The organism is Streptomyces sp. NPDC059499, assembly GCF_042749285.1.
Lineage (GTDB): Bacteria > Actinomycetota > Actinomycetes > Streptomycetales > Streptomycetaceae > Streptomyces.
In genome coordinates this window covers 1-111,618 of record NZ_JBHYTT010000017.1, presented here as the reverse complement: position 1 = coordinate 111,618, position 111,618 = coordinate 1, and the positions used below count along the sequence as shown (strand labels likewise).

Here is a 111,618-nt window from a genome sequence, read left to right as displayed (position 1 = left end):
TGCTTGTGGAACACCGACCGTGCGATGGAGTCGCCGAGGACGAACTGCACCGGGGTCGCCACCGCGGCGATGGTGAACGGAACGGTGAAGCCGAGCCGGTGGTAGCGGTCACGACGTCCCCGCAGCCAGCCGACCGCGTAGACGCCGGCCACCATGTAGCCGGCGGTCAGCAGCATGGCCACGACGAAGTGCCAGTACTGCGGCCCGAACATCGGCGTGAAGATCGCCTTCCAGATGTTCACGTCCGTCGGCTTGCCTGCGGAGTCGAGGGAGAAGCCCTGCGGCGTGTTCATCCAGGAGTTGGCCGCCAGGATGCCGAATGCCCCGAGCAGCGCGGCGGCCGGAAGCGGCAGCCCGAGCAGGAAGTGTGTCCGAGGCTTCAGCCTCCGCCATCCGTAGAGATAGATGGCGATGAGAACCGCTTCGAGGAAGAACGCCCAGGCCTCGACCCCGAAGCCGATACCGAAGACATCACCCCACCTGCCCATCAACCCGGGCCAGAGCAGACCGAATTCGAAGGAGAGCACGGTGCCGGTGACGACGCCGACGGCGAACTGCACCGCCATGACCGCCGACCAGCGCCGCGCGAGCAGGAGGGCTGTGGCGTCTTTGCGACGCAGCCCGCGGTAGTGCATGACCAGGGTGATCAGCGGCAGGGCCACGCCCAACGGGACCAGGATGATGTGGGAGGCCAGGGTGAAGGCCATGAGTTCTCTGGCCGGAAGGAGTTGGTCCGGTGTACCGGCCAGCAGGTGGACCGAGGTGTGCATAACCGCCTTCGCTGTTCAGGACCTGCGAAAGAGGTCAGCCGCCGGTCGCGAACCCCGGGAAGAGCGTCATCCCGCCGTCGACGTAGAGGGTCGTCCCCACGACGTAGTCCATGAGGTCCGATGCGAGGAGGACGGCGGCGTGGGCGATGTCCTCGGGGTCGCCGATGCGGTCGTAGGGGATCAGACGCAGGAGGTCCTCCTGGGCCGCCGGTGTCTCCCAGGCACTGCGGTTGATCGGGGTCTTGATCGCTCCGGGGGCGACTGCGTTCACCCGGATCTTCTCCGGTGCGAGTTCCTGGGCCAGGGTCTGCATCATCATCTGCACGCCGCCCTTGGAGGAGGCGTAGTTCACGTGCCCTGCCCAGGGGATGACCTGGTGGACCGAACTCATACAGATGATCTTCCCGGCCGCCCGGGAGACCTCCGGGACCACTCCGCGCCGGCGGAACTCCTTGGTCGCCTCCCGTGCGCACAGGAACTGGCCCGTGAGGTTGACGTCGAGGACCTTCTGCCACTGGGCGAGCGTCATATCGGTGAACTTCGCGTCACGCTGCAAGCCGGCATTGGCGACCAGGATGTCCAGTGTCCCGAAATCCTGGACCGTTCGGTCCAGCATCGCGGTCACCTGGTTCTCCTGCGACACATCGGCCTCGACGGCCACCGCGCGGACCCCGAACGAGGCGATCTCCTCGACCACTTGCTCGGCGGCGTCGCGCCCGCTCACGTAGTTGACCACCACGTTGGCACCGGCCCGGCCGAGTCCGATGGCGGTGGCCTTGCCGATGCCCGAATTGGCGCCGGTCACCAGTGCTGTCTGGCCCTCCAGCAGGTTGGCCGGCAGAGCACCCCGCGATGCCTGGGCGTGGGAATCCATGATGCCCTGTCTCCTCGCTGCGCCGCTCCTGGTCCGCCCGGCCGCTGCCCGGCAGGCGGGGTTCAGGCAATCACCGGATGAGCGCGGGGGAAGCCCTGGCGTGCGGCTGTTGGGCCATCGGGCGGAGCGGCTTCCCCCGGTCGGCCCAGCCGCGGCGCCGGACCTGGGAACGCGCTGTCACCGACGCGCGAGCCGTGAAGCGGCGTAGCTCCTTCGGGGTGGGAGCAGCCGCCGCAGGCCTCACCAACTCACCTTCGGTGATGACCCGCGCTTTGATCGCCATGGACACCGCAACCTGCACGATGCTGCGGCTGGTCGAGGCGCTGCCCTGTACCGCTGTTGTCGTCGGACGACGGATTACGCGGTGAGGAACTCCTTCCAGTCGCGGCCGGCGATCAGGGCGTCGTCGCCGGTGAGGTTGGCGCCGGCCCGGTAGGCGCGGCCCACCTTGCCGGGGAGACGGACCGGCAGGGTGCGGCGCGGCTTGGCACCGGCGGCGACACGCTGCGCGGCGGCCAGTTGGGGCAGCGTGTACACGCCCGGCCCGGCCAGGTCGGGGACGCGTCCGGCCGGATCCCCGAGGGTCAACTCGACCAGCCGGGCGGCTACTTCGGCGGCGTCCACGGGCTGGAAGCGCAGACCGCCCGGCGCCGGCACCAGCGGCATCCGGCGTATCGCCCCGACCATCTTCAGCAGCAGCTCGTTGACCTGCGCGGCCCGCAGCACGGTCCAGCCGATCCCCGACTCCATGACGGCCCGCTCGGCGCCCGCCTTCGCCCGGAAGTACCCGATCGGCATCGCGTCCGCACCGACCACCGACACCAGGATCAGGTGCTTCACCGTCCCGGCGGCCCGTGCCGCCCGCACCAGCCGCGCAGTCGCCGCATCGTCGCCTTTCGGGCCACCCGCCAGGTGCAGTACGGTCTCGGCGCCGCCGATCAGCGCCGGGTCCAGTTCGCCGTCGGCCAGTAGATCGGCCTGTACGTACTCGACGCGCGGGTCCGGTGCGATGTTCTCGGGACGGCCGCCGCGGGACAGGATACGGACGGTGCGACCGGCCGCGACCAGGAGCGGGACGGTGAGGCGGCCGATGGTGCCGGTGCCACCGGTGACCAGGATGGAGGCGTTGATCTTGTGGGTCATGATGGTGTCTCCTCGGTACGGCACCGTGGGGAGCGGTGCGGGGTCTGCCGTGGTCGTTCTGCTTCACTGACACGGCTGCGCGAGGGGATGTGACAGATGGCGGAGAAATTTCTTCAGCCCGAGCGGTACGAGGCGGAACGCCCTCATTTGCGGGCGGTGGCCTACCGCATGCTGGGCTCGCTCACCGAGGTCGACGACGCACTCCAGGAAGCCTGGCTGCGGGCGAGCGCCACCGACATCGCCGATGTCCGCAACATCGGCGGCTGGCTGACCACGATCGTCTCCCGAGTCTGCCTGAACCTGCTCCGCGCCCGGCAGACTCGACGCGAGGAAGGCCTCGACGGGGCATCCGAGACGCAGGCCGGGCCGGGGGCGATCGATCCGGCGGCCGAGGCCGAGATGGCGGACGAGGTCGGTGTGGCACTGCTTGTGGTCATGGAGGCACTGGGACCGGCGGAGCGGCTCGCGTTCGTTCTGCACGATCTGTTCGCGGTGTCGTTCGACGACATCGCCGTAATGCTGGAAAAGACGCCTGCCGCCGCTCGTCAGCTGGCCAGCCGCGCCCGGCGGCGCGTCCGCGGCACCCAGCCCCCCACCGGGCCGGAACGCCAGGGCCGAAAGCGAGAAGTCGTCGACGCCTTCCTCGCCGCGACCAGAGCCGGGGACTTCGAGGCATTGGTGGGACTGCTGCACCCGGACGTGGTACTGACCGCGGACCCTGCCGTGATCCCGACACCTGAACCCGTCGTGGTGCTCGGTGCGCACACCGTCGCCAAGGGGGCAATGGGGGCGACCGGGCGGGCCGCGACGACCGGGGTGGCGCTTCTGGACGGCGAATTCGGGCTGGTCATGGCCGAGGGACGAGGGCTGCGCCTGGTGCTGCGCTTTACGGTGCAGGAGGAGAGCGGGCTGATCACCGAGGTGGAGGTGGTCGCCCAGCGAGAAGCGCTGGCGGGCATTGATGTGACCGCGCCCTGAGGCGGCCGCAGTGGCTCGATGCCGTCCGGCGAGACGACCTCCCCGGCCTCCTCGACAACAACACAGCCGCGGACTTCGCCAACGTCTCCTCCATCGGCTGGGCCGCCTGACAGACACACGCCACACCACGGGGCGGGCCCGGAGTCATCCGAGCTGACTCAACGCCCACAACTCATCGTCCACGATCCACGGTCGAGTACCACACACCCTCCCGAACGGCCGAATGGTCACACCGGGCACTCGGCTCATGGGCTCAGGAGGGTGGATGCCGCCATGCCTGGAGGCCCCATCGGAGCACATGGGTGTCGCCCCGCTGCAGTACGTCGAGGCCGAGGCCGCTCCGGAAGGCATCCGGCGGGCAGGACATGGGCTCCACCGCGACGCCTCGACGGCGTTCGGCCTCCGGCAGCGTGTCGCCCGTGTAGATCTGGACGTACCGAACGCCCTCGCCCAGCCTGACGTCCACTCCGTGATCACCGGAAGGGTGGGCCAGCCGTACGACGGCCACGTCGCCGTCGACGCGGTCGAGGCCGAAGGCGGTGTCCAGTTGCAGGGAGCCGATGGGGCGAGCCGTACGGAAGTCGAAGTCCGAGCCCGCCACAGTCTCCTGGCCCATGGGCAGTCCCCGGTCGTCGGTGAGGAAACGGTCCCGTGCTGGCACGGTCAGCACAACCGTGTCGACCGGGCTGGTACCGAGCGTCAGATACGGATGTTGCCCCACGCCGTAGGGAGCCGGCCTGCCCCCCACGTTGGCTGCGGAAACGGTGACATCGAGGCCTGCGGGCCCCAGTCGGTACTCGGCGGTCACGTCCAGCAGGAAGGGATAACCCGGCTGCGGACGGAGTACCGTACCCAGCCGCAGCGACTCCTCGCTCCGGGCCTGCAACTGCCACGGGACCCAGCGGAGAAGGCCATGGATCGCGTTGCCCTTCTCGGGCTCGGTGAGCGGCAGTTGGAGATCCGCGCCTTCGAAGTGGTAGCGGCCGTCGCCGATACGGTTGGGCCAGGGGACGAGTATCTGCCCCCTGCCACCGGTGATGGGGGCGTCCGGGGCGAAGCCGTCCAGCAGGGCACGGCCATCGACCTCGTAGTGGCGCAGGGCGGCGCCCAGTTGGACCACAACGGCTCTCTGGCCCTTCCACGACAGGGTCCACTGTTCACCTGTCGGGCTGACGGGAGTCCCTGCGGGCGGGGCAACGGGTTCCGCGGCGGGTGGTGGGGCGCGGTGCAGCAACGAGGCCAACGCGGCCACGATCGCCGCCGGCGGCTGATCGATCTCCACCACCAGGGGACGCTCGTCCGGTTCCGGTTCCTCGAAGTCGGCGATCTGGCTCTCCAGCAGGCTCGCCGGGAAGAAGTGGCCTCGCCTGCCGGACAGCCGGGAGCGGATCAGCTCCGGTGTGCCGTGCAGGTAGACCAGGCGCACTTCCGGTCTCCCGGACAGAAGGCGGTCGCGGTAGGCGCGCTTGAGCGCGGAGCAGGTGACGACCGCCGGCTGGTCCGCGGCGATCTCGTGGTCCAGCCAGGCGGAGATGGCATTCAGCCAGGGCTCGCGATCAGCGTCCGTGAGCGCCTGACCGGCTGCCATCCGGGCGCGGGCGGTCGTGGAGTGGAACTCGTCCGCGTCCCGGTAGGACCAGCCGAGCCGCTCGGCCAGCAGCCGGCCCACGGTGCTCTTGCCGGAACCGGACATGCCGACGACCAGGACCAGGGAGGACGACGGTCCACGGGACTCGTCGTGGGTGGCGGCCGTCGGTGTCCCGGACGTCAGATCCATGGGAGTTCCTCCGTGTCACGGACGTGCCCCCGAGGGAGACCGATGCCTCCAATCTCGGCCACCCGGCCAGGAGGCGCATCTCGGGTGGAAGGGCAGGATCCTTCGGGGAAGGCGTTCGGCTACACGTGGTCGGCAGGAGCGGACGGGGGTATCTCCTGCTCGGTCCAGATCGTCTTGCCCTGATTGGTGAAGCGGGCGCCCCACCGGTGTGCGATCTCGGCGCAGATGAACAGCCCGCGGCCGCCCTCGTCCATGGTCTGTGCGTGGCGCAGGTGCGGTGCGACGAGGCTCGCATCGCTGACTTCGCAGGTCAGGGTCGGGCCGTTGATGAGACGCAGCTCGAGTGGAGGCTTGCCGTAGCAGATGGCGTTGGTGGCGAGTTCACTCACGATGAGTTCCGTACCGAAGGTGAGTTCGTCGAGGCTCCAGCCGGCCAGCTGCCGACGGGCCCAGGCACGTGCGGTGGCCACGCCGGCGGGCTCCGGCGGCAGGTCCCACGTGGCCACCCGGCCGGCATCGAGCGCGCGGGCACGGATGAGGAGCAGGATGGCATCGGTGTCGTTCGCCTCGGGAGCGGCTATCCGGACTGCTTCCTCGCACAGCGCGTCCAGTGAGCGGCCGGTGTCCGCGAGGACCTCGCGGAGCTCCTCCCGCCGAGTACCGGCAGGGGGTCCCTCCGGAGGCAGGAACACGTCGGTATGGAGCCCGATGATGCTTCCCTCGCTCAGGTCGAAGGAGGTGGAGGCGAACACCGCGCCGTCCGTACCCGCGCCGAGAGGAGGAGCCTGGGGAGGGTCAGCAATGACCGTTTCCCCGATGGGGTGGGCGAGGAGCGGGGGCGGGTGGCCGGCGAGAGCGATCGTGCACCTGAGCGTCAGTGGGTCGTAGATGCCGTACAGACATCCCGCGGTCAGCTCCTCCTCGCGCGGGGTGCGTCCGAGGTCGAGGGCGGAACGTTCGGCGGCAAGGCGCGCGACCGTGTCGTTGAGCTGGGCCAGCAACTCGTCGCATTCGAGATCCAGCGAGGACAGGGTCTGGATGGCCGTCCGTATCTGCCCCATGGCCGTGGTCGCCCGTATCCCTTCCCCCGATACACGGCCGACCGTGAAAGCCACACGCGCACCGGAGAGCGGAATGACGTCGAACCAGCCGCCGCCTCCCGCTCCCGGCCGGTGGAAGTGGGCCGTTTCCAGAGCAACCCGGCCTGGAGGCGTCTGCGGGAGGAGATGGCGCTGCAGCGTAAGGGCGATGGTGTGTTCACGTGTGTAGCGCCGGGCGTTGTCGATGTGGAGTGCGATGCGTACGGCCAGGTCCAGAGCGAGGTCGAGGTCCTTCTGTTCGAAAACCGCACGCCCGCTGGACCGGTGGAGACTCAGTGTGCCGAGCACACCACCCCTCAGGGTCAGCGGAGTGATGATGGCGGAATGGACTTCGGACGGACGGGTGGCCGGGTCCGGGCGGTGGACGATGAGGTGGGGCTGCAGGTCGGTGAGCGACTGCGACCAGGCTGCTGGAAAGCGGAGCGGCCCCAGGTCCGGGTCCTCGGACGGAGGGAGGCGCTCGGCGGAGGCGAACGCCATGCGCCGTAGAGGCACGTCGGGCGCCACCGGCGCGGACGGTGGCTCGTCCCCGCGGATGACCGGGTCGAGAAGGTGCACCTCGGCGTCGTCCGCGAAGGCGGGTACCAGGACGTCGACCAGTTCCGTGCAGGTGGCGTCCATTTCCAGGGTGCGGCCCACGCCTTCCCGTACGGCGTTGAGGATATGGGTACGCGACAGGGCCTGCTCACGTTCGGTGACGTCGACCGTCGAACTCGCGACACCAAGTATCCGTCCGTCGTCGTCGTGGAGCGGCAACACCGAAACCTCGTACAGATGCTCCCGGTCCGGGTCGCTGGGCGGGTTCGCTCCCACGATCCTGTCGATCACGGGCTCACCGGTGGCAAGTGCGTCGCGCACCATGGCCAATGTCGCCTCGGGGCTCGTCAACCGGACCACCTCGTCCAGCCGACGTCCGATCAGACGGCTGGCGGGTATCCCGCTGACACCACCGCCTGCCGTGTTCACCCGGAGTATCCGCAAGTCGGGGTCCAGGACCTGCATCCCTATGGGGGACAGAGTGAACAGCGCCCTCAGCAGAGCTCTGCCGACCGGGTCGTCGCCCTCGCCGGACACTGCCCGGCACACACCCCAGGCCCTGGAGCCGTCCTGGCGGACCACCGGCCGCACCAGCAGCCCCTCCGTCCCCGGACCGCCGGTCCTCGACCACGGATTCTGGGCGGCCGGCCCCGCCGTGTCCGGGAACAGCTCCCGGACCGGTCGCCCCACCGCTTCCGACGTCGCACGACCGAATGCCGCTTCGGCCTCCTGGGTCCACTCGAGCACGGTTCCCGACACGTCCACGACCAGCAGCGCGTCGTCTGATGCCATAGACGGATCGCCTCCGGTCTCCCCCGCCGGTCCCACCTGGCCACATGACTGGGCCGGCGCGCTCGCTCATCTCCCAGGTTGCCGCCCTCGCCGAGGATCCGCATGTCGGAGCCGCACGGCCACCCGAGGCCGTGCCGGATGCCGCCGTCAGCCCAGCCGGGCGGCGATGTGGTCGCCGACCCGCAGAGCGTTGGCGATGGCGGTCAGCGACGGGTTCACCGCGCCGATGCTGGGGAAGAAGCTGGTGTCCACGACGTAGAGGTTGTCGAGGTCGTGCGCCTTGCAATGGACGTCGAGGGCGGAGCTCCGCGGGTCGTCGCCGAACCGCACGGTGCCGGCCTGGTGCGCGGTGGCGCCGATCGGCATGCCCTTGTGCAGGTAGATGCTGTGGTCCAGCAGATGGTGCTCATGCATGCCCAGGTGCCCGAGCATGCCCCGCAGCTTGTGCTGGAGGCGCTTCAGCCCGGCGATGTTGTTCTTCTCGTCGAGGGCCAGGTGAATCGCGTCGTCCTTGTCGAGGGTCACCCTGCTCTCGGGCAGGGGAAGGTCCTCCCCGCACAGCCAGAAGTCGACGGCGTGGTGCGCCAGGACCTCGAAGGGCATGTCGGGCAGGACGGCACCGGCCCAGCGCGGCGCCTCGCCGTGGATCTGGTCGGCGTCCGACTTGCCGAGCATCTGGATGCCGCCGAGCGGATAGTCCCAGTCGTCCGCGCCCAGGTACCAGTCGTTCAGCGCCAGTGTCTTCTGGAACCTGGTGGGGTTCGGTTCCTTCGACACCGCCATGAGCGCCAGGTTGTTGTGCCGCATGTAGTGGCGCCCGACCACGCCCGAGCTGTTGGCCAGGCCCGCAGGGTGCTTGTCGTTGGCCGAACGCAGCAGCAGGACCGCGGAGTTGACCGCGCCTGCGGCGACCACCACGATGTCGGCGCCGAATTCCTCGGTCGTACCGTCCTTGAGTTCGGCGACGACTCCGGTGACCGTGCGCCCGGTCGGGTCCGTCTCCAGGCGCCGGACATCGGCGTGGGTCACCATCGTCACGTTGTCGTACGTGAGCGCCGGGTCGACGCAGATCACCTGCGCGTCGGACTTCGCGCCCAGCGGGCAGGGGAAGCCGTCGACCCTGTCACAGCGGATGCAGACGCTGTCGTGGGTGGCCCGGCCGTTCTCGTCCTGGGTGAGGTTCACGCCGATGGGCAGGTGGAAGGGGTGCAGGCCGACCCTTTCCAGGTCGTCACTGAGCTGCTGGATGCGGGCCTCGTGCTCCACCGGCGGGTACGCGTACTGCGCGCCGGCCGGCCCTTCCGTGGGGTCCTCGCCGTGTCGGCCGTGCACGAGGTAGAGGTGCTCGGCCTGGGTGTAGTACGGCTCCATGTCCTCGTAACGGATCGGCCAGGCCGGAGAGATGCCGTCGTGGTGTCGCAGTTCTCCGAAGTCCTCGGGCCTGAGCCGGAAGAGTGCGGCGCCGTAGAACTTGGTGTTGCCCCCGACGTAGTAGTTGACCTCCGGCGGGAACTGCTTGCCGTGCTTGTCGTACCAGAACTCGGGGGCACGGTACTTGCCCTTGACGAAGACGGTGGTGGAGTCCCAGTTGTCGCGCTCCCGGGGCAGATAGCCGCCGCGCTCCAGGATCAGGACCCGTTTGCCGGTGGGCGCCAGCCGGTGCGCGAGCGTACCGCCACCCGCTCCCGTACCGATGATGATGACGTCGTAGTGCTGATCGTCCGCCATGAGAGGGTCCCGTTCTTGGAGTCATCGGCTGTCCCGGCCGTGGCGCCCTTCCCGGGGTCTCTGGACCATGTCGCACCGGACAGACAATCACATAGGGGATATTCGCCACCACCTCGCAAACTATCGGGTGGTCCAGGCGGCGGCGACCCGAGAAGTCTTCACAGGACGGCGATCGGGTTCACCGGTGAGCCGGTCGCGTGCGACAGCCTCAGCGGGGCGATTACGCAGAGGAACGACCAGCGGCCCTCCGCCTCGCAGACCGGTGCCAGGTCCTCGAACTGCAGGTAGTCCAGCAGGTGGAGGCCCATGGCGTGAATAGCCAGCACATGCACGGGGAAGTCGACGCCCTCGGTGGAACTCGGGGCGGTGTCGTTGTTCCCGTCGCCGCCGAGCACGGCCACCTTCCGGTCCGCAAGGAACTCCATCGCGGTCGGGTGGAGACCGGCGCGCTCCTGTGCCGCGTCCCACGGTCCGAGTGCGGCGCGGCGTCGGCGGTGCCCGACCCGGACGAACAGGAGGTCGCCCTCGCCCACGCGGACGTCCTGGGCGGTCTCGGCCGCGGTGAGGTCGTCGGCGGTGACGTGATCACCCGGTTCGAGCCACGGCACGCCGCGCAGCCGCGGGATGTCCAGCAGCACGCCGCGACCGACGATCCCGTCGCGGGCCGCCGCGATGGAGAGGACCGTCGCCCCGCTCGCCGTGACGCTGCTCGCGGCCACGCCGCCGTGCAGGGTGCCGTCGTAGATCACGTGGCAGAGGGCGTCGATGTGGCTGTCGGCGTCGCCGTGCACGTTCATCGCGAAGCTGTCCCTCGCGAAGTGGAGCCCGTGCGAGGTGTCCGCCTCCGGCTGCCCGATCATCCGGTGCCTCGCGGGCTCCGGATTGTCCGGGCCCGGCCGTGTGTCCACCGGCGCGGCGAGCGTGACCGTCCGGCCTGTCCGTACCTCCCCGGTGGCGGCCACCACCCGGGCAGGAGTCACGGCGTCCAGAGCACCTCTGTCCCCCGCGGCCCAGGAGGCGCGGGAGCGCAGGCGCCGGTACAACACGGTGAACTCGTCCTCGGTCAGCCGTGGCGGTCCGTCCGGGCGGGCATCGGCGGCCATGGGTCACCGCCCTCCGGTCGGGCATCAGCAAGCATCTTGTTCCCTTCGTCGAGCAGAATGAGATCGTCCGGCACCGTCGGGTCCCCGACGGTGCCCTCTCGGCACCCCTATCCGCCCGCTCCCAGGACCGGTACAGAAATGTCCCGCCGCGGCGGATCTCTCTTCCAGTCTCCGTCCGTGACTCTCCGTCCGCGACCCGCCTTCTCCGAGGGGCGGGAGGGGTAAGCAGCCGGGACGTTCGTCCCCTTGCTCGACGGGACGCCCTGGGGCCACGCGCCGACCACGCGGCAACCGGGGACCAGTCGGCCCCCGCCGATGCGTCGGACGGCCCTTCAACGTGTCCACCGGCATGCGGAGACTCGGTACCGAGGCGACCGTCGCCCGGATCCTGGACCGAGGTCGCTTCCCGTCCTCGTCGGCTCTTGGTGAAAGGCGGTGTGCCCGGTGCTCGGACACGTTCTGGTCACGCACCAGACGCGGCTCGGCTGGGCGGTCGAGACCGATCGCCTCATCGCCTTCGGCCTCGGTGCTGTCGACGACATCGCGCAGTGGGCCACAGGTGTGGCTGGCGGAGCCGGAGCACGGCCGGAAAGGCTGTGAGCCCATGTCCTCGGCATTCGGCAGCCGGCAGTGGCGCACGCACCCGCTACGTCGACGTATCGACGTTCTCGAGGCACGGCTGTTCCTCATGCTGTGCGCCATGGTTGTGGTCTGCGCCTCGACGATCGGCATGTCGCACGGTTGGGCGGCCTTTGATCACGAACAGTCGCTGGCCGCCGAGCAGCGGGCCGACCGGCATCTTGTGCGCGCCCTGGTCCTGCGCGACGCCGCGTCGTCGCCATGGGCGGACGAGTCTGGACGTACCGAACGCGTGCCGGTGCCCGTCCGCTGGACCTCTGCCAATGGGGCCGATGCCACAGGAAACGCACTCGTCGCCCCGGGGACCGAACGCGGCGAGTGGACCCGGCTCTGGCTGGACGGCCGAGGACGCGCCACCTCCGCCCCCCTCGGGGACCGCGACGTGTGGGCCCGGACCCTGATGGCGGGTGGGGGCGGTGCGGCGGTCACCGTAGGCGCCGGTGTACTGGCCGGACTCGGTATCCGGGTGGCGTGCAACCGCCGGCGCGCGACCAATTGGGAGACGGAGTGGCGCAGAGTGGAACCGGAGTGGAGTCGACGTGCCTGACCATCGACCGGACGACGTGGAGACCGTCCCGCCCGTCCTACCAGGGGAGCCCGTGATGACGACCTCGCCTCACACCGTGAGCGACCTGATGACCCGTACCGCGATCGCCGTGGGCAGCCGGGCCTCGTACAAGGACATCGTCAAGCTCATGAACCAGTGGAAGGTGAGTGCCCTGCCCGTACTCGCCGGCGAGGGGCGCGTCATCGGGGTGGTCTCGGAAGCGGACCTCTTGCCCAAGGAGGAGAACCGGCCCACGGAGACGTCCGTACCCGGTGACCGTCCGTTCGCCGACCCTGCCAAGGCCGACGCCGTATTCGCGGAACAGCTCATGTCGACCCCTGCCGTCACCGTGCACGCGGACGCGACCGTGGCGGAAGCAGCACGGATCATGGCGCGACGCCGTGTGAAGCGCCTGCCGGTGGTGGACAACGGCGGATTGCTTCAAGGGGTCATCAGCAGAGGTGATCTCCTCAAGGTCTTCCTGCGATCCGACGATGACATCGCCGCCGAGGCACGCACCGTGCTCTCCGAACTCCCGGCTGCCACCGACATCGACGTACGGGTCTCCGACGGGGTGGTCACCCTGGGCGGCGCGCTCTCCGACCGGGCACTGGTCCCACTCGTCGCGCGTGCCGTTCGCGCAGTGGAAGGCGTCGTCGACATCCGCCTCGACCTCACTCGGACCCCTCACCGGGAACAGTGATCACCGGACATTCGGCTCGGTGCAGAAGCCCGTGAACCACTGATCCGAGGCGCATGCCTGTGTAGCCACCACGGCCGCGCCTTCCGACAACGAGGGCAAGGGCGCACGAGAGCCGCATCTCCGTCTCCTCGAGCTGGGTTCGGCCGTGCGTGGGCAGAGCACCCTTGCGGGTTGGCCGTCGATGAGCTCGGTCAGCACATGCGCCTGGGGGAGACGGCTCGGACGGCAGGGCCACGGCGGCCCCTCCAAGGGCCGAACGTCCCTGATGACTCCTGGCACGGACTCCGAAGGTGCCCCACTCGGCCCTTCACACCGAGGGCCGCTCCGAGAAACGCTGTGCAGGTACGCGGGTGCCGCCCGGTCCGGGACGGCGTCCCGTTGCCAGGCAGGAAGCGCCGAGCGCCATGTCGCACGCCACGACCACAGATCTGTACGAAGCGTCGATGTCACTCTCCTACCTGCAGGAGGGTATGACGGACGACGTCACGTTCAGCCTCTTCGTGCGCGATCTGCCCCCCGGCCGTGGATTTCCGGTGAGTGCGGGGCTGGAGCCGGATCTTGATTTCCTTGCCGACTTCTGTGTCACCCCGGGGGACGCTCGGGACTTCACCGTAGCTCTCGGACGTCCGCCACACGAGGTCGAACCGCTCATGGGCCTCGGCTTCGAGGGTGAGGGCAGAGCCGTGCCGGAAGGACGAATCGATTTGCCCGGAGAGCCTCTGTTGGAAGTCACCGCCCCGCTGACGCACGCGCAACTCGTCGAGACCTGGCTGCTGAGTCGGATGAGCCACAGGACGACCGTGGCGGCGAAGTCGGCTCGATGTGTGCTTGCCGCGGTCGGCCACCCTGTCGTCGATTTCTCCCTGGGGCGCGGACATGGACCGGAGGCAGGGATGCAAACGGCCCGGGCCGGCGCGCTCGACGAGTACCCCATAGACCACCTGGTGCGCTCCGGCGCACCCATCGATGTGTACGCCATCGGGACCAAGGTGGGGACCTCGTCCGACGCACCGTATCTTGCCTCCGCCTACAAGTTGGCCGAGTACGACGGCCGGCCGGTGATGAACCCTGAACCACCGGTCCCCACAAGGTCCGCTCAGCCTTCGGCACTGACCTCCGAGGTCCGTAACCGCTTGGAGCAAGGTGTTGAGGAGCGGCAAGGAGGATTTGCCGGCTCCGTCGGCTCGGACCTCCCTCGCGAACCGCAGGATGCGGGGTGCCGGAAAGGGCCGGCCAAGTGGAAGGCGGCGCCCGCCAATGACCTCTGACGGCAGACGGACACCCCCGAGGACGTGGGAGATGTCGACATGCGCAATCACTTCCGGGAGGCCGACATGACGAGACATGTGACTGTAGGGCTGAATGGATCTCCGGAGAGTTTCGCAGCCGTCAGATGGGCCGCCAGGGAAGCGGTGCTGCGGGAAGTCGCTCTTCGCATCGTCCATGTTCAGGAATGGCCCGTTCCTCCCGACCGCACGGAACTTGAGGAGCCGTGGGGTTCCTCTCGTGAGGCACCGGTGGCTCCGGAGCACTCGCGAAAGTACGAGGAAATGCTTCGGCAAGCAGCCCGGATTGCCGAGCAGGCCCACCCCGGCCTGACCGTTACGGCAGAAGACCTGGCCGGAGAAGGTCTCGCGGTCCGGGCCCTCCTGGCCGACGCCGACGCATCAGGCAGTGCTGACCTGCTCGTTCTGGGATCGCAGGGGCTCGACAGCGTCACCGGTTTCCTCATCGGCACCACGTCGTTGCCTGTAGCCGCTGCTTCGGAACGTCCAGTCGTACTCGTCCGCGGCCAGGAGGCCGGCCGCAGCGAACAGGCCGGGCACCCCGCGCCGGAGACCGGGCGGCTGATCCTCGGTATCGACCTGAGAGGCAAGGACGACAACGAAGCCCTACTGGTCTTCGGCTTCGCCGAAGCGGCCAGGAGGAACAGTCGGCTCCAGATCCTGCACGCCTGGACTTTGCCACCCATGTACGCATACGCCGAAACCGCCGATCCCGGCACAGGGGACGAGCTGATCGGCAACATGTCGCAGGCTCTCAGCCGCGCCGTGGAGCCCTGGCGGGAGCGATTTCCCGATGTACCGGTAGAGGCCCGAGCAGTGGCGGGAGCGCCGGGTGCGGAGCTGGTGTACGCGTCGCCCGGTGCCGACCTGCTGATCGTCGGTCGCCGGAAGCGGCGACTTCCGGTAGGTCCCCGGCTCGGGCATGTCGCGCACGCGGTGATCCACCATGCCACCTGCCCCGTCGCCGTGGTCCCCCACGCGTGATGCCCGCCCGGTCGGGGGAAGGGAGTCCTGATGCCGACTCGACACGCTGACGTGACGTCAGTAACCGCGTGGGTCGATGACGCCGGCAAGGCGCCGTCGATGCACAACGCCCAACCCTGGAAGTTCCGTTATGCGCCGACGATGAACGTCCTCCAACTGCGTATGGACACGACGCGCTCCATGCCTCGTACGGATCCGTCCGACCGCGGCATGCACATCAGTTGTGGCGCCGCACTGTTCAACCTCCGCGTGGCGGTCGCGCAGGCCGGATGGTCCACGGGCATCCAATTGCTGCCCGACCCGGCCGACCCCACGCTGGTCGCCACTGCGGTGTTCACCGAGTACGAGGGCGGCGACACGGTCTCCAGCCTCTACCCGGCGATCGACCGTCGGCACAGCAGCCGCGAGCCCTTCACCGACGAGTCGGTCCCCGATGCTGTGCTCGACGGCCTCAAGGGCGCCGCGCGGTCCGAGGGCGCGAGCATGTCCGTTCTCGGTGACTGGCAGGTGGATGCGGTGATCGAGCTGATCAGGGAGGCCGAGCAGGACGAGACGCTCTCTCCTGAAGTCCGCGCAGAGATCGCTCGGTGGACGGGGTCCGGTGCCGGAACCTCCGCCGGGATCCCCGCCTACGCCTTCGGGCCACGGCATCACGGCGGCAGGGCGCCGGTACGGGATTTCGCCGTGGGCCGCCCGGTACCTGATCGCAGCAGCGCGGTGTTCGAGCAGTCCCCCTGTCTGGCGGTGCTCGGAACGTCCGAAGACCGTCCTCAGGACTGGCTGCTCGCCGGTCAGGCGCTTGAAAGAGTCCTCCTCCAGGCAACCCTGGACGGACTGTCCACGTCCCTCAACTCACAAGCCCTCGAACACGATGAACTGCGTTGGCTTCTGCGGGATCCTCACTCGGTGTCGGCGTCAGCCTTCCCTCAGATGCTGCTACGGCTGGGCTACGGGCCTGCCGTCCCTGCAACCCCTCGTCGCTCGGTGAGCGACGTACTCGAAATCGAACCGGGGGCGCCGCTCTGAGGAGCGCCCGGCATGGAGTCCGACGGCGTCACCGGTCGCGGACCACGATGCGACGCCCGGTTACCCTGCCTTGCCACCACGATCTGATCTCTCCAGCACCCCGGCAGCGTGAGCAGGCCGCGCAGGGCCCGGCTGGACGACACGCTCTCCGCTGGCGCGGCACCCGGGGGAAAGGCACTGTGGACGGGAAGGACTCGGACGAGCGATGAGGCGGTCATGGGCAGCGATACGGAAACCACCCCCCGCGTCGTAGTCGGTGTCGACGGCTCCAGCCCCTCCCAGGAGGCCCTTCGCTGGGCAGCGCACCATGCCCAGCTCACCGGTGCCGTCGTCGAAGCGGTGTGCGCCTGGGACACCCCCGCGGCGATCGGCTGGGCGGGGCCTGCCACGGAGGCCGGTTTCGATCTGGAGCGCGCCCGCCTTCGCTTCGCCGAAGGGATCCGTGGTGTGTTCGGCGACGTCAAGCCCGCCGAGGTGCGCGAAAGGCTGGTCCAGGGTGACCCCTCCGAGGTTCTGGTGAAAGCCTCTGAAGGAGCGGACCTCCTCGTGGTCGGCAACCGAGGGCGCGGCGGCTTCGCGCGAGCCATGTTGGGCTCGGTGAGCCAGCGGTGCGCACAGCACGCCAAGTGCCCGGTGGTCGTCGTACGGGACGCCGCTTCATGATCCCTCCGAGGCCGACCGCCTAGGCGATCGGCCTCACGGTCGAAGTGGTGCACCCAGGTCCCGGCTGCGTCATGGTGTCGTGGAGCCTTCCAGGTGGCACTGCACGTCCACCACCCCCTCCACCGCGCGGGCCAGCCGTTCGGCGACAGGAATCAGAGCAGCGTCGCGGACCGTTCCGGTGATTGCCACACGTCCTTCGTCCACATCCACGCGGATGTTCCGGTGCGAGACGGGAAAGACACGGGCGACCACTTCCTGCCGCACCTCATCGGCGAGCTCCTCGTCCGTACGCAGAAAAACCTTGAGCAGGTCGGCGCGGCTCACGATCCCTTTGAGGATCCCTTGCTCATCCACGACGGGCAGGCGCTTCACCCCGTGTCGTGCCAAGAGCCGGGCAGCCATGGGAAGAGTCGCGCCTGCCGGGACGGTGACTGCGGGAGACGACATGAGGTCGCGGGCGGTCACGGCCCCCGCCTTGGCATAGTCCCTCAGGCGATCTCGCTGGCCGATCATGGTCGCGTCCTCCTCACGCATCTCCTCCTTCGTGAGCAAGTCCGCTTCGGAGACGACCCCCACCACCCGCCCCTCCCCCTCAAGGACGGGCACAGCGGTCACCTGCCACTGATGGATGGCGGCCACTATCTCCTTGAACTGCGCGTCAAGACCCACCGCGACGACGGTCTGCGTCATCACGTCGCTCACATGGTGAGGTGATCCACGATTCATGGCGTTGCCTCCTCCGGAGCGCTCTCGGCTCCGCGAGGAACCACGCCCACGGGACAGGCCGCATGATGCAGGACCGTGTGCGCGACCCTACCCAGCTGCATACCGAACTGGTTCTGCCGTCTCCGTGCTCCCACGATCAACAGGTCGGCCACGGCAGAGTGTTTGAGGAGAACCTTCCGGGCCGGCCCCTCTGCGGTGACTCGCCGCACGGCGACGTCCGGGTAGTTGCGCACTGCGGTCGCCAAGGCCTCGTCGAGCAGGGATGACGCCTGCGCTTCGTAGTGATCAGCGGGTTCGATCGTCGTCTCGTGGGAGGGACAGCGCCAAGCACGCACCACGTCCAGCCCGCAGTCTCGCAACTGGGCCTCAGCGAAGGCGAACCGCACGGCCGCCGAGTCCACATCGGTGTCGCCGACGCCGAGCGCGATCCGCCCGTGCACTCCCTCCAGGCCCGCCTTGTCTCCTCGTACGACGACGACCGGGCAGTGAGCCCTGGCGGCAACTGCCAGGCTCACCGAGCCGAGAAGCGACTCGACGATCTCACCGCGCCCTCGGGATCCGGTGACCAGGGCGAAGGCATTCTGTCCTTCTCTCAGCAACGCGCCGACCGCTTCCTCGGGCAGTACCTCTGTGGTGACCCTCAGGCTCGGCGCACGACCTCGAACGCGTTCAGCGGTGGAGCCGACGACGTTCTCGGCCATCACCTGATCGTCAGACCGCGAGAGGCTGCTTGCGAGGGCGGCGCCCTCATATCGAAGCCACAAAGAGGCGTACACGAGTCGCAGGGGCACTCCGTGGCGGAGCGCTTCATCAGCTGCCCAGTCGGCCGCGAGGAGACTCGATTCGCTCCCGTCCACACCGACCACAACAGGACGAGACGCCATGGCACTCACCACCCTTGTACTGCCTACCTTCCGGTACTGCCACCGTCCCACCGGGCCGGCTCATGGCCCCAGGGCCGACCGGTCCCCACAGAAGCCCAGGCGGCCCTGGGATGCCCCCTCGGGCGACCCGGGGAAGCGAGCACGGGCAGGCCGAGTGCGAGATGCGCACCGGGCGCTTGCGCTTCCCGGCTACCGGACGCCGATCGGCCCCCCTGCGGTCCCCTCGTCCTGGGCCATGGGTGGACCAGGAGAGCGAGCCCGCGTGTTCATTGCCCGGACCGGTCGGCGCTGTCCTCCGGTGCCAGCGGAGCCGACCAGGTCACCCTGGTGCCACCGTTCTCCGGTGTGCTGATCTCCGAGCTGCCTCCGGCCGCCCGGGCACGTTCGTCCAGGTTTTCCAGCCCGCTGTATCTGGCGTCCCTGGGGATGCCGGCGCCGTCGTCGGTGACCGTCAGTGTGAGGCACTCGGACGTGACGCACAGGTGTACGTCGACCGACTGCGCTCGCGCGTACCGCGCGGCGTTGCTCAGCGTCTCGACGAGTACTGCCACCACGTGGTCTGCAAGGGTCGCCGGGACGTGGGTTTCCACGAGCCCCTCGACGCGCAGTGCGGGCGGGAAGCCGAGAAGCCTCGTGGACGCTTCGATCGACTGCGCGACTCGGCTCCGCAGACCCGGCGGCGTCGTGCCGGCCGCGTCGTGGGTACGGAGACCGAAGATGGTGGAACGGATGATCTTGATGGTCGTGTCCAGATCGTCGACCGCCCTGTGAAGCCGCTGCTCGGCCTGCGGATGGGTCACGAACCGCTGTGCGCCCTGCAATGACATTCCGGTGGCGAACAGCCGTTGTATGGCCAGGTCGTGCAGATCACGCGCTATGCGGTCCCGGTCCTCCAGCAGCGCTGTCCGTTCGGCGTCCTTGCGGCGTTCAGCCAGTTCCATGGCCAGCGAAGCCTGGTGGGCGAAGGCCGTCAAGGGCTCCGACTCCTCCCGGGAGAAGACGTTGCCGCCCTTCCTGCGGGTGAGCAGCAATACGCCGCGCACGACGGTTCCCGATCCGATGGGCACCGCGACGGCCGGCCCGAAGCCTGCCCATCGGGCCAGGTCCGCCGTACTGCGCGGATCGTTCTCGATGTCGGGGCTCTCCGACGCTTCCGCCTGGGTGAAGGCGGTGCCGAGGTAGCCGCCCCCCATGGGCACGAACGCCCCGTGAAGCCGCTCTCCTTCGGCACCGGTCGCCAGGGCGATACGCAGCTTGCCCGCCCCCTCCACCGGAACCGCGATCACCCCGAGGTCCGCGGAGACGTTCGCACGGGCGTAGTCGAGGATCAAGGCCAGCACCTGGGCCCGGGGGCATCCGGACAGCAGACTGTTCGTGACTTCGGATCCCGCCGCCAGCCAGCGTGCGCGGCGGCGCGACTCCTCGTAGAGCCGTGAGTTCTCGATGGCGATGCTCGCGGCGACGGCCAACGTCAGCAGGATCGACTCGTCCTCGGCGTCGAACTCGGCAGCGCCGCGCTTCTGGGTGAGATAGAGGTTGCCGAATACCTGCCCCCGCACCCGGATCGGGACCCCCAGGAAGGAGTGCATCTGCGGATGATGCGCGGGAAAGCCGTACGACGCCGGATGCTCGGACAGTTCCGCCAGTCGCAGAGGTTCCGGGTGGCGGATCAGTTCGCCCAGCAGGCCGTGACCGACGGGCAGCGAGCCGATCGCGGACCACTGCTCGTCGCTGACGCCGACAGGTATGAACTCCGAGAGCCTTTCGTCCTCACCGACCACGCCCAGAGCCCCGTACTCGGCATCCACCAGGACAGTGGCTTCCTGCACTATCCGTCGCAGCACCTGCGCGAGTTCGAGTTCGCGGCCGACCGAGAGCACCGCCTCCAGAAGGCTGTGGATACGATCCCGGGAGCCGCGGGCTGCATCGAGTCGGGCCTGGAGCCGCCTCGACGGCTCATCCGGCTCCAGCCCGGCATCCGGATCGCCTCCGCTCACTACTGGCAACCTCCTGTGACGGGACACGGAACTGTGTGGGCCCCGTACCACCGTATGACCGGCAGCGACAAGCCGCTCGCTCCCGCCCTTCCACGTGGCCATGACCTGCGGGATCCCCTTCCCGAGCCGAAGGAGCCTCGCCAGGGGATACTGGATCTGCGACCGGTCGCGCGCGGCGCGCCCGGGGTGTCGCGACGAGTACAGGGGCAACGATGGACGGCATACCGGCCAGTACTCCCGCAAAGGGGCCGACCCGAGTCTTCGTACTTGACGACCACGAAGTCGTACGTTGCGGGCTGCGCGACCTGTTGGGCTCCGAACCGGATCTCACAGTGGTCGGCGAGGCGGCGACCGCGCAGCAGGCCATCGCCCGCGGACCGGCGCTACGACCCGATGTCGCGGTACTCGACGTCCGGCTGCCGGACGGCGACGGCATCACCGTCTGCAGGGAACTGCGTTCCCGCCTGCCGGATCTCGCCTGCCTCATGCTGACCTCGTTCGACGAGGAGGAGGCATTGCTCGACTCCATCATGGCGGGCGCCGCGGGCTATGTGCTCAAGGAAATCAAGGGAGTCGACCTCATCGCAGCCGTGCGGACGGTCGCGAGCGGGCAGTCCATGCTGGACCCGGCAACCACGACGCAGCTCATGCGGTCGCTGCGTGCCCCCTCGCAGACCCATGAGGACGGGGACGAACGGCTGTCCGTACTCTCCGACCGCGAAATGGACGTCCTGGACCTCATCGGCGAGGGGCTGACCAACCGGCAGATCAGCAAGAAGCTTTACCTGTCCGAAAAGACGGTCAAGAACCACATTTCCCGCGTGCTGGCGAAACTGGGAGTGGAGCGCCGGGTGCAAGCTGCGGTCATCGCGACCCAGGCCCACGACCACGAGCAGACGGACCGCTGATCCGAAACCGCCGGCCGCGGCTCGCGCGCCCTCGAAAGCCCGGATCCTAGGAGGTCGGTGATACCGCGTCGTGCGTGGGCGCACCGATCACCACCTTCAGCGCACCGGTGTCGGTGGCCCGGGAAAAGACGTCGTACGCCTCCTCCATCTGCGGGAGCGTGAAACGGTGAGTGACCAGTGCGGGAGCCGCGGGGAGCCGCCCGGCCACCATCATCTCCAACAGCAGCGGGGTCGAGAAGGTGTCCACCAGCCCTGTCGTGATGGTCACGTCCTTGGACCAGAGACTCTCCAGGTGGAGCGTCGCCGGTTTCCCGTGGACCCCGACATTCGCGACCCGCCCGCCCGGCCGCACCATGCGCGCGCACTGCTCGAACGTCTCGGGGATTCCGACCGCTTCGACGACGACGTCCGCCCCCAGGCCGTCGGTGAGGTCATCGACCAGGGCCTCGGGGCCCTCGTCCGCACCGACGGTGACGTCCGCGCCCACGACGCGTGCGGATTCCAGCCGGGACGGAGCGATGTCGACGGCGATCACACGGCGCGGGGTGTACAGGCAGGCTGTCGCGACGGTGGCGAGCCCGATGGGCCCGGCTCCGACCACGACGATCGTGTCCCCCGGCCCCACATGCCCGCTCAGCACACCGACCTCGTACGCGGTCGGGAAGATGTCCGCCAGCAGGACGGCGTCCTCGCTGTTCACCGAATTGGGCAGGGGGTGGACGGACAGATCCGCGAAGGGGACGCGGACGTACTCCGCCTGCGTCCCGTCGATCATGTGCCCCAGGATCCAGCCGCCTCCTCCGCGGCACTGTCCGAAGCGGTTCTCACGACAGAAGCGACAGCGGCCGCAGGCGGTGATACAGGAGACCAGCACTCGGTCACCTGGTCGTACGCTCCGTACGTCGCCTCCCGTCTCCACCACCTCACCCACTGCCTCGTGCCCGAGGACGGTGCCCGGCGTCACTTCAGGAACGTCTCCCTTCAGGATGTGCAGATCCGTCCCGCAGATGGTGACTGCATCGACGCGGATCACCGCGTCTCCCGGGTCTTCGACGCCCGGGTCCGGAACGTCCTGCCATGCCTTCTTCCCCTCGCCATGGAAAACCAGTGCCTTCATGACGTCACCCCTCTCCGCTGTTCACAGCATCTGGGACCAGACTCGCAACCGTGAGCCGGCGGCGCTTGGGCCGGTCGGCACCTGACCGGGACCACCATGGCCCTCATGTGTCCCGCCCCCGCCGTCGTGGGGAGTCGGAGCGCAGGCTCCCCACGACGAACGATCCGACCAGGGAGCGGACCAGCCGGAAACGGGTCGTTGTCCGGAAAGTGGCCGGTCGGTCCTGGCGGCGGCCGCACGGCCCCTTCCTCGATCTCGTCGAGCCGTCCCAGGTGCACGCAGCCCGCAGGTAAACGGACAGCCTGCCCCGGCTCGTCACGCGGCGCGCCGCCCTGATCGATCGCGGCGTTCGACTCGTGCCTCTGTGACGTGATCACGGCCAGTACAGAGTGTGGCATTCACAAGTGCACCTGGTCACGCGCAGGCGGGGTGCCGGCCGCAGCCTCCTGGCAGCCGAGAATAGAGGTGTTCGGCCGACCGGGGAGCACGCAAGCCAGTAGCGTGATCGAGGGGAGTCCGTGAGACATGGGGGTGGTGAGGTGCAGGCGCCTGCGACCGTCTTGCAACTCGCTCTCCTCGTCCTTCTGGTGCTGCCCGGGGTCACCTACCAGTTCGTCCGGGAACGCCGCCGCGGGCCGGTGCCCGGTGAACGTGATCTGGGTGAGCGGGTGCTGCGGGCGATCGTCGCGTCGATCGCGCTGAACGCCCTGTACGCCGTGGTGGCGGGGCCGACGCTGGTTGGCCTGGCTCGGGGCACCGGCAGCGGCTGGGACGGCTTCATGGAGCGGCCGCGGGTAGTCGGTCTCGTCGCCGTGGTGCTCTTCCTCGTCGTGCCGGCCGTGGCAGCGGTCACCGTTTCCCTGGTGGATCGACAGCGGCGCAAGGCTCAGTTCATTCGCACACCCAGCGCCTGGGACCACGCGTTCCGCGACCGCGAACCGTGCTTCGTGCGCGTGCGGCTCAAGGACGGCAACTGGGCGGGCGGCTGGTACGGCGACCGGTCGTACGCCTCCTCGTACCCCCACCCGGCAGAGCTCTACCTCGAATCGGCGCGCGTGATGGGTGCCGACGGGTCGTTCGGCGCGCGCGTGCGCGGGACGGCGGGCCTGCGACTGCGGGCGGAAGACTTCGACGTGCTGGAGTTCGTCGAAACCGGAGAACCGGCGGCCGTGCCGGGTGAGGAGCCGTGATGGCGCACGAACCCGAACTCTCGCCCGAGGAGGCGGCGCTGCTGGAGGAGGCAGCGGAACGCGGCTACACCCCGAAACGCAAGATCGCCGAGCCGGACGACGCGCCCGGCGGACCGGCCGGCACCTCGAACGGCAACCAGGACTGATCCGTGGCCGGCGAAGCTGCGAACGACCACGCCGAGCGGTTCTGGGAAGCATTCCAGGTGGCCCGGCACAGCGCGGACCCCGCGTCGGTCGAGAAGGCGATCGACCTCGGCCGTGTCGTCCTGGCCGACGAGGACGTGGCCGGCCGCCGCTCGGTCCTGTCCGATCTCGGGGGCCTGCTGCAGACCCGCTACCACCAGACCGGCGACTTCGAGTTCCTGCAGGAAGCCGTCCGGAGAGTCACGGAGGCCTACCTCCTGGCGTACGAGAGCCCGGAGGATTCGGCAGGCTACGCCAACAACATCGGTATGTTGCTGCACACCGCGTTCCTGCGGAACCAGGACCGCGGAACCCTGGCCGAAGCGCTGGACTGGAGCCGGACGGCCGTCGACGAGGAACCGTCCACGAGCAAGGCGTTCTACCTGGGTAACCTCGTTGTCGCGCTCCGGACGGCGTTCACCGTGACGGAGGACCTCTCCCCCCTGGCGGAAGCCGTCGAGCACGCGCGGGCCGCCGTCGAATGCTCCCCCGATGACGTGCTCACCGCCGACAGCCTGCACATCCTCGCCGTCGTCCTGCGCGACTGGGCCCAGGAGACCGGGGAGACCGGTGTCCTGGAGGAAGCCGTCGACGCCGCGCGGCGAGCGGTGGAACTCACGCCGGCCGGGTCGTCCGACGTGCTCGACCGCTTGCAGAACCTCGCGTACCTTCTCGACGACCGGTACCGGGATCGCGGAGCGCGGGATGATCTGGCCGAACTGCTCCAGGTCCGGAAGACGTTGATCGCCCACACCCCGGTCACCCATCCGCGGCACTCGCAGAACCTCGTCGAGCTGACGACCACCGAACAGGACTGGGCCGCGCTCACCGGCGAGCGCCCGAAGTCGACCGACGGCTGGGAACGCGCCGACACCCAAGCCCAAATGTGCGGCCGGTACGCCGCCGAGTTCCAGCAGACCCGGGACCCGGCCCTCCTCGATCGCGCGATCGAACTCGGGCGCTCGGTGGTGGCGGTGACCCCCGCCGGGCACCCCCGCCAGGGCGTGCGGCTGGACCACTTCGCCTCGGCGCTGGCCACCCGCGGCGAAGAGTTCGGGGACCACGCCGCGCTCGCGGAGGCCGTCACCATCCAGCGGGAGGCGGTCGCATGCACGTCGGCGGGCCATCCGCTGCGGGTCCAGTTCATGGGCAACCTCGCCGTCAGCCTGAATGCGTTGTTCCACGCGACCGGAGACCTGGCCCACGTCATGGACGCGATCGACGTCGCTCGCCGTACCGCCGAGACCACGGCCGGGCAGGGTGACCACCCGCGTTCGCTCGGGATCCTCGCCGTCGTGCTGCACCACCGGTTCCGGGTGACCGGCGAGCTGCAGGTGTTGGCGGAGGCGGTCGACCGCGGGCGGGAGTCCGTCCGCCTCGGCGAGAGCCTGGTCGCGGGACAGGCCCAGCGGCTTTCCAACTTTGGCGGCATGCTGGCCGACTGGTTCACCAGGACGGGCGGGGCGAGCGTGCTCGACGAGGCGATCGCCGCGCACCGCGCGGCCGCGGATGTGACGGCGGACGACGACCCGGGCAGGGCGGTTCGGCTGGCCAATCTCGGCGGTGTGCTGGGGATGGCGTACGAGAAGTTCGGCGACCGGAACGCGTTGCGGGACGCGATCGCCGCGCGTCGCGCGTCCGTGGCCGCGACTCCGGAGGACAGCCCGCACTGGCCCGGGTACACCGCGAGCCTGGCCGCCGCGCTCGGCGACTGGGGCACGAACCCCGCCGCACCCGCCGTCGCTCGACAGGAGCCGCCGGATCCGCGGGTCCTCGCCGAGGCGGTCGGCCTGGCCCGGAGTGCGGCGCGGAGGCCTGGGCAGGACGCATATTCCCGGGCGGGCTTGCTGACCCGCGTCGCCAATGTCCTGACACTCGGCTTCCGCCATCTCGGCGACGGCGACGCGCTGACCGAGGCACTCGGCTGCTACCGGGAAGCCGCGGCGTCTGCCGGATCGCCGGTGGAGAGCCGGGCGGAAGCGGCGGACCGGTGGGGTGATCTGGCCGCCGAAGCCGGGCAGTTCGAGGTGGCCGCCCAGGGGTACGCCGCCGCGGTCCGGCTGCTGCCCCGGCTCGCCGGGCGCCGCCTGGGCCGCGAGGACGCCCAGTACTGGCTCGGCCGATTCGCCGGGGTCGCCGCCGACGCGGCCGCATGCGCGCTGGCCGCCGGCGACGAGGTGAGCGCGGTGACCCTGCTCGAATCCGGGCGCTGCGTGCTCGCCGCCCAGGCACTCGACAGCCGCGGCGATCTTTCCGACCTGCGCGAGCGAGCACCCGAGCTGGCCGAGCGCTTCCGGACACTCACCGCGGAGTTCGAGACCGACACCACGAGCGACCGTGTGGCCCTCGCCGAAGAGCTCGACGCGGTGACCGACCGGATCCGCGCTCTGCCCGGGATGGAGCGGTTCCTGCGGCCCCCGCTGCTCACCGACCTCACCGCGCAGGCGCACGAGGGCCCGATCGTCTACGTCAACGTCAGCCGGCACCGATGTGACGCGCTGATCATCACTCCGGACGGGGTCCGGTCACGCGCGCTGGACGAGCTGAGCGATGAAGCCGTGAGTCACCACGTGCGCGCTCTGCACACCGCTTTCACGGAGGGGCGGCCGGCCGCCGAGCGAGCGATCCACGACACGCTCGAATGGCTGTGGGACACCGTCGCGGGCCCTGTGCTCGGCGAACTGGGGCTGACAGCGCAGCCGGCGGCGGACGGTCCGTGGCCGAGGATCTGGTGGGCCCCGGTCGGATCGCTCAGCCTGCTCCCCCTGCACGCGGCGGGCCACCACCGCGACGGCGGACCTGTGCTCCTCGACCGGGTCGTCTCCTCGACGACGCCGACGATCCGCGCTCTGGGCCACGCCCGCGCGGGCCGCCGCGACAACAGGAACAAGCCGCGGCTGCTGGTGGTCGCGATGCCGCACACCCCGGACGCCCCGGACCTGCCCGGCGCGCAGGCCGAAGCCGACCACCTGGCCGCTCTCGTACCCGGCGCCACGGTCCTGGTCGGTGCGGACGCAACTCGTGAAGCCGTTCTCGACGCCTTGCCGGCCGGCGGCTGGGCGCACTTCGCCTGCCACGGGTACAGCGACCCGGACAACCCTTCGGACAGCCACCTCGCGCTGCACGACCACGACCGCGCGCCGTTCCGGGTGCTGGAGCTTTCCCGGCTGCGCCTGCGGAACGCGGAGTTCGCGTTCCTGTCCGCCTGCGACACGGCCCGCACCATCGCGCGCCTGTCCGACGAGGCGATCCACCCGTCGGCGGCTTTTCAGATAGCCGGGTTCTCCCAGGTGGTCGGCACGCTCTGGCGCGTCGACGACGCTGTGGCACCAGCTTTCAGTCAGCAGATCTACGGCGAGCTGATCGCGGATCGATCCGGCGCGTTGTGCGCGTCGGCGGCGGTCCATCGCACAGTCCGGCAGCTCAGGACGAGGTATCCGAACCTGCCGTCGGTGTGGGCCGCACACGTCCACGCGGGTGCCTGAACCGGAGGGGGAAACGCAGCCGCGTGGGCCGGCCCTTGCCAGATTCACAGCGCGCCGTCGGGGACCATGTGTCGGCTTCCACCGTTTGCACCTGACGGCAGTTCCTAACCTCGAAATGCCTCCAGCAACCGCAGCCAGATCTCGCTGATCGTCGGGTAGGCGGGGACCGCGTGCCACAGCCGGTCGATGGGGACCTCGCCGGCGACGGCGATCGTCGCGGAGTGCAGGAGTTCGCCGATGCCCGGTCCGACGAAGGTGACCCCGAGCAGGATCTCGCGGTCCAGATCGACGACCATCCGCGCGCGGCCCTTGTACCCCGTGGCGTACAGGCCCGAACCGGCGACCGCGGCCAGGTCGTGGTCGACGGCCCGTACCCGGTGGCCGGCCGCTTCCGCCTCCGCGAGGGTGAGGCCGACCGAGGAGGCCTCCGGGTCGGTGAAGACGACCTGGGGGACCGCGGCGTGGTCGGCGGTGGCCGCGTGCGCGCCCCACCGGTCCGTCTCCAGGAGCGGTGTCCCCTGTGCGCGGGCCGCGATCGCGGCTCCCGCGATGCGGGCCTGGTACTTGCCCTGGTGCGTCAGCAGCGCCCGGTGGTTGACGTCGCCGACCGCGTACAGCCAGTCGCTGCCCTCGACCAGGCAGCTGTCGTCCACGGCCAGCCAGGAGCCGGCCTTCAGTCCCACCGTGTCCAGGCCGAGGTCATCGGTGCGCGGGGCCCGGCCGGTGGCGAAGAGGATCTCGTCGGTCTCCAGTTGTTCCCCGTTGTCCAGTTCGACGGTCACGGGGCCGTCCTTGCCCGCCCTCCGCGCGGCGGTGGCCGACACACCGGTGAGGATCCGGACGCCCGCTTCGGTCAGCGCCTCGGCGACCAGTTCACCCGCGAACGGTTCCATCTTGGGAAGCAGCCTCCGGCCGCGGATCAGCATCGTCACCTGGGAGCCGAGTCCCTGCCAGACGGTGGCCATCTCGGTGCCGACCACTCCGCCTCCGACGACGACGAGGCGGCCCGGCACCTCCTTGGCGCTGGTCGCCTCGCGGCTGGTCCACGGGCGGACGTCCGCGATGCCGGGCAGCGCGGGAACGACGGCCCTGCTGCCGGTGCACACGGCGACGGCCTGTCGGGCGGTGAGCTGCTTCTGCGTACCGTCGGGCGCGGTCACGGAGACGGTCCGGGTTCCGGTCAGCCGGCCCTTGCCCCGGTAGATGTCCGCGCCGATGCCCTCCAGCCACGCGACCTGGCCGTCGTCCTTCCAGTAGGAGGTCATCCAGTCCCGGTGGGCGAGGACGGCATCCGCGTCCAGCGGACCCTCCACAGCGGCGCTCAGACCCGGGACGCGGCGCGCGTCGGCGCGGGCGACGACCGGGCGGAGCAGCGCCTTGCTCGGCATGCAGGCCCAGTAGGAACATTCACCGCCGATGAGTTCGGACTCGACAACGGCCGTGCTCAGCCCTGCGGCCCGGGTGCGGTCGACCACGTTCTCCCCCACGGGACCGGCCCCGATCACCACGACGTCGTACTCGGTGTTCTCCCCAGCATCAGTCATGAGGACAGTCTGGTCGTGGGTGTGCGCCGCTGCCACATGGGCAGGCGGAATAGGGAAAGCGACGTCACCGTTGTGCCGGACAGGTCCGAACGGGCAGAGGAAGAGGTAGCAGAGTATGAGCACCGTAGAGCTCACCAAGGAAAACTTCGATCAGGTCGTGACCGACAACGACTTCCTACTGATCGACTTCTGGGCTTCCTGGTGCGGTCCGTGCAAGCAGTTCGCTCCGGTCTACGACTCGGCGTCCGAGCGCCACCCCGACCTGGTCTTCGCCAAGGTCGACACGGAGGCGCAGCAGGAACTGGCGGCGGCCTTCGAGATCCGGTCCATTCCCACGCTGATGATCGTCCGGGACAACGTGGCGGTCTTCTCCCAGCCCGGAGCACTCCCCGAGGCCGCCCTCGAGGACGTCATCGGACAGGCGCGGAAGCTCGACATGGACGAGGTACGCAAGTCCGTCGAGCAGCAGAAGCAGGCCCAGCCGGAGCAGCCGTAGTCGCTGCGGCCCTGCGGCAGACGTGATGAGGGCCCGGCCGGCGCGGCCGGGCCCTCACGCATGGGCGGGCCGGTTTCGAGGGGACTGCGGCCCGGCTGTCATGGGGACCGCGCGGCGCCGCGAGCAGCTGCTCAGCGGTCCCCGGACTCCTCCGTGGGCCCGGCGGTCTCCTCCCCCGCCCCGGACTCCTCCGTGGGCCCGGACTCCTCCGTGGGCCCGGACTCCTCCGTGGGCCCGGACTCCTCCGTGGGCCCGGCGGTCTCCGCCGCCGTCTCCCCCGCCCCTGTGACGCCGCTGCGCTCCGCGATCCGGACCGTGAGGCCGTAGTCCAGCTCCGCTCCGTCCACCAGCAGAGCCTCCACGGTGCGCGTCGCCGGGTCGATGTCCGCCTCCATGCCGCCCCCCGCGTAGCGCGGATAGCCCGACGCCCCCGTGTCCCCCGTGGCCGCCACCACCGCGGAGCGAATGGCGGCTCCGGGCGTGGGGGCGCCGGTGGACTCCTTGAATTCCGGGACCAGCAGGATCTCGTAGCTCTGCGGATGGCTCATGCCGAAGACGCTAGACATGTGGCGTCGGCTGCGCACGTCGTGACACCGCTCAGGACCCGTTCAGCTGGACTCGCGTGGCACGGAGCGGGCCCGCAGCAGGTCGTGTCGCTCGGGCGCGCCGCCGGGGTGCTGCACCAGGCGGTCGATCATCTCCGCCAGTGGCTGTGCGCTGGCCAGTTCCATCCTGACGCTGCTGAGACGGGGCCGCAGGAGCCTGCCGAGCATCAGGTCGTCGGCACCGATGACGGCCGTCTCCGAGGGCACCTGGACTCCGGCGTCCTGCAACGCCCTCATCAGGAGCATGGCGTATTCGTCGTTGTACGCGAAGACGGCGTCCAGGCCGAGTGTCCGCCACCGGCCGGCCAGTTCCCCGGCCGACTCCTCCTCGTACCGCAGCGGCAGCGGCTGGATGCGGGCACCGGTCCCGGACTCCTCGACGGCACGGAGCGCGCCGGCCAGCCGTGGTTCGGAGAACATCGCGAGACCTGGGTCCTGGGGCATGACCACCCCGATGCTGCGGCGGCCGCGGGACAGCAGGTGCGTGGCCGCGCAGCCGCCGACCTGGCGCTGGTCCATGACGAGTGCGTGGGCGCCGTCCACGGGCTGCGGTCCGAGCGTGATCACCGCCTTGGCGCCGGAGCGGGTGAGCACCCCTATGCCCTGCGGGGTGAGGGTGATGCCGCCCGGCGAGACGACCGCGACGGGGCGGAGCTCCGCCCACGCCCTGACCGCCTCGTCGGCGTCGAGGCCGATGCTGCCGTACTGCACGACGGTGTAGTCGAGGCGGCGCAGATCCGTCTGGAGATCCTGGTAGAAGCGCTGGTGGAGTGGTCCGGAAGGCACCTGCGCGGCGGCCAGCAGCACCATCCTGGTGTGTCCGGCGCGCAGGCTGCGGGCAGCCGCGTGCGGGACGTAGCCGAGGTCGGAGGCCGCTTCCCTGACCCGTCGGCGGGTGGGTTCGCTGATCCGTACGGTCGAGTTGTTGTTCAGTACGTAGGACACGGTGGCCCGGGAGACTCCGGCGAGGCGCGCCACATCGGCGCTGGTCGGTACGGAGGTGTAGGCGGGCTGCTCGGGTAACTGGCTCATGGCGTCGGGCAGTCTTCCAGACCCGCCGGTCCCGCCGGTGGCCCGGGGGCACCCGGGACACCGGCGGGGCGGGGCGGCCGGGTTCACCCGCCGGCGAGTACCGGCCACAGCTCGGGGTCCTCGAAATTGAGTGCCCACAGCACGGTGTTGGTGACGCCGTGCCGGCGCAGCACCGGCAGATGCGTGGCGACGCCGCGGGCATCCTGGTACCAGACCTCGCGTCGCTCCGTGCCGTCGTCGTAGGTGAAGTACGGCGTTCCCGAGACCTCGTCGAGCCGGTAGGGCGCGCCCTGTTGCTTGCGCAGCGCCTCGGCCTCCTTCCAGGTGACGTGCTTCGTCGCGGACGTGCTGTCGCTGTCCGCGGGCCAGTCCCAGCCGTAGGCGGGGAGCCCCATCTCCAGTTTGGCCGCCGGAACGAGGGCGGTGGCGCGGGTGAGGATGTCCTCGTACCAGCGGGTGTCGGCGAGCGGGCCGGGGTCGCCGCCCGACCAGTGGAGGTTGTAGCCCATGATCCGGATCCGGTCGGCGACACGGCCGAGGGCCGCGTAGTCCCAGATGCGGCCGGTGGTCGCGGTCTTGGGGAACACGGTGATCACACACTGCTTGCCGAGGCCCTGGAGCCGCCCGCAGAGATCGGTCGCCAGCGCGGTGAACCCGTCGCGTACGGCGGCGTACGTGGCGTCGCCCGTGGTGGCGATGGACTCGTAGTCCAGGTCGAGGCCGTCGTAGTCACGGGTGGCGACGGTGCGCATCAGCGCGTCGGCATGCTCGGTGCGTCGCGCGGGGCTGGTGAGGATCGCCGCGAGGACGCCGGACTCCATCGTCTCCATGACCGTGGGGACGACCTTCGCGCCGGCGCGGTGCAGTCCGTCGATGATCCGCCGTTCGCCCGCGCCGGGGTGCGCGTCGATCCGGCCGGCCGATACGGCCTCGTACCAGAACGGGCTGACGGTGTGCAGCTGGTCGGCGTGGAGGAGGGCGTCCTGGTACGCGCCTTCCTGGTCCCAGTAGGGCAGCCACGCCGACACCGTGCGGGAAGGCGGTGCCGCGGGGCCGCCGGACAGCCCCTCGGCCGTGGCGGGTGGCGGATCGGGGACCGGGGCTGACGCCGCGGCAGAAGCGGTGGGCAGCAACGTCGCTGCGAGGAGGCCGGCGACTGCGACGGCGCGGGCCAGGTGTGCGGTGAGGACGGGGGTGATCATGAGGTCGAGCCTGAACCCCGTTTCACGGACCCGCTCCACGGACTGGGCCGTCCAGGTCCTACGGTGTTGCGATGACGTTCCAGCACACCAACCACAGCAGTGACGGTTCCTCCGACTTCCCCGGCCGCAGCGGCCCCGCCGCCACGTCGGAGGCCGACCCCCGCGACGTGGGACCGGTCCGCACCTCGTACGCGCCCGACCGTGACGGCGATCCCGACCCGGGAGAGATCGTCTGGACGTGGGTGCCGTTCGAGGAGAACGACGGTCGCGGCAAGGACCGGCCGGTCCTGGTCGTGGCCCGGGAGCAGGAGGGCACGCTGCTCGCCGTGCAGTTGTCCAGCAAGCAGCACGACCGGGATCACGAGTGGGTCGCGCTCGGCGCCGGCCCGTGGGACAGCTCGGGACGGCCGTCCTGGGTCGACCTGGACCGGGTGCTGAGGGTCGACGAGGACGGCATGCGCCGTGAGGCGTGCGCCCTGGACCGGGACAGGTTCGACCTGGTCGTGGTGCGGCTCAGGGAGCGCTACGGCTGGAGCTGACCGGCGAATACCCGGGTGAAAGCCGCCCGGACCCGGGATTCGGGACCGCGGTCCAGGATCCCGAAGACGATCTGTTCGAAGTGGCCCGCGAACCGTCCGCCGTCGGCGAGAAGGGCACGGAAAGCGCCCGCCACCTCGGCCGGGTCGTTCTGGAAGACCCCGCACCCCCAGGCCCCGAGAACCAGCCTGCGGTAGCCGCGGACGGCGGCCACTTCGAGCACCCGTTCGGCCCGGCTCGCGAGCGCGGCCGGGATGCGGTGGGCCTCCGCGGGAGTCTGCCTGCGGATCACTCCGGCGTTGGGCGCGGGTGAGGTCAGGAAGCCCACGGCGTACGGGGTGTCGAGGAGCCTCCCCCGGTCGTCGCGGAAGACCGGCACACCCGGTGAGTGAATGACCCGGTCGGTGTAGAAGGCGCTGCGTTCCTCGCGGTGGTGGGCGTAGTACTCGGGGGCGCGCAGCAGCGTGGCATGGAGCGCGGAGCCACGGCACAGGGCCTCTTCCTGGGCCTGTGCCCCGTTCAGGTAGCCGCCTCCCGGATTGCGGGCGGAGGCGTAGTTCAGGACCGCGACCCTGCCCGTCGATCCGGCGGTCATCCGGTGGGCCGCCTGCAGACTGCTCTCGTCGGTGACCTCGAAGGACGGGGTGCGGTCGGTGTCCAGGACGGCGACCGGAACCGGCTCCGGGCCGTACAGCCTGGTGCCGGACAGCGCGGCCGTCAGGGCACGCTCGATGCTCACCTCGCGCCCGTCGGGCGCGCGGTAGTGCCCGGCCGTGACAATGGCCTCGGTATCTCGCGCGATGCCGCGCAGTCGTGCGCTCATGGGCGCGCCCCCGTGTGGTGCATACGGGGCATGCTGAACGCCCGGGCGGCATGGACGCAACCGGTTTTCCGTACCGCAGGGGCACCCTTGTGCGAACTCTCGGTAAGGGTTTGGGTGGTAGGGAAGCACCCCAAAAGGAGGCCAAGCATGCCCCCGGACACACCCGGCGATCACAGTTCGCCCGTTGACGCGGAGCTCCTCGGCGAGGACGAGGCGGAGGATCTGCTGCGCGGCATATGTTTCAAGACAGGACCGCCCCGGACGGTCGGTGTGGAACTCGAATGGCTCATTCACGACCGTGAGCATCCCGAAGTCCCCGTCTCCCACGACCGGCTCGCCGCCGCCGCGGACGCCGTGCGCGCCACTCCGCTCGACGCGGCCCTGACCTTCGAACCGGGCGGTCAGCTGGAGCTCAGCTCGCAGCCCGCCGCCTCCCTCATGGCGTGCGTCGACCGGACCGCCGCCGACATGAGAACCGTGCGCGAGACCCTCGGCAGGGCCGGCCTCGTACCGGTCGGACTCGGCGTGGATCCGTGGCATCCTCCACGCCGTCTGTTGCAGGAGCCCCGCTACGCGGCGATGGAAACCGCCCTCGACCGGTCCGGGACCGCCGGTCGCGCCATGATGTGCACGTCCGCGTCCATCCAGGTCTGCCTGGACGCCGGTGAGGAGGAGCCGGGGCCGCTGGGCTACGGGCGGCGCTGGCAGCTGGGACACCTGCTGGGCGCGGTCCTCGTCGCTGCCTTCGCCAATTCACCGTTCCGGGAAGGGCGGCGTTCGGGCTGGCGCTCGACACGGCAGTCGCTGTGGGCGGACCTCGATCCGGCGCGGACGCTGGCACCGAGCAGCCGTCTCGCGCCCCGCGACGCCTGGGCCGCGCATGCCCTGGACACGCCCGTGATGTGTATCCGCGACGGCGATGCCCCGTGGGCCGTACCGGACGGGCTGACGCTCAGGGACTGGATCCGCGGTGACGGACCACGGCCCGCGGTGCGTGGCGACCTCGATTACCACATCACGACGCTCTTCCCGCCGGTACGCCCGCGCGGACACCTGGAACTGCGCATGATCGACGCCCAGTCCGGCACCGACGGCTGGCTGGTGCCGCTGGCCGTGACGACCGCCATGTTCGACGACCCGGAGGCAGCCGAAACCGTGTACCGCACCGTCAAGCCCCTGGCCGAGACCGCCGGCTCGCTGGCCGCACCCCGCAACCCCCTCTGGACAGCCGCCGCCCGTGACGGGCTGAGCGATCCGGAACTGGCCTCGGCGGCCGCCGCCTGCTTCGCGGCCGCACTGGAGGCGCTGCCCAGGATCGGGGCGAGCGACCACGTGCAGAACACCGTCGCCGCCTTCCACGACCGCTACGTGGCCCGGGGCCGATGTCCGGCCGACGACCTGCTCGCCCCGGCGCGGTCCGGTTCCGGAGCCGCCGCGCGGCACGGAAAGGGCCCGGCCCGATGACCGACACACCTGCGTCTCCCACCGAACCCGTCCTCGACCCCGAGGCCCTGCGCAAGCGCGCCCTGACCGCGCTCCTCACCGCCCGCGACCGCACCGCGCTGCTCACCGACAGCGTCGACGACCACGAACTCACCGCCCAGCACTCCCCGCTGATGTCGCCCCTGGTCTGGGACCTGGCCCACATCGGAAATCAGGAGGAACTGTGGCTGCTGCGCGCCGTGGGCGGCCGTGAGGCGATGCGCCCGGAGATCGACGGCCTGTACGACGCCTTCGAGCACTCCCGCGCGAGCAGGCCCTCACTGCCCCTGCTGGCGCCCGCGGAGGCGAGGACCTACGCCGCCGACGTACGCGGGCGGGCTCTGGACATCCTGGACGGTGCGCCGCTGCACGAAGGCGGCCCGCGGCTCGAGCGGGCAGGCTTCGCCTTCGGCATGATCGCTCAGCACGAGCAGCAGCACGACGAGACCATGCTGATCACCCATCAGCTGCGGTCGGGGCCGGCGGTGCTCAGCGCACCGGAGCCGCCGGAGCCCACCGACGCGGTGTCCCGGCCGGCCGAAGTCCTCGTCCCCGGGGGCCCCTTCACCATGGGCACCTCCACCGAGCCCTGGGCACTGGACAACGAACGGCCCGCCCACCGGCGCGAGGTGGCGGCCTTCTTCATCGACACCGCTCCGGTCACCTGCGGCGCCTACCAGCGCTTCATCGATGACGGCGGGTACACGGACGCGCGCTGGTGGGACCCCCGGGGCTGGGCCATGGTCCGGGAACACGGGCTCACCGCACCCCTGTTCTGGCACCGGGACGCCGGGCAGTGGCTGCGCCGGCGCTTCGGGGTGACCGAGCCGGTGGCGCCGGACGAGCCGGTCCTCCACGTCAGCTGGTACGAGGCGGACGCGTACGCCCGCTGGGCGGGCCGGCGGCTGCCTGCTGAGCCCGAGTGGGAGAAGGCGGCCCGTCACGACCCCGTCTCCGGACGTTCGCTGCGCTACCCCTGGGGCGACGAGGACCCGACACCCGAGCGGGCGAATCTGGGCCAGCGCCACCTGCGCCCCGCCGCCGCGGGCGCGTACGCGGCCGGCCGGTCACCGTCGGGCGCGGGGCAGCTGATGGGCGACGTGTGGGAGTGGACGTCGAGCGACTTCCTGCCCTATCCGGGCTTCGCGCCGTTCCCGTACCGGGAGTACTCGGAGGTGTTCTTCGGCCCCGAGCACAAGGTGCTGCGCGGCGGTTCGTTCGCCGTGGACCAGGTGGCATGCCGCGGCACGTTCCGCAACTGGGACCTTCCGGTGCGGCGCCAGATCTTCTCCGGCTTCCGGACTGCGAGGGATGCCTGATGTGCCGTCATATCGCATGCCTGGGACCGCCGATGGCCCTGGGGGACGTGCTCGTGTCCCCGGCGCACTCGCTCGTGCGCCAGTCCTGGGAGCCGCGCCGCCAGAAGCACGGCACGGTCAACGCCGACGGCTTCGGGGTCGGCTGGTACGCGGACGGCGATCCCGCTCCGGGGCGCTACCGCCGCCGCGGTCCCATCTGGGGCGACGAGACATTCGCCGATCTGGCCCGCGTGGTGCGCAGTACGGCCGTTCTCGCCGCGGTCCGTGACGCGACATGGGCGGGCGCGGACGGCGAGGCGGCCGCCGCACCGTTCGCCGCCGGCCGCCTGCTGTTCAGTCACAACGGGGCGGTGAAGGGCTGGCCGGACTCCCTGGCACCGCTGGCCGGCGCCCTGCCGCCCGTGGAACTGCTCGCGCTGGAGGCACGGACGGACTCGGCGCTGATCTGGGCGCTGATCCTCCACCGGATAGCCGCGGGCGACGAGATACCGCAGGCGGTCGCCGACACCGTTGTCGACATCGCCTCGGCCGCCCCCGGTTCGCGCCTCAACCTGCTGCTCACCGACGGCTCCACGATCGTGGCGACCGCGTGGGGCGACTCGCTCTGGTATCTCGACGAACCGGGCCGCCGCATGGTGGTGGCCTCGGAGCCGTACGACGACGATCCGTACTGGCGCGAGGTCCCCGACCGCACTCTGCTGGCCGCGACCCGCACCGACGTTCTACTCACCCCGCTCAAGGAGCCCTCTGAGTGAGTCCCTTCCTGCTGACCCGCACCCTGCCGCTGGACGCGACGGACGCGGCGCTGCGCGCCGATGTGCTGAGCGGCCTGACCCGGCACCCGAAGACGCTGCCACCCAAATGGTTCTACGACGCGCACGGCAGTGACCTGTTCGAGGAGATCACCCGCCTGGCCGAGTACTACCCGACCCGTGCCGAACGGGAGATCCTGGTCGCGCACTCCGCGGACATCGCGGCGGCGTCCGGGGCGCGGACCCTGATCGAGCTGGGATCCGGTTCCTCGGAGAAGACCAGGCATCTGCTGGACGCCCTGCCCGAGCTGCACACCTACGTACCCGTCGATGTCAGCGAGAGCGCCCTGAAGGGCGCGGCCGAGGCGCTGCTGGCCGAGCGTCCCGGACTCTCCGTGCACGCGCTCATCGCCGATTTCACCCACGTCCTGGACCTGCCCGACAACCCCGGGCCGCGACTGGTGGCCTTCCTGGGCGGCACGCTGGGCAATCTGCTGCCCCAGGAGCGCGCGGAGTTCCTGAAGTCCGTACGGGCACGCCTGGTGCCCGGCGACAGCCTGCTGCTCGGCACGGACCTGGTCAAGGACGAGGCGACGCTCGTCGCGGCGTACGACGACGCGTCCGGGGTGACGGCCGCGTTCAACAAGAACGTCCTGGCGGTGGTGGACCGCGAACTGGGAGCGGACTTCCAGCTCGACGACTTCGACCATGTGGCCGCGTGGGACCCGGAGCACGAGTGGATCGAGATGCGGCTGCGCTCCCGGCGGGCCCAGACCGTGAAGATCCGGGAGCTGGATCTGGAGGTGTCGTTCGAGGAGGGCGAGGAGCTGCGCACGGAGGTCTCGGCGAAGTTCCGCAAGGAGGGGGTACGGGACGAACTGGCCGCGGCGGGGCTGCGGCTGGCTCAGTGGTGGACGGATTCCGCGGGCAGGTTCGCGCTGTCCCTGGCGACGGCCGACTGAGCGGCCCGCGCGAGTGAACGTCTGTCGGGCTCACCGCCCGCCGGGATCGGTGCGAGAACACTGATCTCGGCCGTGAGCCCGGCGGCCGTCACCACCCTCCAGAGGGAGGCGGCGAGCGGATCGTCCCCGACGAAGGCCGCGGCACCCGCGGTGCCCATGTCCGCGGTCCGGTACCGGATGCGCACCGGCCGGACCGCGGCGCCCGCGTCGATCGCCGCCTGGAACGCGGCGGGCCGGAAGCGGCCGCCGGTGCTGCGGCCGCACCATGTGCTGCCCTGCGGGAAGACGGCGACCCGCGATCCTGAGCCCAGCGCAGCGGCAACGGACCGTACCGCGGCCGGCAGGGCCCGCAGCCGGTCCCGTTCGATGAACAGCGTGCCGCCGAGCGCGGCCAGCGGTCCGAGCAGCGGCCATGTCCGGATCTCGCTCTTGGCGACCATCCGGGCCGGGAGGACGGCGGCGACGAGCGGGATGTCCAGCCAGGAGACGTGGTTGGCGACCACGAGTTCCCCCGCCGGCGCACGTGGTGCCGTCTCCGGCAGGCCGGTGACGCGCACGCGTACACCGAAGGCCCGCACCACCGTGTACGCCCACCCGCGCACCAGCCGGTCGCGGCCCGCCGCGCCCAGGAGAAGCACGCCCGGTACGCAGAGCACTCCGAGCAGCGTGAGCGCGCACCCGGCGAACAGCAGGGCGGCGGCGGACAGTGGCGCACGACGCTCGCCCCGGTGCCCCGCGCAGTCGTGCGGGGTGCACGGGGCCATGGGCAGCCAGGCGCTCATCGCAGGGGGGCGAGCGAGAGGAAGTGGCGCAGGTAGCGCGGGTCGGTCCGGCGCATCGAGAGCAGGACGTAGAGGTCGGCGACGTCGAAGTCCGGGTCGTGGGCGGGGGCACCGCAGACCCAGGCGCCGAGGCGCAGATAGCCGCGCAGCAGGGGCGGCAGCGCGGCCCGGCCTCCCGCGCCCCCCGCGGGGTGCCCCGAGGTGTCCCAGAGACGGTGGGGAGTGACCCAGTACTTCTCGGGGGCCAGGTTGTGGGCGCGTACGGTGTCCCAGCTCCTGGCCGCCAGCGCGCCGCCGTCGGCGAGGGGTACGGAGCAGCAGCCCGCCACCCAGGTGTGGCCCGTGCGCTCCATGTAGCGGGCGAGGCCGGCCCAGATCAGCGCGATCACCGCGCCGTCGCGGTGGGCCGGGTGGACACAGGAACGGCCGACCTCGACCAGGTCGTCGCGTATCGGTCCGAGTCGGCTGAGGTCGAACTCGCCCTCCGCGTACAGCCCGCCGGCCCGCGCGGCCCCTGCGGGCGGCAGGAGCCGGTAGGTGGCGACGACGTCTCCGGTGGCCACCTCGCGCACCAGCAGGTGATCGCAGTGGACGTCGAAGGCGTCGCTGTCCAGGCCCGGCTCGGGGCCGTCGAGCCGGGCGCCGAGCTCGCCGGCGAAGACCTGGTGGCGCAGGCGCTGGGCGGCGCGTACGTCCTCCTCGCAGGTGGCCAGCGAAACCCGGTACCCCGAGCCGCCCTGCGGAGGGACCGCCGGGGCAGGGACGGGAAAGGGCGAGGTGAGGGGCAGGGGCAGCACGGTCATGGCAGTCTCCGGGGACGGATCAGCAGGGCGGCTGCCGGGCTTCCGCTGGAGTGCGACAGCCCGGCCCCTTACTTCTTCCGTGACCGGCTGGACTTGACATGACCGCTACGGAGAGCGGGGATGTGCGACGGCTGAATCCCGGGGGGCCGGATTCGGCCGTCGCTCCGGGGCCGCTGTCAGCCCGTGGTGAGCTTGGTGGTGATGCGTTCCGACGCCCTCTTCGCCTCCCTCGCCGGATCGCCCCCCTGCAGCACGGCGGTCATGTACGGCTTGATGGGGTTCTCGGCCTCGACGGCGGCCCAGTGGGGGGAGTTGGGCGTGGCACGGCCCTGGGTGGCACCCTCGGCCATCGCGGCCGTCCCTTCCTGGCCCTCGATGACTCGGGCGAGAGCGGGCTTGTTGGGCACGTAGCTCATCGTCCTGGCAAGGTCCGTCTGCCACTTCTCGCTCGCCAGGGCCGTGATGACGTCGATGCCCGCGGCGCGCTCGTCGGCCTTTTCCGGCACGATCAGGTCCGACCCGCCGGTGAAGACGGCGCCCGGGTTCTTCGCGGTCTTGCCCGGTATCGGGAAGTAGCCGAGCTTGCCCTTGAGGTCCGGATTCGCCTGCTCGATGAGGGCGGCGCTTCCCGGCACGGAGATGATCTGGGCGACGTCTCCCTTGGCGAACACGTCGGTCTGCGGGGGTGTCTGCTCGTCCGCGTCCTTGGGGCCGTCGCCGAGCGCCTGGAGCTCCTTGTAGAAGTCCATCCCCCTCAGGGCGGCGGGCGAGCCGAGCGCACCCTGCCAGTCCCCGCCGTTCTCGTCGGCGAGTTCACCGCCCTCGTCCCAGATGAATCCGGCGAGGACGTACCAGTTCTGGCCCGCGAGGTAGATGCCCTGCCGGCCGTCGCCGTCGAGCTTCTCGCCGGCCTCGATCCATTCCTCACGCGTCTTGGGGAGCGCCGTGATCCCCGCCTGGGCGAAGAGGTCCTTGTTGTAGATGACGACACGGTTGGCCGCGTACCAGGGGATTCCGTACTGCTGACCACTGATGCTGCCCGGCTGCGCCAGGCCCGGAAGCCAGTCCTCACTGCCCAGGTCACGCATGGACTCGAGGGTGAGGTCGCGGAGTCCGCCGCTCTCCGCGTACTGCGCGACCTGGGTGTTGCCGACCTCGATGACGTCCGGGGCCTCGTCGCTGTCGAGTGCTTCCAGGACCTTGGGGCCGATGCCGCCCCACTCCTGGATGACAAACTCCAGTTCGATGTCGGGGTTCTCCTTCTCGTACGACTCCGTGAAGCGGTCCAGGAAGCCCTGGGAAGCGCTGTCCTGCATCAGCCAGACGGTCACCGTGCGGCTGTCGGGACCCCCGCCGGGCAGGTAGCCGCAGCCACCCAGCGCGACGGAGGAAACGAGCGCGACAGCTCCGGCCAGTTTGCGGAATTTCACGAGGGTCACCTTCTGCGGAACGGCACGACGAAACAGGACCCGGGTGGGGGGACTGCGGGCGGCGCTCGCACGGGTTATGACTCGGAGTTTGGTATGGACCAATCGGCAGGTCAAGGGCCCTGCCGCCGGGAGTGCGCGGACGGTGATCCCTCGCGCGCCGACGCGGAGTGAGGCACCGTGGAACCAGGAAAGGAGACATTAGATGTCTAATCACACCTATCGCGTCACCGAGATCGTAGGAACCTCCGAGGAGGGCATCGATGCCGCGATCCGTAACGGCGTCGCAAGAGCTTCCGAAACGTTGCACAATCTCGACTGGTTCGAGATGACACAGGTGCGCGGGCACATCGAGAACGGCCGGATCGCCCACTACCAGGTGGGCCTCAAGGTCGGCTTCCGTCTCGACGGGAAGTCCTGATCAGGTACGGCCCTCGCGCTCCTGCGCGTCCTTGAGCGACGACGACGGCACGGCCCAACGGGCCCGTACCACCGCGAATCCCGCCAGTCGGGCCGCATCGCAGACCAGTTCGTCGTCGTCGACGAGGACCCGCACCTCACGCTCCCGGCCCAGCCGCTTCAGAATCTCCAACTTGGTGCGGCGGGCCGGCCGCCTGTCGTCGTTGCGCCGCATGTGCACATGACCACGGGGCAGCCCCTGCTGCTCCAGCCACGCCAGGGTGTCCCGGCGGCACCGCTCGGGGCGGCCGGTGAGGTACACGATCTCGCACTCCTCGGCGCTCGACAGCGCCAGGCTCACCCCCTCCTCCAGCGGGGGGTCGTCGACCGCCGCGGCGAAGAACCCTCCCCAGTCGCGCCGGGCGCCTTCGAGGAAGTGCTGTCGGTGGCCGCTGTCCGCGAGCGTCCCGTCCAGGTCGAACACGGCCAGCGGCCGGGCGTCGTCATTCACCCGCTCACCCTAGAAGACATGACGGAAGGACAGGTGTATGACGGGCAATGACCTCGGCGGACGCCGCGTGCTCGTGATCGTGACGAACTACGGCGTCGAACAGGACGAACTCGTGCTGCCCGTGCGGCACCTCCGCGACCGCGGAGTCACCGTGGACATCGCCGCCGAGTCCCCGGACGTCGTGCGGACACTCGTCGGCGACAGGGATCCCGGGGAGAACGTGCGGCCGTCCCTGACGCTCACCGATGCCGGTCCGGCCGGCTACGACCTGCTGCTCGTCCCCGGCGGAACACTCAACGCCGACTCACTGCGGCTGCAGGAGCCCGCCGTGGACCTCGTCCGCTCGTTCGCGTCGTCGGGCCGCCCGGTGGCGGCCATCTGCCACGGACCATGGGCGCTGGTCGAGGCGGGAGTCGTCGGGAACAAGACTCTCACCTCGTACGCCTCGCTGCGGACGGACATCCGCAACGCGGGCGGCAACTGGGTCGACGAGCCGGTCGTCAGCGACGACACCGGTGGCTGGCGCCTGATCACCTCGCGTACACCGGACGACCTTCCGGACTTCCTCCAGGAGGTCGACAAGGCGCTCTCGGCAGTGGGTTCCTGAGCCCGGAGCCGTGCGCGGCCGCTCCTCGTTCATCGAGGAGCAGCCGCCGCCGCAGGGAAGCGGGCCCGGTCCCGAGATGCAGATTCGGCAGTGCGCTGATTCGCTGATCCTGTCCGCTCCCCCACCGATTCAGGAGTGATCATGAGCGTTGCAGGTGAATCCGGCGGCCGCGCCCGGCAGCTGCGTGCCAAGGCGCAGGAACTGAAGGAAGCCGCAGAGCGCGCCTCCGACCCCGAGCAGCGCCGGCGGCTCCAGGACAAGGCCCGTCGCCTGCAGGAGCAGAGCGAGCAGGAGAGCAGCATGCGGGACCGCGGAATGGACCCGATGGTGTAGAGCCTCGCTCCACACTGCCGGTGGTCCTCCCCTGTTCGGTATCGGCCGGGAGGACCACCGGCAGAGCTGTGCACGGGGTCAGCGGCGTACCTTGCGGGTGGCCCGCAGCCACTCCTTGTTCATGGCCGCGATCGAGGGCAGCGGGATGCCCTTGGGGCAGGCCGTGGCGCACTCGCCGGTCAGGGTGCAGCCGCCGAAGCCTTCCTCGTCCATGGTGGCGACCATGTCGAGCACCCGGGTCTCGCGCTCGGGTGCGCCCTGCGGGAGCACGTTGAGGTGGTTGATCTTCGCGGAGGTGAAGAGCATCGCGGATCCGTTGGGGCAGGCCGCGACACAGGCTCCGCAGCCGATGCACTCGGCGTGCTCGAAGGCGAAGTCGGCATCCGGCTTGGGCACCGGGGTCGCGTGCGCGTCGGGTGCCGTGCCGGTGGGGGCGGAGATGTATCCGCCGGACTGGATGATCCGGTCGAAGGACGAACGGTCGACGACGAGGTCCTTGACGACGGGGAAGGCGGAGGCGCGCCAGGGCTCGATGTCGATCGTGTCGCCGTCCTGGAAGGACCGCATGTGGAGCTGGCAGGTGGTGGTGCGTTCCGGGCCGTGGGCGTCGCCGTTGATGACGAGGCTGCACGCGCCGCAGATGCCTTCGCGGCAGTCGTGGTCGAAGGCGACGGGCTCGTCCCCGCCGAGGATGAGTTCCTCGTTGAGGGTGTCGAGCATCTCCAGGAACGACATGTCCTGCGAGATGCCGTCGACTTCGTAGGTGGCCATGGCGCCGGGCGCCTCGGCGTTCTGCTGGCGCCAGACGCGCAGGGTGAGCTTCATGCGTAGCTCCGCTGGGTGGGGTGGACGTACTCGAAGACGAGGTCTTCCTTGTGCAGGACGGGGGCGTCGCCGGTGGCGTCGAACTCCCAGGCGGCGGCGTAGGAGAACTCCTCGTCCCAGCGGGCGGCTTCGCCGTCCTGGGTCTGTGACTCCTCGCGGAAGTGGCCGCCGCAGGATTCGGCGCGGTGCAGGGCGTCGAGGCACATGAGCTCGGCGAGCTCCAGGTAGTCGACGACGCGGTTGGCCTTCTCCAGCGACTGGTTGAACTGTTCGCCGGTTCCCGGCACCTTGATGCGGCGCCAGAACTCCTCCCGGATCTCGGGGATCCGGTCCAGTGCCTTGCGCAGCCCCTCTTCGGTGCGGGCCATGCCGCAGAACTCCCACATGAGTTCGCCGATCTCCCGGTGGAAGGAGTCGGGGGTGCGGTCGCCGTCGACGGCGAGGAGCAGATTCAGCCTGTCCTCGGTCTCCGCGAGGGCTTCGGTGACTGCCGGGTGGCCGGAGTCGATCTCCTCGGCGTGCGGGTTGCGGGCCAGGTAGTCGTTGATGGTCGACGGCAGGACGAAGTAGCCGTCGGCGAGGCCCTGCATCAGCGCGGACGCCCCGAGCCGGTTGGCTCCGTGGTCGGAGAAGTTGGCCTCGCCGATCGCGAACAGGCCGGGGATCGTGGTCTGCAGGTCGTAGTCGACCCAGAGCCCGCCCATCGTGTAGTGCACGGCCGGGTAGATCCGCATCGGGGTCTCGTACGGGTTCTCCGCGGTGATCTGCGCGTACATGTCGAAGAGGTTGCCGTACTTCTCCTCGACCTTGTCCCTGCCCAGCCGCTGGATGGCCTCGGCGAAGTCGAGGTAGACGCCCTGCCCGCCGGGGCCGACCCCGCGGCCCTCGTCGCAGACGTTCTTCGCCGCGCGTGAGGCGATGTCGCGGGGTACGAGGTTGCCGAAGGCCGGGTAGATGCGCTCCAGGTAGTAGTCCCGCTCGTCCTCCGGGATCCGGTTCGCGGGGCGGTCGTCGCCCTTGGCCCTGGGGACCCAGATGCGCCCGTCGTTGCGCAGCGATTCGCTCATCAGCGTCAGCTTGGACTGGTGGTCACCGGTGCGCGGGATGCAGGTGGGGTGGATCTGGGTGAAGCACGGGTTGGCGAAGTACGCGCCGCGCCGGTGGGCGCGCCAGATGGCGGTGGCGTTGGAGTTCATGGCGTTCGTCGACAGGTAGAACACGTTGCCGTAGCCGCCGCTGGCCAGGACGACCGCGTCGGCGAAATGCGTGTCGATCTTCCCTGTGACCAGGTCGCGGGCGACGATGCCGCGGGCCTTCCCGTCGACGACGATCAGGTCGAGCATCTCGGTACGGGCGTGCAGTTCGACGTTGCCCGCGGCGATCTGGCGGGACAGCGCCTGGTAGGCCCCGAGGAGGAGCTGTTGTCCCGTCTGGCCGCGGGCGTAGAAGGTACGGGAGACCTGGACGCCGCCGAAGGAGCGGTTGTCGAGGAGGCCGCCGTACTCGCGCGCGAAGGGAACACCCTGGGCGACGCACTGGTCGATGATCTCGACGGAGATCTGGGCGAGCCGGTGGACGTTGGACTCGCGGGCGCGGAAGTCGCCGCCCTTGACCGTGTCGTAGAAGAGCCGGTGGACGGAGTCGCCGTCGTTGCGGTAGTTTTTCGCGGCGTTGATGCCGCCCTGCGCGGCGACGGAGTGGGCGCGCCGCGGTGAGTCCTGGAAGCAGAACTGGACGACGTGGTAGCCCTGTTCGGCGAGGGTCGCGCCTGCCGAGCCGCCGGCCAGTCCGGTGCCGACGACGATGACGGTGTGCTTGCGGCGGTTGGCCGGGTTGACCAGCTTCGCCTGGAAGCGGCGGGTGTCCCAGCGCTCGGCGACGGGGCCTCCGGGCGCCTTGGTGTCGACGACGGGCTCACCGGTCGCGTAGTTCGTGTAGTCGCTCATGTCAGCTCACCACTCCGGTCATGACGGCCAGGGGCACGGAGACGAAGCCCACCGTGAGCACCACGGCGAAGATGTTGGCCACGGTCTTCAGCACCCGGTCACGGGTCGCGTTGCCCACGCCGAGGGTCTGCGCCGCGCTCCAGAATCCGTGCTGGACGTGCAGGCCCATGGCGAGCACCGCGACGATGTAGATGACGTTGCCGTACCAGGTGGAGAAGGTGTCGAGCACGTTCTGGTAGGGGTGTCCGGACTGGAATCCGCCGGTGTGCACGGTGCCGGTCGTCAGGTCGAGGATGTGCCAGACGATGAACAGCGCCAGGATGATGCCGCCCCAGCGCATGGTGCGGGTGGCGTAGCTCGCGCGCGCCTTCTTGTGCACGTACGCGTTCGGGCGCGCCCTGATGTCGCGGCGGCTCAGCTGGTACGCGGATACGGCGTGCAGGACGACGGCCGCGACGAGCACCACGCGGATGATCCACAGGGCCCACTCGTAGTGCAGGAAGGGTTCGCCGAGGGTCCGGAGCCAGTGGGCGTAGTGGTTGAACTCGTCGGACCCGAAGAAGATCTTCAGGTTGCCGAGCATGTGGACGCTCAGATATCCGAGCATGATCAGGCCGCTCACAGCCATGATCATCTTCTTGCCGACGGACGAGTCCCAGAGCGTACGCGTCATGGACGGCCGTCGGTCCGTCCGCGTTGCCAATGCCATGGACACGACGCTAGGGCCGAAGGGCATCATCAGTCCAAGACATGAAACTACTCATGTCCATAGATATTCGCTATGCAGGCCGCTATCGTCGGTTCCATGCACTTCCAGCAGCTCACCTACTTCGTGGCGGTCGCCGAGGCGAAGCACTTCACCCGGGCCGCCGAGGAGGTGCACGTCTCGCAGCCGTCGCTCTCGCAGCAGATCAAGGCGCTGGAGAACGAGCTGGGCGCCGAGCTCTTCAGCCGCGCCCGGGGCAATATCGCGCTCACCGACGCGGGCGAGGCACTGCTGCCACTGGCCCGCCGGATCCTGGCGGACGCCGAAACGGCACGGCACGAGGTGCAGGAACTGGTGCAGCTGCGCCGGGGGCGGATCAGACTGGGTGCCACCCCGAGCATCTGCACGGGACTGCTGCCCGACATGCTGCGCGCCTTCCACGATCTGCATCCGGGGGTCCAGCTCCTGATCGAGGAGGGCGGCTCCCACGACCTCGTACGGGGGCTGGCCCGGGGCGCGCTGGACCTCGCGTTCCTCGTGCTGCCGCTGCCCGCCGCGTCGCCCGCGCTGACCACCGTGGAGCTGCTGCAGGAGGACCTGGTGGTGCTGTCGTCGCCCGCCCGGCCGGCTCCCGGCCACCAGGGGCGCGTCCGCATCGCGGATCTCGCGGACGAACCGATGGTGATGTTCCGGCACGGCTACGACCTGCGGGAGCTGACGGTGGCCGCCTGCCGCGCGGAGGGCTTCGAGCCGTCGTTCACGGTGGAGGGCGGCGAGATGGACGCCGTGCTGGGCTTCGTACGGGCAGGGCTCGGGATCGCGGTCGTCCCCCGCATGGTCGCCGTACGGGCCGGCCGCGATCTGCGGACGACACCGCTGGCCCCGCCCGGCCTGCAACGCACCATCGCGCTCGCGCACCGCAGCGACGTCGCGCCGCCGCGGGCGGCGCGGGAACTGCGGCGGGTGCTCCTGGCCATGGGCGCCGACGGGCCCGGAGCCGCGGACGGACCGGACACGGCAGTGCCGCCCGCTTCGTCCTCAGCCGCCGGCCGGTCCGGCGGCTGAGGGCGAAGCGCCTTACCGCGTACGCCGGTTGAGGACGAGTCCCTCAGACCGCGTCCGCCAGGAGCAGGGAATGAATGCGGTCCGGCGCCCCCGGTCGCGCGTAGTACCAGCCCTGAGCCGTGTCGCAGCCCAGCTTCCGCAACTGCTCGGCCTGGGCGCCGGTCTCCACGCCCTCCACGGTGACTGCGAGGTCCAGGCTGTGGGCGAGCGAGACGATCCCCTCGACGATCTTCAGGTCGACCGGGTCGGCCGGATGGTGCTGCATGCCCTGTGTGAAGGAACGATCCAGCTTCAGCACGCTCACGGGCAGACGGCGCAGGTTCGCCAGGTTCGAGTAGCCGGTCCCGAAGTCGTCCAGGGCGATGTCGACGCCCATCTCCGCCAGTTGCCGCAGCGGCTTGAGCAGATCGTCGTCGGCGCCTATCAGCGCCGACTCCGTCACCTCCAGGCACAGGGCGCCCGGATCCAGTCCGGAGCGTTCCAGGACGTCGACGGTCTCGGCGACCAGCCTCGGGTGGTGCAACTGCGTAGGCGAGAGGTTGACGTTGATCCGGAGCGGGCCGCCGTCCGTGTGCCGCTCCGTCCAGTACTTGGCCTGGCGGACGGACTCCTCCAGCACCCAGCGGCCGAGCGGCACGATCAGCCCGGTGTGCTCGGCGAGCGCGATGAACCGGTCGGGGCCCAGCACACCGTGCTGCGGGTGACACCAGCGCACGAGCGCCTCCGCACCGTGCACGCTGCCGTCGCCCAGGTGCACCAACGGCTGGTACTCGATGAAGAATTCGCCGCGGTCCAGGGCGGCGGGCAGAGCCGTCGTCAGCCCGTGCCGGGTGATGGCACGGGCGTCGGCCTCGGCGTCGGCGATGGCGAACCGGTTGCCACCCGCCGACTTGGCGCGGTACATGGTGATGTCGGCGCTGCGCAGTACCTCGGCGGCGGTACGTTCGCCCGACGGCCCCTCGACGACGCCGATGGACCCCCGTACCGTCAGCTCCCGGCCGTCCAGCCGGATGGGCGTGGCGAGCGCCGAGAGGATCCGTCCGGCGAGCTCGTCGACCTCGTCCTCGGTACGCGGTCCGGTCGTCAGGGCCACGAACTCGTCCCCGCCGAGGCGTGCGACCATCTCGCCCGGGGCCGTCGCGCAGCTCTGCAACCGGTCGGCGACCTCGACCAGGAGCCGGTCGCCCGCCGCGTGGCCGAGGCTGTCGTTGATCGCCTTGAACCCGTCGAGGTCGAGGTAGCAGAGGCCGAAGCGCATGCCGTCCTTGGCGGCGAGTGCCTTCTCCAGACGCTCGAAGAACAGGGTCCGGTTGGGCAGCCCCGTGAGCGCGTCGTGCGTGGCCTCGTAGCGCAGCCTCAGATTGAGCAGCCGCCGCTCGGTGGTGTCCTCCATGAGGGCGAGCTGGTACTCCGGCCTGCCCTCGGAGTCGCGCAGCAGCGAGACCGTGAGATTGGTCCACAACACGGTTCCGTCGTTGCGGTAGTAGGCCTTCTCCACGCGGTAGTGCTCACGTTCCCCGCGCACCAGCTCGTTGTAGTACCTCCACACCTGCGGCGAGTCCTCGGGGTGGACCCACTCGTTCACCTTGTGGCTGCGGACGTGGTTCTCCAGGCCGCCGAACATCCGGGTGAGCGTGTCGTTGATCTCCAGGATGTTGCCTTCGAGGTCGGCGATCCCGATCCCGATGGCCGCGTCCTTGAACACGGCACGGAACCGCGCCTCCGTCGCGTGCAGCGCCTGCTCCGCGTGCGAGCGGGCGGTGAGCGCCGAGCGGGCGATGGCCTCCTGCTCGACGAGCGTCCGCTCGCGCAGAGCCTGGGTGAATCCGCCGGCGAGCGCGTGCTGCATCCGCGCGCAGCGGGCCCGGCCGTCCTCGGTCGACAGCTCCATGGGGCCGTTGCTGCCGCAGTAGAGCACCAGGTACGAGTCGACGACGCCGAGTGTGGAGCTGAGGGCGTCGGGATCCGTGCAGTGGGCGGCCACCAGCGCGGCCCCCACCCGATGTGCGGAGGCCGCGTCGAAGGGCCGTGCGTGAAGGATCTGGCTGAGCTCCCGGGCGAGCGGCAGCAGATGCTGCTCGAACTCCGGACGCGTCATGGACGTGGCCGTGGACGGAAAGATCGCCCGGCTCCAGATGGTGGCGAATCTCCGGAGCCGGCCCTCAGGGCCGTCCGGTTCCGCGTCCGGTGCGCCGGACGCCTGGGCGGGGATGCTCACGCCTTGCGTCCAACCCCGGCGAAGCCCGAGAAGGCGAACGGGTCTTCCTGCGCCCGCGCCTCGGGGTTCTCGGGACGCCAGTCGGGCATCGAGACGAGGCCGGGCTCGACCATCTCGTACCCGTCGAAGAAGCGGCCGACCTCTTCGCGGGACCGCATGATGAGCGGATTGCGGATGTTGCGGTAGACGCCGACCGTGCCGCCCGCGTCCTCCTGGGAAAGCGGAATCCCCTCGTACGAGGCGTGGGTCAGGACGAGCAGGCTGCCGGGCGCCAGCGACTCGCGCAGCTCGGCGACCGCCTCGTACGGGGAGTCGGAGTCCTCGACGAAATGGAGCACCGCCACGAGCAGCAGGGCCACCGGCTTGTCGAAGTCGAGCAGTCCGCGGATCTCCGGGCTCGCCAGGATCTCCGCGGGCTTGCGCAGATCCGCCGCGGCGACCACGGTCCGCTCGTTGCCCTCCAGCACCGCCTGGCTGTGTGCGACCGCGACGGGATCGTGGTCGACGTACGCGATCCGGGCTTCCGGGTCGGCCGCCTGGGCGACTTCATGGACGTTCCCGAACGTCGGTATGCCCGATCCGATGTCCAGGAACTGGCTGATACCCGAAGTGGTGGCGTAGTGCACGGCCCGGCGCATAAATGCGCGATTCGCCTGCATGATCTTGGGAAGGCCCGGCATGAACTCCATGGCCTTACGGGCTGCTTCCCGGTCCACCTCGAAATTGTGCGAACCGCCCAGATAGAAGTCGTACATGCGAGACACGCTCGGCACCGAGATGTCAATGCCCTGCGGTGCCCAGGCGGGACGCTCCATCGATGTCTCCAACAAGTCGCCACGGCGATCCGGCCATGTTCATGGTCAGTGTTGACCAGAGGCTACTGATCGACCGCCAAGAGAGCGAGTGGAAACGGAAATTAGAGATCCGTTATTGGTCACACACCAGTGGCATGTGCAAGCGGTCCGTCGCTGCGCGTAAACGCCCAGCGACGGACCGGCACTGCAAGGCCTCTTCGGTACTACTTGGAAGCGCCGACGAGCTTCGAGTCGGGCGCCACCGCGTACCATGTGCCCCCGACGCCTTGGCCGTTGGTGTCTCCGGGCTCGAGGTCGCCGGAGAAGGTGTAGATCGGCCAGCAGTCGAGGGTCTGCTGCTTGATCCCGTCGGGACGGTCGAAGGTGGTGAATCCCTTGGTGGTGACTCCCTCGACATCATTCTTCGACACGGGACTGACGACGGGCCACTTCTTGAGGCACTCTCCCGTGCACGCGGTCTTCATCGGCCATGCCGAGTCCTTCTTGAAGCGGTAAACCGTCATGCCTCGCTTGTCGACGACGATCTCTCCGAGTTTCGGGTCCTTACGGACCGAAAGTCCGGCGAGATCAGCGGGTTCCGCACCGGCGGGGCCATCCGCGTTCACCGCGGCCTTCTTCCCGTCGGGAGCCGAGGCGAACCACGTGCCTCCGACGCCCTGCCCGTTCGCTTCTCCGGGCCCGGTGTCCTTCGCGTACCGGTACATCGGCCAGCCGTCGACGGTCAGCTGCTTGGTGCCGTCGGCCCGTGCGACCTCACCCATCAGTGCGGCATCGGTCCCCGCCGCGGCCTTGGCGTCACCCGCGAGCACCACCGGCCAGGTCTTCGCGCAGTCGCCCTCGCAATTCGACTTCGGTGGGCTCGCGGTGTCCTTGTCGAAGCGGTAGAGCGTGAAGCCCTCGCTGTCGGTCAGCACCTTGCCCAGTTCCTTGCTGTCCCACACCGCGAGCTGTCCGGCCTTCTTCGCTCCCGCCGCGTCAGCACCCGTGTCGGAGCCGTAGCCCCCGTCGGAGCCGTATCCACTGTCGGCCGGCTGCTGCGCGGGAGCCGCGTTGCCCACCGCCTGGCCGTTGGGGGTCGCGGTGCCCTTCTCCTGACCGCACGCCGTCGTCAGTGCCAACAGGGCCACCGTCGTCACCGCGAGCGAGGCGTTCCGCCAGGTATTCATGTCGACTCCCGTTGTCCTTCTGCCGGTTGCGACGCGAGTCCCGCGTCGTTCATGGCCCTAGGTACGGGCGAGCGGTCCCCGTCTGTTCAACGGATCACCGAAAAAGTTTCTCCGGCCGCAAACGCGAATCGACGAATGTCCCCACCATCAGGCGAATCGGCTTCCCCCTCCGCGTGCCGCGGGGCAGCGGGGAACATGATCCCCGGCGTGTACGGATCACGCATCGTGCGGCTCATGGCCGCCACCTCCCTGCTCTGGCTGGTCGCCGTCCCGGCACCCGCGGCCGGTGACAACTGCGCGGTGGCCTCCATCGGTGAGGGGGACGGCAGTTCGTCGGTCGCCGTGTCGGGTGACGGGCAGTGCGCGGCGGTCATCGCCGAGCCCGAACCGGCCCCGCCTCCTCCACCACCTCCGCCACCACCTCCCCCGCCGCCACCTCCACCGCCTCCCCCTCCTCCCCCGCCGCCACCTCCCCCGCCACCTCCGCCCCCTCCGGCCCCCGCGCCGCCCGAACCGGAACCGGAACCCACGCCGCCACCGCCGTCGCCCACAGCGCGTCCCGCACCGCCCTCCCCCAGGCCCGTGGCACTCCCCGCCTACCGGAAACCGGCCCGCAAAGCGCCCCGGGCCGGCCCTTCGCTGGTCTCGCTCACCTTGGTGATCACCGCTCCCGCCGTCTTCGCGGTGGCCGTCCTGCGGCCCCGCTCGTCCCGATGACCGACAACCGACAACCGATGACCGATGACCGATGAAGACCGATGAAGGAACCCCATGTCGGAATGGCTTGTTCTGACCATTGCCATGGCCTCGGCCTGCGCCGTCGTCCTGACCATCGCAGTCCTCAACAACCGCCGCATCGGTGAGGACGACGATCCGTCAGAGACGCCCGACGTCATCGAGTACATGACGATGATGATCGGCGTGGTGTACGCGATCGTGCTCGGCCTGGCCATCGCGGGCGTCTGGGAGGGCCGCAGTGCCGCCCAGGAATCGGTACGCCTGGAGGCCCAGGCGCTGCACGAGGTCAGCGCGCGGGCAGCCGTGTACCCGGTCGAGGTGCGCGACCGGATCCGCGGCGATGTCGACGCCTACGTCTCGTACGTCGTCGACGAGGAGTGGAGGGCGATGACGGAGCACAGCAGCCTCACCGAGGAGGGGACACGGCTCCTGGACCGGCTACGGGCCGATGTCACGGAGTACAAGCCGCGTACGGACCACGAGGGGCAGGCGTACCAGCCGCTGGTGGACCAGGTGGCCGCCGTCGACGACGCGCGGGGCTCCCGGGGCCAGAACGCGGGCGCGACCATGCCGGGAGTCGTGTGGTTCGGCCTGGTCACGGGGGCACTGGTCACGGTCGGGCTGATCTTCACGCTCCAGATCCGCAGAACGTTCCGCGAACTGCTGCTCGCCGGTCTCTTCAGCGTCCTGATCGCCTTCCTGCTCTTCCTGATCTGGGATTTCGACGCCCCCTTCGGCCGGGGCATCTCCGCCACCCCCGCCCCGTTCACCGATCTGTTCCCGCACGCCACGGGCGGATAGGACAGTCCACGGGTGCGCCGGCCGGGGGACAAGGCTGCCCCATTCGCCGGACACCGATCGCGGGTGATATGTACCACTTCTAGCGTGTCGGGCATCGAGGTGCATTTCTCATGCCTTGCGGAAATCCGTTCCGCAGCTGCTCCTCGGGGACCTGGAGGATCCACCATGCGCGCGATACGTGTCGCACCCGCCGCCCTACTGGGCGCGGCCGCCTGTTTCCTGATGGCACCGGCCGCATCGGCCCACATGCTCACAGGCAACACGTCCTCGTTCACGCCGACCATCACTCCGTCGACGGTCGCGCCGGGGGGCCAGGTCACCCTCGGCGCGATGGGGTGCACCAGTGACGCGACCGCGTTCTCGGGTGTGTTCGACACGACCACCATCCCGCGAGGCAGGTCGGCCACCGTCACGGTCGACTGGGACGCCAGGCGCGGGGCTGTCTACGAGGTGACCTTCCGCTGCGGTACCTCGACGCGGACGGCCGACCTCTCCATCACGAGCGGTGCCACGAGTTCCCCCACGAGCACCCCCACCACCCCTCCCACCACCGCTCCCACCACCAGCTCCACCGCGTCTCCCAGCGGTGTACTGGGCGGGCTCGGCGGCAGCGTCGACACCATGGACCCCGGCGAGATCGCAGCCGGGGCCGCGTTGGTGACGGTCGCAGCGGCCGGGGCCACGTACGTCCTGCGCAAGCGGCGCACCGGCCGTCAGCACTGACGGTTCCACACAATTTCACAGCACACGACAGTCGCCCCGGGTCCTGGTCCAGGACTCGGGGCGACGGGCGTATCGGGCCGGGCGGGAGGTTCGACGCGTTACATTGCCGCATTACTCATCCGGCGGCGAACGATGAAGACGGCACCGCCGACAGCTGCCGCGGCGACAAGACCGCCTCCGATCTGCATCTCGACCGAGCTCGGCCCCATGGAGCCACCGAGGCCGCCCTGGGCACCCCGGCTGGGGAGCACCGTGAAGCGGGCGGTCGCGACGGACGCGTCGTTGTCGCCACGGCCACCGCGCTCATCGCCGTCGCCGCCCTGACCGCCCTGGCCGCCGTTGCCGCCCTGGCCGCCGTCGCCACCGTTGCCGCCGGTGCCGTTGCCGAAGTTGTTGTCGCTCTCGTTGCACTTCACGGACAGGCTGTACTGCCCGGGTGTCGCGTTGTCCCGGATGCGGGGCGTGGCGTAGCCGACGCGCCCGGGCGAGAGATTCACCGTCGGGAAGGCGTTCGACCACACCTTGCCGCCGGCACGGCCGCACCCCTCTGCGCTGACCTGCAGGGTGGCGCCCTGGTGGACGGAGGACGGGTTGACGGTGACGTTGGTCGGGGCGGTGTTCGGGTTGCTGCCCGGGCCGCCGCCGGCGATCGCCATCGGAGCAGCGAGCCCGACCGCGGCGAATGCGGTCGCGGTCACCGCGAGAGTGCGTGAAGCACGCATCTTTGAACCTCCAGCGGGAAGCGCCCCGGAGTCCTGATCCCCGGGATGAATCGACGAGAACGCCTCCCATGACGAACCCTCACCAGATACCGCAAGTGTTGCACTTCGGCACTGCTCCACCTCGGTGATCCGACACGCCGTGCGAGGGGCCCGAAATCTGACGGACCCGCAGGTCACGGACCGTCAGAACTTTTATCTGCTCATTACTCCGAAGTAGAGGGCACCCCCGCGGCCGCCACCCGTTCGCTCTTCCCTGATCGCCGCCGCACCGCCCCGCACCTAGCGTTTGCGGTGTCGCGACGAAGGGAGAACCATGGGCCGGAACCACTGGGGCGCCGAGCGGAGCAGACGCACACCTTGGGGCGCGATCGCCCTGGTGATGCTCACCGGGCTCGCCCTCATGCGTAATGGCGTCGAGACCTCCCCCGGACCACCGCAGCCCGCCGCAGCGGCCTCCGTGGCGGGCCCCCGGGACGTGGCCGCCGCCGTACCGGTCGAGGGCGAACCGGTACAGCCGCTGCCGTACGCGCCCGCCGCCCGGGTACAGATCCCGTCGATCCAGGTGGACGCCCCCGTGATCGACGTGAACCTGGATCCGGCCGGCTGGATCGAGGCGCCGCCGGCGCAGGACCCGAACCTCGCGGGCTGGTACCAGAACGGCATCGCGCCGGGGCAGCGCGGTACGGCCGTCGTGGTCGGCCACGTGGACAACCTGTCGGGCCCCGCGGTCTTCTACGGCCTGGGCTCCCTCCAGAAGGGCCAGCGCGTCGAAGTGGCCCGCTACGACGACCGGGTCGCGGTGTTCGAGGTGTACGGGGTCGAGGTGTTCTCCAAGAACGACTTCCCCGGAGCCCGGGTCTACGGCGACACGGGGTACTCCGAGCTCCGGGTCATCACGTGCGGCGGCGGCTATTCGAAGGCCGGCGGGTACGACGGGAACGTGGTGGTCTTCGCCCGGCTGGTCGAGACGCGCTGACCTTCGGGAAGGCGCGCGCCGCGGCCGTCAGGTGCGGTGCGGGACGGTCAGGCGGTAGCCGTCCTCGATCAGCGCGGGCAGATACCGGCGCAGGGCGTCGACGCTCTGGGACCGGTCGCCGCCCGCGTCGTGCGACAGCACCACGACGCCCGGTGCCGCGCCCGTCCGGATCCTGCGGACGATGGTGGACGTGCCCGGTGTGGTCCAGTCCAGCGAGTCGACGGTCCAGGCCATCGGTTCCATGCCCATCGAGGCGCCGATCTCGAAGGAGTTGCGGTTCCAGGCTCCGTACGGGGCCCGGTACCAGAGCGGCGGGGCCCCCAGCGTCTTCTCGATCACCTCGCTGGTCCTGCCGAGCTCGGCACGGATCGCGTGCCTGGGGAGCGCCGGGATCAAGGGGTGCGACCAGGAGTGGTTGCCGACCACGTGCCCGTCCGCCGCCATCTCACGCAGCAGGTCCTGGTTGTCCTCCGCCATCTCCCCGCAGACGAAGAACATCGCCCGGACGCCGTACCTGCGCAGGGTGGCCAGGATGTCCGGTGTGTACGAGGGGTCCGGGCCGTCGTCGAAGCTGAGCACCATGGCGTCGTGCCCCAGGTCCGGCAGCTCCTCGAACGGCCGGGTGCGCACGGGTGGCGCTTCGGGCAGGTACCGGGGCGGGGCGTGGGAGGTCATGGGGCGCAGGCGGTAACGGGCCGGGGGCGTCCGCGCGCCCCTCGGAGGGCCGGCGGCACTCGTCAGCGGCTCTCCGCCCGGACGCGGGGGCGTACCCGCCGGGTCCGCGGCGATCATGTGTACGACGGTGGCTGCCCCGAGCCCGAGGGCGAGGCGCAGGAGCGTGCGGCGTCGTGCCGGGATCTGATCATGTTTCATGGCCAACTGCTCGCACGCCGTGCGGCCCTGACCTGGCGGCGACACCAGGTGCGCGGCAATGTGCACCCGATGGAGGGAGTGCGCCGGCAGGGACGGACGGGGACGTTCCGGTCCGCACGGCGGCCGGCTCGGGTTCCCTGCCGGAGTGCGGATAACCTCACTGCCGTGACAGACCAGCGACACGACCGGTTCGAACGCGGCACGGACGGCCCCAAGGTGATCGTCGCGGGCATCGACGGATCCGACTCGTCGATGCGGGCCGCGGCCTACGCCGCAGGCCTCGCACGCCGTCAGAACGCCATGCTCGCCCTCGTCTACGTCCAGCCGGTGATCCCGGCCGGCGCGGCCCTGGGGGTACCGGTCTCCGGGGCGACGGAGGAGATCGCCGAGGAGCTGGTGAGCGAGATCAGGACGGCGACCGAACGGCTCAAGGACATATGGAATGTCCGCTGGGAGTTCCACACCTTCCGCGGCGATCCGTACAACGGGCTCGTGACAGCGGCGGACGAGCTGAAGGCGGACGCCGTGGTGGTGGGTGCGTCGGAGTCCGCCGGGCACCGGTTCATGGGTTCGGTGGCGGTCCGGCTGGTGAAGGCCGGGCGCTGGCCGGTCACGGTCGTCCCGTGACCGCGCGGTCGTATCGGCGTCGTTCCGGACACCTGGACAGCCGGACGCCTCGGCCCCGCCGGCAGGCTACTTCCCCCTCACGAGTCCGTCCTGGCCGGCACCACGGCTGAGGACGACATCGCGAATCCGGTCGCGGGCCTCCCGCCGGTGGTCCGCTGCGCCCTCCACGGCCGCGTCGAGGTTCCACGCGCGCCCGGTGACGGGGTCGAACCGGTGGGGGATGAATTCGGCCTTGCTGACCGTCCAGCGCTCCCCGGCTTTCCCCGGCGGCGCGAAGGTGAAGCGGCCCATCGAACTCTCGTTGCCGCGCGGATCCTGGGCGCCGTCGTGATTGACCATCGCACCGGAGACGTGGTCACCCATGCCGTAGACGATCCAGGTGCCGTTGACCTTCTCGTACGCCTGCGGCACATGGGCGTGGGTGCCGAGGATCAGGTCGATGTCGGGGCGGCCCCCGGTCACGGAGGCCGTGAGTTCCCGGCCCAGCGCGAGCTGGTCCTCGTCGGGTTCGTCCTGCCACTCCGTACCCCAGTGCAGGGAGAGGACGACGACGTCGGCGCCGGCCCGGCGGGCTGCCCTCGCGTCTGCGACGATCCGGTCCCGGTCGATCAGGTTGACCGCCCAGGGCTGCCCCGCGGGCAGCGGCATGTCGTTGGTTCCGTAGGTGTACGCGAGGTGCGCGACCTTCGGGGCCCGTTTGCCCCGACCGGCCTTCAGCAGGGTGGGACGGCCCGCCTCGGCCGAGGACCGGGCGGATCCGGCGTGCGCGATGCCGGCCTTGTCCAGGGCGTCGAGGGTGCGCCCGATCCCCGGCGCTCCGTCGTCCAGGGTGTGGTTGGAGGCCGTGGAGCAGGAGTCGTAGCCGGTGGAACGCAGCGCCTGTGCCACCTCGGGCGGTGATTTGAAGGTGGGGTAGCCCGTGTAGGGGCCGCCGTCCTGCCCGTACACCGTCTCCATGTGACAGATGGCCAGATCCGCGCCCGAGACGGCGGGAACGGAACCCTTGAGCATCGGGCGGAAGTCGTAGCCCCGGCCACCGGCGTCCGCCGCGGCCCGGTCGATGACGGAGGAGTGGGGCAGGATGTCGCCCGAGGCCAGGAGCGTGAAGGTGCCCGCGCTGTCCGCTCCGACGCCGCCCGCCCCGCTGCCGCCCCCGTCCGCGGACAGTTGGCGCCCGGCGAAACCCGGGGGCGTGGACTGCTGGCCGGTACAGGCCGTCGCTGCGGCGAGCAGTCCCGCGACGGCGATCACCGCGCTTCGTCGGATGCGCTTCGTCATCGGCACGACTCCCAGTTCGGATGATTTCGGCCATCTGAATAGACATATATTCATACCGACGAGTCAAGGACATAGGTGCCGAAGTACCTGAATCGGCCGTATCGCCGTCTCCCGACCGTTCACCGCACCACTCGCCGCTCCGTGCGACCGCTCGGCGCACATCTCGGTGTGCTGCCTGTTCCCCCGGGCCGCGATGCGTTCGTATACGCCAGGCGGGAGCGAGGCGGCAGGGGCCTCTTCGGGAAAGGACGTTCACGATGACCACGGCGACAACCGATGAGCGGACCCTCGCGGAGTTGCAGCGGGAACACGGGCCGGCTCTGTTCCACTTCCTGCTCGGGCTGACGTTCGGCGACCGCCAGCGCGCGGAGGACCTGCTGCAGGAGACCCTGGTCCGCGCCTGGCAGCATCCGGAGGCGTTCGACGCCCCGTACGACTCGATGCGCCCCTGGCTCTTCACCGTCGCCCGGCGTCTGGCCATCGACGCCCGCAGGTCACGCCAGGCCCGGCCCGCCGAGGTCAGCGATGTGGTCCTGGAGAGCGCTCCCGCCCGGGAGAACACCGCGGACTCGGCGGTCCGCGCGCTCGATGTGCGCGAGGCGGTCAGGACCCTCAGCCCCGAGCACCGCGCGGTGCTGGTGCAGATCTACTTCCGCGGGCTGAGCGTGGGCGAGACGGCGCAGGCGCTCGGCATACCGGCGGGCACCGTCAAGTCCCGTTCGTACTACGCGCTGCGGCTGCTGTCCCGCAATCTTCCCGGCTACTCCAGCAGGTCGTCCTCGCTGAGCAGTGCGAGCAGGGACACCGTGTCCGCGACCTCCACGTAGGCCGCGGCGCACGCGTCGCACCGCTGGAGGTGCCCGGCGACCGGACCGCTCTCGTCGGCGGCCAGCGCGTCGAGCACATACGCACCCAGCAGCTCCCGCACATGCGGGTCGTCGCCGCGTTCGGCGGTCATCGCACCTCGTATCTCCCGACGGATCCTGCCCTTCTGCCCACGCGGGGCACGCGCCCCCGGTTCAATGCTGCGTGAAGCCCGGTACCGAGTCGAAGAAAGAGGCGAGACGGGATGCGTCCCGAACGGCACGATGGAACCAGTGGGGGCGGGCTGCTGGTCCCGATGGACTGGATGTACGCCGAGTACATCGCGGACGAACTGCTGCTGACCGGCGACCTGATGGAGCCGACGACTCTGGAGTACCGGGCGGGCCGGGACGCGCTCGCCCTGACGATCTTCCTCTCCGTGGGGGCGGTGGCCGACGCGCTGCCCGCGGCCCGGGTGGACGAACTGCGGCTGCTCACCGCGTACGGAGCGCCCTGGAGACGGTGGGTGTGCGCGCGGCTGGACACCCGGGAACGCCCGGCGGCCGAGGGCGCGCCGCCGGATCCCGACCTCGCGCTGGCGCGCGCGGCCTGGCGCTGGCTGGAGGAGACCGAACTGCTGGCGGCGGACCTGGACGCGATCGGGTCGCCCTGGGAGCCGACGGGGAGCGAGGAGGAGCGGGAGGCGCAGGTGTGGACGCCCGCGTGGCAGCTCGGGCTGCCGCTCGGGCATCTGGCGATCCATCTGTACTGAGCGGCCGCACCACGGGTCGTCATGAACCGTGGACTCCCGCACGGTACTTGGGCAGTCGCAGGGTGATCTTCATGCCGGCGCCCGCACCGGTCTCGATGACCAGCCCGTAGTCGTCGCCGTACACCTGCCGCAGCCTCTCGTCGACGTTGAGCAGTCCGATCCCGGTGGACGTGCCGCCCTCGCCGCGCAGGATCTGACGCAGCCGGCCCGGGTCCATGCCGATGCCGTCGTCCTCGATGACCACCTCCGCCTCGGCGCCCGCGTCCAGTGCGCTGATCGTGATGCGGCTCCGGGTGACGGCGCCCTCCAGGCCGTGCTTGACGGCGTTCTCGACCAGCGGCTGGAGGCAGAGGAACGGCAGGGCGACGGGCAGCACCTCCGGGGCGACCTGCAGGGTCACCGAGAGCCGCTCTCCGAATCGGGCCCGAACCAGCGCCAAGTACTGGTCGATGGAGTGCAGTTCGTCGGCCAGGGTGGTGAACTCGCCGTGCCTGCGGAAGGAGTAGCGGGTGAAGTCGGCGAACTCCAGGAGCAGTTCACGCGCCTGCTCCGGGTCGGTGCGGACGAACGAGGCGATCGCCGCGAGCGAGTTGAAGATGAAGTGCGGGGAGATCTGCGCCCGCAGCGCCTTGATCTCGGCCTCGATCAACTGCGTGCGGGAGCGGTCGAGCTCGGCGAGTTCCAGCTGTACGCAGACCCAGCGGGCGACTTCTCCCGCGGCCCTCGCCAGGACGGCGGATTCGCGGGGCGCGTAGGCGACGAGTGTGCCGAGCACCCGGTGGTCGACGGTCAGCGGGACGGCGACGGCCCAGCGGAGCGGGCAGTCGAGGTCGCCGCAGTCACTGTGGAAGGCGGTGTCCCGGCCGCTGGCGAGGAGCCCCTGCACGTGGTGCATCACGTCCTTGCCGTGATGGTCCCCCTCGCCGTCCCACACGAGCACCTGGTCCCGGTCGGTGAGGCAGAGGGCGTCGGTCCCCAGCAGCGAGCGCAGCCGGCGTGCCGATCTGCGGGCGCTCTCCTCGGTGAGTCCGGCGCGCAGGGGCGGCGCGGCGAGGGATGCGGTGTGCAGGGTCTCGAAGGTGGCGTGCTCGACGGGCGTCCCCACGTCACTGGTGCGTACGGGCCGTGCGGTGCGTCCGAGGAGGAAGCCCGTACCGAACAGCAGCAGGGTGAGCACGGCTATGACGGCGATCCCGGCCCCGGTCACCGGTTCTCCTTGCAGGGGCTCATCGCCCTCTCCCCGAAGTCAGAGTTTCCGGCAGGTGGAAGCGGGTCATGGCCGCGTTGGTGCCCGGCGGTATCCGTCCCGGCGTGGCCAGGGACACCAGGATCATCGCGAGGAAGCCGACCGGCACCGACCAGACGGCGGGCCAGGCGAGCAGGGCGTGCGGCCAGCCCGGCGGGCGCACCGCGCCGCTCACGGTGATGGCCACGGACAGGAGCGCGGAGCCGCCGCCGAGCAGCAGTCCGGCGATCGCGCCCGGCGGGGTGAGCCGCCGCCACCAGATACCGAGGACGAGTAGCGGGCAGAAGGAGGAGGCGGAGACCGCGAAGGCCATGCCCACCGCGTCGGCCACCGGCACCCGGCTGACGAGCAGTGACCCGGCCAGCGGTACGGCGATGGCGAGGACGGTGGCCAGCCGGAAGTGCCGTACACCGCGCGAGGGCAGGACGTCCTGCGTGATCACCCCCGCGACGGCCATGGTGAGCCCGGATGCCGTGGACAGGAACGCGGCGAACGCGCCTCCGGCGACGAGCGCGCCGAGGAGGTCACCGCCCAGGCCGCCGATCACACGGGCGGGCAGCAGCAGCACGGCGGCGTCGGCGTCACCGCCGTGCATGAGCTCGGGTGCGTACAGCCTGCCCAGGGCCCCGTAGACCGGCGGCAGGAGATAGAACACGCCGATGAGGGCGAGGACGGCGACGGTGGTGCGGCGGGCGTCGCGGCCGTTGGGGCTGGTGTAGAAGCGGACGACCACGTGGGGCAGGCCCATGGTGCCGAGGAAGGTCGCCACGATCAGCCCGTACGTCGCGTAGAGCGGGTGCTCCGCGCGGAAGACGGAGACCTGCTCGTCGAAGCTGACAGGGGGCCGTCCGTCGCCCTGCCAGGCCAGCACCAGGAAGATCGCCGGGACGAGGAGCGCGGTGAGCTTGAGCCAGTACTGGAACACCTGCACGAAGGTGATCGAGCGCATGCCGCCCGCCGCGACGGCGAGCACGACGACGGAGGCCACGAGCACGTCGCCGAGCCAGCCGGGCGCTCCGGTGAGGATCTTCAGGGTGAGTCCGGCGCCCTGCAGCTGCGGTACGAGGTACACCCAGCCCGCGCCGACGACGAACACGCTGACCAGCCTGCGCACCTGGCGTGACTCCAGGCGCCCTTCGGCGAAGTCGGGCAGGGTGTACGCCCCGGAGCGGCGCAGCGGCGCGGCGACGAACACCAGCAGCACGAGGTATCCGGCGGTGTATCCGACCGGGTACCAGAGCATGTCGGGTCCGTGCACCAGCACCAGGCCCGCGATGCCCAGGAAGGACGCGGCGGAGAGGTACTCGCCGCTGATCGCCGCGGCGTTGAGGCGTGGCCGCACGGTGCGGGAGGCGACGTAGAAGTCGGACGTGGTCCGGGAGATCCGCAGCCCGAAGCCGCCGACGAGCACGGTGGCCAGGACGACGAGGGCGACCGCCACCATCGATGCCGGATGGCCGGGGGCGGTCACGGTGCGGGGCGGCCTTCCACGAGTCGGGCGAAGTCGCGCTCGTTGCGCTCGGCCCTGCGTACGTACCACCAGGCGGCCAGGGTGAGCGGCGGATAGGTGGCGAAGCCGAGGACGGCCCAGACGAGGGTGTTGCTGTGGAGGGCCTCGAAGACCAGCGGCAGGGTGCCGGCGACCAGGGCGAGTACGCCGAAGGCGGTGAGTCCGGCGCGGAGCTGGCTGCGCATCAGCGAGCGGACGTAGGCGCCGCCGAGGGCGGTCTGCTCGTCGATCTCCGACTGGGCACGGTAGCGGGGCAGCGGACGCACCCGCCGCGGCTCCCCCGTGACCACTTCGCGCCGGGGCGTGCTCTCTGCGGACATGGGCCCGGAGTCTAGGCGGCACGGGCCTCGGCTGGGAAGGGGCGAGCCCGGGTAGGCGCAGGTCAGCGGCCGGTCTGGCGCATCAGGAGATCGCGCAGGGCCCGGGTGTGACGACGGCTGACCGCGAGCTCCGCGTCCCCGATGCGCACGCTCATGCTGCCCGCGTCGAGGCGGAGTTCGTCGATACGGTTCAGCGCGACCAGATGGCGCCGGTGGATGCGCACGAAGCCGCGGGACCGCCAGCGTTCCTCGAGGGTGGTCAGCGGGATCCGGACGAGGTGGCTGCCCGTGGCGGTGTGCAGCCGGGCGTAGTCGCCCTGCGCCTCGGCGTACGCGATGTCCTCGACGGGTACGAACCGGATCACCCCGCCCAGTTCGACCGGGATCTGGTCGGCGGCGGCGTCGTGGACGGGCGCGGAGCGCTCGCCGACCTGTTCGGCGACGCGGCGGACGGCCTCGGCCAGGCGCTCACGGCGGACGGGCTTGAGCACGTAGTCGACGGCCTTGAGGTCGAAGGCGTGCACGGCGAAGCCCTCGTGGGCGGTGACGAAGACGATGAGAGGGGGCGCGGCGAACCCCGCCAGGAGCTGGGCCACGTCGAGTCCGGTGAGGCCCGCCATGTGGATGTCCAGGAAGACGACGTCGATGGCCGAGGGGTCCTCGGGCCCGGCGTCGACGGCACTGCCGATGCGGCGCAGCGCCTCGGTCGCACCCGTGGCACCCTCGGCGCTCCGGATGCGCGGGTCGGCGCGCAGGAGGTAGAGGAGTTCCTCCAGGGCGGGTGCTTCGTCGTCGACGGCGAGTACGCGCAGCATGAGGCCGGAGTTTAGACCGACCGGCACCTGTGGGGCGGCGGCGCGGGGGCCCCTTCTTCCGCCCCCCGTGTGCCGGCCGTTCTCGGGCCGGTCGGTCGCTGGGTGTGTACCTGCGTTGCGGCATGAGTGATTTACGGGTCCGCTGCGTACGTGTGGGCATGCGCATCCTCGAACCCCATCGCGACGTCGGAGCCTACGTGCTCGGCGTGCTCGGTGCTGCCGATGCCTTCCGTTTCGAGGAGCACCTGACGGAGTGTTCCGCCTGCGGGGTCCAGGTGCGCGAGTTCGGGGAGGTGGCGGCTCAGCTCGCGGTGTACGCGCGCCGGACACCGGCCGGGGTCGCTCCGGTGGCCGATGCCGGGCCGGAACTCCTGCACCGGATCGTCGCGGTGGCGAGGGCCGGACGCCGCACGTCCCGAAGACGGCGCCTCGCCCTGGTGGCGGCGGCCGTGGTCCTCGGCGTCGGCGGGCCGGCGGCCGTGGCGGGCCTGTACGACGGCTCACCGTCCCGTCCGGCGACGGCCGAACGGTGGGCGGGAGGGGACCGGGGCTCCGGTGTGAGCGCGGTGGTGACGACCGGTGAGAGGGAGTGGGGCTCGGACGTCGGACTGGAGGTGGCGCGAGCTACGGCGGCGGGGTCGTGCGCGCTGGTCGCCGTGGGGCGGGACGGCAGCAAACAGACCGTGAGCACCTGGTCGGGTACGGGTACGGCGCCGGGCGAGGAGCCGGCGGTGGTCCGAGGGGGCGCCGCGCTGCGGCCCGCCGAGATCGATCACTTCGAGGTCTGGTCGTCGGACGGGCAGTGGCTGGCGACGGTGACCCGCTGACGACCCGCTATTTGAGCAGGCGGGACAGGCGCCGGTCGGCGAGGGGCTTGCCGCCGGTCTGACAGGTGGGGCAGTACTGCAGCGAGAAGTCGCTGAACGACACCTCCAGCACGGTGTCACCGCAGACGGGGCACGGCTGACCCGTACGCCCGTGGACACGCATGTTGCTCTTCTTCTCGGCTTTGAGCTTCCCGGCGGCGACGCCCCGGGAACGTTCGACGGCTTCCTGGAGGGTGGTGCGCATCGCCGTGTACAGATGGCTGATGTCGGCGTCGCCGAGGCTCGTGGTGAGTTTGAACGGGGACATCTTCGCGACGTGCAGGATCTCGTCGCTGTAGGCATTGCCGATGCCGGCGATCAGGGACTGGTCGCGCAGGGCTCCCTTGATCTGTCGCCGTTCCCCGCCGAGCAGCCGGGCGAACGCGTCCCGGTCGAAGGAGTCGGCCAGCGGATCGGGCCCGAGGCGTGCGACACCCGGCACGTCCGCCGGGTCGCGTACCAGGTGGACCGCGAGACGCTTGGTGGTGCCCATCTCCGTGAGGTCGAACCCGTCGCCACCGGCGAGGATCAAGCGCAGGGCCAGAGGGCCCTTCCCCGGCCGGGGCGGTGTGGCGGGGAAGCTGTCCTTCCACTGCAGCCAGCCGGCCCGGGCGAGGTGGGTCAGCAGATGGAGTGGTCCTGCCGTGATGTCCAGAAATTTGCCATGCCTGGCCACGGAGGTGACGGTCTCGCCCTCCAGGTCGGTGAGCGGCGGGTCGTACGTCTTGAGAACACTGATCGCGAGAGGCAGGACGCGGGCGATCTCCCTGCCGACCAGGTGGTCGCCGAGGAAGTCCCGCAGTGCTTCGACTTCGGGCAGTTCGGGCATGACACCAGCCTGCCGCAGTGGACCGGCCGATGCCGCGCGGTGGCGCGGCGCGCCTTCAGCCGGCAGCTTCGCCCAGGCCGTAGACACGGTGTGCGGTGGCGGCGAAGACCGACCGCTGCTCGTCCTCGCCGAGACCGCCGGTCAGTACCCGGGCCGCATCGACGACATCGGCGTACGACGCGGCGAGCCGGCACACGGGCCAGTCGGATCCGAACATGACCCGGTCGGGTCCGAACGCGTCGATGACGGTGTCGGCGTACGGGCGCAGGTCCTCGACCGTCCATGAGCGCGGGTCCGCCTCGGTGACCAGGCCGGAGAGTTTGCACACGGTGTTGGGCAGCGCGGCCAGATCCCGGAGCCCGTCGGCCCACGGGTGCGTACGCCCCTGTGCCACGGGCGGTTTGCCGGCGTGGTCGAGTACGAAGGTGAGTCCGGGCACCAGGGCGGCGGCCCGGACGGCGGCGGGCAGTTGGTGCGGCAGGACGATCAGGTCGTAGACGAGTCCGGCCTGTGCGACGGCCCCGAGTCCGCGAAGGACGTCGGGGCGCAGCAGCCACTCGGGGTCGGGTTCGCCCTGGACCTGGTGGCGGATTCCGACGAGCAGGTCGCCGCCGGGCAGGGCACGCAGGGCGGCGAGCGTCTCGTCGACGTCCGGTGCGGTGAGGTCGGTCCACCCGACGACTCCCGCGACGAGACCGCTGCCTGCGGCGAGTCCGAGGAACTCGGGGGTCTCCTCCGCGACGGTGACGGTCTGGACGAGGACGGTGGCCCGCACACCCGCGGCCCGTGCTTCCGGTTCCAGGTCGGCGAGGGTAAAAGTACGGCGGATCGGGGCGAGTTCCTCACCCGTGATCCAGTCCTGGTCCCGTACGGCGAGGTCCCAGACGTGATGGTGGGCGTCGATGATCCCCGTGGGCGGTGTCATGTCCGGTCCGAGCCTGATGCGCCGCATGCGTCTGCCGCCCTTGCCGATGATCGCCGGTGCACTGCACAGCGAATATTCATCGGATCACTTGGATGCGTCAACTCCTGTGACGGCTTGGACGCACTGCTTTCCCTTCAAGTTGTCCGATCTATCGACGGCCGACCGGTCCGCGGCCGGCCCGCCCTAGGACGGGGCAGGGACGACGGGCACGACCGACGACTGCAGTTCCGCCAGCTCGTCCTGGACGGCCGCCGCCAGCCGGTCGAGGTCGGGCAGCGCCTTGCCGTCGGCCACCAGCCCGACCTGCACCCGTCCGCCGTACGTGGACAGGGCGACGGCGAGTGCCTGCCCGCGGGCCAGGGGGGCCATCGGGTAGACCGCGCTGAGCGGGCAGCCGCCGAGCGAGAGCGCCGAGCGAGGCAGGGGAACGCTGGTGACCAGGACGTCGAAGAGCATCCGTGCCGCGTTCCCGGCCAGCGGAGCACCGAACCGGTGGGCCAGGGCGGGGAGCTGATCGGCGAGCACGGCCACCGCGCCCGCACCGCGCATCGGGCCCGCGGCCTTGTTGCGGTCCATACCGCTGCGGACCAGACGCAGCCGCTCGCGGCCGCGCGGCTCCCCGACCGGGAGGCCGAGCAGGTAGGCGGAGAGACGGTTGCCGGTGGCCGCAGCGTGCGGCCGGCGCCGGGAGACGGGGACCAGCGCGCGCGGGTCGGCTCCGGGAAGCTGCTCGCCGCGTTCGATCATCCAGCGGCGCAGCGCACCGGCGACCACGGCGAGCAGGACGTCGTTGGCCGTGCCGCCCTCGGCCCGGCGGATCCGCTGGACCGTCTCGGCGTCGAGTTCGGCGGTGGCCAGGCGGCGGGTACCGCTGGAGCTCGCGGTCAGGACGGTCGAGCCGCGCATGTCGAGTCGGCTGGCCCGGACGACCGAGGCACCGACCCCCAGCGCCCGGCCGACGTCCCCGATGCGGTCCAGTGCCGCGCCCGCCACCTTGTGCGGGCCGGGCAGCCAGGAGCGCGGGGGCACCGGTGTCCTGCGCCGTACGGCGCCGCGCCCCGTTCCGGCGGCGGCGATCTGGTCGAAGATCCCGGCCCCGATGGCCACGGCGCGCATCCCGTCGGCGAGCGCGTGGTGCAGCTTCACCAGCACGGCGAACGGGCCGCCGCCGGGACCGCTCAGGAGGTACATCTGCCAGGGCGGCAGGCCGCGTTCGAGCGGCTGCTCCATGAGCTCGCCCGCCAGCCGGGTCGCCTCCGCCATGAAGTCGCCCTCCGCCAGGACCACCCGGCGGACGTGCCGGTGCACATCGAAGTCCTTGTCGGTGAACCAGGCGGCCCCGCCCACGGGCAGCAGGACGTCCCGCACCCTCATGCGGAGTCGCGGAATCGCGGCAGCCCGCTCCCCCAGCAGAGCCAGCAGGTCCTGCGGACCCACTCCGGGCGCCGGGGAGAAGACGGCGAGCGCACCCAGGTGCATCGGGTGGGCATCGGATTCGAGGTGCCAGAAAGCCAGATCAAGCGGTGCAAGGAGCTCGGTACTCAACGGGGCCTCGTGTCATCGACAGCAGGACTGCAGGATCGCAGTCAATCGCTGGTGATCGGTTACGGTCAAGCATTGACGTGTTACGTGCTGTTACATCCTCGCGTCGCGGCGCCCCTCCCGCTACCCGCGCTCCGGGATGACGAACTCGCACCACACGCATTTGCCGTTGCCGCGGGACTCCACGCCCCACACGTCGGACAGCCGGTCGACGAGCATCAGCCCCCGGCCCGAGACCCCGGACTCCCCCGCGTCCCTGCGTCGCGGCAGTGCGCTGGACCGGTCCTCCACATCGACCCGGAGGCGGCGTTCCGGGCCGGTGAGCACCCTGATGGTGACGATCGCCCCGCCGTCGGTGTGCATCAGCGCGTTGGTGATCAGCTCGTCCGCGGCCAGCTCGACCTCGTCCGCCCGGTCCTTCGCCCCCCAGGCGCGTACCGCCGCCCGGATCATGTGGCGGGAGGAACTCAGCGCCTCCGGGTCGTTCTGCGCGACGTGCTGCTGGAGCCTTCCGCCCGGGTGGGGCGCGTGCGCGGCCCTGCGGCGCAGCAGCAGCAGCGCCACGTCGTCCTCGCCGCCCCGCTCCTCGACGACGTCGCAGAGCCGGTCGGCCAGCTGCTGAATGTCCTGCGGGCCGTTGTGCACCGTGGAGGCCAGCAGTTGCATGCCCTCGTCGAGGTCGGCCCCGGGCAGCTCGACCAGGCCGTCGGTGTACAGCAGCAGCGTCTGGCCGGGGTCGAGCTCGACGGTGGCGACCGGGTACTCGAGACGCCCGAACTCGGCCGAGAGCCCCAGCGGCAGGCCGCCCTCGGCGGGCAGCCTGCGGCAGCTGCCGTCGACGTCGCGTACGAGCGGGTCGACATGGCCGGCCCGGACCAGCTGCACCACCCCGGAGGTCAGGTCGATCTCGGCGTACGTGCACGTCGCGAAGCGGTCGGTGTCGAGCTCGTGGAGGAAGACGGAGGCCCTCGCCATCACGGTGGCGGGGCTGTGCCCCTCGGCCGCGTAGGCGCGCAGCACGATCCGGAGCTGCCCCATGACCGCGGCGGCGTGCGTGTCGTGACCCTGAACGTCTCCGATGACGGCACCGACCCGGCCGCCGGGCAGCGAGATGACGTCGTACCAGTCGCCGCCGATGTCCCGGCCGAGCCGGGCGGAGCGGTAGCGGACGGCGACCTGCGCTCCCGCGACCTCGGGGATCCGGCGCGGGAGCATCGCCTGCTGGAGACCCTCGGCGAGATCGTGTTCCTGCTCGTAGAGCATGGCCCGCTGCAGGCTCTGGGCGATCGAGCTGCCGAGGGCCACGAGCAGGTTCCGCTCGTCGGCCGTGAAGCCCGCCTTGTTGCCGTAGAGGAGGCCGAGCGCGCCGATCGGGCGGGCCTGGGCGATGAGCGGCAGGTAGGCGGCGGCGGTGATGCCGAGGTGGCTGATGTGGGGCCAGAGGATCGGGAAAGAGGTCGCGAAGTCCTCGGCGGACTCGATGAAGCGGGGCGCGAGGGTGCGGATCACCTCGCTCATCGGGTACGGCTCGTCCGTCCGGGTGTACCGCGTGCCGGGCACGTAGGCTCCCTCGGGCCCGTCGGCCACGAGGTGGATGCGCCCGGACTCCAGCAGACCCATGACGAGGCTGGTGGCGCCGAGGTTGGCCAGGCCCTGGGAGTTCTTGAGGACGTCGGTGACGTCCTTGACGGTGCGGGCGTGGGCCAGGGCGGCCGTCGTGCCCTCCACCAGACTGGTCCGGCGCCGCCGCTCCTGGTCCACCTCCCGGCGGGCCGTGGAATCGGCCAGCTCCTGGGTGGCGTCGCGCACGATGCCGATGATGCGCCGCGGTCTGCCGGTGCCGTCCCGGCGGATGAAGCCCTGGGTGTGGGTCCAGCGCAGTGTGCCGTCGCGCCGCATGACACGGAAGTACGCACCGTAGTTGCTGCGTCCGCTCTTGAGCGCCTGCGAGACCATGCCGTCGAGCCTGATCGCCTCGTCGGTGGGAACGCGCGGAGCCAGCGAGGCGGGACGGTCGTCGTACTCGTCGGGGCGCAGGTCGAACACGTCGAGAGCGGGCTGGTCCATGTGCATGAGGCCACTGTCCAGATCCCAGTCGAAGCTGCCCATTCGGTTCAGGGCGAGGCTGAGGTCCGGGTGGGCGGGCCAGTCGTCCGGGAGTGACAGGGCACCCGCTACCCGATCATCCATGTGCGCCACTCTGCCATTATTTGTCCGATTCCTCGACCGAACCGTCCACCTTGAACGTGTTCAAGAAAGGGCATATTCTCAGCGCGACAGCAGTTGAACACGTTCAATGCGGCGTGAAATCGAGGGTGGGCGCGATGTCCGTGCTGGTCGGTCTCATCGTGATGCTGGGCATGCTGGTCATCGTGCCGGCGGGCCTGAGGCTCGTCGGCGACCCGGCATTGGACCGGATACGCCGTCTGTGGCCGCTCTTCGCGGTACCCGGCGCGGTGGCCATGTGGCTGCCGCGCGGAGCCACCGCCACCGCACTCGCCTGCTGCTACGCCCTGGGGGCACTCGTCCTCGCGGCACACGCCCCGTGGCGCCTGGCCCGGACCCGCAGCATCCGTCCCGCGGAGATCGCCCTGCTCACCGCACTGGTCACCCCGTCGGTCGCCGCGCTCGCCCTCGTCGCGGAGCGTGCGGGCCACGAACTGTTCGGCTTCGGGCTCGGCATCCTGGCGCTGACCGTGCCGCACTTCCACTTCGCCGGCTTCGCCGCGGCCCTGGTCGCGGGTCTCGTCTGCCGGGGCGCCGACGGGCCGGCCGGTCGCTTCGCCGCCCTGAGCGTGCCCCTGGGCACCCTGCTCGTCCTCGTCGGCTACTTCGTCGGCGACCGGGCGGAACTGGCCGGTGCCGTGGTGCTGACCGCCGGGATGTGGACGGTCGCTCTTCTGACCTGGCGCACCGCTCGTGGCGGGCGGGACTTTGCGACCCGCATCCTTCTCGCCACCTCGGCCGCCGTACTCGTGGCGACGATGGTGCTCGCGCTGAGCTGGGCACTCGGCGAGGCCACCGGACTGCCCCACCCCACCCTGACGTGGATGGCCGCCACCCATGGACTGGGCAACGCACTGGGCTTCGCCCTCTGCTCGCTGCTCGCCTGGCGCCGCATCCAGGACCGCACCCACCCGGAAGGCAGGACCGCATGACCACTCTGACGTACCCCGAGGTCGGAGCCACTCGCCTGGGGCCGCTCCCGCAGGGCTACCACCACCTGCACCACCGGACCGCCGTGGGCCGCGGCCGCGCCGACTTCGAGGCCGCGGGCGCCGCCGTCACCGAATGGCGGATGCACCGCGGGGCCGGAACCCGGGTGAACGCCTCCGCCGAGCGGGCGGCCGAAGGAGGGTCCGTCGCGATGTCGCTGGGCATGGGGCCGTTCCGCGTGACCGCGCACTGCGAGGTCGTCTGGACCGCGTACGAGCCGGGGCGCATCGGCTTCGGCTACGGCACCACGGCCCGGCACCCGGAACTGGGCGAGGAGTGCTTCGTGGTGGACCTGGCGGACGACGGCACGGTGTGGTTCACCGTCATGGCCTTCTCACGGCCCGCCTCCTGGTACGCCCGGCTCGCCGGCCCCCTCGTACCGGTGTTCCAGCGGTTGTACGCGCGCCGGCTGGGCAACACGCTGCGCCGGAGCGTGCTCGCGGGCCGATGAGCCGATACTGGAAGCGATGGAGTGGTTCACCGCAGACGGGTACTGGCTCAGCCGGCTGGTCTTCCAGCGGGCCCTCGCTGCCGTGTACCTGTTCGCCTTCCTGTCGGCCGTCCTCCAGTTCCGGGCGCTGATCGGGGCACGGGGCATGCTCCCCGTGCCCGAGCTGCTGCGGCGCACCCCCTGGCGGGCCGCGCCCGGCCTGTTCCGCCTCCACTACTCCGACCGCTTCTTCGCGCTCGTCGCCTGGACGGGCTGCGCGGTCTCGCTCGCCCTCCTCACGGGCCTGGACGCGTTCCTTCCGCTGTGGGCGGCCATGGTGCTGTGGGCGGTGCCCTGGGTGCTGTACCTGTCGATCGTCCAGGTCGGGCAGGTCTGGTACGGCTTCGGCTGGGAGTCCCTCCTGCTGGAGACGGGCTTCCTCGCCGTGTTCCTCGGCAACGCGGACCACGCGGCCCCGGTCCTGCTGCTGTGGCTGCTGCGCTGGCTGCTCTTCCGGGTGGAGTTCGGCGCCGGCCTCATCAAGATCCGGGGCGACGCGTGCTGGAGACGTCTGACCTGTCTGGATTTCCACCACGAGACGCAGCCGATGCCGGGGCCGCTGAGCTGGTTCTTCCACCACTTGCCGAAGCCCGCCCACCGGGTCGAGGTGGCCGCCAACCATGTCACCCAGCTCGTGGTGCCCTTCCTGCTGTTCACCCCGCAGCCCGTGGCGAGCATCGCCGCGGGCCTCATGGTGGCCACCCAGCTCTGGCTGGTGCTGTCGGGGAACTTCGCCTGGCTGAACTGGCTGACCATCACCCTCGCCCTCGCCGCGATCGACTGGTCCCCGCTCGCCGGCCCGCCGCCCGAGCAGTCGGCTCCACCCCTCTGGTACGAGGTCGTGGTCATGGCGGTGACGGTCCTCGTGCTGGTGCTCAGCTACCGCCCCGCACGCAATCTCCTCTCCCGCCGTCAGGTCATGAACCGGTCCTTCGACCCGCTCCACCTGGTCAACACCTACGGAGCCTTCGGGAGCATCAGCAGGATGCGGCTCGAGGTCGTGGTCGAGGGGACCGACGAGGCCGTGATCCACGAAGGCACCCACTGGCAGGAGTACGGCTTCCGCGGAAAGCCGGGCGACCCGCACCGGATGCCCCGCCAGTTCGCCCCGTACCATCTGCGCCTCGACTGGATGATGTGGTTCGCGGCGCTCTCCCCCGCATACGCCCGGTCCTGGTTCGGGCCGTTCGTCGAACGGCTGCTGCGGGGCGACAAGGACACCCTGCGGCTGCTGCGGCACAACCCCTTCCCCGACGCCCCGCCCGCCCATGTCCGCGCCCAGGTCTTCTACTACCGGTTCACGGACCTGCGGGAGTTGCGCGCCACGGGATGCTGGTGGCAGCGGACCTACGTACGGGACTTCATGCGTCCGGTGGCCAGGCCCGTACCGCTGCGGCCCCGGGGACGGACATGAGAATGCCCCGGCCCCCGCGGGTTCCGATGCGGGGGCCGGGGCTCAGCTCTGTACGACGCTGTGGCGCGAGCGGTCAGTCGATGCCGGGCAGGATGTGCGGCTCGGCGAGATCGTCCTCGTAACCGGCCAGCCTGATCGGCGCCGACCTGGCCCAGACCTCGATGTTCCGGAGCTTCTCGGGCCGATGGGCCCGCGCTCCGGTCCGTTCGGCGGGGCGCTGCTCGCTCTTCGTCATTTCAGGTGTCACCGCGGACTCCTTTGTGTCGCGTAACCCCGGGCGGTGGCGACGCTGCGGCGTGAGAACCGTGTATCGACCGCCCTCTGCGGGGCAGGGGCAGAAACAGTTCGGTCGCGGTGGCGCCGGTACGGGGCGGGACGGCGGCCTGCTTACAGACCTGTCCCAGGACGGCCGAGGAAGTTTTGTGGGTCCCTTGGTGGCGTCCGTTCAATTCAGAGTAACCAAATGAGCGCGATCCCGCTCGACAGAACGTGTGGCCTGGGTCACTTTCAGCCAACGGGGGTCACCACTTGTCCCCCAGGGATCACACAGAGGGACAAAAGCGGCGGCGGCCCATGGGCGTGGGCCGCCGCCGTTCTCGCTGTCCTGCCTGTTCCGTGCGCGGAGGGTGGGTGTCGTCACCAGCCCGCGGGCGCGTAGTCCTTCAGGAAGCAGCCGTAGAGCTCCTCGCCCTCTTCGCCGCGCACGATCGGGTCGTAGACCCGGGCGGCGCCGTCGATGAGGTCGAGCGGGGCGTGGAAGCCCTCCTCGGCGAGGCGGATCTTGTCGGGGTGCGGGCGCTCGTCGGTGATCCAGCCCGTGTCGACGGCCGTCATGAGGATGCGGTCCTTCTCGAACATCTCCTGGGCGCTGGTGCGCGTGAGCATGTTCAGGGCGGCCTTCGCCATGTTGGTGTGCGGGTGGCCCGCACCCTTGTACCCACGGCTGAAGACGCCCTCCATCGCGGACACGTTCACCACGTAGGCGCGCTTCGTCGCCGCGGCCATCGCCGGGCGGAGCCGGCTGATCAGGATGAACGGCGCCGTCGAGTTGCAGAGCTGGACCTCGAGAAGCTCGATCGGCTCGACCTCCTCGACCGTCTGGATCCAGCTGTTGGTGTCGTGCAGGTCGGGCACGAGGCCGCCCGCGTCGATCGCCGTGCCTGCGGCGATGCGGGCAGGAGAGGCGGATCCGGTCACCAGCGCGAGATCGGTGACGTCCTGGGCGCTCAGTCCCTCGCCCTGCTTGCGCGCGGCGGGGAGCGCGGCGACACGGTCGACCGAGCCGCTGCCGAAGGTGCCGATGACCTGCGCCGCGGGGAGCTCGCCCGCGGGCAGCGGGGCGGACTCGGCACTCAGCAGCTCGCTGTAGGCCTGCGGGGAGCGGCGCACCGTCTGGGCGGCGTTGTTGATCAGGATGTCCAGCGGGCCCTCGGCGGCGACGGAGTCGGCGAGCGCGACGACCTGCGCCGGGTCGCGCAGGTCGATCCCGACGATCTTCAGGCGGTGGATCCACTCGTCACTGTCCGGCATCGCCTTGAAGCGGCGGATGGCGTCGTTGGGGAAGCGGGTGGTGATGGTGGTGTGGGCGCCGTCGCGCAGCAGCCGCAACGCGATGTACATGCCGATCTTGGCCCGGCCGCCGGTGAGCAGCGCCCGGCGCCCGGTGAGGTCGGTGCGGGCGTCACGCCGGGCCCGGTTCTCCGCGGCGCACTTCTGGCAGAGCTGGTGGTAGAAGGCGTCCACCTCGACGTAACGGGTCTTGCAGATGTAGCAGGACCGGGGGCGCTGGAGTATGCCCGCGATCTCGGCGGTGGCCGAGGACGACGGGAGCACGCCCTGCGTCTCGTCGTCGATGCGCTCGGCGGAGCCGGTCGCGGTGGCCTCGGTGACGGCCTTGTCGTGCGCGGTCTTGGCGGCCCGGCGCTCCTGGCGGCGGCGCTGCTTCACGGTGCGGTAGACACCGGCGGTGGCCCGGCGTACGGCGATGGCGTCCGGGTGGTCGACCTCGATGGCGTCCAGCTCGTCGAGCACGCTCAGACAGACGGCCAGCCGCTCCGGGTCGATACCGGGACCGAACTCGTCGATACCGGGAGCGAACTCCTGGCTGTCCTGTGTCACCGTCATTGCCGTTCCTCTGTTACTCGTCACTCGTGCCGCTGCAGGGCTTCGGTGGGGAGGAGGTCCGGCCGGGAGCCGGCGGGGGCCGGCGCGCTACGGGCCGAATGCCCCGGTCAAGTCTGCCATGAGTCGGGCGCTGCTCCGTTCGGGTCGCCCACGCCCCCTACCCCTCCTCGGCGGAGAGCGGGGTCGCGATGTCCTCGAGGGACTTCTGCGCGGCGGGCACCGCGAAGAAGAGCGCGACCAGGCCCGCGGCCACCATCAGCCCGGCGCCGATGGAGAACGCCAGGGCCGTGTCGCCGACCACGCCGCTGGACGTGAGGTGCGCGAAGACCAAAGGCCCCGTGATGCCGCCGGCCGCCGTGCCCACGGCGTAGAAGAAGGCGATGGCCATGGCCCTCGTCTCCATCGGGAAGATCTCGCTGACGGTCAGGTAGGCGGAGCTGGCACCCGCGGAGGCGAAGAAGAGGACCAGACACCAGCACCCCGTCATGGTGGCGGCGTTGAGCGAGCCCGCGTCGAAGAGCCAGGCGGTGGCGAAGAGCAGCAACCCGGAGAGGATGTAGGTCCCCGCGATCATCGGCTTGCGCCCCAACGTGTCGAACAGCCGGCCGAGGAAGAGCGGTCCCAGGAAGTTGCAGAACGCGATGACGGCGAAGAAGTAGCCGGTGGACCCGCTGGAGACGTCGAAGAACGTCACCAGGATCGAGCCGAATCCGAAGGTGATGGCGTTGTAGAGGAAGGCCTGCCCGATGAAGAGGGCCAGCCCCAGAACCGCCCGCTTGGGATAGGAGCGGAAGACGGTGCGGGCGATCAGGCCGAACCCGACGCTCTGGTGCCGGCGCACGGTGATCGTCCGGTCGGCGCGCGGCAGGGGGCGGCCGGTCTCCTCCTCGACCTCCCGCTCCACCCCGTCGACGAGCCGTTCCGCCTCCTCGTCGCGCCCGTGGATGAACATCCAGCGCGGGCTCTCCGGTACGTGGCGGCGGACCAGCAGGATGACGAGCCCGAGGACCACACCCAGGGCGAACGTGAGCCGCCAGCCGATGTCCGGGGGGAAGAGGTCGGTGTTCAGCGCGAGAACGGAAAGCAGGGATCCGGCCACGGCCCCGAGCCAGAAGCTGCCGTTGATGATGAGGTCGACACGGCCCCGGTACTTGCTGGGGATCAGCTCGTCGATGGCCGAGTTGATCGCCGCGTACTCCCCGCCGATCCCGAAGCCGGTCAGGAATCGGAAGAGGAAGAACCACCACGCCGAGAAGGAGAGCGCGGTGAGCGCGGTGGCACCCAGGTAGACGGCGAGAGTGATCATGAAGAGCTTCTTGCGCCCGAAGCGGTCGGTCAGCCACCCGAAGACCAGCGCACCGGAGCAGGCGCCCGCCACGTACAGCGCGGCGGCGATGCCGGTGACCTGGGCGTCGGTGATGGCCAGTCCGCTGCCGTCCTCGGACAGCCGACTGGCGATGCTGCCGACCACCGTGACCTCGAGACCGTCGAGGATCCAGACGGTCCCGAGGCCGATCACGATCATCCAGTGCCACCGCGACCAAGGGAGCCGGTCCAGCCTGGCCGGGATCCTGGTCGTGACGGTCGTCCCACCCGCTGCGCCGGTATCGCTCATGGGCCCCTCCTCTGTTTCCGGAACACCACAGGTGCCCGGAATGAGGCGCGGCTCACACATCGGTTCGGAATGGGCATGCGAAATCCCCCTGAATCACCACAGATCGCTCCCTCTGATGGTCGCAATCACCTCGGGCCGCCGACCACGGAGAAAAATTTCGGGGCCGGGTGACATCAATTCCGAATACCGGGGCATGCGCCCGTCACCACATTCGGATCCAGGGGAGGGCGACACCATGACGGCCATGTCAGTGCGAACCACCGAGGCAGTCGGCACAGCCGCGGCGCGGTACGACGAGGCCGGTGCCGGGTTCGAGGAGTCCTCACTGCCGCAGATCAAGGACACGGGCAAGGTCGCCCCCCAGGACGCGCGGGCCATGTCGAAGATCTTCTTCGACCGGCTCCAGGTCCTCGAGGAAGGCACCCACGAGTACCAGTACGCGCGCAACACACTGATCGAGATGAATCTCTCGCTGGTGCGCTTCGCCGCCTCGCGGTTCCGCAACCGGGGCGGTGACGACACCGAGGACATCGTCCAGGTGGGCACGATCGGCCTGATCAAGGCGATCGACCGGTTCGACCTCTCCCGCGAGGTGGAGTTCGCCACCTTCGCGGTGCCGTACATCGTCGGTGAGATCAAGCGCTTCTTCCGCGACACGACCTGGTCGGTCCATGTCCCGCGCCGGCTCCAGGAACTGCGCGTCGAACTCGCCAAGGCCAAGGAGCACCTGTCCGCCGAGCTCGACCGCGACCCCACGGTGCGGGAGCTCGCCGCTCATCTGGATCTCCCCGAGGAGGAGATCATCGAAGGGCTGGTCGCGGCGAACGGCTACTCGGCCGGCTCGCTGGACACCCCGAGCGCCGACAGCGACTCCGGCAACGACCAGCGTTCGTACGCCGATCTCCTCGGTGAGGACGACCCCGCCATGGAGAGTGTCGAGAACCTGCAGACGCTGGCCCCGCTCCTCGAGCAACTGGACGAGCGGGAGCGGAAGATCGTCCAGATGCGCTTCGGCCAGGAAATGACGCAGTCCCAGATCGGAGCGGAGCTGGGCGTCTCCCAGATGCACGTCTCACGCCTGCTCAGCAGGATCGTGCAGCGACTGCGTACGGGTATGTGCGTCGAGGCCTGAGAAACGAGCACACTCTGTGACCGGTGCCCGGCTGACCAGCCGGGCACCGGTCACATATGCTTCCAGGCGTTACGGCACGGGTCGCCCCGTGCCGTCCGTCGAGGGGGTGGAGCGTGGCCGATCTGCCGCTGGGCACCGCTGCACGTGCGAAGGAGCCCACCGGGATCCCCGCGCAGCAGGGTGTCGCCATCGCAGCCGCGTCCGTCTGGGACGCCCGCGCGGCCGCCATTCTCCTGGTCGAGGACGACTCCGGGGACGCTCTGCTCGTCGAGGAGCTGCTGGCCGACAGTGAGCTGGACTCCTCGTTCACCTGGTGCAAGTCGCTGGCCGAGGCGCGGCGCTATCTGCAGTCCTGCCGCACCCCTGTCTGCGTCCTGCTGGATCTGCATCTGCCCGATGTGCACGGCCTCGATGCCGTCAGACAGCTCGTCGAGTCGGCACCGGATGCCGCCATCGTGGTCACCACGGGTCTCGCCGAGGCGGAGACCGGACTGTCCGCGGTGGCGCACGGCGCCCAGGACTACCTCGTCAAGGGCCGGATCGATCCCGAGGCTCTGGGCCGCGCGGTCCGCTACGCACTCCAGCGCAAGCAGGCCGAACGGTCTGCGTCCGCGATGCGGACGAGTCAGCTGATAGCCCAGGAGAACGCCCGGCTGGAACGGGCGCTGCTGCCCATCCCGCTGCTGAGCGACGACAGTTTCGGTGTGGCCGCACGCTACGAGGCAGGGCGCGCCCACGGGCTGCTGAGCGGCGACTTCTACGACGTGATCCAGACGGCCGACGGTGCGGTGCACGCCGTGATCGGCGACGTGTCGGGACACGGTGCCGCGGAGGCCGCGCTGGGTGTCTGTCTGCGGGTGGCCTGGCGCACCGCCGTACTGACCGGGGTCACCCAGCTCGAGAAGATCGGTCTCCTTGAGCAGATACTCGTCGCCGAGCGGTCCGATCCCCATGTCTTCGCCACCGTCACGGCGCTCGTCTTCCCGCCGGGCCGTGACCGGGTACGGATCGCGCGGGCCGGTCACCCCGGCCTGCTGATGCGTCGCGGCACGGACGTCAGCTGGGTGGAACCCCCGGCCGGCATGGCGTTGGGGCTCCTGCCCGGGGCCGGGCGCTGGACGGTCTCGGAGCTTGACCTCTTCCCGGACAGCGAACTCGTCCTGTTCACCGACGGCCTGTTCGAAGGACGCACGGGGCCGCAGTCCCGGCTCGGCGAGGAAGGGCTGCTGGCCATGGCCCGTCGCCACGGGGCCCTGCCGCCCCGGGCCTTCGTCGACGCCCTCGTCGCCGAGGCCACCGAGAGCGCCTCGCCGTACGGGGGGCTGGCCGACGATGTCGCCGTCCTGCATCTGGGCTGGCGAGCGGACTCGTGACGAAGGACGGCAGCACGCCCGGGACGGACGAGCGGCCGGGTCCGCTGGCACGACTGTCGGTGCAGCACTGGGTCCATCTGATCCTGGCCGGCTTCGTGCTGATGGTCTGCGGGTGCCTGGTCGTCGGCGGCCTCGTCCTCTCCCGCATATCCGACCGGACCACGGAGCTCGTGGACCGTATCCAGCCCGCCCGCTCCTGGTCGTACCAGCTGCAGAACTCCCTTCTGGACCAGGAGACCGGGGTGCGCGGCTTCGCGCTCACCGGAGACGCGTCGTTCCTGGAGCCCTACGAGGAGGGCGTGCGGGCCGAACGGCAGAGGCTGGACCGGGTCCGCGCTCTCGTCGGGGACGATCAGCCCTTCGCCGGGGACCTGGACCGGATCGAGACGGCCTCCCGGCAGTGGCGCCTGCTCCGGGCCGAGCCGCTGATCGCCGGTGTCCGCGGGGCCGGGCCCGCGGGCGAGTCCTCGGAGCCGATCCGGCAGAGCAAGGCGGAGTTCGACACGCTGCGACAGCTGTACACGGAGCAGCAGTCCCATCTGGACGTCGCCCGCGATCAGGCCCGTGCCGATCTCGGTGTGGCACGCACGACCCGGGACCGGGTGCTCCTCGCCTTGGTGATCGGCTTCGTGCTGGCCGTCGTGTCGCTCAGTCTGCTGCTGCACCGGATGGTGGGCCGGCCCCTCAACGCCTTGACCGCGGCGTCGGACACCGTCCGGTCGGGCACCTTCGCCGGGCGGATCGAGGTCCGCGGTCCCTCCGACGTCCGGGCGGTGGCTGCCGCGGTGGAGGACATGCGCCGCCGCCTGGTGGCGGAGCTCGCCGAGTCACGGGAGCGGGAGACCCTGCTGGCCGAACAGGCCGAGGAGCTGCGCCGGTCCAACTCCGAGCTGGAGCAGTTCGCCTACGTCGCCTCGCACGACCTGCAGGAGCCCTTGCGCAAGGTGGCGTCCTTCTGCCGGCTGCTGGAGAAGCGGTACGGCACGGAGCTGGACGAACGCGGCAAGCAGTACATCGACTTCGCGGTGGACGGCGCCGTACGGATGCGGGTGCTCATCGAGGACCTGCTCACCTTCTCCCGGGTGGGACGGGTCCACGAGAGCTGGAAGCCCGTCGATCTCGACCGTTCGCTGGACCGGGCCCTCGCCAATCTCGCCCTGGCCGTCGAGGAGTCGGGGGCCACCGTCGTACGCGAGGACCGGCTGCCGGAGCTGCTCGGCGACGGGACGTCGCTGACGATGGTCTGGCAGAACCTCATCGGCAACGCGGTCAAGTTCCGCCGTCCGGACGTGCCGTGCCGGATCACCGTCGGATGTGTGCGGGAGGGTGAGGACTGGCATCTGACGGTCGCCGACACCGGCATCGGGATCGCGCCGGAGTTCTCGGACAAGGTGTTCGTCATCTTCCAGCGCCTGCACGACCGGGACGCCTACGAGGGCACGGGCATCGGGCTCGCCCTGTGCCGCAAGATCGTCGAGTTCCACGGTGGCCGGATCTGGCTGGACCCGCACCCGGACGAAGGCACGCTCGTCCACTTCACCCTGCCCGTCCTCCCCGAGGCCCCCACGCACACCACGGCGGAACTGCTCGCGCCCGCCCTGGTCAGTCCGCAGTCGGGGGACGCGCCGTGAACCGTCGGACCGGCGCGGCAGATCGACGACTTCTCCATGAGCGTGGTAAGGACGCCCCGTCGTGCGTAAGATCTGAGAGATCTCCCGGAGTGGGATCTCTCGACGCGGGTAGACGAACGGCGAGAAGAGGTCTTCGACCTCCCCTGCGGCGCCCTGGCTGGAGCACATGAACGAACAGGCCACCTCACGGCCGGACGACCCCGTGCAGGGGTCTTCGGTCACGGAGGTTCTGCTCGCTGCCGAGGTGTTCGACGGCGAACCGGGATGCATCGCGCAGGCCCGAGCCCTGGCCGACCGTTTCCTGGCGCGGCTCGCTGCGGAGTGGCTCGCGGTCCTCGGTGAGCACACCCGCAGCGATCTGATGCTGGCGGTGAGCGAACTCGTCACCAACGCGGACCGCTACAGCCACGGCCCCTACCTGCTGGAGCTCGAGGGGAACGCGGACCGCATCAGCATCACGGTGTACGACAGCAGTACGGCACTTCCCGTCCTCTACGCCCCCGATCCCGCCCGTCTCGGCGGTCACGGCATGGAGATCGTGGTGGCGCTCTGCGACCGTGTGACGGCCGAGCGGGTCCCTGTGGGCAAGCGCATCCGGGCCGAATTCCAGCTCAGCACCTGAACCCCTTGGCGGCGCCCCGCCCCGGACCGTGTGGTCCGGGGCGGGGCGCCGCTGTCGTTCGGCGCGGGGCAGGCGGGGCGTCGGCGGGAGCCGTGCCCCGTGCGGAGGGCCCGCTGTCCACGTTCATGGCACACAGAACTCGGCGGGCCTCCCGGGATCTGATTTGTCCCGTTCCTTCGGTTTTCGGGCACTCACCGCATCGGACCGTCAGCGCTCTGTGCGACTCGCGGCCCAACTTCTGAGGCCCGGGGCGAGGAGGACTACCGTCGAGAGGAGGACGTAGGAGTGATGTACGTACTACTGGAGCAGTACGCCGAATCGCCGCCTCAAGGACGACGACTGAGCGACTCCGACAGGACATCGTGGTGTACATGAGTTCCCTTGCGTTGTCCGTGCTGCTGTCACTGGTCTCCGCGGTCGCCTATGCGGCCGGGGCGATCGTCCAGGAGCGCGTGGCCGCGGGCGGCAACGACCGCCCGTACGCACCGGTGCGCAACGTCGTCTGGTGGGCGGCCGTCGCGCTCAACGGTGTGGGTGCGGTGCTGCACGTGGTGGCACTGGCCTACGGACCCCTCAGCCTCGTCCAGCCGCTCGGTGCCCTGACCATCGTCTTCGCCCTGCCGATGGCGGCGCTCTTCGTCCGGCGCAGGGCGGGGAGGACTGCCTGGCGCGGCGCGATCATGGCCACGGTGGGTCTGGCCGGCCTGCTGGCCCTCACGGGGAACGCGGGCTCACACTCCCTGGCGGGACCCGAGCAGCTGGCGCTTGCGGCCGGGACGTTCGGTGCGGTGGCGGTCGTGACCGTTCTCGCCAAGGGCCTGCACCGCCCCATGGCGCGCAGCGTGGTGCTGGCGACGGGCGCCGGAGTGGCCTTCGGCATGGCTTCGGTGTTCACCAAGACCGTGGCGATGGAATGGACGTCCGGCTCGGTGGGGTCGGGGCTGCCGACGCTGCTGGTGATCGCGGGCCTGGCCGCCTCGGGGCTGCTCCTCTCCCAGGCCGCGTACCGCGGCGCCGGGCTGACCGCCCCGCTCGCGACGGTCACCGTGGTCAATCCGGTGGTCGCCGCCGCGGTGGGTCTCACGCTCTTCGGGGAGCAGTTCCGCTACGGCATCACCGGCACGGTACTGGCGCTCGGCTGCGGTGCGGTGGCGGCGGGCGGGCTGGTCCTGCTGACCACACAGAGGCTGACCGCGGAGCGTACGGGGGCCCGGCATCCGGTGTCACGGCGGCCCGCAGCCGATACGAGCGGTGAGGCCCCACAGGCCCATGGGAGCCGGGCCGTGGTGGTCCCCGAGCCGCCGAAGCCCCTGCCCTCCCCCGCGAAGGCGGTACCGGACCCGTTTCCGGCACCGACCGCCCTGCCGCTGAACCGCACGGCGGGGCGTGTGGAGTTCAAGGGACAGCGGGAACGGCCGTTGGCAGGCCCTGCCCGCCGCGGTGACTTAACCCGCCCGGAGTCGGGCGTACCGGGGCCGCACGGCGGTGTTCAGATGCTGACGCCGCCTGCCCTGAGATAGGCGAGCGGGTCGACGTCCGAGCCGTAGCCGGGGCCGGTCCGGATCTCGAAGTGCAGATGCGGGCCGGTGCTGTTGCCGGTAGATCCCGAGCGCGCGATCCGCTGGCCGCCGCCCACCTGCTGACCCTCGCGCACGTGGAGCGAGGACAGGTGCGCGTACTGGCTGTACCTGCCGTCGCTGTGGCGAATGACGATCTCGTAGCCGTACGCTCCTGCCCAGCCGGCCGAAACGACCTTCCCGGACGCCACGGCCTTCACCGAGGTACCGGTGGGCACGGGGAAGTCGACGCCCGTGTGGTAGCCGCTGGACCATGAACCCGCCTGGTGGTACGGGGTTCCGGTGCGGGCCGTCACGGGTGCGGTGAGGCCGGAGTGCTGCTTGGCCGACTGCTTGGGCTTGGCGGCGGGCTTCGCGGCCCGCTCGGGCGCGGCCTTCTGCGTGGCTTTCGGCGCGGCGGCCTTCTGCGCGGCCCGTTGTTTCGGCGTGACCTGCTTCGAGGCGTCGCGCTCCGGGCTCGCCGAACCGGCGCGCTCCCGCCAGGACTCGTTCGTCGCCGCGGGCTCCGCGGTCTTGGGTGTCTCCGCCACCTCGAGGCTCAGCCGCTGTCCCGGCAGGATGAGGTCGGGGTTGTCGCCGACGACGGCGCGGTTCGCCGAGTAGAGGCGCTGCCAGCCGCCCTGGACGCGTTCGGCCTCGGCTATGCCGGAGAGGGAGTCGCCACGGGCCACGGTGTACGACTCGCGCTTGCCCGGAACAGCGGTCGGCGATGCGGACGCCTTGTCCGCCCGGGTGTCCGGGGCGGCCTTCGCCGAGCCGGACCGCGGTGCGGCCTTCGGTTCGGCCTTCGCACCCGTCTTCGCCGTGTCGACGGCTGTGCGTTTCGTCTGCGGCGCGATGTCGGGGGCGTCGCCGCCCCGCGTCAGTCCGGCCCGCACCGAGCAGGTCGGCCAGGCGCCGGGCCCCTGCCCCTCCAGCACCTTCTCGGCGACGGCGATCTGCTGGTCCTTGGTGGCCAGGTCGGCGCGCGCGGCGTAGGCCGTGCCGCCGAAGGCCGCCCAGGTCGAGCGGGTGAACTGCAGGCCGCCGTAGTAGCCGTTACCGGTGTTGATGTGCCAGTTGCTCGTCGACTCGCACGCGGCGACCTTCTCCCACACGTCGGTCGAGGCGGCTCCTGCCGACGCGGCCGTGAGGAGCGGTAGCGCGATGCCCGCGCCGCCCGCCGTGACCGTGAGCGAGGCACGGTTGATCCGGCTGGGCTGATATCTGCGGTGCCGTCCGTTCGCGGCCATGACTTGGCTCCCCCACTGGCAGTAGGACACGTCGCAAGCGGCCAACTTAGGTGCAGACAAGGGGTGGTGACAAGTGAGTGGCCACTGTGCCGTCGCGCGCGTCCTCCACCGCGCGACCCCATTGACAGAGCCGACACCGGCCAGCGACGCTGTGCCGAGCATGCCGGGAGAGCGCTCTCCAACCGGGGCGCGGGTGAGGGGCTGGGCCGCATGACGGATGAAGAGATCGACCGCCTGCTGGAAAAGCTGGACCTCGGGCAGAAGGTGCGCCTGCTGACGGGTGCCACGACCTGGCGGACGCACGGGGAACCGGCCGCCGGTCTGCGCCCGTTGACGTTCTCCGACGGGCCCGCAGGGGTGCGGGGCGAGGCCTGGGACGAACGCGAGACCTCGCTCGTCCTGCCCTCGCCGACCGCGCTCGCCGCCGCGTGGGACGAGCCGCTGGTGACCGAGCTGGGTGCGCTGCTCGCGGCCGAGGCCCGCGGGAAGGGCGTCGACGTCCTCCTCGCCCCCACCCTCAACCTGCACCGATCGCCTCTGGCCGGGCGGCACTTCGAGTGCTTCTCGGAGGACCCGCTGCTCACCGGGCGCACGGGGGCCGCGTTGATCAGGGGTATCCAGTCGGGCGGCGTGGCCGCCACGGCCAAGCACTTCGTCGGCAACGACTCCGAGACCGACCGGCTGACCGTCGACGTCCGGATCGACGAGCAGACCCTGCGGGAGGTCTATCTCGCCCCGTTCGAGGCGGCCGTCGAGGCAGGCGTGTGGGCGGTCATGTCCGCGTACAACCAGGTCAACGGCTGCACCATGGCCGCATCGCCGCTGCTGGACCGGCCCCTGAAGAGCGAGTGGGCGTTCGACGGGCCCGTGATCTCCGACTGGGGCGCCGTCCGCACGCTGCTCGACACCGCGGGCTCGGCCCAGGACCTTGCCATGCCGGGTCCGCACGGCCCATGGGCGGCCGGCCTGCTCGCCGCCGCGGAACAGGGGCTCGTGGACCGGCAGTTGCTGGACGACAAGGTCCGGAGGCTGCTGCGGCTGGCCGGCCGGGTGGGTGCGCTGGGACGCCCGGAGCTGGTGTGGCGTCCCGCCGTCTCCCCCGTCACCCATCGCGCTCTGCTGCGCAGGGCCGCCGCGGCGGGTGCCGTCCTGCTGCGCAACGAGGGCGGGCTCCTGCCGCTGGATCCGGCGGGGCTGCGCAGCATCGCCGTGATCGGGGCGCCTGCCCGCGAGGTGCGGATCCAGGGCGGGGGCAGTGCGGAGGTGTTCCCGGCCTCCGTCGTGTCACCGCTGGAGGGGATCCAACGGGCGGTGGGCGGCGGCACACGGGTGACGTACGCCCCGGGCCAGGCACCCTCCTCCCTGCCGCGCCCCCTGGACCGGTCCTGGTCCCGTGATCCACGCAGCGGCGAACCCGGGGTGCTCGTACGGCTGCTGGACGAGGCGGGCGCCGAACTCCACGCGGAGCACCGGCTGTCCGGCCGGATCGTGGAGCCGTCGGTGAGGGTGGACGGGGCCGCGACGGTGGAGATCCGGTCGCTGGTCAAGCCGGACACCGGCGGCAGGTGGACCTGGGCGGTCGGCGGCTGGGGGCCCCTGTCGCTGAGCGTCGACGGCCAAGAGGTGCTCGGCGGGACGTTCCCGCTCGACAGCGACGATCCGACGCGTGTCCATGTCGCTCCTCCTTACCGGCTGGCGGAGGCGGTGTTGAGGGCGGACACCGAGGTCGAGGTCGTCGCCCGGCGCGGCCTGGCACCGGGGACCGGTGTGGCGACGGTTCTGGCGGCGGCTCCCCCGGCGGGTGACGACGCCGCGGCACTCGCGGCCGCCGTGGCCGCGGCGCGGTCCTCGGATGTCGCGGTGGTCGTCGTGGGGACCACCGAGGAGAGCGAGTCGGAGGGCCACGACCGCGAGGGCCTCAGCCTGCCGGACGGCCGTGACGCGCTCGTCCGGGCGGTCGTGCGGGCCAACCCGCGCACGGTGGTGATCGTGAACTCCGGCGGCCCGGTGGCCCTTCCGTGGCACACCCTGGTCCCCTCCCTGCTGCTGGCCTGGTTCCCCGGCCAGGAAGCCGGCGACGGGCTCGCGGACGTCCTGTTCGGCCGTACCGAGCCGGGTGGCCGGCTGCCGACCACGTGGGGCGTCGCCCAGGAGGACGTGCCGGTGCTCACGACCTGCCCGGACGCGGGGGTGCTGCGCTACGAGGAGGGCCCGGACATCGGATATCGCGCCTGGCTGCGGTCCGGTACGGCGCCGGCCTACTGGTTCGGGCACGGACTCGGCTACACGCGGTGGGAGTACGAGGAGTTGTCGCCGCCGCAATCGGTGCGGGCAGGGGATGCCTTCGACGTACGGGCACGGCTGCGCAACACGGGAGGGCGGCGCGGGCGTGAGGTCGTTCAGGTCTACCTGTCCCGGCCCGCCTCCGGGGCGGAAGGGCCGGTGCGCAAGCTGATCGGTTACGCGGCGGTCGAGGCGGACCCGGGGCAGAGCACCGTCGCGGTGGTCCGGGTCTCGGGCCGGGCGGCGGCCCACTGGTCGGCGGTGCGGTCGCGATGGGAGACGGATCCCGGCGAAGTCCGGCTGCTCGCCGGCCGGTCGGCCGGCGACCTGCCGCTGGAGGCGGTGCTCACCTTGGGCGAGCCGTCGCCCGAGCGCGGGACCGCCGGGAAGGGAGAGCGCTCTCCTCAACTGCTCCACTGATGCTATAAATGCGCTCATGACGGATGACCAGCGATCGGCCGGTGCGGCACCCACCCTGGAGGACGTGGCGAGGGCGGCCGGCGTTTCGCGCGCCACCGTCTCACGGGTCATCAACGGAGTGCGCAATGTCGATCCCGGGATCCAGGAGGCCGTGCGTCAGGCCGTCTCCGTCACCGGATACGCGCCCAACCGCGCGGCACGCTCCCTGGTCACGCGGCGGGCGGACTCCATCGTCCTGGTCGTTTCGGGTGCGGGCGTGGAGACGGACGACGAGGAGGGAGCGGGGGCGGCCGACGGGAGCTCCTTCACCGCCCGTGTCTTCGCCGACCCGTTCTTCGGCAGGGTGGTGACGGGAGTCGTCAACTACCTGCGGCCGCGCGGGATGCACCCGGTCCTGATGTTCGCCGAGACACCGCGGGCCCGGGACGAGGTGGTGTCCTACCTGCGGCAGGGCAGCGCCGACGGGGCGCTGATCGTGTCGACCCACGCCGAGGACCCGTTGCCGGGACTGATCACGGACGCGGGACTGCCCGCCGTCCTGTACGCGCGTCCCGCCCGGCCGGTACGGATCAGCTATGTCGATCTGGCCCACCGGGAGGGGGCCGGACTCGCCGCCGAGCATCTGCTGGCGCGGGGCTGCCGTCGGATCGCCACGATCACCGGTCCGCTGGACGTGCCCGCGGGACAGGAGCGCCTGGCCGGCTTCCGGGACACGATGGCGCGGCACGGACACCCGTACATCCCGATCGCCGAGGGACAGTTCACCCAGGAGAGCGGCGAGGCCGCGATGGAACGGCTGCTGACGGAACACCCCGACCTGGACGGGGTGTTCGCGGGGAACGACCTGATGGCCATGGGCGCCTGCCATGTCCTGCGGGAGCACGGCAGGCGGGTACCCGCGGACGTGGCCGTGATCGGGTTCGACGACAGCAGCGCCGCCTCCGCCTGCCGGCCGCCGCTCACGACGGTGCGGCAGCCGGTGGAGGACATGGCGGCCGAGATGGCGCGCATGCTGCTGGACCGTCTCACGTCACCGGACAGCCCCGCGACGTCAGTGATCCACGAACCGGCCCTCGTGGTGCGCGATTCCGCCTGATGCTCCGGCAGGGCTTCCGGTGCGGTCCTGACCGACGGTCCGGCGGTGGGGAGTGCGGGTGCGCGGCGTACCCCCGAAGGGCTTACCATCCTGTGCCCTGACAGATCGTCGACCCCCAAGGAGCACCAGCACTCATGCGCATGACCCGTCTCACCACCGCCGTCCTGGCCACCGCGCTCGGCTTCACCGGCGCCCTCGTCACCGGCTCGACCGCCGGCGCCTCTGCCCAGTTCGGATGCCAGTACAAGGTCGTGTGGCCGACCGCCGGGGTGTACGAGAACCCGAACCCGAACAGTGTGGTCGTCAAGACCAAGCACGCGGGTGACATAGTCGGCGCTTCGACCTGTGAGGGCGCTGGGTACAACGAGTACAGCTACGCGATGGTCACCACCGACGCGGCGGCCGACGGCCGGGGCTGGATGCGCGTGGAGGCGCTCGTCCAGATCTGACGACCGTTCGCGGACTCCGCGCACGTCGGGGTCGTGCCCGGGCGGATCCGGGTACGCCCGGGTCCGCCCGGGCGTCCCACCGGCAACCCACGGCCCCGTCGCACGAGAGGGGCACGGACCGCTTCGCCCCGCGTCGGCGACACCGTGCGCCACCGCCGCCGGCTCCGGCTCAGCCCGCCGGAGTACGGCTGCGCAGGGCGGTCGCGGCCGGCCGGGCCGGGCCGGGCGCGTTGGCCGGATCCGGAGCCGTCGCCGGCCGGCTGCCGCCGCGGGCCAGGAAGTCGGACAGGGGCAGGGTCGCGGCGCCCACCGTGACCGCGTCCGGACCGAGGTGACCCATCTCGATCGTGGTGCGGGCCGCCGCGTGCCTCAGCGCGTACTCCTGGGCGTACCGCCGGATGTCCGGGAGCAGATGGGGGCCGATCAGCAGCCCGGCCCAGCCGCCGAGCAGGATCCGGTCGGGCAGGAACAGGTTGACGAGGTCGGCCAGGGCGGCACCCAGGTACTCGGCCGTCTCGTCCAGGATGGCGACCGCCACCGGGTCCGGGGCGGTGCGGCCCGGTCCCGGGTAGGCGGCGGCGAGGAGCGCGGCGAGGGCGGCCTCGTCGTCGGTGTCCGCGGGCAGCGGGCCGCCGGCCTCGTGCCAGCGCTCGCGCATGGCCTCCGCACCGGCGTACGCCTCCAGGCAGCCGATCGAACCGCAGCGGCAGCGGCGGCCCCGCACCTGCACGGTGGTGTGCCCCCACTCCAGGGCCGCGTTCGACAGGTCCTCGTCGAGGATCTCCCCTCGGTTCACGCTGGCGCCCACGCCTGAGCCGATGAGGGCGATGGCGGCGACTTCGGCACCCCGGCCGCCGCCGAACCACATCTCGGCCTGCCCCAGCGTCTTGGCTCCGTTCTCGATGAAGAACGGCACCTCCGGCGGTACGTCGACGGCGTCGCGGAGCATCCGCTCGAAGGGGACCGCGCTCCAGCCGATGGTCTGGCCGTGCACGACCGTGCCCCGGCCGTCGGCGGCTCCGGATGCCTCGCGTTCGACGATTCCCGGCACGCCGATGCCGATCCCGAGCAGCCTGCCCGGGTCGGCACCCGCGTCGCGCAGGACATCGGCCACCCCGGTACGGACGTGCCTGACGATGCGGTCGACGTCGTAGCCGTGCTGGGCGAGCAGGCGTTCGGTGCGGGCCAGTTCCGTGAGGGACAGGTCGAAGAGCTCGACGCGGACCCGGGTCTCACCGATGTCGATGCCCACGAGCAGGCCGCCACCGGGGGCGATCCGCAGCAGGGTACGGGGGCGCCCTCCGTCGGAATCGACAATTCCGGCCTCCTCGAGGAGACCCTCCGCGGCCAGCTCCGCGACCACGTTGCTGATGGAGCCCGAACTCAGCCCCGTCGCGGGGCCGAGCTCCTGACGGCTCAGCGGGCCGTCGAAATACAACCGTTGCAATACCCTCGCCCGATTGCCCCTTCGCAGGTCACGCACGGTCCGTCTGCTGCGCTCAGCCATGTTGCTCCCTTCGTTCCGGAAACATACCCCGCCCTCACCCCTTGACGCACACTTCCTTCACCTCTTAAATCACGTCATAAATTAAGTGATGGACGGCCGTTCGGGTCCCGAACGATGCCATCCCCGGAAAGGGGCCACCTTTCATGCGTCACCTCAGAGCCGCAGCAGCTGTCACCCTCGCCATGTCCGTCGCGGCCGGAGTCACCGGCTGCGGAGGCGGAACGTCGTCGTCCGGCGGCAGCAACGAGTCACCCAAGACCCTCACGTACTGGGCGTCCAACCAGGGCCCGAGCATCGAGGCCGACAAGAAGATCCTCACTCCCGAGCTGAAGAAGTTCGAGAAGGAGACCGGGATCAAGGTGAAGCTGGAGGTCGTCCCCTGGGCCGACCTGCTGAACCGGATCCTCGCCGCCACCACGTCCGGCCAGGGCCCGGACGTGCTGAACATCGGCAACACCTGGTCGGCCTCGCTCCAGGCCTCCGGCGCGCTGCTCCCGTGGGACGACAAGAACTTCGAGGCGATCGGCGGCCGTGACCGCTTCATCGACTCGGCCGTCGCGTCGGCCGGCAAGGAGGGCGAGCCGCCCGCCGCGGTACCGCTGTACTCGCTGGCGTACGCCCTCTACTACAACAAGGCGATGTTCGCCGAGGCCGGCATCACCGCGCCGCCCGCCACCTGGGACGAACTGGTAGCCACCGGCAAGAAGCTGTCGAAGGACGGCAAGTGGGGGCTGGGCGCCGAGGGTGCGAACCTCTCGAACAACATCCACCAGGCCTTCGTCCTCGGCCAGCAGCACGAAGCCGACTTCTTCGACGCGTCCGGCAAGGCGACCTTCACCTCCGACGGTGCGGTCGCGGCCGTGAAGCAGTACATCGACCTGATGGCCAAGGACAAGATCATCGCCCCGGGCAACGCGGAGTACGCCCAGAACCAGTCACTCACGGACTTCGCCAAGGGCAAGACGGCGATGGTGCTGTGGCAGGCCGCCGCGACCACGTTCGCCGCCCAGGGCATGAAGCCCGAGGACTGGGGCGTCGCCCCCGTCCCCGTGGAGTCGGGCGTCCCCGGCACGGGCAAGAACACCAACTCGATGGTCGCCGGCATCAACATGGCCGTGTTCAAGAACTCCAAGAACATCGACGGCGCCAAGAAGTTCGTGAAGTTCATGACGAGCGACGAGGAGCAGAAGCTCCTCAACAAGACCTACGGCGCGATTCCCCCGGTCAAGGCGGCCCAGGCCGACCCGGCGTTCTCGGCCCCCGACCTGAAGGTCCTGCGCGACACGCTCGCCACGAGCGCCGCCCCGCTCCCCCAGGTCCCCAACGAGTCGCAGTTCGAGACCGCCGTGGGTACGGCGATCAAGGAGCTGTGGGCCGAGGCCGCAGCAGGCAAGCCGATCACGACCGAGACCGTCAAGGCGCGCCTGGACAAGGCCCAGCAGACGATGCAGCAGTGAGGCACTCTTCATGACCGCCGTGACCACCGATCCCCAGGTCGACAAGTCGGACAGGGTGACGAGCACGGGCACCGGGGATGCGCGCAGGAGACTGCCGCGCATCCCCGACCGGATCCGCCGAGGCGGACTGCCCTATCTCCTCCTGCTCCCCGCCGTCCTGCTCGAACTCCTGATCCACATCATCCCGATGGCCATCGGGATGATGATGAGCTTCCGCCAGTTCACGCAGTTCTACATCAGCAACTGGGCCGGGGCGCCCTGGACCGGACTCGACAACTACAGCATCGCCGTCGACTTCAACGCCCCGATCGGCGAGGCGCTGCTCCACTCGTTCCTCGTCACCTGTGTCTTCACCTTCTTCGCCGTAGGTCTGGCCTGGCTGTTCGGAATCGCCGCAGCGATCATGCTGCAGGAGAACTTCCGCGGCCGGGGCTTCCTGCGGGCGGTGTTCCTCGTCCCGTACGCCCTGCCGGTCTACGCGGCCGTCATCACGTGGGCCTTCATGTTCCAGCGGGACAACGGACTGGTGAACCACGTACTCCATGACCAGCTCGGGCTGACGGACGAGCCGTCGTTCTGGCTGATCGGCGACAACAGCATCTACGCACTGATCATCGTCTCGGTCTGGAAGGGCTGGCCGTTCGCCTTCCTCATGCTGATGGCCGGGCTGCAGAACATCCCGCGCGAACTGTACGAGGCCGCCTCGATCGACGGCGCCGGCATCTGGCAGCAGATCCGCAGGATCACGCTTCCCTCGCTGCGGCCCGTCAACCAGGTCCTGGTGCTCGTCCTGTTCCTGTGGACGTTCAACGACTTCAACACGCCGTACGTGCTGTTCGGGAAATCAGCGCCGGAGAACGCCGACCTGATCTCGATCCACATCTACCAGTCGTCCTTCGTCACCTGGAACTTCGGCAGCGGCTCGGCGATGTCCGTCCTGCTGCTCCTCTTCCTGCTGATCGTCACGGCCGTCTACCTGTTGCTCACCTCACGCGGAAGGAAGGGCTCCCATGGCTAGCCACGCCCGGTCCCCCATGGCCGCACCGCAGTCCTTCCTCTGGACCCGCCGCATCGTCCTGACCGTCCTCGCGGGCTTCGTCCTGCTGCCCGTGTACGTCATGGTCAGCAGCTCGCTGAAACCGCTCCAGGACGTGTCGGGGAAGTTCCAGTGGATCCCGTCCGAGCTGACCGTCCGGCCGTACTTCGACATCTGGGAGACCGTCCCGCTCGCCAAGTACTTCGTGAACTCGCTGATCGTCGCGGCCTCCGCGACGGTGCTCTCGGTGACGATCGCGGTGTTCTCGGCGTACGCCGTGAGCCGCTACAGCTTCCGCGGCAAGCGGGTCTTCACCGTCACGGTGCTCTCCACGCAGATGTTCCCGGGGATCCTCTTCCTGCTCCCGCTGTTCCTGATCTTCGTCAACATCGGCAACAGCACCGGTCTCGCCCTCTACGGCTCCCGCGGCGGACTGATCCTCACCTACCTGACGTTCTCGCTCCCCTTCTCCATCTGGATGCTGATCGGCTACTTCGACTCCATCCCGAAGGATCTGGACGAGGCGGCCCTGGTGGACGGCTGCGGTCCGATCAGGGCGCTGTTCCAGGTCGTCGTGCCGGCCGCGGTGCCCGGGATCGTCGCCGTGTCGGTGTACTCGTTCATGACGGCCTGGGGCGAGGTGCTCTTCGCCTCCGTGATGACCAACGACGAAACCCGCACCCTGGCCGTGGGACTCCAGGGATACGCCACCTTGAACGACGTCTACTGGAACCAGGTCATGGCGGCGTCGCTGGTGGTCAGCGTGCCCGTCGTCGTGGGATTCCTCCTGCTGCAGCGCTACCTCGTCGCCGGACTCACCGCGGGCGCCGTCAAGTGACCGAAACGGAAAGGCAGTCAGTGAACAACCTCAACGCCCTCCCGGCCGACTTCACCTGGGGCGTCGCCACGGCCGCGTACCAGATCGAGGGAGCGGTGGCGGAGGACGGCCGCTCCCCCTCGATCTGGGACACCTTCTCCCACCTCCCCGGCGCCGTCGACAACGGGGACACCGGCGACGTGGCCTGCGACCACTACCACCGGGTCCCCGAGGACATCGGCCTGATCAAGCAGCTCGGGGCGGACGCCTACCGCTTCTCGCTCGCCTGGCCACGGATCGTGCCGGGCGGCGACGGACCGGTGAACAAGGCGGGTCTCGACTTCTACGACCGGCTGGTCGACGGTCTCCTGGACGCCGGGGTCACCCCGTTCGCCACGCTCTACCACTGGGACCTGCCGCAGGCACTGCAGGACCGCGGCGGCTGGACCGTCCGGGAGACCTCCGAGCACTTCGCGGCGTACACCTCCGCCGTCGTCGAGCGCCTCGGCGACCGGGTGAAGGACTGGGCGACCCTCAACGAGCCGCTCTGCTCCGCGTGGGTCGGCCACCTGGAAGGCCGGATGGCACCCGGTCTGACCGACCTGACGGCCGCCGTCCGCGCCTCGTACCACCTCCATCTCGGCCACGGTCTGGCCGTGCAGGCGATCCGCGCACTGTCCCCGGACGCCCGCGTCGGCATCGTCAACAACCTCAGCCCGATCGAGCCGGCGAGCGGCAGCGAGGCCGACCGCGCCGCCGCCGTCCGGGCCGACGGCCACGTCAACCGCTGGTGGCTCGACCCCATCCACGGCCGCGGCTACCCGCAGGACATGGTCGACCTGTACGGGGTGGAACTCCCCGTGCGGCCGGGCGACATGGAGACCATCGCGGCGCCGCTGGACTGGCTGGGCCTGAACTACTACTTCCGCCAGGTCGTCACCGCCGACGAGCACGGACCCGTACCGAACGCCAAGCAGATCTACCTGCCCGGCTCACGGCACACCCACATGGACTGGGAGGTCCACTCCGACGGGCTGGAGCAGCTCCTGCTGCGCCTCACCGAGGAGTACGGCGCACAGCGCATCTACGTCACCGAGAACGGCGCGGCCTACCAGGACGTCGTCCGGGCCGACGGCTCGGTGCACGACCCGGAGCGCACCCAGTACCTGGAGGAGCACCTGGAGGCCTGTGCCCGCGCCGTGCGCAAGGGCGCCCCGCTGGCGGGCTACTTCGCCTGGTCGCTGCTGGACAACTTCGAATGGGCCTACGGCTACGACAAGCGCTTCGGCCTGGTCCACGTCGACTACGCCACCCAGCGCCGCACGGTCAAGAGCAGCGGCCGGCGCTATGCGGAGCTGATCCGCGAGGCGTCGGCCGGCAGGCCCCGCAAGGCGGCCTGAGCCCGGCACCCGGCGACGGCCGGATCCCCCGGACACGGCATCCACGGATGCCCGTGTCCGGGGGATCCGGCCGTTCGGCACACCGCCGAGCGGCGATCATACGGACGGTCCCCGACGCATATGCTCACCGTATGGAGCAGAGTGAAGTCCTCAAGCGAGTGATCGGCATCCTCACGGAGGCGGGCGAGATGCAGCGCCACGCCGAGGAGGACGCGAACGGGCACGACCCGGACGCGGGCGGAAGCATCGTGACGACTCTCCTCAACGAGACGATGCCCCACATCGCCATTCCCGGGGACGCGACCGTCGAGGAGATGGCCCTTCTGGTGGGCAGGGAAGTCGGCGGCGCCGTCGAACAGCTGGTCGGCGCATTCACCCTGGCCTTCATCGCGCTCGCCCAGGTCCACGACTCCGGCCAGGGAGAGGTGACGTCCGCCGACGTCCTGCAGGACCTCGCCCTGCGCGCCGAGGAGCTGAGCTCCGACGACGACGGCCCGGAGGACTCCCTCTGACCGGCCGTCACCGCACGTGATACGCGGGGTGTGCGGGCAGTTGCGTGCGGTGTCCGCAGGAGCGGTCGAGGGCCCGCTGGAAGCGTGGAGGCCGCAACGGGCGAGCCGAGGTCGGACACGTGGCGACGAAGCCGATGTGACCGTCACACGATTGGCTCGTTTGCCGGGGTGACGGTTCTCTGCCCACGGCTCGGAAGGCACCCACCCCATGCCGCTCCACCCCTCGCCGCTCCGCACCCCGGGTCCCGGCACACACCTCGGCGTGAAGGAGGCCGAGGCAGCGCTCGTCCAGCACTACCCGCGCCTCGTGCGCCTGGCCTATCTCACGCTGCCGCCGAGCCTCGGCCGACACCGCAGGGTGCTCGCCGCGCACGCCGCGGTTCAGCGGTCCCTGAACGGCAGGGCGCGCCCCGCGCCGGGACCGGGCGGCGACGGCGTGCCCGCTCCGCGGTCCGCCGCCGGCACGGGCGACGGTCCGGACACCTCCGCGTACGCCGCTGTCCGCCTGCGGGTCGTACGCTCCGCGCTGGCGTACGAGCGGAGGCCCCGCTGGTGGCCGGGGCGGGCGCCCGCACCGGCCGAGCTGCGCCTCTCGGTACCGGTGGTTCGAGGGCTCCGGCTCTTCCCACGCGCCGGCGGGATGGACGAATACACCCTGGACCGCACCCTGGCGGATGTTCCGGCAACCGTCCGGGCGGCATTGGGTCTGCGTCTGCTGGAATCGCTGCCCGGCGACATGACCCGGGCGCTGCTCGCCGAGGCGGGAGTGGCCGACCCCGCCGGCGCGGTGCGTGCCGCCGCACAGGTCGTGGGGGGCGACCACGAGCGGGTGCGGCGCATACTGCGGTCGGGCGAGTTCGATCCCTGCACGGTGCAGACGCGCCCCGGCGACCTGCTGCGGCGCCGGCACCGGAGACGGGCCGGCGCGGCCTCCCTGATACTCCTCGCGGTGGCTGGGATTGCGGCCCTCTCCTCCGACGGCGGATCCGACACGGCCGGGCCGCCCGCCACCGCCCTGCGGGCGAGCTTGCCGGGCGGAGCGCTCGACCCCGCGGCGCTGGGGCGAACGCCGCCCGGGCAGTGGGCGGACACCTCGCGCGTGGACTTCAGTGCCTGGCCACCACGCGGCGGCCGTACCGACGACCGCGAGCTGCTGGAGCGGGCACTCGGCAACTGGGCCGGGCCTCCGGCAGACGTCGCCGTCACCGCCGCCCCCGGCACGGCTGTCGTCGCACCGGCCCAGCCGCCCCAGCTGCTGTTCGCGGGTGATCTGGACGGCGAGGCCGTGGTGCTGTTCCACGACGGCGGGGTACGCGTCGTCCGGTACGCCGAGCCGCTGTCCGGAACGGGAGCCACCACCCTGGACTTCGCACGGGTCGACAACGCGGACGTCACCACGGCCGCGGCTCTCGCCGTCGGCCGCACCGGCTCGTCGGCGAGGTATCTGCTGGCGCCCTGGGTTGCGGAGTCGGCGACGCGGGACCTCCTCGCGCCCGACACTCCGGCCCGGCAGCTGGACGTGGACCGGGACGGGGTCACCGCGGCCGTGCCCCGCCCCGCGGAGGGAGGCGGATGCGGGTCCTGGCCCGTGATGCAGCTGCGGTCGTCGGAGGAGATCGTGGAGAAGCACGCGTTCCTCGTCACCGACCTCGGCGACCTCACTCCCGTCCACCTCACCCACACCCCGGAGCCCGGATCCGGCGCTCCGGCCAGACAGCCTCGCGAGGCGACGGGCACCGATGGCCTGGTCGCCTGGGCCCGTACGGCGTGTTCGCTGCGGGAGCTGCGCCACACCGGGGTACGGGCCGTCAACCACTGGCAGTTCGCCCGACAGCCGCTGCCCGGCTCCCGTTCCACGGCTGACTGGGTGTGTACCCGGGCGGACACCTGGCGCGGGCCGGGCCGGGTTCTGGTGCAGTTCGTCCCGCCCTCCGCACCGGTGGAGGTGGTGTCCGACCTTCGGAACACGGCCTCGTGCAGCCGGTTCGGCCGGCACGTCGTCGCGGGCACCCGCTGGAGGTCCCCTGCCGGGGCCTGGTACGTGCTCGCGGCCGGCAGCCGCGCCGTGCACCGGATCGAGCTGGCGGGCTCCGTGCGCGGCGTGTCCGACAGCCCGACGCTGGCGGTCCGCGCGCCGCGGGACGCCGTCTTCCGGGTGAGCGCGGAGCTGCGGGACGGCGGGGCGGTGTCCTGGTCCGCCGACGGGCTCCCACCACCGTGAGCACTCCCGCCCCCGGTGGGGCGGTCCCGCTGTGCACACGGCAAGAGTCAGCGGCAGGCCACGGATCTCCGTGGCCCGCCGCGGACTTCCCTGCCGCACCGACAGCGGGGAGAGAGACGGCACGGCAGGTCCTACGAGCGGTCAGCTCCGGTAGACGCCGAACTCGTAGAGCGAGTAACCCCAAGGGGTGCCGCGTACCGAGGTGTTCACGCGCACGTAGCGCGCGTCGCCCGCGACGTCGATGTCATCGATGCCGCCGTTCCCCTCGGTGACGGTGTGCACAGTGGTCCAGTCCTGGCCGTTGTCCGAGGTCTGCAGGGTGTACCCCTTGGCGTACGCCGCCTCCCAGGCCAGCTGCACGTGGTCGAACGAGGTCTTTGCCCCGAGGTCGACCTGCAGCCACTGCTGGTCGGCCCAGTCGCTCGCCCAGCGGGTGTCGAAGGAACCGTCGACGGCGCTGCCGGCGGGGCAGGGGCAGCCGACGCTGTCGGGCTGGAAGGTGGAGGCAGTGGCCGGTTTGCCCGCCGCCACGTTCGTACCGCCGACCTTCGGGGGCACGACCTCGAAGGACTTCGTCTCGATGCCGACGTTGCCCTTGCCGTCCGACGTCTTGATGTAGACCTTCCACACACCGAGCCGGTCGGGGGCGGTGACCTCGAAGGTGCCATTGCCCTTGTCGGTGAACCGGGCGTCGGTCAACTGACCATTGTTGTCGAGGTACTTGCTGCCGAACAGCACCTGGTGCGTGAGCGCGTCGCCGTCCGGGTCGGAGACGGACGCCTTCACGGTGAACGGCTTGCCCGCCTCGACCGCCGAGGCGTTGTCGACCGTCATTCCGGTGATCACGGGCGGTGTGTTGTCGCCCGAGGTGTCCGCTCCGTACGCCTCCTTGACCGCGTAGTACGAGAGCCTCTTCTGGCCGGCCGGGAGCAGGTTGAACCAGACGCCGCCGAAGTCGTACTCCGTGCCGTAGTGGAAGAGCGTCGCGCCGAGCGCCACTCCGCTGTGCCCCGTGATGCACTGCCAGGCCCTGCCGTAGCCCTCGGCCTTGGCCACGTCGGTCGGCTCGTCCGGTACGCCGTTGGCGTCGTCCGGGACCTCCCACTCACCGGCGGGGCCGCCCTCGGTGACGATGTAGGGCTTGTCGAAGCCCCCGTTCTCCCAGGTCCGGCGGATGTCGCAGACGGCGCCGTAGGAGTTCACGGCGTACAGGTCGAGGTCGGGTGCGTTCTTCTTGTAGTACGCCCAGGCGCCGGTCCACGCGTCCGTCGAGGTGACGGGGTGGTCGGGGTCGACTGCGTGGATCTTCTTGGTGATGTCATTGACGAACGTCGTGTACGCGTCGCGCTGCTGTTCCAGGGCGTCACCGCTGTAGCAGTTCTGCAGACCGAGCACCGACTCGTTGCCGACGTTCCACATCAGGACGCCCGCGTGGTCCTTGTAGGTCTCCACCCACTTGGGGAACTCGGCGAGCATGTCGTTCTTGTACTCGGTGTCCGTCAGGTAGTTGACGCACCCGCCGCTTCCCGGTCCGCCGCCCGGCTGGAGCCAGAACCCGGCAATGACCTTGATCCCGTTGTCGGCGGCGCTGTCCAGGAGCGGTTTCGTCGTGGCGTCCGTGCCCCAGGTGCGAATGGTGTTGACGCCCATGGACTTGACGTCGGGCATGTACTTTCCGGCGTCGGCGACAGCGGGGCCCCAGGTGAGGCCCTTGACGGTGTACGGCGAGCCGTCCACGGTGAGACGCCAGGCGCCCTGCGATCCCTCGACTTTCACCACGCTTCCGGCCGCCTGTGCTGCGGGCACGGGCATGAGGGCCGCTCCGGCGGCGACGAGGACGGCCACGGTGAGGCGGGCCGTCGTACGCCTGCGGCCGTGGGCCGACAGGTTGAGATGTGGCAACTTCATGGGGGGAGACACTTCCTTGCGGGAGTCGTAAGCGCTGGAGAGCGCTCTCCCCGATGGACACACTGCACCCATCGAGGAGAGCGCGGTCGGGTCAGGGCAGTTCGTAGTTCTCGTCCAGGACAGCACCGTCACCGGGGCGGTTCTGGTCGTAGCCCCGGGCGTCGCACTGGAGACCGCCGACGACACAGTGGTCGACCATGGCCTTCAGCGTGGCGTCGTCCCAGGCGTTGAAGAAGTCGTAGTGGAAGGAGTGGCCCGTACCGCTGGCCAGCCTCACCTGCGACATGTCACCGTTGACCGGCCACGCCATCTTGAACTCGATCATCGGCAGAGCGACGGGATGCGAGGTCGGGCAGACGTTCTGGTTGGCACCCTGGGCGCCCGGATAGGCCATGTGGGCCTTGTGGTCCGGGGTGTCGAGGTGCTTCCCGTCCCAGCAACTGGGCGCCTGCATACGGAGGTTCAGCTGCACGTCCGGACGCGACGGGCAGGTGGCCGGGAAGTCGAAGTTGTGGTAGCTCTCTCCGCACTCCCAGCCCTCCACCCGGCCCGGATGATTGCGGAACTCATCCAGCGTCTGTGTCGGACTGCCGACGACGAACCGCAGCCCCTTCGGGAAGGGCCTGACACTCCGGTAGTCGGTCACCCCGGACTTGTAGTAGATGGTCTGCGGACCGACCGGGCGCACCTCCTGGTTGCCGTTGTAGAGGGTCGGCATCCAGTACGCGGACAGGTCACCGGGCGCCTTGCAGGCGGTACCGCCCGCGCCGAGCGAGGCGGTGGTGCTGTTCTCGTCCGTGGTGTCGTTGCCCATGAAGGTGTGGTTGTGGGACTTTCCGGTCTGCCCCGGGTAGACGATCGGGTCCACGGAACCGGTGTGGTTCACCGAGCAGTTCGCCTGGAACTCGTGGAAGTACCGGACCGGAGGGATCTCGGCGGACGGCTGCACCCCGGTGACCGGCGGATTCGCCGGAATGTATCCGTCGCCGTCCGGATCGTCTCCCGACGGAACAGGATCGGCTGCCGCCATGACGTGCCCCTGCATGACATGCGACGCCGCGGCGGGCTCGCCGGCCGCCTGCGGGGCCGCACCGGTGGTTCCGGCACCGGCGCTCGTGATCGCGTTGAGCCCCAGGGCCACCAGGGCCAGGGCCGTGGCGACGATGAGCGCGGACACCAGAGTGGTTCTGCTGAATCTTTCGGCCATGCGGACCTCCATGCCGCTCTTCATCCGCGCACATCGGGTGCGCAGTGGGGGGAGAGTGGAGCTGGATCGGGCACCCGGGAGGGACCCACCCAGTGCGGCTCGAGGCCGGGCCCCCTTCCGGGAACCTCTGGGAGAGCGCTCTCCAAAGCGGTGCCAGTGTTACGTCGCCGCTGAGAGCATGTCAATAGCCTGTGAACGATGCCCCCTGCAAAGGCAGTTGGTGCGGGCCCGGCCGGCAACGGTGCGCGGCAGCGACAAGTCGGGCGCCGGGCAGGGGCGGCAGGGCGGGCAGCGCACACGACAGCGGGCCGGAGGAACGCGTCACCGCGGCAGGGCACCTGACGGGCAGGCCCGGCACACAGGGTGCGGACCGCGGCCGGTGCGCACGGCGTTCGGGCGAGGCCGACCAAACCGTGCGGGGGAACGAGCGGCCGCGCAGGGAACGAGCGGCCGCGCAGGGAACGGGCAGCCGCCCCCGGTCAACGCACGGACGGCCCGCTACGGCAGGGGGCCACCCTGCTGCCGTAGCGGGCCGTCGGCGTGCCGCCGGATCGCCGGGAAACCGGCGACGGCGTGTGGCGGGGCCGGGCAGGCCCCGCGGAACGTCAGGCCGTGTGGAGCGTCAGCCCGTACCGGTTGAGGATCTCGTTGATCGGCTGGTGCCAGGTCTCACCGCCGCTGCTGCAGTTGCCCCACCCGCCCGAGGTGACACCCTGCGCCTGGTCGCCGCTGATGAACGAGCCGCCCGAGTCTCCCGGTTCGGCACACACGCTGGTCTTGGTCATCTGACGGACGGCGCCCTGGCTGTAGTTCACCGTCTCGTTCTTGGCCAGGACGTTTCCGCAGTGCCAGTGCGTGGTGGAGCCGGAGCGGCAGATCGAAGCGCCTATGGGAGCCTCGTTGGAGCCGCGGACCAGCTGGTCGGAGACGGTGCCCCAGCCGAGGACCACCGGGACGGTCCACCAGCCGCTGCCCACGTTCACCCAGGCGTAGTCGTTCTCCGGGAAGGACGATCCCTGGAAGTTGCCGATGGCCGAGCCGTCCCAGCCCCTGACCGCTCCGCCGACACCGCTGCAGTGCCCGGCGGTGACGAAGCCGCCGTGCACCGAGAAGCCGATGGAACAGCGGACGTTGCCCGTGTAGTACGGGTCGCCGCCGACCGTTCCCGCGGCAAAGGTCTGCGGGGCGGCGGCGGTCTGCTTCACCGTGACCGGCCCGGCCTTCCGTGCCTTGGCGACAAAGGCGCGGACATCGTTGTCACCCTGCTGGGAGGCGACGACGTTCACCACGACGCTGTTCGCCTGGGGATCGACGTGCCAACTGCTGACCCCGCTGGGTGCGGAGAGTGCGTCCAGCCGGTTCTTGGCAGCGTCCAGCTCCTTCGCGGTGTGGTCGACGAGGCGGACGTCGGCGCCGGTCGCCCGGACGGACCGGGCCGTCCCGCTGTCGGTGACGGCCACCGTCAGCCTGCCGCTGTCGGCGTCGAACCAGGAGCCGCCGAACGACGCTCCCGCCGCACGCTGCGCGGTGCCCTGCAGAGCCGTCGCCGACTTCTCGGCGGTGAGCCTCGCCTCGGCCTGACTCTTCGTCAGGCCCAGGTCTTTCTGCATGGCCGCGATCAGGGCGGCGCCGGCCCGGGGTTCGGCGGCGGAGGGGGAGTCCGCCGCGCTCGCCTGGGTGAGGCCGGCGGTTGCCCAGGTTCCGATGATGAGCAGTGCGGACAGACCGGTCCGCACCATCGTGGTATGTCTCAAGGGAGTGCCCCTTCGTGTTGTTCCAGCTTCGTGGGGGTGGAACAGGAAGCATCCGAGAGTGTTCTGAGAGCGCTCTCAGAAGTGCCGCAACGGACTGTAGTCCAGATCGATAGGCAGGTCCATGCCAATGACGGCCCGGTTGGGCGGACGCACTCGTCCGGTGAGCTCTCGGCGGTCCTGCTGTCACCGGAGAAGGCCGAGGACGACCGTCGACTCGGGGAGCTGCGGAGGGTGCCTGACCTCCGCGAGCGCGGAGGAGCGCTCAGGCTCCCCCGCTGCGGCGGAGGCGGGCCGGGATACCTGTCAAGGCGTCGGCAGCGGGAGTCCGGCTTCGCGCCACCCCGCACGGAACAGCTCCCACGCGCCGCCGGAACCCTCGGCGGCGGTGTCCCAGATCCGCACCGCGCCCGTGGAACCGCCGACCGGCGGCCAGCCCGGATCGCCGGACGTGGCGAAGCCGGCCCACGCGCGCATCATGCGCCCCGACAGGTCATGATCGGCGGAGTTCGGAGGGCCGCCCACGAGGAAGTGGACGCTCTCCTCGTCGAGGTTGCCGAAGGCGAAGGGGATGTCCGCGCAGTGCCAGGCCCTGACGCGTTCGCCCGCGCCGCCTCGCTGCCGGGCGAAGCGGGAAAGGAAGGCCCGGCCGCCCGCCCGCGCATGGGATTCGGCGAGTCTGCTGCTGTACTCGCCGAACAGCATGTCTCCGTACACGGCGAGGAAGACATCGAGTACGGGAGCACCGGGCATGAGTGCGCGGTAGCCGTCCAACAGTGCTGCGGGCAGCTGGAAGTCCCCGGCGAATGCGCGGAGTTGTCTCTCCGTGGTGATTTTCGCGCTGCTGCCGACGGCGTCCAGCAGCCAGTACTCCTCGGTCGTGTGGCAGACCAGCAGGTCGACATCGGACGCGCCGCCGGCGGCGAACGCCGCCAAGGGCTCCAGCACAAGCGTGTCACCGCCCGCCACCGGCCCGTAGATGGCGGGGTCGTAGTGGCGCTGCCCCGAAGCCGGGTCGATGCGGTAGCCGTCGGCCACCGCGCCCGAGGCGTCGACGAGGGAGGCCGGGGAAGCGGATACGAGGCCGTCGTACGTGCCCGGCACGCCGGCCGCGGCGGCCACCTCCTGTGTGGTGCGGGCGGCGGATTCCGGGGAGGCGCAGGAGTTCACGGCGCTGTGTGCGACGGCACGGCGGAACAGTCCGCGGGCCCGGTCCATCGCCATCAGGCAGGCCACGGACGTCGCTCCGGAGGACTGTCCGGCCACGGTGACGTTGTCGGCGGCGCCGCCGAACGCGGCGATGTTGTCCCGCACCCATTCCAGGGCGGCTACCTGGTCGAGCAGACCCCGGTTGTCCGGGCAGGACTCCCCGCCGACGACGGGCGGGACATGACCGAACCCCTCGAAACCGAGACGGTAGTTGAGCGTGACCACGACGAGTCCGTGTCCGGCGAGAGCCGTGCCGTCGAAGTCCGGTTGCGCGGAGGAGCCGAAGACGTAGGCGCCGCCGTGGATCCAGACGAGCACCGGAAGCGCGTCACCGACGCCGCCCGGGGTCCAGATGTTGAGGCTGAGGACGTCCTCGTCGCCGGGTGACCAGCCGGGTGCTCCGGGCAGTTGTGCGGACTGCGGGGCGACGGGGCCGAACGCCGCGCAGTCCCTGATGCCGTCCCAGCCGGCGGCAGGCCGCGGGGCCCGGAACCGGTCGATGCCGAACGGCGGTGCGGCGTACGGGATTCCGCGCAGCACGACGACTCCGGGGTCGCGCGCGGTCCGCCGTCCACGGACCGCTCCCGACCTCATGCCGAACACCGTCATACGCGCTCCCCCGTCGTGTCTTCCGCCCCCTCGGACGGCACGGGCAGCTTTTCATCAGGCGGGCGGCGCGGGCCAACACCAAGATCGCATCCGTTGACGCACTTCCGATGTGAATCGGGACCCGGTCCGGTGGTGCCGGGCGGGCGCATCCCGCCGGGCCCTGCCGACGGATGTGCCGCGGACCTACAGCGGGGCCTGCTGCAGGGCGATTTCGCGCACCGTGGCCATGTCGCTGAACGGGATCAGTTCGTCGCCGACGGTCTGGTGGGGCTCGCTCCCCTTGCCGGCGATCAGCACGATGTCGTCCGGGCCCGCGGCGGACAGGGCGAACTCGATGGCGCTACGGCGGTCGGCGCGGCGTTCGTACGGGGTGCCGGTGGCCTCGATGCCGGGTGCGACCTGGTCGAGGATCGCCTCGGGGTCCTCGTGGCGCGGGTTGTCCGAGGTGAGGACGCACAGGTCGGAGTGGGTACCGGCGATCGTTCCCATCTCGGCCCGCTTGGTGGTGTCCCGGTCGCCGCCGCAGCCGAAGACGGTGATGACCTCGGCCCGGGCGAAGCCGCGGATGGTGCCGAGGACCTTGTTCAGCGAATCCGGCGAGTGCGCGTAGTCCACGATCACCGACGTTCCCCGGGGGGTCGTGAAGCGCTCGAACCGGCCCGGGATCTGCGGCATCCGTTCGAGCGCGGCGACCAGACCGGCGAGGTCGTGTCCCAGGAGGTGGCAGGCGGCCACCGTGGCCAGCGCGTTCGCCACCGAGAACCGGCCGGGTGAGGGGATCGCCGCCGGGTACTTGCGCCCGTCGTGGTGCAGCGTGAACCGGGTGCCCGAGGCGTCCACGGAGAGGTCGGTCGCCCGGTAGTCCGCGTCGGTGTCGAGGGCGTACGTGGTGACGGCGCCGGGCATCATCGCCTGGATGCCTGCTCCCACCGGGTCGTCCGCGTTGACCACGGCACGTCGGCACAGCCCCTGGAAGAGGCGCAGCTTCGCGTCCCGGTAGTTCTCCATCGTTCCGTGGTCGTCCAGATGATCCTGGCTCAGGTTGGTGAAGACACCCACGTCGATGAAGGTGCGGTCCACCCGGTGCGTGAGCAGGCCCATCGACGTGGCCTCGAGCACCACGCTGCCCACTCCCCTGTCGCGCATGCACCCCAGCAGGTACTGCAGGTCGGGTGATTCCGGAGTGGTCAGCACGGAGTGCGGCATCGGGATCATCTCGTCGCCGATACGGCTGCCGGCGGTGCCGATGACGCCGCTCCGCACTCCCTCGGAGATCCGGAGCACTGACTCGACCATGTACGAGACGGAGGTCTTCCCGTTGGTGCCTGTGATCGCCACCAGGTCCATCTGCTTCCCCGGCTCGCCGAAGTAGCGCGACGCGACGACCGCGGCCGCGACACGGGTGTCCGGCACCCGTACGACGCAGACGTCGGCCGCTGCGGCGGGCAGCACGCAGCTGTCGTCCACGATGACCGCCACCGCGCCCCGGGCGAGGGCAGGGGCCACGGATTCCGGGCCGCCCTCCACATGCCCCGGGACCGCGATGAACAGTGATCCCGGTGCCACCCGGTCCGCGTCGAGAGCCGTTCCCGCGGTGATCCAGGTCTTCTCCGGGTCACCCTGGAGTAGGTCGTGGTCCTGCCCGGCCAGCAGCGCGCTCAGCTTCAAGATGTTCCCTTCGAGGGTGGCTGCGGCCGTGGTGGGGCCGTCGCCGGGGCGCAGCGACGGCGGTGCGCCGAAGCTGCGGTGGTGAAGTGGGGCTCGTACGCCGTGCGGGGAGCGCTGTGCGTCGAGCGGTGTGCGATGAGCGAGGTGCGATGGGTGATGCGCGTGGTGGAGGAGCGGGACGGGGCAGAGCCCCGGTCAGGAACCGCTGAAGATCGCTAGCCGTGTCCGTGCAGGACGGTGCGGCAGCTCGCGGACGCGTCGAGGGCGGCCTGGTGCAGGCACTTCCCCATGACACTGATGCGACCCATGAGCCGAGTGTACGTCCGCACAGGTGATCCGGATTCCGCTTCGCCGCGGTGAGGCGACCGTACGGCGTGGTCAGGGGCGTACGGCCCGGTCAGGGGCGTACGGCCGCCCCCCGGCGCGTTGACGCATCGAGGAGCGCCAGGGTGAACGGGTGGCTCGGCGCGGTCAGGATCTGTTCCCGGGTGCCCTCCTCGACCACCTGGCCGCCGTCCAGTACGGCGATGCGCGCCGCCCGGGCCGCGGTGTCCAGGTCGTGGGTGATGAGGACGATCCCGAGGCCGTCCCCCCGCCGGACCGGTGCGGCGAGCAGGTCCAGCAGGGAGCGTCGGGCGACCGGGTCGAGTCCCGAGGTGATCTCGTCGCACACCAGGACCCGGGGCCGCGCGAGCAGTGCCCTGGCGAGCGCCGCGCGCTGGAGTTCGCCGCCGGACAGCCGCCCCGGGAGCCTTCGTACCAGCTCGTCGCCCAGCCCCAGTTCCGCGAGGGTCCGCAGTGCCTGCCGCGCCGCCTCCTCGCGGCCGGCTCCCCGCAGCCGTACCGCAGTGCGTGCGACCTGGTCCAGGACGGGCCGGTGTTCGTCGAAGGCGGCCCGCGCGTCCTGGAAGACGTACTGGACGGCGGCGAGCTGTTCACGGCTACGGGCCCGCAGGCTGCGGGGCAGGGCCTCCCCGTCGAGCGACACGTCCCCTTCGTGGTCGCGGTGCAGGCCGGCGAGGCAACGCGCGAGTGTGGTCTTGCCGCTGCCCGAGCGGCCTACGACGGCGAGGAGTTCACCGGTGCGGAGTGCCAGTCCGGCGACACTCAGCACGCGGACGGGTGAACCCCCGGCGCGGTGGTGGGCGACGAGACGGTCGACCCGCAGCACCTCCGTACCGGAGTTCCCGGCATCCGCGTACGGCACGGTCCTCGGTCCGGCCAGGAGCTCCCGCGTCCACGGGTGCGCGGGGGCCGCGAGCACGCGGGGCGCCGGTCCGTTTTCCACCACGCGTCCGCCCCGCATCACCACTACCTCGTCCGCGAGTTCGCGTACGACGTCCATGTCGTGGCTGAGCAGCACGACGGCGATGCCCCGGCGGGCCACCGCTGCCAGCCGGACGACGATGCGGCGCTTGGTCAGGGCGTCCTGCCCGGTGGTGGGCTCGTCCGCGACGACGACACGGGCGCCGAGCAGCAGCGCCTGGGCGATGACGACACGCTGCTGCTGTCCCCCGGACAGCTGGTGCGGATAGCGGCGCAACAGCGCTTCGGCATCAGCGAGTTGCGCGTCACCGAGCGCCTCGATCACGCGCTGTCCCGCTGCCGTGCGACGCCGGGTCCGGGGCAGGTCGCGCACCTGCTGCCGGGCCATGTCGTGCAGCAGGGCGCCGATGCGGCGGGCCGGGTTGAGGACCGCCGCGGGGTGCTGGGGGACGTAGCCGACCCGGGTGTCGTGCACGCGTACCTCGCCCGTCACACGGGCGCCCGCGGGATACTCGCCGAGGAGGGCGAGGCCGGTCGTCGTCTTTCCGCTGCCGGACGCGCCGACCAGGGCGGTGACCGTGCCGGCCCGGACCCGGAGGCTGACGCGGTCGACGAGGGCGCGTCCGTCGATCTCGACGCTCAGGCTGCTGATCTCGGCGAGTACGGGGTGCTGGTTCATGAGCGTCGGCCCTTCCGGGGCGTGGTGCGGTTCTCCATGGCCGCGTCGACGAGCAGGTTGCCGCCCATGGTCAGCGCGACGATGAGCAGGGCGGGTACGACGACCGCCCACGGCTGGACGAGCAGTCCGGCCCGGTTGCGGTCCACCATCACGGCCCAGTCCGTGGCGTCCGGGGCGACCCCGATGCCCAGGAAGGCAGCTGTGGCGACGAGGTAGAGAGCTCCGGTCAGCCGGATCCCGGCGTCGGCTGCCAGGGTCCGCAGGATGGACCGTCCGACGTAGCCGACGGCGATGCGCCACCAGCTCTCGCCCTGCATCCGCAGCGCTTCCACGGCGGGCCGGGAGGCGGCTTCCGCGGCGGCCGCGCGCACGATGCGGGCGGCGTCCGGGACGGAGACGAAGGCGACCAGCAGGGCGAGTCCGGCGGCACCTGGAGGGAAGGCGGCCGCGACCAGAAGGATCATGAGGAGCGAGGGCACGGCGAGCAGGACGTCCAGCGGACGCATCAGCAGTTCCTCCAGCCAACCGCGGTGGGTGAGGGCGCTGATCAGCCCGAGGGGCAGGGCGACGAGATAGGCGAGGGCCGTCGCGACGAGCGCGACCAGGACCACGGACCGTCCGCCGAGCAGCACCTGGTCCAGGACGTCACGGCCGACGAAGTCGGTGCCGAGCAAGTGGCCGCCGCCGAGGGTGAAGGAGGCTGCTCGGGCCGGGGGTTCGCCCGCGAGGAGCGGTCCGAGGACGGCGAGGCCGAGCGGAGCCCCGGCGACGGCGGCGCCGGTCCCGTACCTCCTGAGCCGCGTCACGCCGCCACCCCCGACCGTGGCGCGAAACGGTGGGTGACGAGGTCGGCGCCGAGGTTGATGACGACCGTGGCGAGGCCGAAGACGACGGCGAGCCCCTGCACCACGGGGATGTCGCGGTCGGCCACCGCGTTCATGAGTACGGTGCCGAGTCCGGGGATCACGAACAGCGCCTCCACGACGACGACGCCGCACAGCAGCCAGTCGATGGTGCGTGCGAGCTGCTGGGCGGCGGGAGCGAGGGCGTTGGGCAGGGCGTGCCCGTACCGGATGCGTGCGCCGGAGATTCCGTAGCGGCGCGCCTGGGCGGAGTACGGGGCGGCGAGCGCCTCGATCATTCCCGCCCGGACCAGCCGGCACAGCGAGCAGACGGGCCGCGCGAGCAGCACCAGGACGGGCAGGACGAGGGCGGCCGGATGCGCGAGCAGATCGTTGCCGTAGCCCACGGCGGTCGGCGGGAACCAGCCGAGCCGGAGGGCGAACACGCTCACCAGCAGGACCCCCAGGGCGAATTCGGGGACGGCGTAGACGCCGAGGGTCGCCGAGCTGATGAGCCGGTCCGTGAGACGGCCCTCACGGCGGGCGGCGAGCACCCCGAGGCCGACTCCGACGGGGACCAGGAGCAGCACGGTGAGGGTCGCGAGGACCAGGGTCGGTCCGAGGCCGTCCGCGAGGAACGCTGTCACGGGCCGGCCGGAGGTGAGCGAGGTCCCGAAGTCGCCGTGCAGCAGGCCCGTCGTCCAGTCGGCCAGCCGGACATGCGCGGGTTTGTCGAGCTCCATCGCCTCGCGTACGGCCGCGATGCGTGCCGGGTCGGGCTGGTCACCGGCGAAGGCCACGGCGGCGTCGCCCGGCAGCGCCTCGGTGAGTGCGAAGACCAGCAGCACGACGGCCCCGGTCTGCAGTACGCCGAGGAGCAGCCGCCGGGCGATCCAGGAACGCAGTCCGTTCACGCCAGCCAGACCTTGTCGAAGCGCGCCCAGTCCAGGGTGTTGGCGGGCGCCTCGCGCGCGACGCCCCGTACGGAGCGTGCGGTGCCGAGGATCCAGTCGCCGAATCCCCACACGAGGAACCCGCCCCTGGTGTGCAGTTGGCGCTGCATGCGGCCGTAGAGGGCATCGCGTCCCGCCTCGTCCTTGGTGGACTGGGCCTGCTGGTAGAGAGTGTCGAAGCTCTTGTCCTGCCACTTGGTCGCGTTGGTGGTGGAGCCGGTGAGCAGCCGCTGGGAGATGTGCGACTCGATGGGCATGGCCCCGGACCGGTAGCAGCACAGGGTGCCGGCGTCGAGGATGTCCTTCCAGTAGGAGTCCTTGCTGCCCATCCGGACGGAGACGGTGACCCCGGCGCGGGCCGCCTGGTCGCGGAAGATTCCGGCGGCTTCGGTGAAGCCCGCGGCGACGGCCGATGTGTCGAGGGTGACCTTGAGGTTCTCCGCGCCGGCCTGCTTGAGCAGGTGGCGGGCACGGTCGATGTCCTGTACGCGCTGCGGGAGTTCGTCCGCGTAGTACTCGTACCCCTTGCCGAAGAGGTCGTTGCCGATCTCGCCCGCGCCGGAGAGCGCACCGTCCACGAGTTCCTCGCGGTCGGCGATGTGGAAGAACGCCTCGCGGACGCGGGGGTCGTCGAAGGGCGGCCGGTCGGTCTTCATGGCGAAGGCCTGCATGGCGCTGTTCCGCAGGCGGACGATCTCGATGCTGCCGGCCTTCTCGTGTGCGCGGCCGGTGGCCGGGTTGAGCTCGTGCGCGTACTCGACCTGCCCGCCGAGGAGGGCGTTGACGCGGGCGGACTCCTCGTTGGCGACGAGGAATTCGAGTTCGTCGAGGTGCGGGGCGCCGTCCCAGTAGTCGTCGTTGCGGCGCAGGACGGTGGAGCGCCCGGGTGCGAAGGAGACGAACCGGAAGGGGCCCGAGCCGACCGGCTGCCGGTCGAATCCGGTGGCGCCGTCCGGAACGATGTACGTGCCGAACGCGGCGAGCACGTTGGGGAATTCGGCCGTCGGACGCTTGAGCACGAACTCGACGGTCCGCTCCCCCGTGGCGCGGCTCGCCTTCAGGTCGATGGGCTCCAGGGAGGCCCGCGCCCGGTACGCCTTCTCCGGGTCGGCGATGCGGCGGTAGCTGTACAGGACGTCGTCGGCGGTCACCGGCTTCCCGTTGTGGAAGCCGGCCTGCCGCAGGGTGACGGTCCAGCGGTCGAGCCCTGCGTTCGGCTCCCACTTCTCGGCCAGTCGCGGCTCGGCGGACAGGTCCGCGCCGTAGTCGGCGAGCTTGTCGAAGAGTGCCTTCGCACGGGCCGCGTCGGCGAAGAGGTTGCCCAGGTGGGGGTCGAGCGTCTCGCTCGCACCGCCGCCGGCGAATGCGGCACGCAGCCGTCCGCCGCGTCGTGGGGCGCCCTCTCCCCCGGCGGCGGCGCTGTCGGTGGTGCCGCCGCCGGAGCATCCGGCAAGTGCGAGTGCGCCGAGGCCGGCCGCTCCCCCGGCTGCGGCCAGGAAGCCGCGCCTGCGCAGGCCGGGGTATGTGTCGTGCGTACTGGGCGAGTTGGGCATGACTGATCTCCTGTCGTCGGGGGTTACGGGGGTGGTTCTCAGGCGGTGCGGCGGGCCACGACGTGGAGGCGGTCACCGTCGGCGGTGCGTCCGGGGCCGTCGCCCGGCCGCCAGGCCGGTTCGGTGCGCGGCCCGGGACCGTCGTGCAGCGCGAGGACCTCGAAGCCGTGGGCGGTGAGGAGGTGGCGCAGTTCCTGGGGGAACAGCAGCCGCCATGCGGAGCGCTCCTCGACGGGCGGTGTGCCGTCGTCGGTGCTCCAGGTGCGGGTACGCCGCAGGAGTTGGGCCGTACGGTCCACGTCCAGGACGGTGGCCGAGCGGTAGGTGGTGCCGTGCCAGGTGAACTGCGCGACGGCGGGACCGGCGGGTGGTTCGTTCCGGCCGAGGAAGTAAAGCGTGTTGCAGAACGCTACGAACTGGGCATTTCCTGTGTATGCGTGGGGTGTTGAGGGTCGAGGCGTCGTGGGTTGAGGCGTTCACGGGTC

99 protein-coding genes and 2 pseudogenes (1 of these 101 only partly in view) are annotated in these 111,618 nt (G+C 70.6%); 46 read left to right on the top strand and 55 right to left on the bottom strand.

Going from position 1 to position 111,618, the window contains the following annotated elements:
• The 3 genes from ACFW9O_RS30415 to ACFW9O_RS30405 form a co-directional block, all read right to left on the bottom strand.
• Positions 1 to 770: the 5' portion of a cytochrome ubiquinol oxidase subunit I gene (locus tag ACFW9O_RS30415; RefSeq protein ID WP_384613734.1), read on the bottom strand. The gene continues 694 nt to the left of window position 1, outside the view; the window shows 770 of its 1,464 coding nt (coding positions 1-770); the start codon lies at positions 768 to 770; its stop codon lies off the left edge, out of view.
• Between the two features lie 34 nt (positions 771 to 804).
• Complete coding sequence (locus tag ACFW9O_RS30410) at positions 805 to 1,644, bottom strand: SDR family oxidoreductase (RefSeq protein ID WP_384613732.1); 840 nt, start codon at positions 1,642 to 1,644, stop codon at positions 805 to 807.
• A gap of 357 nt (positions 1,645 to 2,001) precedes the next feature.
• Positions 2,002 to 2,787 carry an SDR family oxidoreductase gene (locus tag ACFW9O_RS30405; protein ID WP_384613730.1) on the bottom strand — a complete coding sequence of 262 codons (786 nt, stop codon included), beginning with the start codon at positions 2,785 to 2,787 and terminating at the stop codon, positions 2,002 to 2,004.
• Between the two features lie 96 nt (positions 2,788 to 2,883).
• On the opposite strand from ACFW9O_RS30405, the gene ACFW9O_RS30400 reads away from it, so the two are divergent.
• Positions 2,884 to 3,765 (top strand): sigma-70 family RNA polymerase sigma factor, encoded by an 882-nt coding sequence (locus tag ACFW9O_RS30400; RefSeq protein ID WP_384613728.1) that lies wholly within the window; start codon positions 2,884 to 2,886, stop codon positions 3,763 to 3,765.
• A 253-nt stretch (positions 3,766 to 4,018) separates the two neighbouring features.
• Here ACFW9O_RS30400 and ACFW9O_RS30395 read toward each other — a convergent pair whose 3' ends face one another.
• The 4 genes from ACFW9O_RS30395 to ACFW9O_RS30380 form a co-directional block, all read right to left on the bottom strand.
• Positions 4,019 to 5,542, bottom strand: a complete 1,524-nt coding sequence (locus ACFW9O_RS30395; protein WP_384613727.1) for a gluconokinase, GntK/IdnK-type — start codon at positions 5,540 to 5,542, stop codon at positions 4,019 to 4,021.
• 119 nt (positions 5,543 to 5,661) lie between these two features.
• Positions 5,662 to 7,971, bottom strand: a complete 2,310-nt coding sequence (locus tag ACFW9O_RS30390) for a SpoIIE family protein phosphatase (RefSeq protein WP_384613725.1) — start codon at positions 7,969 to 7,971, stop codon at positions 5,662 to 5,664.
• A 147-nt stretch (positions 7,972 to 8,118) separates the two neighbouring features.
• Positions 8,119 to 9,699, bottom strand: coding sequence for a GMC oxidoreductase (locus ACFW9O_RS30385; protein WP_384613723.1), 1,581 nt, complete (start codon positions 9,697 to 9,699; stop codon positions 8,119 to 8,121).
• A gap of 158 nt (positions 9,700 to 9,857) precedes the next feature.
• Entirely contained in the window at positions 9,858 to 10,802 is a 945-nt protein-coding gene (locus ACFW9O_RS30380) for a cyclase family protein (RefSeq protein ID WP_384613721.1), read from the bottom strand.
• A 444-nt stretch (positions 10,803 to 11,246) separates the two neighbouring features.
• Here ACFW9O_RS30380 and ACFW9O_RS30375 point away from each other — a divergent pair, with 444 nt between their 5' ends.
• Genes ACFW9O_RS30375 through ACFW9O_RS30365 form a run of 3 tightly spaced genes read left to right on the top strand, consistent with a single transcriptional unit; the run spans position 11,247 to position 12,691 of the window.
• On the top strand, positions 11,247 to 11,402 hold the full coding sequence (locus ACFW9O_RS30375; RefSeq protein WP_384613719.1) for a hypothetical protein: 156 nt from the start codon (positions 11,247 to 11,249) through the stop codon (positions 11,400 to 11,402).
• A 4-nt stretch (positions 11,403 to 11,406) separates the two neighbouring features.
• Positions 11,407 to 11,988 carry a hypothetical protein gene (locus ACFW9O_RS30370; RefSeq protein ID WP_384613717.1) on the top strand — a complete coding sequence of 194 codons (582 nt, stop codon included), beginning with the start codon at positions 11,407 to 11,409 and terminating at the stop codon, positions 11,986 to 11,988.
• A gap of 55 nt (positions 11,989 to 12,043) precedes the next feature.
• Positions 12,044 to 12,691 carry a CBS domain-containing protein gene (locus ACFW9O_RS30365; RefSeq protein ID WP_384613716.1) on the top strand — a complete coding sequence of 216 codons (648 nt, stop codon included), beginning with the start codon at positions 12,044 to 12,046 and terminating at the stop codon, positions 12,689 to 12,691.
• Here ACFW9O_RS30365 and ACFW9O_RS30360 read toward each other — a convergent pair.
• Positions 12,663 to 12,794 (bottom strand): annotated as a pseudogene (locus tag ACFW9O_RS30360) (universal stress protein); the annotation flags it as partial. The gene ACFW9O_RS30365 and the pseudogene ACFW9O_RS30360 sit on opposite strands and share 29 nt — an antisense overlap.
• A gap of 301 nt (positions 12,795 to 13,095) precedes the next feature.
• Between ACFW9O_RS30360 and ACFW9O_RS30355 the strand changes: the two are divergent.
• From ACFW9O_RS30355 to ACFW9O_RS30340, 4 genes are all read left to right on the top strand, one after another.
• Complete coding sequence (locus ACFW9O_RS30355; RefSeq protein WP_384613714.1) at positions 13,096 to 13,959, top strand: hypothetical protein; 864 nt, start codon at positions 13,096 to 13,098, stop codon at positions 13,957 to 13,959.
• A 39-nt stretch (positions 13,960 to 13,998) separates the two neighbouring features.
• Positions 13,999 to 14,961 carry a universal stress protein gene (locus ACFW9O_RS30350; protein WP_384613712.1) on the top strand — a complete coding sequence of 321 codons (963 nt, stop codon included), beginning with the start codon at positions 13,999 to 14,001 and terminating at the stop codon, positions 14,959 to 14,961.
• A 30-nt stretch (positions 14,962 to 14,991) separates the two neighbouring features.
• On the top strand, positions 14,992 to 15,987 hold the full coding sequence (locus ACFW9O_RS30345) for an Acg family FMN-binding oxidoreductase (protein ID WP_384613711.1): 996 nt from the start codon (positions 14,992 to 14,994) through the stop codon (positions 15,985 to 15,987).
• 216 nt (positions 15,988 to 16,203) lie between these two features.
• Complete coding sequence (locus ACFW9O_RS30340; RefSeq protein ID WP_384613709.1) at positions 16,204 to 16,650, top strand: universal stress protein; 447 nt, start codon at positions 16,204 to 16,206, stop codon at positions 16,648 to 16,650.
• A gap of 69 nt (positions 16,651 to 16,719) precedes the next feature.
• Here ACFW9O_RS30340 and ACFW9O_RS30335 read toward each other — a convergent pair whose 3' ends face one another.
• The 3 genes from ACFW9O_RS30335 to ACFW9O_RS30325 all read right to left on the bottom strand — a co-directional run bounded on the left by ACFW9O_RS30335 (position 16,720) and on the right by ACFW9O_RS30325 (position 20,257).
• Entirely contained in the window at positions 16,720 to 17,376 is a 657-nt protein-coding gene (locus ACFW9O_RS30335) for a CBS domain-containing protein (RefSeq protein ID WP_384613707.1), read from the bottom strand.
• Complete coding sequence (locus ACFW9O_RS30330; RefSeq protein ID WP_384613705.1) at positions 17,373 to 18,260, bottom strand: universal stress protein; 888 nt, start codon at positions 18,258 to 18,260, stop codon at positions 17,373 to 17,375. The genes ACFW9O_RS30335 and ACFW9O_RS30330 overlap by 4 nt, the downstream gene beginning before the upstream one ends.
• A 266-nt stretch (positions 18,261 to 18,526) precedes the next feature.
• Entirely contained in the window at positions 18,527 to 20,257 is a 1,731-nt protein-coding gene (locus ACFW9O_RS30325; RefSeq protein ID WP_384613703.1) for a GAF domain-containing protein, read from the bottom strand.
• Between the two features lie 212 nt (positions 20,258 to 20,469).
• Here ACFW9O_RS30325 and ACFW9O_RS30320 point away from each other — a divergent pair, with 212 nt between their 5' ends.
• Positions 20,470 to 21,165, top strand: coding sequence for a response regulator (locus ACFW9O_RS30320; protein WP_384613702.1), 696 nt, complete (start codon positions 20,470 to 20,472; stop codon positions 21,163 to 21,165).
• A gap of 46 nt (positions 21,166 to 21,211) precedes the next feature.
• Here ACFW9O_RS30320 and ACFW9O_RS30315 read toward each other — a convergent pair whose 3' ends face one another.
• A complete protein-coding gene (locus ACFW9O_RS30315) occupies positions 21,212 to 22,282 on the bottom strand; it encodes an alcohol dehydrogenase catalytic domain-containing protein (RefSeq protein ID WP_384613700.1) in 1,071 nt (356 codons plus the stop codon).
• A 518-nt stretch (positions 22,283 to 22,800) separates the two neighbouring features.
• Here ACFW9O_RS30315 and ACFW9O_RS30310 point away from each other — a divergent pair.
• The 3 genes from ACFW9O_RS30310 to ACFW9O_RS30300 are packed head-to-tail and all read left to right on the top strand — an operon-like array spanning position 22,801 to position 27,140.
• On the top strand, positions 22,801 to 23,472 hold the full coding sequence (locus ACFW9O_RS30310) for a DUF6338 family protein (RefSeq protein WP_384613699.1): 672 nt from the start codon (positions 22,801 to 22,803) through the stop codon (positions 23,470 to 23,472).
• Complete coding sequence (locus tag ACFW9O_RS30305) at positions 23,472 to 23,618, top strand: hypothetical protein (protein ID WP_384613697.1); 147 nt, start codon at positions 23,472 to 23,474, stop codon at positions 23,616 to 23,618. The genes ACFW9O_RS30310 and ACFW9O_RS30305 overlap by 1 nt, the downstream gene beginning before the upstream one ends.
• A gap of 3 nt (positions 23,619 to 23,621) precedes the next feature.
• Complete coding sequence (locus tag ACFW9O_RS30300) at positions 23,622 to 27,140, top strand: CHAT domain-containing protein (protein ID WP_384613695.1); 3,519 nt, start codon at positions 23,622 to 23,624, stop codon at positions 27,138 to 27,140.
• A 104-nt stretch (positions 27,141 to 27,244) separates the two neighbouring features.
• On the opposite strand, the gene ACFW9O_RS30295 is transcribed toward ACFW9O_RS30300, so the two are convergent.
• The gene (locus ACFW9O_RS30295) at positions 27,245 to 28,684 is read right to left on the bottom strand and encodes an NAD(P)/FAD-dependent oxidoreductase (RefSeq protein WP_351175884.1); all 1,440 of its coding nucleotides are present in this window, start codon (positions 28,682 to 28,684) and stop codon (positions 27,245 to 27,247) included.
• A gap of 115 nt (positions 28,685 to 28,799) precedes the next feature.
• Here ACFW9O_RS30295 and trxA point away from each other — a divergent pair, with 115 nt between their 5' ends.
• Positions 28,800 to 29,180 carry a thioredoxin gene (trxA, locus tag ACFW9O_RS30290; RefSeq protein ID WP_351175886.1) on the top strand — a complete coding sequence of 127 codons (381 nt, stop codon included), beginning with the start codon at positions 28,800 to 28,802 and terminating at the stop codon, positions 29,178 to 29,180.
• 131 nt (positions 29,181 to 29,311) lie between these two features.
• Here trxA and ACFW9O_RS30285 read toward each other — a convergent pair whose 3' ends face one another.
• The 3 genes from ACFW9O_RS30285 to ACFW9O_RS30275 form a co-directional block, all read right to left on the bottom strand.
• Entirely contained in the window at positions 29,312 to 29,728 is a 417-nt protein-coding gene (locus tag ACFW9O_RS30285) for a hypothetical protein (protein ID WP_384613693.1), read from the bottom strand.
• Positions 29,729 to 29,788: 60 nt separating this feature from the next.
• A complete protein-coding gene (locus tag ACFW9O_RS30280; protein ID WP_384613692.1) occupies positions 29,789 to 30,817 on the bottom strand; it encodes a LacI family DNA-binding transcriptional regulator in 1,029 nt (342 codons plus the stop codon).
• 83 nt (positions 30,818 to 30,900) lie between these two features.
• Positions 30,901 to 32,019 carry a glycosyl hydrolase family 18 protein gene (locus ACFW9O_RS30275; RefSeq protein WP_384613690.1) on the bottom strand — a complete coding sequence of 373 codons (1,119 nt, stop codon included), beginning with the start codon at positions 32,017 to 32,019 and terminating at the stop codon, positions 30,901 to 30,903.
• Positions 32,020 to 32,090: 71 nt separating this feature from the next.
• Here ACFW9O_RS30275 and ACFW9O_RS30270 point away from each other — a divergent pair, with 71 nt between their 5' ends.
• Entirely contained in the window at positions 32,091 to 32,558 is a 468-nt protein-coding gene (locus ACFW9O_RS30270; protein WP_351178828.1) for a type II toxin-antitoxin system PemK/MazF family toxin, read from the top strand.
• Here ACFW9O_RS30270 and ACFW9O_RS30265 read toward each other — a convergent pair.
• Positions 32,543 to 33,379: a TIGR02452 family protein gene (locus ACFW9O_RS30265; RefSeq protein ID WP_384613689.1), complete on the bottom strand. Its 837-nt coding sequence runs from the start codon at positions 33,377 to 33,379 to the stop codon at positions 32,543 to 32,545. The two genes, ACFW9O_RS30270 and ACFW9O_RS30265, sit on opposite strands and share 16 nt — an antisense overlap.
• Positions 33,380 to 33,526: 147 nt before the next feature.
• Here ACFW9O_RS30265 and egtA point away from each other — a divergent pair, with 147 nt between their 5' ends.
• Genes egtA through egtD form a run of 4 tightly spaced genes read left to right on the top strand, consistent with a single transcriptional unit; the run spans position 33,527 to position 37,894 of the window.
• Positions 33,527 to 34,843 carry an ergothioneine biosynthesis glutamate--cysteine ligase EgtA gene (gene egtA, locus ACFW9O_RS30260; RefSeq protein WP_384613687.1) on the top strand — a complete coding sequence of 439 codons (1,317 nt, stop codon included), beginning with the start codon at positions 33,527 to 33,529 and terminating at the stop codon, positions 34,841 to 34,843.
• The gene (gene egtB / locus ACFW9O_RS30255; protein ID WP_384613686.1) at positions 34,840 to 36,180 is read left to right on the top strand and encodes an ergothioneine biosynthesis protein EgtB; all 1,341 of its coding nucleotides are present in this window, start codon (positions 34,840 to 34,842) and stop codon (positions 36,178 to 36,180) included. The genes egtA and egtB overlap by 4 nt, the downstream gene beginning before the upstream one ends.
• A complete protein-coding gene (egtC, locus tag ACFW9O_RS30250) occupies positions 36,180 to 36,935 on the top strand; it encodes an ergothioneine biosynthesis protein EgtC (protein ID WP_384613684.1) in 756 nt (251 codons plus the stop codon). Before egtB ends, egtC begins: the two co-directional genes overlap by 1 nt.
• The gene (gene egtD, locus ACFW9O_RS30245) at positions 36,932 to 37,894 is read left to right on the top strand and encodes an L-histidine N(alpha)-methyltransferase (RefSeq protein WP_384613682.1); all 963 of its coding nucleotides are present in this window, start codon (positions 36,932 to 36,934) and stop codon (positions 37,892 to 37,894) included. Before egtC ends, egtD begins: the two co-directional genes overlap by 4 nt.
• On the opposite strand, the gene ACFW9O_RS30240 is transcribed toward egtD, so the two are convergent.
• The 3 genes from ACFW9O_RS30240 to ACFW9O_RS30230 all read right to left on the bottom strand — a co-directional run bounded on the left by ACFW9O_RS30240 (position 37,837) and on the right by ACFW9O_RS30230 (position 40,909).
• Entirely contained in the window at positions 37,837 to 38,676 is an 840-nt protein-coding gene (locus ACFW9O_RS30240) for a lysophospholipid acyltransferase family protein (RefSeq protein ID WP_384613680.1), read from the bottom strand. The genes egtD and ACFW9O_RS30240 overlap by 58 nt on opposite strands.
• Positions 38,673 to 39,479, bottom strand: a complete 807-nt coding sequence (locus tag ACFW9O_RS30235) for a GNAT family N-acetyltransferase (protein WP_384613679.1) — start codon at positions 39,477 to 39,479, stop codon at positions 38,673 to 38,675. The genes ACFW9O_RS30240 and ACFW9O_RS30235 overlap by 4 nt, the downstream gene beginning before the upstream one ends.
• Positions 39,480 to 39,655: 176 nt before the next feature.
• Positions 39,656 to 40,909 carry an extracellular solute-binding protein gene (locus tag ACFW9O_RS30230; protein WP_351178804.1) on the bottom strand — a complete coding sequence of 418 codons (1,254 nt, stop codon included), beginning with the start codon at positions 40,907 to 40,909 and terminating at the stop codon, positions 39,656 to 39,658.
• A 202-nt stretch (positions 40,910 to 41,111) separates the two neighbouring features.
• On the opposite strand from ACFW9O_RS30230, the gene ACFW9O_RS30225 reads away from it, so the two are divergent.
• Positions 41,112 to 41,327, top strand: a complete 216-nt coding sequence (locus tag ACFW9O_RS30225; protein WP_351178801.1) for a dodecin — start codon at positions 41,112 to 41,114, stop codon at positions 41,325 to 41,327.
• Here the strand turns inward: ACFW9O_RS30225 and ACFW9O_RS30220 are convergent, their stop codons facing one another.
• Positions 41,328 to 41,816: a hypothetical protein gene (locus ACFW9O_RS30220; protein WP_384613676.1), complete on the bottom strand. Its 489-nt coding sequence runs from the start codon at positions 41,814 to 41,816 to the stop codon at positions 41,328 to 41,330. It abuts the gene before it with no gap.
• 37 nt (positions 41,817 to 41,853) lie between these two features.
• Here ACFW9O_RS30220 and ACFW9O_RS30215 point away from each other — a divergent pair, with 37 nt between their 5' ends.
• Both ACFW9O_RS30215 and ACFW9O_RS30210 read left to right on the top strand, forming a co-directional pair.
• Positions 41,854 to 42,423, top strand: a complete 570-nt coding sequence (locus ACFW9O_RS30215) for a DJ-1/PfpI/YhbO family deglycase/protease (RefSeq protein ID WP_384613674.1) — start codon at positions 41,854 to 41,856, stop codon at positions 42,421 to 42,423.
• Positions 42,424 to 42,564: 141 nt separating this feature from the next.
• The gene (locus ACFW9O_RS30210) at positions 42,565 to 42,756 is read left to right on the top strand and encodes a DUF6381 family protein (protein WP_384613672.1); all 192 of its coding nucleotides are present in this window, start codon (positions 42,565 to 42,567) and stop codon (positions 42,754 to 42,756) included.
• A gap of 78 nt (positions 42,757 to 42,834) precedes the next feature.
• Here ACFW9O_RS30210 and ACFW9O_RS30205 read toward each other — a convergent pair whose 3' ends face one another.
• From ACFW9O_RS30205 to ACFW9O_RS30195, 3 genes are read right to left on the bottom strand one after another with little or no spacing between them, the layout of a single operon-like run.
• Positions 42,835 to 43,581, bottom strand: a complete 747-nt coding sequence (locus ACFW9O_RS30205) for a succinate dehydrogenase/fumarate reductase iron-sulfur subunit (protein ID WP_384613671.1) — start codon at positions 43,579 to 43,581, stop codon at positions 42,835 to 42,837.
• Positions 43,578 to 45,527, bottom strand: coding sequence for a fumarate reductase/succinate dehydrogenase flavoprotein subunit (locus ACFW9O_RS30200; RefSeq protein ID WP_384613670.1), 1,950 nt, complete (start codon positions 45,525 to 45,527; stop codon positions 43,578 to 43,580). The genes ACFW9O_RS30205 and ACFW9O_RS30200 overlap by 4 nt, the downstream gene beginning before the upstream one ends.
• 1 nt (position 45,528) lies before the next feature.
• The gene (locus tag ACFW9O_RS30195) at positions 45,529 to 46,236 is read right to left on the bottom strand and encodes a succinate dehydrogenase (protein WP_384613669.1); all 708 of its coding nucleotides are present in this window, start codon (positions 46,234 to 46,236) and stop codon (positions 45,529 to 45,531) included.
• Between the two features lie 96 nt (positions 46,237 to 46,332).
• Between ACFW9O_RS30195 and ACFW9O_RS30190 the strand changes: the two genes are divergently transcribed.
• On the top strand, positions 46,333 to 47,298 hold the full coding sequence (locus ACFW9O_RS30190) for a LysR family transcriptional regulator (RefSeq protein ID WP_384613667.1): 966 nt from the start codon (positions 46,333 to 46,335) through the stop codon (positions 47,296 to 47,298).
• Positions 47,299 to 47,341: 43 nt separating this feature from the next.
• Here ACFW9O_RS30190 and ACFW9O_RS30185 read toward each other — a convergent pair whose 3' ends face one another.
• From ACFW9O_RS30185 to ACFW9O_RS30170, 4 genes are all read right to left on the bottom strand, one after another.
• Positions 47,342 to 49,516: an EAL domain-containing protein gene (locus ACFW9O_RS30185; RefSeq protein WP_351182292.1), complete on the bottom strand. Its 2,175-nt coding sequence runs from the start codon at positions 49,514 to 49,516 to the stop codon at positions 47,342 to 47,344.
• On the bottom strand, positions 49,513 to 50,331 hold the full coding sequence (locus ACFW9O_RS30180; RefSeq protein ID WP_384613666.1) for an SAM-dependent methyltransferase: 819 nt from the start codon (positions 50,329 to 50,331) through the stop codon (positions 49,513 to 49,515). The genes ACFW9O_RS30185 and ACFW9O_RS30180 overlap by 4 nt, the downstream gene beginning before the upstream one ends.
• Positions 50,332 to 50,534: 203 nt before the next feature.
• Positions 50,535 to 51,497: an SCO0930 family lipoprotein gene (locus tag ACFW9O_RS30175; RefSeq protein WP_351176773.1), complete on the bottom strand. Its 963-nt coding sequence runs from the start codon at positions 51,495 to 51,497 to the stop codon at positions 50,535 to 50,537.
• 86 nt (positions 51,498 to 51,583) lie between these two features.
• Positions 51,584 to 51,871 carry a hypothetical protein gene (locus tag ACFW9O_RS30170; RefSeq protein ID WP_384613664.1) on the bottom strand — a complete coding sequence of 96 codons (288 nt, stop codon included), beginning with the start codon at positions 51,869 to 51,871 and terminating at the stop codon, positions 51,584 to 51,586.
• A 397-nt stretch (positions 51,872 to 52,268) separates the two neighbouring features.
• Between ACFW9O_RS30170 and ACFW9O_RS30165 the strand changes: the two genes are divergently transcribed.
• Both ACFW9O_RS30165 and ACFW9O_RS30160 read left to right on the top strand, forming a co-directional pair.
• Positions 52,269 to 53,036: a hypothetical protein gene (locus tag ACFW9O_RS30165; protein WP_384613663.1), complete on the top strand. Its 768-nt coding sequence runs from the start codon at positions 52,269 to 52,271 to the stop codon at positions 53,034 to 53,036.
• 165 nt (positions 53,037 to 53,201) lie between these two features.
• On the top strand, positions 53,202 to 53,759 hold the full coding sequence (locus tag ACFW9O_RS30160; RefSeq protein ID WP_384613661.1) for a hypothetical protein: 558 nt from the start codon (positions 53,202 to 53,204) through the stop codon (positions 53,757 to 53,759).
• 98 nt (positions 53,760 to 53,857) lie between these two features.
• On the opposite strand, the gene ACFW9O_RS30155 is transcribed toward ACFW9O_RS30160, so the two are convergent.
• On the bottom strand, positions 53,858 to 54,481 hold the full coding sequence (locus ACFW9O_RS30155; protein ID WP_384613660.1) for a hypothetical protein: 624 nt from the start codon (positions 54,479 to 54,481) through the stop codon (positions 53,858 to 53,860).
• Between the two features lie 313 nt (positions 54,482 to 54,794).
• Here ACFW9O_RS30155 and ACFW9O_RS30150 point away from each other — a divergent pair, with 313 nt between their 5' ends.
• Complete coding sequence (locus ACFW9O_RS30150; protein WP_384613658.1) at positions 54,795 to 55,457, top strand: class F sortase; 663 nt, start codon at positions 54,795 to 54,797, stop codon at positions 55,455 to 55,457.
• A 27-nt stretch (positions 55,458 to 55,484) separates the two neighbouring features.
• Here ACFW9O_RS30150 and ACFW9O_RS30145 read toward each other — a convergent pair whose 3' ends face one another.
• Complete coding sequence (locus ACFW9O_RS30145; RefSeq protein ID WP_384613656.1) at positions 55,485 to 56,330, bottom strand: polysaccharide deacetylase family protein; 846 nt, start codon at positions 56,328 to 56,330, stop codon at positions 55,485 to 55,487.
• A gap of 165 nt (positions 56,331 to 56,495) precedes the next feature.
• On the opposite strand from ACFW9O_RS30145, the gene ACFW9O_RS30140 reads away from it, so the two are divergent.
• Complete coding sequence (locus tag ACFW9O_RS30140) at positions 56,496 to 56,957, top strand: universal stress protein (RefSeq protein ID WP_351176794.1); 462 nt, start codon at positions 56,496 to 56,498, stop codon at positions 56,955 to 56,957.
• Between the two features lie 66 nt (positions 56,958 to 57,023).
• Here the strand turns inward: ACFW9O_RS30140 and ACFW9O_RS30135 are convergent, their stop codons facing one another.
• Positions 57,024 to 58,235 carry a CapA family protein gene (locus ACFW9O_RS30135; protein WP_384613655.1) on the bottom strand — a complete coding sequence of 404 codons (1,212 nt, stop codon included), beginning with the start codon at positions 58,233 to 58,235 and terminating at the stop codon, positions 57,024 to 57,026.
• Between the two features lie 257 nt (positions 58,236 to 58,492).
• On the opposite strand from ACFW9O_RS30135, the gene ACFW9O_RS30130 reads away from it, so the two are divergent.
• A complete protein-coding gene (locus ACFW9O_RS30130; RefSeq protein WP_329205034.1) occupies positions 58,493 to 59,062 on the top strand; it encodes a sigma-70 family RNA polymerase sigma factor in 570 nt (189 codons plus the stop codon).
• Here ACFW9O_RS30130 and ACFW9O_RS30125 read toward each other — a convergent pair.
• Positions 58,996 to 59,193, bottom strand: a complete 198-nt coding sequence (locus ACFW9O_RS30125) for a zf-HC2 domain-containing protein (RefSeq protein WP_383186825.1) — start codon at positions 59,191 to 59,193, stop codon at positions 58,996 to 58,998. The genes ACFW9O_RS30130 and ACFW9O_RS30125 overlap by 67 nt on opposite strands.
• Before the next feature lie 111 nt (positions 59,194 to 59,304).
• Between ACFW9O_RS30125 and ACFW9O_RS30120 the strand changes: the two genes are divergently transcribed.
• The gene (locus ACFW9O_RS30120) at positions 59,305 to 59,811 is read left to right on the top strand and encodes a hypothetical protein (protein ID WP_384613654.1); all 507 of its coding nucleotides are present in this window, start codon (positions 59,305 to 59,307) and stop codon (positions 59,809 to 59,811) included.
• A 19-nt stretch (positions 59,812 to 59,830) separates the two neighbouring features.
• Here ACFW9O_RS30120 and ACFW9O_RS30115 read toward each other — a convergent pair whose 3' ends face one another.
• The 4 genes from ACFW9O_RS30115 to ACFW9O_RS30100 all read right to left on the bottom strand — a co-directional run bounded on the left by ACFW9O_RS30115 (position 59,831) and on the right by ACFW9O_RS30100 (position 63,702).
• Positions 59,831 to 61,018: a sensor histidine kinase gene (locus tag ACFW9O_RS30115; RefSeq protein WP_384613653.1), complete on the bottom strand. Its 1,188-nt coding sequence runs from the start codon at positions 61,016 to 61,018 to the stop codon at positions 59,831 to 59,833.
• Positions 61,019 to 61,037: 19 nt separating this feature from the next.
• Positions 61,038 to 62,501, bottom strand: coding sequence for a cation acetate symporter (locus ACFW9O_RS30110; RefSeq protein ID WP_384613808.1), 1,464 nt, complete (start codon positions 62,499 to 62,501; stop codon positions 61,038 to 61,040).
• A 23-nt stretch (positions 62,502 to 62,524) separates the two neighbouring features.
• Positions 62,525 to 62,887 carry a hypothetical protein gene (locus ACFW9O_RS30105; protein WP_329205043.1) on the bottom strand — a complete coding sequence of 121 codons (363 nt, stop codon included), beginning with the start codon at positions 62,885 to 62,887 and terminating at the stop codon, positions 62,525 to 62,527.
• A 62-nt stretch (positions 62,888 to 62,949) separates the two neighbouring features.
• Complete coding sequence (locus ACFW9O_RS30100) at positions 62,950 to 63,702, bottom strand: LytR/AlgR family response regulator transcription factor (protein ID WP_383186817.1); 753 nt, start codon at positions 63,700 to 63,702, stop codon at positions 62,950 to 62,952.
• Positions 63,703 to 63,824: 122 nt separating this feature from the next.
• Between ACFW9O_RS30100 and ACFW9O_RS30095 the strand changes: the two genes are divergently transcribed.
• Entirely contained in the window at positions 63,825 to 64,529 is a 705-nt protein-coding gene (locus tag ACFW9O_RS30095) for a zf-HC2 domain-containing protein (protein WP_384613652.1), read from the top strand.
• Between the two features lie 7 nt (positions 64,530 to 64,536).
• Here the strand turns inward: ACFW9O_RS30095 and ACFW9O_RS30090 are convergent, their stop codons facing one another.
• From ACFW9O_RS30090 to ACFW9O_RS30075, 4 genes are all read right to left on the bottom strand, one after another.
• The gene (locus ACFW9O_RS30090) at positions 64,537 to 65,397 is read right to left on the bottom strand and encodes an Fpg/Nei family DNA glycosylase (protein WP_384613650.1); all 861 of its coding nucleotides are present in this window, start codon (positions 65,395 to 65,397) and stop codon (positions 64,537 to 64,539) included.
• A gap of 55 nt (positions 65,398 to 65,452) precedes the next feature.
• Positions 65,453 to 66,322, bottom strand: a complete 870-nt coding sequence (locus ACFW9O_RS30085; protein WP_384613649.1) for an amidohydrolase family protein — start codon at positions 66,320 to 66,322, stop codon at positions 65,453 to 65,455.
• A gap of 183 nt (positions 66,323 to 66,505) precedes the next feature.
• Positions 66,506 to 67,867 carry a wax ester/triacylglycerol synthase family O-acyltransferase gene (locus ACFW9O_RS30080; protein WP_384613647.1) on the bottom strand — a complete coding sequence of 454 codons (1,362 nt, stop codon included), beginning with the start codon at positions 67,865 to 67,867 and terminating at the stop codon, positions 66,506 to 66,508.
• Between the two features lie 120 nt (positions 67,868 to 67,987).
• Complete coding sequence (locus ACFW9O_RS30075; RefSeq protein ID WP_384613645.1) at positions 67,988 to 70,054, bottom strand: SpoIIE family protein phosphatase; 2,067 nt, start codon at positions 70,052 to 70,054, stop codon at positions 67,988 to 67,990.
• Between the two features lie 134 nt (positions 70,055 to 70,188).
• Here ACFW9O_RS30075 and ACFW9O_RS30070 point away from each other — a divergent pair, with 134 nt between their 5' ends.
• Genes ACFW9O_RS30070 through ACFW9O_RS30060 form a run of 3 tightly spaced genes read left to right on the top strand, consistent with a single transcriptional unit; the run spans position 70,189 to position 72,984 of the window.
• Positions 70,189 to 71,022, top strand: coding sequence for a YndJ family protein (locus ACFW9O_RS30070; protein WP_384613643.1), 834 nt, complete (start codon positions 70,189 to 70,191; stop codon positions 71,020 to 71,022).
• On the top strand, positions 71,019 to 71,531 hold the full coding sequence (locus tag ACFW9O_RS30065) for a DUF1990 family protein (RefSeq protein ID WP_384613641.1): 513 nt from the start codon (positions 71,019 to 71,021) through the stop codon (positions 71,529 to 71,531). Before ACFW9O_RS30070 ends, ACFW9O_RS30065 begins: the two co-directional genes overlap by 4 nt.
• 16 nt (positions 71,532 to 71,547) lie before the next feature.
• Positions 71,548 to 72,984 carry a lipase maturation factor family protein gene (locus ACFW9O_RS30060; protein WP_384613639.1) on the top strand — a complete coding sequence of 479 codons (1,437 nt, stop codon included), beginning with the start codon at positions 71,548 to 71,550 and terminating at the stop codon, positions 72,982 to 72,984.
• Between the two features lie 73 nt (positions 72,985 to 73,057).
• Here the strand turns inward: ACFW9O_RS30060 and ACFW9O_RS30055 are convergent, their stop codons facing one another.
• The 3 genes from ACFW9O_RS30055 to ACFW9O_RS30045 all read right to left on the bottom strand — a co-directional run bounded on the left by ACFW9O_RS30055 (position 73,058) and on the right by ACFW9O_RS30045 (position 76,723).
• The gene (locus ACFW9O_RS30055; protein WP_329215559.1) at positions 73,058 to 73,231 is read right to left on the bottom strand and encodes a hypothetical protein; all 174 of its coding nucleotides are present in this window, start codon (positions 73,229 to 73,231) and stop codon (positions 73,058 to 73,060) included.
• Between the two features lie 389 nt (positions 73,232 to 73,620).
• Positions 73,621 to 75,108 carry an SDR family NAD(P)-dependent oxidoreductase gene (locus ACFW9O_RS30050; protein ID WP_384613638.1) on the bottom strand — a complete coding sequence of 496 codons (1,488 nt, stop codon included), beginning with the start codon at positions 75,106 to 75,108 and terminating at the stop codon, positions 73,621 to 73,623.
• A gap of 157 nt (positions 75,109 to 75,265) precedes the next feature.
• A complete protein-coding gene (locus tag ACFW9O_RS30045; RefSeq protein ID WP_384613636.1) occupies positions 75,266 to 76,723 on the bottom strand; it encodes an MFS transporter in 1,458 nt (485 codons plus the stop codon).
• A gap of 235 nt (positions 76,724 to 76,958) precedes the next feature.
• On the opposite strand from ACFW9O_RS30045, the gene ACFW9O_RS30040 reads away from it, so the two are divergent.
• From ACFW9O_RS30040 to ACFW9O_RS30020, 5 genes are all read left to right on the top strand, one after another.
• The gene (locus tag ACFW9O_RS30040; RefSeq protein ID WP_384613634.1) at positions 76,959 to 77,855 is read left to right on the top strand and encodes an RNA polymerase sigma factor SigF; all 897 of its coding nucleotides are present in this window, start codon (positions 76,959 to 76,961) and stop codon (positions 77,853 to 77,855) included.
• Positions 77,856 to 77,968: 113 nt separating this feature from the next.
• Entirely contained in the window at positions 77,969 to 79,228 is a 1,260-nt protein-coding gene (locus tag ACFW9O_RS30035) for a PP2C family protein-serine/threonine phosphatase (protein ID WP_384613633.1), read from the top strand.
• 59 nt (positions 79,229 to 79,287) lie between these two features.
• Positions 79,288 to 80,859 (top strand): CHASE3 domain-containing protein, encoded by a 1,572-nt coding sequence (locus ACFW9O_RS30030; RefSeq protein ID WP_384613806.1) that lies wholly within the window; start codon positions 79,288 to 79,290, stop codon positions 80,857 to 80,859.
• A gap of 166 nt (positions 80,860 to 81,025) precedes the next feature.
• Positions 81,026 to 81,481 carry an ATP-binding protein gene (locus ACFW9O_RS30025; protein ID WP_351182233.1) on the top strand — a complete coding sequence of 152 codons (456 nt, stop codon included), beginning with the start codon at positions 81,026 to 81,028 and terminating at the stop codon, positions 81,479 to 81,481.
• Between the two features lie 371 nt (positions 81,482 to 81,852).
• Entirely contained in the window at positions 81,853 to 83,001 is a 1,149-nt protein-coding gene (locus ACFW9O_RS30020; RefSeq protein WP_384613632.1) for a DMT family transporter, read from the top strand.
• Here the strand turns inward: ACFW9O_RS30020 and ACFW9O_RS30015 are convergent.
• Positions 82,971 to 84,290, bottom strand: a complete 1,320-nt coding sequence (locus tag ACFW9O_RS30015) for a transglycosylase family protein (RefSeq protein WP_384613630.1) — start codon at positions 84,288 to 84,290, stop codon at positions 82,971 to 82,973. The two genes, ACFW9O_RS30020 and ACFW9O_RS30015, sit on opposite strands and share 31 nt — an antisense overlap.
• A 210-nt stretch (positions 84,291 to 84,500) precedes the next feature.
• Between ACFW9O_RS30015 and ACFW9O_RS30010 the strand changes: the two genes are divergently transcribed.
• The 3 genes from ACFW9O_RS30010 (at position 84,501) to ACFW9O_RS30000 (ending at position 88,538) form a co-directional block, all read left to right on the top strand.
• A complete protein-coding gene (locus ACFW9O_RS30010) occupies positions 84,501 to 86,993 on the top strand; it encodes a beta-glucosidase (protein ID WP_384613628.1) in 2,493 nt (830 codons plus the stop codon).
• A gap of 16 nt (positions 86,994 to 87,009) precedes the next feature.
• Positions 87,010 to 88,089, top strand: coding sequence for a LacI family DNA-binding transcriptional regulator (locus ACFW9O_RS30005; protein ID WP_384613626.1), 1,080 nt, complete (start codon positions 87,010 to 87,012; stop codon positions 88,087 to 88,089).
• Between the two features lie 134 nt (positions 88,090 to 88,223).
• On the top strand, positions 88,224 to 88,538 hold the full coding sequence (locus ACFW9O_RS30000) for a glycosyltransferase (RefSeq protein WP_351181481.1): 315 nt from the start codon (positions 88,224 to 88,226) through the stop codon (positions 88,536 to 88,538).
• Positions 88,539 to 88,707: 169 nt separating this feature from the next.
• Here ACFW9O_RS30000 and ACFW9O_RS29995 read toward each other — a convergent pair whose 3' ends face one another.
• Positions 88,708 to 90,045 carry an ROK family transcriptional regulator gene (locus tag ACFW9O_RS29995; protein WP_351182326.1) on the bottom strand — a complete coding sequence of 446 codons (1,338 nt, stop codon included), beginning with the start codon at positions 90,043 to 90,045 and terminating at the stop codon, positions 88,708 to 88,710.
• A 143-nt stretch (positions 90,046 to 90,188) separates the two neighbouring features.
• On the opposite strand from ACFW9O_RS29995, the gene ACFW9O_RS29990 reads away from it, so the two are divergent.
• The 6 genes from ACFW9O_RS29990 (at position 90,189) to ACFW9O_RS29965 (ending at position 97,488) form a co-directional block, all read left to right on the top strand.
• Positions 90,189 to 91,502: a sugar ABC transporter substrate-binding protein gene (locus ACFW9O_RS29990; protein WP_351182323.1), complete on the top strand. Its 1,314-nt coding sequence runs from the start codon at positions 90,189 to 90,191 to the stop codon at positions 91,500 to 91,502.
• Positions 91,503 to 91,512: 10 nt separating this feature from the next.
• The gene (locus ACFW9O_RS29985; protein WP_384613624.1) at positions 91,513 to 92,520 is read left to right on the top strand and encodes a carbohydrate ABC transporter permease; all 1,008 of its coding nucleotides are present in this window, start codon (positions 91,513 to 91,515) and stop codon (positions 92,518 to 92,520) included.
• Positions 92,513 to 93,376, top strand: a complete 864-nt coding sequence (locus tag ACFW9O_RS29980; RefSeq protein WP_384613622.1) for a carbohydrate ABC transporter permease — start codon at positions 92,513 to 92,515, stop codon at positions 93,374 to 93,376. The genes ACFW9O_RS29985 and ACFW9O_RS29980 overlap by 8 nt, the downstream gene beginning before the upstream one ends.
• 20 nt (positions 93,377 to 93,396) lie before the next feature.
• Positions 93,397 to 94,755, top strand: a complete 1,359-nt coding sequence (locus tag ACFW9O_RS29975) for a GH1 family beta-glucosidase (RefSeq protein ID WP_384613621.1) — start codon at positions 93,397 to 93,399, stop codon at positions 94,753 to 94,755.
• A 131-nt stretch (positions 94,756 to 94,886) separates the two neighbouring features.
• A complete protein-coding gene (locus tag ACFW9O_RS29970) occupies positions 94,887 to 95,267 on the top strand; it encodes a hypothetical protein (protein WP_384613620.1) in 381 nt (126 codons plus the stop codon).
• Between the two features lie 208 nt (positions 95,268 to 95,475).
• A complete protein-coding gene (locus tag ACFW9O_RS29965) occupies positions 95,476 to 97,488 on the top strand; it encodes a hypothetical protein (protein WP_384613618.1) in 2,013 nt (670 codons plus the stop codon).
• 141 nt (positions 97,489 to 97,629) lie between these two features.
• Here the strand turns inward: ACFW9O_RS29965 and ACFW9O_RS29960 are convergent, their stop codons facing one another.
• From ACFW9O_RS29960 to ACFW9O_RS29915, 10 genes and pseudogenes are all read right to left on the bottom strand, one after another.
• Positions 97,630 to 99,396: a discoidin domain-containing protein gene (locus tag ACFW9O_RS29960; protein WP_384613617.1), complete on the bottom strand. Its 1,767-nt coding sequence runs from the start codon at positions 99,394 to 99,396 to the stop codon at positions 97,630 to 97,632.
• Positions 99,397 to 99,487: 91 nt separating this feature from the next.
• On the bottom strand, positions 99,488 to 100,603 hold the full coding sequence (locus tag ACFW9O_RS29955; RefSeq protein ID WP_384613615.1) for a DUF1996 domain-containing protein: 1,116 nt from the start codon (positions 100,601 to 100,603) through the stop codon (positions 99,488 to 99,490).
• Positions 100,604 to 101,208: 605 nt separating this feature from the next.
• Complete coding sequence (locus ACFW9O_RS29950; protein WP_351174488.1) at positions 101,209 to 102,342, bottom strand: S1 family peptidase; 1,134 nt, start codon at positions 102,340 to 102,342, stop codon at positions 101,209 to 101,211.
• A 318-nt stretch (positions 102,343 to 102,660) separates the two neighbouring features.
• Positions 102,661 to 104,172, bottom strand: coding sequence for a carboxylesterase/lipase family protein (locus ACFW9O_RS29945; RefSeq protein WP_384613613.1), 1,512 nt, complete (start codon positions 104,170 to 104,172; stop codon positions 102,661 to 102,663).
• A 183-nt stretch (positions 104,173 to 104,355) separates the two neighbouring features.
• Complete coding sequence (locus ACFW9O_RS29940; RefSeq protein WP_384613611.1) at positions 104,356 to 105,840, bottom strand: UDP-N-acetylmuramoyl-L-alanyl-D-glutamate--2,6-diaminopimelate ligase; 1,485 nt, start codon at positions 105,838 to 105,840, stop codon at positions 104,356 to 104,358.
• A gap of 397 nt (positions 105,841 to 106,237) precedes the next feature.
• Entirely contained in the window at positions 106,238 to 107,785 is a 1,548-nt protein-coding gene (locus ACFW9O_RS29935) for an ABC transporter ATP-binding protein (protein ID WP_384613609.1), read from the bottom strand.
• The gene (locus ACFW9O_RS29930) at positions 107,782 to 108,591 is read right to left on the bottom strand and encodes an ABC transporter permease (RefSeq protein ID WP_384613607.1); all 810 of its coding nucleotides are present in this window, start codon (positions 108,589 to 108,591) and stop codon (positions 107,782 to 107,784) included. Before ACFW9O_RS29930 ends, ACFW9O_RS29935 begins: the two co-directional genes overlap by 4 nt.
• A complete protein-coding gene (locus ACFW9O_RS29925) occupies positions 108,588 to 109,541 on the bottom strand; it encodes an ABC transporter permease (protein ID WP_384613605.1) in 954 nt (317 codons plus the stop codon). The genes ACFW9O_RS29930 and ACFW9O_RS29925 overlap by 4 nt, the downstream gene beginning before the upstream one ends.
• Positions 109,538 to 111,133, bottom strand: a complete 1,596-nt coding sequence (locus tag ACFW9O_RS29920; RefSeq protein ID WP_384613603.1) for an ABC transporter substrate-binding protein — start codon at positions 111,131 to 111,133, stop codon at positions 109,538 to 109,540. The genes ACFW9O_RS29925 and ACFW9O_RS29920 overlap by 4 nt, the downstream gene beginning before the upstream one ends.
• Positions 111,134 to 111,171: 38 nt before the next feature.
• Positions 111,172 to 111,534 (bottom strand): annotated as a pseudogene (locus ACFW9O_RS29915) (SAM-dependent methyltransferase); the annotation flags it as partial.
• Between the last annotated feature and the right edge of the window lie 84 nt (positions 111,535 to 111,618).

Bases quoted from the DNA above. Each gene is read 5' to 3' on its own strand.
- ACFW9O_RS30355 (WP_384613714.1), top strand. From the start codon at position 13,096: ATGTCGCACGCCACGACCACAGATCTGTACGAAGCGTCGATGTCACTC.
- ACFW9O_RS30100 (WP_383186817.1), bottom strand. From the start codon at position 63,702: ATGCTGCGCGTACTCGCCGTCGACGACGAAGCACCCGCCCTGGAGGAA.
- ACFW9O_RS30195 (WP_384613669.1), bottom strand. From the start codon at position 46,236: ATGGCATTGGCAACGCGGACGGACCGACGGCCGTCCATGACGCGTACG.
- egtA (WP_384613687.1), top strand. From the start codon at position 33,527: ATGCCCCCGGACACACCCGGCGATCACAGTTCGCCCGTTGACGCGGAG.
- ACFW9O_RS29990 (WP_351182323.1), top strand. From the start codon at position 90,189: ATGCGTCACCTCAGAGCCGCAGCAGCTGTCACCCTCGCCATGTCCGTC.
- ACFW9O_RS30130 (WP_329205034.1), top strand. From the start codon at position 58,493: ATGACCACGGCGACAACCGATGAGCGGACCCTCGCGGAGTTGCAGCGG.
- ACFW9O_RS30270 (WP_351178828.1), top strand. From the start codon at position 32,091: ATGACGTTCCAGCACACCAACCACAGCAGTGACGGTTCCTCCGACTTC.
- ACFW9O_RS29985 (WP_384613624.1), top strand. From the start codon at position 91,513: ATGACCGCCGTGACCACCGATCCCCAGGTCGACAAGTCGGACAGGGTG.
- ACFW9O_RS30410 (WP_384613732.1), bottom strand. From the start codon at position 1,644: ATGGATTCCCACGCCCAGGCATCGCGGGGTGCTCTGCCGGCCAACCTG.
- egtC (WP_384613684.1), top strand. From the start codon at position 36,180: ATGTGCCGTCATATCGCATGCCTGGGACCGCCGATGGCCCTGGGGGAC.
- ACFW9O_RS30065 (WP_384613641.1), top strand. From the start codon at position 71,019: ATGACCACTCTGACGTACCCCGAGGTCGGAGCCACTCGCCTGGGGCCG.
- ACFW9O_RS30365 (WP_384613716.1), top strand. From the start codon at position 12,044: ATGACGACCTCGCCTCACACCGTGAGCGACCTGATGACCCGTACCGCG.
- ACFW9O_RS30385 (WP_384613723.1), bottom strand. From the start codon at position 9,699: ATGGCGGACGATCAGCACTACGACGTCATCATCATCGGTACGGGAGCG.
- ACFW9O_RS30125 (WP_383186825.1), bottom strand. From the start codon at position 59,193: ATGACCGCCGAACGCGGCGACGACCCGCATGTGCGGGAGCTGCTGGGT.
- ACFW9O_RS29970 (WP_384613620.1), top strand. From the start codon at position 94,887: ATGGAGCAGAGTGAAGTCCTCAAGCGAGTGATCGGCATCCTCACGGAG.
- ACFW9O_RS30350 (WP_384613712.1), top strand. From the start codon at position 13,999: ATGCGCAATCACTTCCGGGAGGCCGACATGACGAGACATGTGACTGTA.
- ACFW9O_RS30135 (WP_384613655.1), bottom strand. From the start codon at position 58,235: ATGACGAAGCGCATCCGACGAAGCGCGGTGATCGCCGTCGCGGGACTG.
- ACFW9O_RS29955 (WP_384613615.1), bottom strand. From the start codon at position 100,603: ATGGCCGAAAGATTCAGCAGAACCACTCTGGTGTCCGCGCTCATCGTC.
- ACFW9O_RS30395 (WP_384613727.1), bottom strand. From the start codon at position 5,542: ATGGATCTGACGTCCGGGACACCGACGGCCGCCACCCACGACGAGTCC.
- ACFW9O_RS30110 (WP_384613808.1), bottom strand. From the start codon at position 62,501: ATGGTGGCGGTCGCCCTCGTCGTCCTGGCCACCGTGCTCGTCGGCGGC.
- ACFW9O_RS30005 (WP_384613626.1), top strand. From the start codon at position 87,010: ATGACGGATGACCAGCGATCGGCCGGTGCGGCACCCACCCTGGAGGAC.
- ACFW9O_RS29945 (WP_384613613.1), bottom strand. From the start codon at position 104,172: ATGACGGTGTTCGGCATGAGGTCGGGAGCGGTCCGTGGACGGCGGACC.
- ACFW9O_RS30145 (WP_384613656.1), bottom strand. From the start codon at position 56,330: ATGAAACATGATCAGATCCCGGCACGACGCCGCACGCTCCTGCGCCTC.
- ACFW9O_RS30175 (WP_351176773.1), bottom strand. From the start codon at position 51,497: ATGAATACCTGGCGGAACGCCTCGCTCGCGGTGACGACGGTGGCCCTG.
- ACFW9O_RS30380 (WP_384613721.1), bottom strand. From the start codon at position 10,802: ATGGCCGCCGATGCCCGCCCGGACGGACCGCCACGGCTGACCGAGGAC.
- ACFW9O_RS29920 (WP_384613603.1), bottom strand. From the start codon at position 111,133: ATGCCCAACTCGCCCAGTACGCACGACACATACCCCGGCCTGCGCAGG.
- ACFW9O_RS30205 (WP_384613671.1), bottom strand. From the start codon at position 43,581: ATGAAGCTCACCCTGCGCGTCTGGCGCCAGCAGAACGCCGAGGCGCCC.
- ACFW9O_RS30405 (WP_384613730.1), bottom strand. From the start codon at position 2,787: ATGACCCACAAGATCAACGCCTCCATCCTGGTCACCGGTGGCACCGGC.
- ACFW9O_RS30320 (WP_384613702.1), top strand. From the start codon at position 20,470: ATGGACGGCATACCGGCCAGTACTCCCGCAAAGGGGCCGACCCGAGTC.
- ACFW9O_RS30090 (WP_384613650.1), bottom strand. From the start codon at position 65,397: ATGCCCGAACTGCCCGAAGTCGAAGCACTGCGGGACTTCCTCGGCGAC.
- ACFW9O_RS30040 (WP_384613634.1), top strand. From the start codon at position 76,959: ATGACGGCCATGTCAGTGCGAACCACCGAGGCAGTCGGCACAGCCGCG.
- egtB (WP_384613686.1), top strand. From the start codon at position 34,840: ATGACCGACACACCTGCGTCTCCCACCGAACCCGTCCTCGACCCCGAG.
- ACFW9O_RS30280 (WP_384613692.1), bottom strand. From the start codon at position 30,817: ATGAGCCAGTTACCCGAGCAGCCCGCCTACACCTCCGTACCGACCAGC.
- ACFW9O_RS30240 (WP_384613680.1), bottom strand. From the start codon at position 38,676: ATGAGCGCCTGGCTGCCCATGGCCCCGTGCACCCCGCACGACTGCGCG.
- ACFW9O_RS30215 (WP_384613674.1), top strand. From the start codon at position 41,854: ATGACGGGCAATGACCTCGGCGGACGCCGCGTGCTCGTGATCGTGACG.
- ACFW9O_RS30190 (WP_384613667.1), top strand. From the start codon at position 46,333: ATGCACTTCCAGCAGCTCACCTACTTCGTGGCGGTCGCCGAGGCGAAG.
- ACFW9O_RS30285 (WP_384613693.1), bottom strand. From the start codon at position 29,728: ATGAGCCATCCGCAGAGCTACGAGATCCTGCTGGTCCCGGAATTCAAG.
- ACFW9O_RS30275 (WP_384613690.1), bottom strand. From the start codon at position 32,019: ATGATCACCCCCGTCCTCACCGCACACCTGGCCCGCGCCGTCGCAGTC.
- ACFW9O_RS30160 (WP_384613661.1), top strand. From the start codon at position 53,202: ATGCGCGCGATACGTGTCGCACCCGCCGCCCTACTGGGCGCGGCCGCC.
- ACFW9O_RS30330 (WP_384613705.1), bottom strand. From the start codon at position 18,260: ATGGCGTCTCGTCCTGTTGTGGTCGGTGTGGACGGGAGCGAATCGAGT.
- ACFW9O_RS30340 (WP_384613709.1), top strand. From the start codon at position 16,204: ATGGGCAGCGATACGGAAACCACCCCCCGCGTCGTAGTCGGTGTCGAC.
- ACFW9O_RS29980 (WP_384613622.1), top strand. From the start codon at position 92,513: ATGGCTAGCCACGCCCGGTCCCCCATGGCCGCACCGCAGTCCTTCCTC.
- ACFW9O_RS30075 (WP_384613645.1), bottom strand. From the start codon at position 70,054: ATGGATGATCGGGTAGCGGGTGCCCTGTCACTCCCGGACGACTGGCCC.
- ACFW9O_RS30390 (WP_384613725.1), bottom strand. From the start codon at position 7,971: ATGGCATCAGACGACGCGCTGCTGGTCGTGGACGTGTCGGGAACCGTG.
- ACFW9O_RS30315 (WP_384613700.1), bottom strand. From the start codon at position 22,282: ATGAAGGCACTGGTTTTCCATGGCGAGGGGAAGAAGGCATGGCAGGAC.
- ACFW9O_RS30105 (WP_329205043.1), bottom strand. From the start codon at position 62,887: ATGTCCGCAGAGAGCACGCCCCGGCGCGAAGTGGTCACGGGGGAGCCG.
- ACFW9O_RS30150 (WP_384613658.1), top strand. From the start codon at position 54,795: ATGGGCCGGAACCACTGGGGCGCCGAGCGGAGCAGACGCACACCTTGG.
- ACFW9O_RS29935 (WP_384613609.1), bottom strand. From the start codon at position 107,785: ATGAACCAGCACCCCGTACTCGCCGAGATCAGCAGCCTGAGCGTCGAG.
- ACFW9O_RS30155 (WP_384613660.1), bottom strand. From the start codon at position 54,481: ATGCGTGCTTCACGCACTCTCGCGGTGACCGCGACCGCATTCGCCGCG.
- ACFW9O_RS30025 (WP_351182233.1), top strand. From the start codon at position 81,026: ATGAACGAACAGGCCACCTCACGGCCGGACGACCCCGTGCAGGGGTCT.
- ACFW9O_RS30120 (WP_384613654.1), top strand. From the start codon at position 59,305: ATGCGTCCCGAACGGCACGATGGAACCAGTGGGGGCGGGCTGCTGGTC.
- ACFW9O_RS30200 (WP_384613670.1), bottom strand. From the start codon at position 45,527: ATGAGCGACTACACGAACTACGCGACCGGTGAGCCCGTCGTCGACACC.
- ACFW9O_RS30295 (WP_351175884.1), bottom strand. From the start codon at position 28,684: ATGACTGATGCTGGGGAGAACACCGAGTACGACGTCGTGGTGATCGGG.
- ACFW9O_RS30050 (WP_384613638.1), bottom strand. From the start codon at position 75,108: ATGACGGTGACACAGGACAGCCAGGAGTTCGCTCCCGGTATCGACGAG.
- ACFW9O_RS30400 (WP_384613728.1), top strand. From the start codon at position 2,884: ATGGCGGAGAAATTTCTTCAGCCCGAGCGGTACGAGGCGGAACGCCCT.
- ACFW9O_RS30265 (WP_384613689.1), bottom strand. From the start codon at position 33,379: ATGAGCGCACGACTGCGCGGCATCGCGCGAGATACCGAGGCCATTGTC.
- ACFW9O_RS30095 (WP_384613652.1), top strand. From the start codon at position 63,825: ATGAGTGATTTACGGGTCCGCTGCGTACGTGTGGGCATGCGCATCCTC.
- ACFW9O_RS30305 (WP_384613697.1), top strand. From the start codon at position 23,472: ATGGCGCACGAACCCGAACTCTCGCCCGAGGAGGCGGCGCTGCTGGAG.
- ACFW9O_RS30210 (WP_384613672.1), top strand. From the start codon at position 42,565: ATGAGCGTTGCAGGTGAATCCGGCGGCCGCGCCCGGCAGCTGCGTGCC.
- ACFW9O_RS29965 (WP_384613618.1), top strand. From the start codon at position 95,476: ATGCCGCTCCACCCCTCGCCGCTCCGCACCCCGGGTCCCGGCACACAC.
- ACFW9O_RS30335 (WP_384613707.1), bottom strand. From the start codon at position 17,376: ATGAATCGTGGATCACCTCACCATGTGAGCGACGTGATGACGCAGACC.
- ACFW9O_RS30020 (WP_384613632.1), top strand. From the start codon at position 81,853: ATGAGTTCCCTTGCGTTGTCCGTGCTGCTGTCACTGGTCTCCGCGGTC.
- ACFW9O_RS30180 (WP_384613666.1), bottom strand. From the start codon at position 50,331: ATGGAGCGTCCCGCCTGGGCACCGCAGGGCATTGACATCTCGGTGCCG.
- ACFW9O_RS30370 (WP_384613717.1), top strand. From the start codon at position 11,407: ATGTCCTCGGCATTCGGCAGCCGGCAGTGGCGCACGCACCCGCTACGT.
- trxA (WP_351175886.1), top strand. From the start codon at position 28,800: ATGAGCACCGTAGAGCTCACCAAGGAAAACTTCGATCAGGTCGTGACC.
- ACFW9O_RS30225 (WP_351178801.1), top strand. From the start codon at position 41,112: ATGTCTAATCACACCTATCGCGTCACCGAGATCGTAGGAACCTCCGAG.
- ACFW9O_RS29995 (WP_351182326.1), bottom strand. From the start codon at position 90,045: ATGGCTGAGCGCAGCAGACGGACCGTGCGTGACCTGCGAAGGGGCAAT.
- ACFW9O_RS30165 (WP_384613663.1), top strand. From the start codon at position 52,269: ATGTCGGAATGGCTTGTTCTGACCATTGCCATGGCCTCGGCCTGCGCC.
- ACFW9O_RS30010 (WP_384613628.1), top strand. From the start codon at position 84,501: ATGACGGATGAAGAGATCGACCGCCTGCTGGAAAAGCTGGACCTCGGG.
- ACFW9O_RS30070 (WP_384613643.1), top strand. From the start codon at position 70,189: ATGTCCGTGCTGGTCGGTCTCATCGTGATGCTGGGCATGCTGGTCATC.
- ACFW9O_RS30170 (WP_384613664.1), bottom strand. From the start codon at position 51,871: ATGACCGCCGCGCACTGCCCGTCACCCGACACGGCGACCGACGAACTG.
- ACFW9O_RS30235 (WP_384613679.1), bottom strand. From the start codon at position 39,479: ATGACCGTGCTGCCCCTGCCCCTCACCTCGCCCTTTCCCGTCCCTGCC.
- ACFW9O_RS30045 (WP_384613636.1), bottom strand. From the start codon at position 76,723: ATGAGCGATACCGGCGCAGCGGGTGGGACGACCGTCACGACCAGGATC.
- ACFW9O_RS30085 (WP_384613649.1), bottom strand. From the start codon at position 66,322: ATGACACCGCCCACGGGGATCATCGACGCCCACCATCACGTCTGGGAC.
- ACFW9O_RS29950 (WP_351174488.1), bottom strand. From the start codon at position 102,342: ATGGTGCGGACCGGTCTGTCCGCACTGCTCATCATCGGAACCTGGGCA.
- ACFW9O_RS29960 (WP_384613617.1), bottom strand. From the start codon at position 99,396: ATGAAGTTGCCACATCTCAACCTGTCGGCCCACGGCCGCAGGCGTACG.
- ACFW9O_RS30015 (WP_384613630.1), bottom strand. From the start codon at position 84,290: ATGGCCGCGAACGGACGGCACCGCAGATATCAGCCCAGCCGGATCAAC.
- ACFW9O_RS30060 (WP_384613639.1), top strand. From the start codon at position 71,548: ATGGAGTGGTTCACCGCAGACGGGTACTGGCTCAGCCGGCTGGTCTTC.
- ACFW9O_RS30000 (WP_351181481.1), top strand. From the start codon at position 88,224: ATGCGCATGACCCGTCTCACCACCGCCGTCCTGGCCACCGCGCTCGGC.
- ACFW9O_RS30345 (WP_384613711.1), top strand. From the start codon at position 14,992: ATGCCGACTCGACACGCTGACGTGACGTCAGTAACCGCGTGGGTCGAT.